The following is a 114,293-nucleotide window of genomic DNA, read 5'->3' on the forward strand; positions in this document are numbered from 1 at the left end:
TGTTCTGGCCATGGTGCATGGTCACCGGGTTCGGACCGGTGACCATGCAGGCTGGCCGGGCAAGTGTTCACGATGTTCTGAGACATAAACTGTTCACGATGTCCTGGGCTGGGACAGCCGGTTCTAACCGGCCTAGCCACTCACGAGTACTAGCCGGCCCAGACGTCTTCGACGTAGCGGTCTTCGGCGATGAGGCCGTCCAGCCAGGCGTCCGCGGATGCCTGGTCGCCGCCGGTTTTCGCCCGCTGGACACCCTTGAACGCGTCACGCACCGCGGGTGCCATGCCCTTGCCGTCGCCGCAGATGTACACCCTCCCGCCGTCGGAAAGTGCCTGCCAGACGTCGTCGGCGTCAGCGGTGATGCGGTCCTGGACGTACTTGACGTCGGCGACGGGCGCCCGCGAGAACGCCGGACGCATCGAGATCACGCCCGCGGCGTCCGCGGCCTGGAACTCCTTGCGGTGCAGGTAGTCGACGTCGGGGTGCCGGACGCCGAAGAAGCACAGCCCCGCGCTCAGTTTCGTGCCCGCGGCGGCCTCGACCGCGCGGTCGCCGATGAACCCGCGGAACGGCGCCACGCCGGTGCCCGCGCTGACCATGATCACCGGCACCGACGGCTCCGGCGCGCGGAACGCTTCGCGAGCGGGGTCCACACGTGCGCGGATCTCGTCACCTGCCCCAAGACTCGCCAGGTAGTACGACGACACGCCGTGGAACGTCCCCGCCCCACTGCGCGCCTGGCCCGACAGCACGCCGACGATCAGCTCGACCTCGTTCGGCGACGCCAGTGACGACGACGAGATCGAGTAGTGCCGCGCCTGGATCGGCGACAGCATCTCGAGGAACTCCTCCGGCGTCAGCCCGCACGCCGGGTTCTCCTCCAGCAGGTCCAGCACACTGCGTCCACACTCGGTGACGTGTTTCTGGAACTCCGCGGGATCGTTGACCAGCTTGTCGAGCACCTGCCGTTCCGGCGGACACGGGTTGCCCTCGGCTAGCACCGCGACCTGCGCGGCCGTCGCCGGGTTCTGCAGCTCGACGAAGTGGGTCAGCAGCTGCCGGATCGTAAGTGGCCTGTCGACGGGCAGGGCGCGGCGCGTCTTCTGCCTCGGGTTGACCGAAACCACCAGGTCGAGATCGAGCCCGAACCGCGCGGCGACCCGCTCGACGAGGTCCGCCGGGTTGTCCGGGACGACGGTCAGGTGGTCGCCGGTGCGGTAGGACGTGCCCTCGGACAGCCGGATCCGCAGATGCCGCTTCGACCGTCCGATCGGGTTTTCGACGTCGACGAGCTCGGTGTTCTCCAGTACGGTCATCGGCCCGACCTCGTACCGCGCGTCGAGCGCCGACGTGATCCCACCGGTGATGACGCGGATGTCGTAGAGCCGGTCCGACGTCGATTCGGCCGCCGGCACGGCGTCCGGGTCGCCGTACTTCGCGAGCAGGCCGCCCCACATGCCGTCCGACCAGGCCTCGATGTCGCCGCTGAGATCGCCCGAGGCGTCGGCCTCGCCTCGTCCGACCAGCCGCGTCGCGCCCAGCTCGGCGAGACGTTCGTCGAGCAGCGTCGGGATGTGCTGGTAGGTCGCGGCCCAGTTCCGGTCCCCGACTCCGAGAACGGCGTAGTCGACGTCGCTGAGATCCGGCTTCGACTCGGTGAGCCAGGCGACGAACTTCGTCGCGTCGTCGGTCGGCTTTCCGTTGTAGGAAGCGGCGATGATCACCAGCGGTCCAGCTGTGGACAACTTATCCACATAGTCGTCCAGCGGCGCCGACACCGACGTGAACCCGCGGTCGTCGCCCTCGTCGGACAGCTGCTTCGCCAGCGCCCGGCAGGTGCCGAGGTTCGAGCCGTGCAACACCGTGAGCGCCGTGCCCGCCTTCGCCCGCCCGGTTACGGAACCGATGGTCTTCTCCGCGGAAGCGACGACAGGAGCAGGAACTGCGCGGTCCATGCGCGGCGCCAGCCTCAGCTCGAAGCCGGTCGGCTTGAGGGTCAGCGTCTCCTTGACCTTCAGCTGGTAGTCGTGGGTGTCGAGGAAGCGGTAGCGGTGGATCAGCATGCCCAGCAGCAACGTCGCCTCGTGCAGCGCGAACTGGCGCCCGATGCACGCGCGCTCGCCGGTGCCGAACGGCTTGAAGGCGTGGACAGGCCGCGCTTTCTCCCGCTCGGGGGTGAACCGCGCCGGGTCGAACGTCTCGACGTTGTCGCCCCACACCGGGTCGCGGTGCAGCGACGGCGCCAGCACGACGACCCACTGGCCCTTCTTGATCGGGTACTTGCCGCCGAGCAGCGTGTCTTTCGTGGCCTCGCGCGAGTATGCGGCGGCGGTAGGCCAAAGCCGGAGTGCCTCGTTGAGCACCTGCCGGATGTAACGCAGTTTCCCGATCTGCTCGAACGTCGGCTGCGGATCGCTTTCGTCGCCCCACATCGCGTCGACTTCGGCCTGCGCCTGCTGCAGCACGGCTGGGTTCTTGACCAGGTAGTGCAGCGCGAACGACAGCGCGCCCGACGTCGTCTCGTGTCCCGCGATCAGGAAGGTGATCACCTGGTTGCGGATGTTGACCTCGTCGAGCTTCTCGCCCGACACCGGGTGCGGGGCGTTGAGCATCAGGCCCAGCATGTCGTCGGTCGAGGTGTCGCCGCTGTCCTTGCGGGCCTTGACGACGTCGTCGACGATGCCGGCCATGAACTTCGCGTCCGCGGTGAACCGCTCGTCGGCGCCGCGGTTGAGGATCGGCCCGATCCACGGCAGCTCGCGCCCCTTCGCCTGCGCGTGCGCCAGCCCGCGGACCAGTGCCTGCACGAACGGATGCGGCTCAAGGGTGTCGAAGGACCCGAAATCGAAGCGGAACCCGGTGAGGCCGATCGTGTCGAGCGTCAGGCGGGTCATGTCGGCGGCGACGTCGACGTCCTCACCGTTGACGGTGTGCCTGTCCCACGCTTCGACGAGCCGGTTCGCGACGTCCAGCATTGTCGGGTGGTAACCCCGCATCGACTGCAGGGCGAACGCAGGCAGCAGGATGTCGTGGGCTTTCTGCCAGTTCGGCTCTTCGTTGTACGCGGTGAAGAGGCCGTCGCCTGTGATACCGCGGATGCGGGCTAACGCGGGCGCGACGTGCTTCGCGAATCGGGTCTCGTCGGACAGTTCGGCCACCAGGTCCGCGCCGGAGACCAGCACCACTTCGTTGTCGAAGAAGCGCTTCGCGAAGATCGGCCCGAGTTCGCGGGCCAGCTGCATGTTGTCCTGGATCGGCGTCTCGCCCGACCCGCCGACCACGTCGCCGACCAGCGGGATGCGTCCCGTGGGATGCGGCATCCCGGAGGTGTCGATGCCGGGAATGTTGGCCGTTGTCATACTTCGCCCTCACTTCGAATCCTGGTTACCGATCGCCCCCAACTTTGGCAGGATTCGACGGACAGTGCACGAACCGTCGCTAATACGAGGTTACTGCCACAATGTAGGCGGAGATCTCCTTCCCGAGTTCCGCCACCGCGACCCCGTCCGGCCGCCAGACTCCGCTGCCGCCGAACGTCTCGAACGGGCCGGTGGTCCCGGAATACTGCGACAACGCCACCCACATGCCGAGCCCGGCCGCGCGGGCGACTTGCTCCCGCAGCCGATCCTCGCTGCCGACGCCGAAGAGCGCGCTGACCACGCAGACCTCGGCACCGGCTTGGCTGAGTTCCCGCGCGTGCCGCGGCACAGCCGCGTCGTAGCAGATCGCTAGTCCCAGCCGACAGCCGCCGATGTCCAGCACGACGTGCCGGGTGCCGGGCGTGAAGAGGTCCAGTTCGTGTCCGTGAAGGTGCTGTTTGGCGTAGTGGTCGACAGTGTCGCCACTGGGTCCGAAGACCAGCGTGGCCAAGAGCAGTTGCCCGCCTTCTTCCAACGCGACGCCGACGAGCGCGTGGATGCCACCGTCCCGGCAAGCCTGCCTCAACGGCTCCAACCGGGGGTCGTCTTTCCCTACCCTGCAACGAGGATCGCTCGCTATGGCGTCGAGTTCGTACCCGGTGAGGGACAGCTCCGGGAACACGCAGACGTCGGCGCCGTCCGCAGCCGCGTCGGCGATGAGGCGAACGTGCTCCTCGACGTTCGCGGGGATGTCAGCGGGCGATGTCCTGGGCTGGGCGACGGCGATGTGCAGCGACTTGGGCATGCTCGAACACTAACTACGCCGCCAAGGCCACAAATGCGGCCGCGGTGGCGACTTCGACGCAGCCGCCGAGGACGTCACCGGTGATGCCGCCGAGACGTCGTACGCAGCGCAGCAACAGGACCCCGGCGACGAGGTACGCCGCGGCGACGGCCACGCCCCCGCGCCACCACGGCAGCCCGGGTGCCAAGCTCGCGAGCCCCGCGGCGACGACGAACACGAGCGCGGCGAGCGTGATCGGCACGGACCCGGACACCGTCGCGCCAAGGCCTTCGGGCCGTGCCGACGGGACGCCGCGTGCGCAGCAGAGCGACAGCACGCAGCGTCCGGCGAGCACCCCGACCACCGCGGCAACGATGCCGTGACCAGCGGAGATCGCGCCCGCCAGCGCGCCACACTGGATGATCAGCACGAAAACCAGCGTCGCGACCCCGCTCGGCCCGGAGTCGCCCATGCGCATGATCGTCAGGGCACGCTCGCGGTCGTAGGACGCGCTGAGCCCGTCTGCGGTGTCCGCGAGCCCGTCGAGATGCAGCCCGCGACTCCCCAGCGCGACAGCGCCGATGGCGAGCCCCGCGCTGACCAGCGTCGGCAGGCCCAGCGCGTCCCCGCCCCACACGATCAGCCCGGCGACGACGGCCAACGGCACTACGGCGAGCGGCGCGAGCACCATCGCCCCGCCCGCCACCCGCCGGTTGATCACGCGGGGCGCGGGTACGGGGAGGGCGGTGAGCGTTCCCACGGCCATTCGCAGCGAGTTCAACCCCGCCATCGCGCCCCCTTACTAGCGGGACGTGAAGGCCACCTTCACGGCAGATAACGCAATGAAGGTGGCCTTCACGTCCAGTTGTGACGCTCAGGCCAGGTCGGCGAGCAGGCCCATGTCGGCGATGATCGCGCGGGCGGCGCGCAGGGTGGCGACGGCCTGGACGGCGCCGCTGCCTTCGCCGAGGCGCAGCCCGAAGTCGAGGATCGGCTCGAGACCGAGCGCCTTCAACGCGTACGCCTGCGAAGGCTCTGTCGAGCGGTGTCCGGCGAGCCACCATCGCTCGGCGCCGGGCGCGATCTCCCGCGCGACCAGCGCCGACGCGCCGGAGAACACGCCGTCGAGCAGCACCGGCACCCGGCGGACGGCCGCCTGCACCAGGAAACCCGCCGTCGCCGCGACACACGCGCTGCCCAACGTCGTCAGCAGCTCGAACGGGTCGCTCACACTGCCTGCACGTGTCAGCGCGGCCTCGACGACGGCGACCTTGTGCGTCCGCCCGGCCTCGTCGATCCCGGTTCCGGTGCCGACGACGTCCTCAGCGGGCAGACCCAGCGCCGCGGCGACCAGCGCCGCGCACACGGTCGTGTTCCCGATCCCCATGTCACCCGGGATCAGCAGGTCGGCGCCGCCGTCGACCTCGGCATTCGCGATCGCGAGCCCGGCCTCGAACGCCCGCTCGGCTTCGCCCGGCAGCAGCGCGTTCTCGACGTCGATCGAGCCCGAGCTGCGCCGGATCTTGTGCTCGACGACCTCGGCCGGAACCCCGTCCAGGTCGTCGTCCACGGCGATGTCGACCACCCGGACGCGCGCCCCGGCCAGCGCCGCGAGCACGTTGACCCCGCTCTTGCCCGCCAGGAAAACCCGGACCATCGCCGCGGTGATCTCCCGCGGGTACGCCGAAACGCCCGCATGCGCGACGCCGTGATCCCCGGCGAACACGACAACCCGGACATCGGTCAGTTCGCGCGGCGGCACGCAACCGTGCGCCGCGCTGAGCCACGCCGCGAGATCCTCGAGCCTGCCGAGCGCGCCGAGCGGTTTCACCAGGCCGTCGAGCCGGGTGCGGGCCGCCGCCTCGGCCGCCGTGTCGGGGACGGGGATGTCGAACTGGCTCATTTCTCTCCTTAAGGCAGGTCGATGACGCGGCCGGCGACGACCAGGAGCACGCGGTCGGACTCGGCGGCGACACGGTTGTTGAGCGTGCCCAGCACATCACGAAAAAGCCGTCCGGACACCGTCGCGGGCACCACACCGCTCCCGACCTCGTTGCTGACGGCCACCACGGGCACGCGCGCCGACGCCCACGCGGCGAGGAAGTCCTCCAGCTTGTCGTCCAGCCGACGCTCCCAGCCCTGGCGCTGCTCCCACGCCCCGACCTCGTCGAGGATCCGGGTCAGCCAGGTGCCGAGGCAGTCGATGATCAGCGGGCTCGACGCGCCGCGCAGCACGGTCGCGAGGTCGCTTGTCTCGACCGTGCGCCAGCTCGAGGGCCGCCGTGCCTGGTGAGCGGCCACGCGCGCGGCCCATTCGGGGTCTTCGGCGGTCGGCGGGAGCCCGGCCGCGACATAGACGACGTGGGGGTGGCTCGCGATGAGCTCCTCGGCGTGCCGCGATTTGCCGGACCGCACGCCGCCGAGGATCAGCACCTTGCCGTCTTGGCGGCCGTAGCGCCGCAGCAGCTGAGCTGTGCTCTCCAGGTAGCCGGCGAGCCGGTGGGTCAGCTTGGTCATGCCGTGCATTCTGGACCACCCCAGTAGGGTTCGCGGCGTGGCATACGGAAGATCGGCGACAGCCGCCGGACTGGCCGCGGGTTTCGCCGCCGACGTCGTCTTCGGCGACCCGCGCCGAGGTCACCCGGTCGCCCTGTTCGGCACGGCCGCGGCCAAGCTGGAACGACGTATCTGGGCCGATTCCCGGGCCAGGGGAGCCGTCTACACAGCGCTCTGCGCGGGTGCCGCGACGGGTCTCGGGCTGCTCGCGCCACGACGTCCGATAGCGCGGTTCGCCGCGACGGCGCTGGCCACCTGGGTGGTGCTCGGCGGGCAAGGGCTCGCCGCGGAAGGCTCGGCGATGGCCGACCTCCTCGACGACGAAGACCTCCCGGCGGCGCGGCAGCGGCTCTCGCACCTGTGCGCGCGCGACGCGACGGACCTCGACTTCAGCCAGCTCTCTCGAGCGGCCACCGAGTCCATCGCCGAAAACACGTCCGACGCCGTCATCGCGCCACTGCTGTGGGGAGCCGTCGCCGGTGTCCCCGGTCTGCTCGGCTACCGTGCGTTGAACACCCTCGACGCCATGGTCGGCTACCGCTCACCGCGTTTCGAGAAGTTCGGCACGGCGTCCGCACGCCTCGACGACCTGGCCAACCTCGTGCCCGCGCGAGTCGGCGCGGTGCTCACCGCTGCCTGCGCGCGGGTCGTCGGCGGTTCCCCGAGCCGGACGTGGCGAGTCTGGCGCCGTGACGGTTCGAGTCACCCCAGCCCGAACGCGGGCCAGGTTGAAGCCGCGTTCGCGGGCGCGCTGGACATCAAGCTCGGCGGGGTCAACAGCTACGACGGCTACGTCGAGGAGCGCGGCACCCTCGGCGACGGCCATCACCCCGAGTCCGTCGATCTCCGTCGCGCCGTGCGGCTTTCGCGGGTGACCGGGGTCGCCGCGCTCGGGGTGGCGATCGCGGTGGCCGGGGTGGCCGGGGTGTCCCGGTGAAGGGCCTGCTCGTCGCCGGAACCACGTCCGACGCCGGAAAAAGCCTGGTCACCGCTGGAATCTGCCGGTGGTTCGCGCGCCAGGGCGTCCGCGTCGCGCCCTTCAAGGCCCAGAACATGTCGAACAACTCGATGGTCTGCGGCGACGGTTCCGAGATCGGCCGCGCGCAGTGGGTGCAGGCCCGCGCGGCCGGGGTCGAGCCGGAAGCCGCGATGAACCCGGTGCTGCTCAAACCGGGCAGCGACCGGCGCAGTCACGTGATCGCGATGGGCAAACCGTTCGGCGTGCTGGACGCGGGGGAGTACGCCACCGGGCGCGCCGGGCTCGCGGAGATCGCGTTCGGCGCGCTCGAAGGGCTGAGCAGCCGCTTCGACGTCGTCGTGTGCGAGGGCGCGGGCAGCCCGGCCGAGATCAACCTGCGCTCCGGCGACTACGTGAACATGGGCTTGGCGCGGCGGTTCGAGCTGCCGGTGGTCGTGGTGGGCGACATCGACCGCGGTGGCGTGATGGCGTCGATGTTCGGCACACTCGCGTTGCTGGGCAAGGAAGATCAGGCGCTGCTGGCCGGCTGGATCGTCAACAAGTTCCGCGGGGACGCCGGCCTCCTGCAGCCGGGCCTCGACAGTCTCGAAAGGCTGACCGGACGTCCGGTCCTCGGTGTGCTGCCGTGGCTGAACGACGTTTGGATCGACTCCGAGGACGCGCTCGCGGCTGCGGGTTGGCGCGGGCAGGCCGCCGGGGGAGCGCTGCGCATCGCCGTCGTGCGGTTCCCGCGCGCGTCCAATGCCACCGACGTCGACGCGCTCGCGGCCGAGCCGGGGGTGACCGTCGAGCTGACAGCCGACCCGGACGTTGTCGCCGCGAGCGACATCGTCGTCCTGCCGGGGTCGCGGGCGACGGTCGACGACCTGCGCTGGCTGCGCGAGCGCGGACTGGCCGACGCCGTCGCCAAGCGCGCCGCCGCCGGACGTCCTGTGCTGGGCATCTGCGGCGGGTACCAGATGCTGGCCGCGACCATCGACGACGAACTGGAGTCCGGCGCCGGCCGCGTCGACGGCCTCGCGCTCCTGCCGACGCACGTCGAATTCGCCGCCGAGAAGGTGCTCGGTAGGCCGTCCGGTACCTGGCGGGGTCAGCGCGTCGATGCCTACGAGATCCACCACGGCACCGCGCTGCCGACCGAGCCCGCGGAGTCCTTTTTGGATGGTTGGCGCAGCGGCTCGGTGTGGGGAACCATGTGGCACGGCGCGTTCGAGAACGACGGCTTCCGCCGCTCGTGGCTCGCCGAAGTCGTCCCCGGCTGGTCTCCGGCTCCGGGCGCGCCCAGCTTCACTTCGTTGCGGGAGAGCATGCTCGACAGGCTCGCCGACGCCGTCGCCGAACACCTCGACACCTCGACGTTGCGCGGCCTCGTCGAAGCGGGTGCGCCGGCCGGACTTCCGTTCGTGCCACCGGGTGTCCTGGCATGAAGGACCTGCTCGACCGTCGCGGCGCGGACGCGGTCCTGATCGCGGCGGCGCTGGTCGCGGCCGCGTGCGCGTTCATCACGACGTCGAGGCCGTACAACCTGGTCGCCGTGACCGTGGGCGTGATCGTGCTCGGGGCCGCGCTGACGTCGGCACTACGACGCCCGCCTAGCCGGGCCGCGATCGTCATCGCGCTGGTGCTCGGGCTGGCTTCGCTGACGAAACCGCCGTGGGGCAACGTCACGCTGCAGGCGTTGTTCTGGCCCTCGCTGGCTTGCTTTGCGCTGTCGATGATCGCGCTCGGCTTCGCCGCGTACCAGCCTTCGCGCGGTTGGCTGCTCAAAGCGGGTGTCGTCGGGGCAGTCGCCGCGATGATCGGGATCATCTTCGGCAGCGGGAACCCGGCGATCGACGTCTGGGTGATCTTCCAGCAGGCCGGTGCCGGACTGTTCCACGGCATCAACCCGTACACGACCACGTTCACCGACATTCCCGCAGGTCAGACGGCCGGCTGCTTCAATTACCTGCCGGTCACGCTGTTTCCCGCCGCGGCGGGCTGGGGACTCTTCCGCGACGTCCGCTGGGCCGAGCTCGCCGTTCCGCTGGCGGGCTGGTTCACGCTCCTTTGGCACGTGCGGGGGAAACGGAACGCCGTGCTGCTGGTCGGCGTCGCGATGACGCTCGGTGGGACGTTGCGCGTGGCTCAGCAGGGGTGGAACGAGAGCCTGGTCCTTGGCTGGCTGCTCATCGCCGCGGTGTTGTGGTCGCGCGGCCGAAACCTTTGGGGGATGGCGTTCCTGGGGCTCGCGTTCGCGACGAAACAGCACGCGCTGCTGCTGCTCCCGCTGTGTGTCGTATGGCGTTCTTTCCTTGGCTGGCGCCGAACAGCGGGCGCTGCGGCCATCGCGTTCGCGGTGTCTTCACCGTGGATCTTCGCGAATTTCACGCGGTTCAAAAGCTGTACGGTCGACTTCTTTCTCAACGCCACACCGAGGGACGATTCCCTTTCCCTGTGGCGATTCTTCCCCTCCGGTGGGCAGACGGTCCTGGTCGTCGTCCTCGCCTGCGCGGCCGTCGGCCTGTGCTGGAAGTGCGCGCCGAAGACCCCGGCAGGCTTCCTGCTGGCGTCGGCCTTGCTGCTCGCTACGTTCAGCTTGGTGAACAAGCAGACCTTCGAAAACCAGTGGTGGCTCGTGAGCGAACTCGCCGTCGCCGCACTGGCACTCGGGGTGGTGGAGACGACAGGACTCGTGAGCGTTCCGGCCGCTTAGAACCGGCTGGAACACTCACGAGTCTGAGCTGCGGCGGCCTAGTTCATGATGCCCAAGGCGGTGTGGATCTGCTGGCGTTCGGTCGTGGTGGACCCCACTTCACCGAGCGCGCGGGCGGTTGCCGAAGGGCTTTCCGCGGTTGCCGCGTCCTGCCAGTGCGGCAGCTGAGTCCGGAGCTTCGCGACGAGCGCGTCGATGGAAGGTTGGGCTCCGTCCTGCCACGGTGAGCCGGCCAGCGCGTCGATGTCGCCCTGCGTGCGCGCCGCTTCGCCCGCGGCGAACTCCTTCTTGTCGTCCCACGTCGGCTTCTCGATGTCCTCGTACTTCTCCAGCGACGGGTCCGGCTTGTCGACCGCCTGGACGTAGCGTTTCTGCTGATCCGTGTACGGGATGCCGGACGGCCGCACGAGACCGGTGATCGGGCCGGCATTGCTCCGGAAGAAGCAGGTCAGCACATGTATGCCACGGTCCCAGAGCGACGCGTCGGGATACAGGTACCGGGTGGTCACGCCCGGGTAGTTCCGGTCCGGGTCGAGGTAGCGGTACCTGGCTTCGGTGCACTGTGAAGAGAGGGTTTTGAGCCTGGCGGCCGACGGGAAGTTCGTGTCTTTGATCGTGATCGTGCCGAAGGCTTCGGCATCGTGTGCGGCTGTGCAGGGCTTAGACGTCACGACGGCCGATTTTGCGTCTTCCGGCCGGTCGAAGCAGTCGCCCGGCTTGAGTTTGAAGCCGTCGACGGCGGAGCCGCTCTGGCTGACCGCGGTGCCGATGCGATCCACCGTGCCGTTGGAGACCAGTACCGCGGCCGCTACCGCGATCGCGGCCACCCAGACCCCGGCCACCACCAGGCCGCTGATGGCCAGCCCGCGGCCCGCCTGCCCGGTCTTCTTGATCTGCGACAGCGCGACGCACCCGAAGATGATCGCGAGCACGAGCAGCAGGACCGAGCAGCCGAGGATCCCGCAGATCAGTGCTGCGATCGCGAAGCCGTTTGTTCCCTGCGGGCGTGGTGGCGGCTGGTTCCAGCCGTGGACCTCGTAGCCCGAGTACTCGGGTCCGGCGTAGCTCGGCAACTGCGGCGGCTGCGGGTACGGCAGCGGCTGCGGGTACGGCTCGGGGAGGTCGGAGTTGCCCGGTTCGACGGGCGGTGTGGACATTCTCCGCAATCTAGGCCAACGCCTGGCGACTCGGACACCCATTTGCGGATTCGCCGCCGAACGTGGATCCCTCGGGGCCACCCCAGTGGCGTTGAACGCCAATGCGGCGGCCGCCATCAGGATGGCCCCGAGGGATCCTTGCGCTAGTGCTGCGCGGGGGTACCGGTGCCGCGGGCCGGGGTGCTCAGCTTGCCCGTCGTGCTGCTGACGTAGCAGACGATCGAGTGGTTGCCGGCAGCCCAGGCGAGTGCGGACGGGGCCAGGTAGGCCGGGGTCAGGTTGGGATAGTCCATGGCCGGGTCGAGGTAGCTCTTCGTGGCCGTGACGCACTGGTCGTTGGCCTGCTGCGACATCGCCTGCTCGCCGGGGTAGGTCGTTCCGGTGATCGGGAGGAGTGCGACCGTTTCGCCATCATGCGCGGTGGTGCACGCCAACTTGTCGATCGGCTGGGCGGCGTTGGTGGTGTTTTGGTTGAAGCAGTCCCCGGGAGTGAGACCGAAACCGGGCGCGCCGTTGTTGTTCAGCACGGTCTTCACGGCGGACACGATCACGATGGTGCCGACGACCCAGGCCACCATCCACAGCGCGGACAGGATCACGCCGGCGATCGCCAGGCCGCGTCCTGCCTGACCGGTCTTCTTGATCTTCGACAGGGAGATGAAGCCGAAGATGAACCCGAGGAGGAAAAGGGGAGTGATCCCGAAGATCAGCGCGGCGATCGCGAGCCCGTTCGTCCCTTGTGGACGCGGCTGCCCGTAGTTGGGATCCACCTGGCCGTAACCGGGGCCGCCCTGCCCGTAAGCGGGGCCGCCCTGCCCGTAACCAGGACCAGCCTGCCCGTAAGCGGGGCCGCCCTGCATTCCGTATTCGGGGGCCGCTGGGGGCTGGGGGACGTACTCAGGTGAACCGGGCGCGGGTGGCCCGGGAGGTGTTGACATTCTCCGCAACGTAGGCGAGCGCGACCCGTTTGGTGGCGAAACGGGGAAATCGCTTCGAAACGGTTATCTTGATCAAATCGTGGAGAGGTGGTCGAGGGTCCCGTCGGCGACTACGAGCGCGACCAGGGCAGCGATGGCGGCCACCCACAGCCCCGTCGCCACGAGCCCGCCGATGGCCAGTCCGCGTCCGGCTTGTCCGGTTTTCTTGATCTGGGACAGCGCGACGGAGCCGAACACGACCGCCAGGATGATCAGCACGAGCGAGCAGCCGAGGATCCCGCAGACGAGCGCTGCGATCACGAAGCCATTGGTTCCCTGCGGCTGTGGCAGGTTCTCGCCGCTCTGGATCTCGTAACCCGAGTACTCAGGTCCGGCGTAGCCAGGCAGCTGTGGGCAGGGCTCGGGTTCCTCGGGCGGCGTGGACTCGGGGGACGTTTAGTACACACCATTTGTATCGGGGGACCTTTCGTACACAGGAAACCCTGGCTGGCCAGCCCCGCTCTTTGTCGTGTGCCGAAGTGGCGTTGAACGCCACCAATGCCTGGAACTTAGGGGTGTCGGGTGGTTGGCCGGTTGAGGTGGTGGGTTCGGCTTTACTGCTGCAAGGACCGGGGCGAGTTGGTGAACGCGCAAGGGGGCCGAGGGCCTGTCGCGTCATGTCGGGTGGCGGGGCTGGTGTGGCTGGTGTGGCGTTGTGACGTGTCGTGAAGGCCACCTTCATGGCGTATGGCGTACTCAACTAGGCCTTGACGACGTCTCTGCCCTGCCGAGAGTGCCTTCGGGAGTCCCAGCAGTCACATCGCCATCACCAGCACGGCGTGACTGGCCCTCAGTTCCGCTACCAGCAACCATTCGCCCCGGTCCTTGCCGCTTTGGACAGAAGTGAAGACCCCAACGCGAGCTGCCGCACCGGATAGATTCGACCGATGAGTCGTACCGACCGGCTGTACGCGCTGGTGGAGGAGCTGCGGGCGGTGTCGCCGCGGCCGCGCAGCGCACGGTGGCTGGCCGCGCGGTTCGAGGTCAGCGCCCGCACGATCGAGCGTGACCTGTCCGCGCTGCAGGCGTCCGGTGTGCCCGTCTATGCCGAACCCGGCCGCACCGGCGGGTACGTGCTCGACAAGGCGCACACCCTGCCGCCGCTCGCGATGACCCCGGGCGAGGCCGCCGCGCTCGCCGCCGGTCTGCACACGCTGACGGGTACCCCGATGGCCGACGCGGCACGCTCGGCGCTGGCGAAGGTCGTCGCTGTGATGCCCGCGCGCGACCGTACCGCCGCCGAAGAACTGGCCGCGCGTATCCGATTTTTTGATTCCAGGGAGGAAAAAGTGGTGCCGCTCGTGCTGCAACGGGCGTTGGCCGCCCGCCGGGTGCTGCGGATCGACTACGCCGACCGCCTGGGCAACACGAGCAGCCGTGTGGTCGAGCCGCTCGGCTTCCTCGGCGGCGAACACTGGTACCTGATCGCGTGGTGCCGGCTGCGTACTGCGGCCCGCGGATTCCGACTGGACCGCATCGGCGCGGTCGAGGAGCTCGACGAGAGCGCCCCGCCGCGCTCGATCGACATCGACGCGTTCCTCGGCCGCACTCTCGTCGGGCCGAAAGTGACGGCAAACACCGACACAACGGTGTCGCGCGGGCGCTGAAAACTGTTCTCCAGCAGGCGGCCACCAGGGTCGCCGAACTGGTGAAAGGGCCTTATATGACCGACCTTCAACTGCTAGGCACCGATGTCTTCGAACGCTGGACCGCCCTGTGGAACGGCGATTTCGACGTCACCGACGCCCTGCTCGCCCCGGACTTCCGTATCCACTTCGCCGGGGCGAACGCTGCCGCCCGCGGGGACGACGTGCGCGGTCCGGACGCCTTCGCCGCCTTCGTCACAGCGTTCCGCGAAGCCAAGCCCGACTTGAGGTTCCGCTTTGACGGCCCGCCCATCGGACAAGGCGACCGCATCGCGTCGATCTGGTCCGTCCGCCAGCCCGGCGGTCTCGCGAAAAGCGGCATCGACGTGCTCCGGCTTGTCGACGGCCAGATCGTCGAAGTCTGGTCCGTCACCGGCGAAGTCACTTTCGGCGAGTAACCGTGGGACTTACCCGAACTGGCCGGGCTGGTAGTCACCGGCGGGCTGCTGGATGATGACGTTCAGGCGGTTGAAGGCATTGATGAGGGCGATGGCGGAAACCAGCGCGGCGAGCTGGTCCTCGTCGTAGTGCTTGACGGCGTTCGCCCAAACCTCGTCGGAGACTCCGCCGGCCGCGTCGGCGATGCGGGTGCCCTGCTCTGCCAGCTCCAGAGCAGCGCGCTCGGCCTCGGTGAAGACGGTCGCCTCCCGCCAGACCGCGACCAGGTTCAGGCGCGTCGCGGTCTCCCCGGCGAGCGCGGCCTCTTTGGTGTGCATGTCGGTGCAGAACGCACAGCCGTTGATCTGACTGGCGCGGAGCCTCACCAGCTCCTGCGTCGCGGCGGGCAGTGTCGAATCCGCGAGCACCTTGCCCGCCGAGGTGAGGTATTTCAGGAACTTGCCTGCGACCGGGTTTCCGAACACGTTCAAGCGGGCATCCATGGTGAACTCCTCAGCCGTTTCTAGTTGGTTACACACTCATGACGAAGTAGCTCGTCGAAATGTGACAGGTCCTTCGACGCGTAACAGCTGTACGCTGCGCACCGATACGTCTTGGGGCATCGGGGACCGGGGGAATCACCCCTCGCGGTTACAGCCGCCTAATGAATTTCGCGTGTACCGGGGGAAGAGTCGTATTGAACACCGTTGTGGGGACCCAGCCTGATCATCGGCTCGGAGCGGACGGCCTGGACGTCGATCAGGCCGGACCCGGCCGCCGGTCCGGATTGGCGCGCAAGCTCCCCGCACTCGGAGCGGTCCTCGTCGGGACTTTCCTCATCTGTGCGCATGCCGCGTTGTACGGTCATTGGCTGGTCGACGACGCGGCCATCACCTTCGACTACGCGCGCAACGTCGCCCAGGGCTACGGCCCGGTTCTCCAGCCGGGTGCTACCCCGGTCGAGGGCTATTCGAACACGCTCTGGCTGGTTTTGCTGGTGCTGGGCCGATGGCTCGGCCTCTTCGACCACGGCTTGCTCCTGGGCATTCCGGACTACGTGGTGTACCCGAAGCTGCTGGCCGCGTTGTTCTGCGCCGGCACGCTCGTGGCGTTCCACCAGATTGCCGCGGTCCTGGTCCGGCGCGCCTGGATCGTCACCCTCGGTGCCGGTACGTTGCTGGCCTGCATCCCGTCCTATGTCGCTTGGTGCTTCTCCGGCTTGGAAAACTCGCTTTACGCCTTCCTCGTGACAGCCATCGCCGCGGTCACCGTGCGCGCGATCGCCAACGGCAGGATGACCAGCGTCGTCCCAGCCGTCACTACCGGGCTGCTGGCTTTCGGCGCGGCGCTCACCCGGCCGGACGGCATGATCTTCGCGGTGAGTTTCCCGATCGTGGCTCTGCTGCTCATCACGCGGGCGTCGATTCGCAAGACGATTGTCGCGGCGGTGTCGTCCCTGGTCGCGTTCGCCGTCCCGTTCGGTCTTTTCCTGCTCTGGCGGCATGCGGAGTTCGGGCGGTGGGTGTCGAACACGGCCGCGGCCAAGAAACAGGCACTGGGACCGGACGCCCAGACGATCTCGGCGTTCAACAAGATCGGTGCCCTGCTGAGCTACATCGGGGTGGTCGGCGCCGTGGTCGCGCTCGTCGTCCTCGGCGCGACGATGGGTACGCCGTCGGTGTTCCGCCGCCGGTTCGTGGGCGCGCTCGTTCCGTTCGCACTCGCCATTTCCGCGTTCGGCATCTTGAATCCCGACTGGATGACCCAGCTCCGGTTCGCCACCCCCATCTGGGCGATGGGTTCGCTGGTGGTCACCGTCGGCGCTTATCGTGTCCTCGCCTCGACAGCGCTGCGCACTCGAGTCGTGTGCGGCCTGGCCATCGTCGCCGCGTTGACCACTTCGTTGACCCTGTTGAAGCAACAGGAAACCGCGTTCAGGATCGCGCCGACAGTGCCGATGTGCCTGGTCGCGGACTCCGCCGGGCGGCTGATCAACGAGCTGGCCGACGAGTTGAAGCTTGCGGACAAGGAGTCCTACGTCGGACCGGATCTCGGCGGCAGTGCGCTGACCTCACGGTTGCGAGTAGTCGACCTCGCCGGCCTCACCGACGCCAGGATTGCCGACTACCGAGCCAACGGCGACGTTGCGGGCCTTTCCGAGTACATCTTCGGTGAGGTCCGGCCCGCCTTCATCCACGCCGAAAAGGCCTGGAAGATCGTCGGCTGGGACGCGCGCCTCGACACGGACTACGACTTCCTCGACACGACCGACCCCGCCAAGGGCGGCATGTACGTCCGGAAGGACCTCGTCCACGGGCAGGCTGAGCTTGATCACCTGCGGACGTTCGAACAATCGGAAATCAAGGTGATCTTCGACCGCTACAACCAGGCACCCCGCGCGTCCTGCGGCAGCCAGCTGGTGACAGGACAGGTACTCGGTGCCTCTGCGGGCACCCGCTAGCCCGAATTCGGGTTGCCTTGCCGGAGTTTGCTGCGAAGGATGGGTGGCAATGACCACCACTCCCCGAACACGCGTACGACCCCGCCCCCAATTCGTGAAGGCCCCCTTCACCGCGTGCGATGCGGTGAAGGGGGCCTTCACGAAACGTCGCCGTACCCCTAGACCAGCGGTCGGTCGGTGGGGGCGATGGGCCGGGGGAGGATGTCCCGGCCGGTGAGGTAGGCGTCGGCGCCGGCGGCGGCGGAGCGGCCTTCGGCGATGGCCCAGACGATCAGTGACTGGCCCCGGCCCATGTCTCCGGCGACGAAGACGTTGCCGAGGTTGGTTTTGAAGGTCTTGTCGCGGGCGACGTTGCCTCTCGGGTCGAGTTCGACGCCGAGGGTGTCGAGCAGGCCTTCCTTCTGGGGGCCGACGAAGCCCATGGCCAGGAGTACGAGCTGCGCGGGAAGGTCGGTTTCCGTGCCTTCCACGGGGACGAATTTGCCGCCTTCGTTGCGGACCTCGACCAGCTTCAACGCCTTCACGTTGCCGTCGGCGTCGGCCGCGAACTCCTGCGTGTTGACCGAGTACAGGCGTTCGCCGCCTTCTTCGTGTGCGGAGGACACGCGGTAGATCATCGGGTACGTCGGCCACGGGTTCGCGTCGGAGCGCGATTCCGGTGGCTTCGGCATGATCTCCAGCTGGGTGACCGACCTTGCGCCTTGGCGGTGTGACGTGCCGACGCAGTCGGCGCCGGTGTCGCCGCCGCCGATGACGACGACGTCCTTGCCCGCCGCAGTGATCGGCGACTCGTTGAGCTCGCCGGAGGCGACGCGGTTGGCCGGTGGCAGGAACTCCATCGCCTGGTGGATCCCGCCCAGTTCGCGACCGGGGATCGGCAGGTCGCGCCACGCCGTCGCGCCGCCCGCGAGGATCACCGCGTCGTACTCCGAGCGCAGCTGCGTCGCCGTGATGTCGACGCCGACGTTGATGCTGCGGCGGAACTTCGTACCCTCGGCCCGCATCTGCTCGAGCCGGCGGTCCAGCCGGTGCTTCTCCATTTTGAACGCCGGAATGCCGTATCGCAGCAGCCCGCCGATGGCATCCGCCCGCTCGAATACGACGACGTCGTGCCCGGCACGCGTGAGCTGCTGCGCCGCGGCGAGCCCGGACGGCCCGGAGCCGACCACGGCCACCGTCTTGCCGGTGAGCTTCTGCGGGATCTGCGGAGTGACCCAGCCTTCGGCCCACGCCCGGTCGATGATCGAGATCTCGACCCGCTTGATCGTCACCGCGTCGTCGTTGATGCCGAGCACACACGCGGTCTCACACGGCGCAGGGCACAGCGTGCCGGTGAACTCCGGGAAGTTGTTCGTGGCGTGCAGCCGTTCGCTCGCCGCGCGCCAGTCTTCGTTCCACACCAGCGTGTTCCACTCAGGAATCAGGTTCCCGAGCGGACAGCCCTGGTGACAGAACGGGATCCCGCAGTCCATACATCGACCGGCCTGCTTTTCGAGCTTGGTCGACGCGAAGTCCTCGTACACCTCGCGCCAGTCCATCAGCCGCAGGTCGACCGGACGGCTCGTCGGTGTCTCCCGCGTAGTGGTCATGAAACCCTTGGGGTCAGCCATGTGCGGCCTCCATGATTGCCTCGTTCACGTCACGTCCCTCGCGCTCGGCCTTGGCCTGTGCGGCGAGGACTCGCTTGTAGTCCTTCGGCATGACCTTGCCGATCCGCGTCATCGCGGTGTCCCAGTCGGCCAGCAGCGCCCGCGCGACGGCGGACTCCGTCTCGTCGTAATGGCGTTCGATCGCGTCGCGGAGGAACTCGGTGTCCTCGTCGTCGAGCGGGTCGACGTCCACCATCTCCGGGTTGACCCGGTGCCCCGGCAGGTCGAGCACGTACGCGACCCCGCCCGACATCCCGGCCGCGAAGTTGCGCCCGATGTCGCCCAGCACCACCACGCGCCCGCCGGTCATGTACTCGCAGCCGTGGTCCCCGACGCCCTCGACCACCGCGATGGCACCCGAGTTCCGCACGCAGAACCGCTCGCCGACCTTGCCGCGGATGAAGAGCTCGCCGCTCGTCGCGCCATACCCGATCACGTTGCCGGCGATGATGTGCTCCTCGGCGACGAACTGCACACCTTCCGGCGGGCGCACGATGATTCGGCCGCCCGACAGACCCTTGCCGACGTAGTCGTTGCCGTCACCGATGAGCCGCAGCGTGATGCCCTTCGGGATGAATGCCCCGAACGACTGACCCGCGGTCCCGGTGAACGTCACGTCGATCGTGTCGTCCGGCAGGCCTTCGCCGCCCCAGCGCTTGGTGAGCTCGGACCCCAGCATCGTGCCGACGGTCCGGTTCACGTTGCGCACCGGCAGTTCCAGCCGCACCTTGTCACCCGAGGACAGCGCGCCCTCGGCGAGCTGGATCAGCGTGTTGTCGAGCGCCTTCTCCAACCCGTGGTCCTGCGCGACATGTTGGTGCCGCAACGCGCGCGGGGCCAGCTCGGGCACGTGGAAGATCGGCGACAGGTCGAGCCCGGAGCCCTTCCAGTGGTCGACGGCCTTGCGCTTGTCGAGCACCTCGGCATGCCCGACGGCTTCGGCGATGGACCGGAAACCCAGCTCCGCCAAGTACTCCCGGACTTCCTGCGCGATGAACTGCATGAAGTTGACGACGTATTCGGCCTTGCCGCTGAACTTCTCCCGCAACTTTGGATTCTGCGTCGCGACGCCGACCGGACAGGTGTCCAGGTGACACACGCGCATCATCACGCAGCCCGACACGACCAGCGGCGCGGTCGCGAAACCGAACTCCTCGGCGCCGAGCAGCGCCGCGACCATCACGTCCCGGCCGGTCTTGAGCTGGCCGTCGGTCTGGACGACAATCCGGTCGCGCAGGCGGTTCTCCAGCAGCGTCTGCTGTGTCTCGGCGAGCCCGAGCTCCCACGGCCCGCCCGCGTGCTTGATCGACGACAGCGGCGAAGCGCCGGTGCCGCCGTCGTGCCCGGAGATCAGCACGACGTCCGCGTGGGCCTTGGACACCCCGGCCGCGACCGTACCGACACCGACCTCGGAAACCAGCTTCACGTGGATGCGAGCCGCCGGGTTGGCGTTCTTCAGGTCGTGGATGAGCTGCGCGAGGTCTTCGATCGAGTAGATGTCGTGGTGCGGCGGCGGCGAAATAAGCCCGACGCCCGGCGTCGAGTACCGCGTCTTCGCGATCCACGGATACACCTTCGGACCGGGCAGCTGGCCGCCTTCGCCGGGCTTCGCGCCCTGCGCCATCTTGATCTGGATGTCGTCGGCGTTGACGAGGTACTCGCTCGTCACCCCGAACCGGCCGCTCGCGACCTGCTTGACGGCGGACCGCCGTTCCGGGTCGTACAGCCGCTCGGCGTCCTCGCCGCCCTCACCGGTGTTGGACTTGCCGCCGATGCTGTTCATCGCGATGGCCAGGGTCTGGTGCATCTCCATCGAGATCGAGCCGTAGGAGATCGCGCCGGTGGCGAACCGCTTGACGATCTCGGAGACCGGTTCGACCTCCTCGATCGGGACCGGCGTGCGCTCGCCGTACTTGAAGTCGAACAGCCCGCGCAACGTGTAGAGCTTCTCGGACTGGTCGTTGACGGCCTTCGTGTACTCCTTGAAGACGTCGTACTTCCCGGACCGCGTGGAGTGCTGCAGTTTGAACACGGTCTGCGGGTTGAACAGGTGCGGCTCGCCCTCGCGGCGCCACTGGTAGTCCGCGCCGGTCTCGAGCTCGCGGTGGCTCGCGCGGACGCCGTCGGCGGGGAACGCCTTCCGGTGCCGCTGCGCGACTTCCTGCGCGATCGTGTCGAAACCGATCCCGCCGAGCCGGGAAGTGGTGCCGGTGAAGCAGTTCTCGATGACGTCTTCGCCGAGCCCGATCGCCTCGAAGATCTGCGCGCCGGTGTAGGACGCGACGGTCGAGACGCCCATCTTGGACATCGTCTTGCGGACGCCCTTGCCGAGCGCCTTGATCAGGTTCGTGGTGGCTTCCTTCGCCGTGACACCCGGGATGTGGCCCTGGCGGGCCATCTCCTCGACGGTCGCCATCGCCATGTACGGGTTCACCGCGGCCACGCCGTAACCGATCAGCAGCGCGACGTGGTGCACCTCGCGCGCGTCGCCGGACTCGACGATGAGCCCGACCTGGGTCCGCGTCTTCTCGCGGACCAGGTGGTGGTGGACCGCGCCGGTGAGTAGCAGCGACGGGATCGCCGCGTGGTTCTCGTCGACGCCGCGGTCGGAGAGCACGATCAGCCGTGCGCCGTCTTCGATGGCCTCGGACACCTCGGTGCGGATTTCGTCGAGCCGCTTGATCAACGCCTCGCCGCCGCCGTGGACGTTGTAGCGGCCGAGCACGGTGACGGCCTGGAACTCCGGAAGGTCGCCGTCGTCGTTGACATGGACCAACTTCGCGAGCTGGTCGTTGTCGATGACGGGGTACGGCAGGGTGATCCGCCGGCAGGACGCCGAGTTGCCGTCGAGCAGGTTCGGTTCGGACCCGAGCTGGGTGCCGAGCGCGGTGACCAGCTCCTCGCGGATGGCGTCCAGCGGCGGGTTCGTCACCTGGGCGAACAGTTGGATGAAGTAGTCGAACAGCTGACGCGGTCCACTGGAGATCGACGCGAGCGGCGAGTCGTTGCCCATCGAGCCGATCGGCTCCGCGCCGGTGCGCGCCATCGGCTCGAGCAGGACGTCGAGCTCCTCTTCGGTGTACCCGAACGCTTGCTGGCGGCGGACGAGCGCGGCGTGCAGCGGGACCTCGCGGTCGCGCTCGGGTAGGTCCGCGAGCGCGACGAGCCCGGCGGACACCCAGTCGCCGTACGGGTGCTCGGCGGCCAGGCCGCCCTTGATCTCCTCGTCGTCGATGATCCGGCCTTCGGCGGTGTCGACGAGGAACATCTTCCCCGGCTCCAGCCGGCCCTTGCGGATGATCGTCGACTGGTCGATCTCCAGCACGCCGACCTCGCTGGCGAGCACGACGAGGCCGTCCTCGGTGACCCAGTACCGGGCGGGGCGCAGGCCGTTGCGGTCGAGCACGGCGCCGATCTGCGTGCCGTCGGTGAACGAAACCAGCGCGGGGCCGTCCCAGGGCTCCATGAGCGTGGAGTGGAACTCGTAGAACGCGCGGCGCTCCGCGTCCATCTCCTGATGGTTTTCCCACGCCTCGGGGATCATCATCAACACGGCGTGCGGCAGTGACCGGCCGCCGAGGTGCAGCAGTTCGAGTACTTCGTCGAAGGAGGCGGAGTCGCTCGCGCCGCGGGTGATGATCGGGTGGATGCGCTTGAGGTCGCCGTCGACCAGGTCGGTCTCGAGCATCGACTCGCGCGCGTCCATCCAGTTCCGGTTGCCGCGCAGCGTGTTGATCTCGCCGTTGTGGGCGACGTAGCGGTACGGGTGGGCGAGCGGCCACGACGGGAAGGTGTTGGTGGAGAAGCGGGAGTGGACCAGGCCGATGGCGCTGGTGACCCGTTCGTCGGTCAGGTCGTCGAAGAACTTCTCGACCTGCGGCTCGGTGAGCATTCCCTTGTAGACGATGGTGCGCGACGACAGACTGGGGAAGTAGACGTCCTCGGCGACGAGCTCGTGCTCGGCCCGCTTGCGCACGCAGAACGCGGCGCGCTCCAACGCCAGTCCGTCGCGGTTGTTTCGGCGTCCGGAAAGGAAAAGTTGGGTGAAATGCGGCATCGTGGTGGCCGCGGTGGGGCCGACGTGCTCGGCGTGCACCGGCAGTTCGCGCCAGCCGAGGACCTGCATGTCCTCCTCGGCGGCGATCCGCTCGATGGTGGTCATGGCGCGGCCGCGCTTCTTTTCGTCCACGGGCAGGAAAGCCGTGCCGACGGCGTAGTGACCGGCCTCGGGCAACGCGAAGTCCACAACTTCCCGGTAAAACTCGTCGGGGACCTGGATCAGGATGCCGGCGCCGTCGCCGGTGTCGGGTTCGGCGCCACGGGCACCCCGGTGCTCGAGATTCCGCAGCGCGACCAGCGCCTTGCTGACGATGCCATGGTCGCGACGACCCGCTAGGTCGGCGACGAAGGCAACTCCGCAGGCGTCGTGGTCGTTCTGCTTGTCGTACAGACCCTTGCGGGTCTTTGCTGATGCGTGGCGGGTCACGGCTGGCCGCCTCCCAAGGCGTCGGCGCGGGTCGCTTCATCCGAAAGTGGGATCCAGGGGGACCTGGGTTAACGGAAGAGCTCGAGTCCGCGATAGTCAGTCGAGAAGACCGATGCGGGGAAGGCCCGATTGCCCGCGAAGACCCCGGCGTAGACCGAAGCTGGGCGGACAGCTGTGGTGTTTCGCACAGCGGGCGCGCATCGTGGCGGGGCCACACAACAGTGGGTGGCCTCGCGTGAGGGTGTCCGTCATCGCGCACGTCATTGTGTCGAAGGCGTGGTCGTGCTTGCGCGGTCCCTTCGACCCAGGTGGTGGGGGTCGTCGGCGCGCGTTTTGCTGCTCCCGGGTTCGCCGGGTCTTATGACAGTAGTGTGAATTCGTTGTTATCGATATACGTCGTTGCTCGCGGGTGGGAAATGCCACGTGCCCGTTGACTACACCCAGTATTCCGCACAACTCAGGCCCTCGCACGGTGATCCGCGGTCAATACGGGCCTGAGCTGCGAAAACAGGCCTCAGCTGAGGTTCCGGGCTGCTCCTCCCGCGCGTTTACGCGGCAGCAACAGAGCAGCTGTGACGATCCAGATGAGCCCGCCGAACCGCCCGATCGGCAGAGCGGCGTCGAATCCGGTGCTGACCAGCGCGAACGTGCCCAGCATCGCGAGTCCCGCGATGACCAGCCCGGCCCACGCCACGGCCTTCGGCAGCAGCCCGAGGATGAGCGCGGGCACCGCGATGCCCGCGATGAGCAGCGCAAAGGTGACTCCGTAGCCGACACCGCCGAGCGCGAACGAGAGCTCGTTGAGCAGCTTCGCGACTGGTCCGTCGAGATCGGGCGCGGTCTGGGAGGCCGTCCAGGTCACGATTCCGCACAACGCGAGCATCATCGACGAGAGCAGGCCACCGGTGAACGCGATCGCCGATCCAGGCGCGGTGATCCCGAGCTGTCGCAGCCGCCGGTAGGCCGTCGCGGCGAGGATCGCCAGCGGGATGGCGGCCGCGAACTGAAGGAAACCGGCCACTTGCATCGCGCCGGCGTGGGACTGGAACGACGCGACCAACGCCACTGTGGACGTGCCGGGACGGGGTGTGCCGGCGGCGACGGCGACGTAGGCGACGGTGAACGCGGCGAACACTCCGGCGAGCAACCCGAGCGGCGGCCCGAGTTGCCGGGGCTTTTCGACGGTGACCATGAGGACTCCTGAATCGGGGGAATCGGACGCGAATGGGACGCCTTCACCCTGATCCTCGGCCCGCTGTCACCGCATCCGTCCCGCGACGACACCCGCTCCTACGTTCCCTGTCGCGTCCCGTCTCCGTGGGTGGTCGAGTGGACCGTTCTTCAGCAACTCGACGGCGAGTTGCGATCGTTGCGGAGGTCAAGTACCGCAACTCGACGGCGAGTTGCGGGGGTGCAAGGTGGGCACTCTTGGACAAAAGTGCCCTCGGGGGAGGGTGGTTAGGGTGGCAGGGTGGCGGAGGCGTATCTGAGTGTGGGGGCCGCCGCCGTGCACGAGATCGAGATCCGGCGCTCGCGGTTCATCTGCGCGGTCGAGCCGGTCGAGACGCCGGAGGCGGCGCGGGAAGTGATCGCGGCGCGGCGTAGGGCGGACCCGTCGGCGAGACACCATTGCCACGCCTTCGTCCTCGGACCGGACGGCCGGACGCAACGTTCGAGTGACGATGGGGAGCCGGCCGGGACGGCGGGGACACCCATGCTGGAAGTGCTGCGACGCCGGGAGCTCACCAACACCGTCGCCGTGGTGACCCGCTACTTCGGCGGGATCCTGCTGGGGGCCGGTGGCCTGATCAGGGCCTACGGCCAGGCTGTCAGCGAGGCGCTCGACACTGTGCGCGTCGCCGAGTTCCGCCGGCTTCGACTCGTCGAGGTCGCTGTCGGCTATGAGCGCGCGGGACGCCTCGAAAGCGACCTGCGCAACGGTAGATACCTGCTGCGGGACACGCGTTACGACGACCTGGCCCGGTTCGAGATCGGTGTGCCCGCGGGAGACCTGGAGGGCTTCCGCTCCTGGCTGGCGGACCTCACGGGCGGCGAGGCCGTCACCGAAGACACCGGCGAGCACTGGGTTGCGGCGTCGGGGTAACGCCGCAGGTCAGGCCGCTGAAACCTGAGGAACGGCGATGCTCAGTGCGGCCACTCCGGCCGCGGTGAGCAGGGCAGGCACCTGTTCGCCGCGCTGTCCCGGTCTGGCCGGGACGACCAGGCCCAGCCTGGCGAGGCGGTGGGCAGTCTGCTGATCGCAGCAGGCGAGTCCATCGACGAACAGGTCCGGTTCGCAGCTGCACGTGATTTCGGCGTGGCCCAGGGCCACAGCGGTCAGAGTGGCCCTCTCACGGCGGTTGAGTTCGATCATTACGGGTCCTCCTTTCTGATCTCTCCTTTAGTGAACTCCGTCCCACCGACAATATGACGCAAGACACTGGGGAAACGCTTGAATTCCCATCGTTCGTGCCCTAAGGCGCTCCGGCGAATGAACTTTCGGGCCACAACCAGTGCGACACACCCTGCTGGGCGCACCGCGGCCACCCGGTCTTGAATGGCCTGGTGGACACCAGCACCGCCATCAGGACCGACACCGCGACGCTCGCCCTCTATACGACCGACGCGTCGAACTACCGGCACACGCCGCTAGGTGTGGTCCTGCCGAAGTCGGCCGAAGACGTGGTCGACGCCGTCGCCGCCTGCCGCGAAGCCGGTCTGCCGGTGATCGCGCGCGGTGGTGGCACGAGCGTCGCCGGGAACGCGTGTGGCCCTGGCGTCGTGCTCGACACCTCGCGCTACTTCAGCGGCGTCATCGAGCTCGACCCCGAAGCCCGCGTTGCTCGCGTCGCGCCGGGAACCGTCCTCGACGACCTGCAGGCCGTCGCCGCGCCGTATGGGCTGCGGTTCGGCCCCGACCCGTCGACGCACAGCCGCTGCACGATCGGCGGCATGGTCGGCAACAACGCGTGCGGATCGCATTCGGTGGCCTGGGGACGCACCGCCGACAACGTCCGCGGCCTGGACGTGCTGCTCTACGACGGCACCAGGCTCAGCGTCGGCCCGATGTCACCCGCCGAGGTGGACCGTCGTGCCGCGCTGCCGGGCACCGAAGGCCGCGTGTTCTCCGAGCTGCGGTCGCTCGTGGCGGCCAACCTCGGGGTGCTGCGGACGGAGCTGTCGACGTGGCCGCGCCGCGTGTCCGGCTACGGCCTCGAACACCTGCTGCCGGAGAACGGGTTCGACCTCGCCAAGGCGTTGGTCGGCAGCGAGGGAACCTGCGTCACCGTGCTCGAAGCCACCGTCGGCCTTGTCCCGCTGCCGAAGCACAAAGCGTTGGCGGTACTCGGTTTCCCGTCGGACATCGCGGCCGCGGACGCTGTACCGGCCATCCTCCCGTGGTCGCCGCTCACGGTCGAAGGGGTCGACGCGGACCTTGTCGCGTTGTTGGAGCCCGGCCGCGCGTCCGACCTGCCGCCTGGTGGCGCGTGGCTGTTCGTCGAGCTCGCCGGGGATGAACCCGGGCAGGCTGAGGAGCGAGCCGTCAAGCTTGCGAGCGAGCTGGGCGGTTCGCTCACCGGCAGCGTTGTCCTCACCGATCCGGCCGCGCAGCGCACGCTGTGGCGCATCCGGGAGGAGGGCGCCGGCCTGGCGACCAGGCTCGCCGACGGGTCGGAGGCCTGGCCCGGCTGGGAGGACGCGGCGGTTCCGCCGGAACGGCTGGGGTCGTACCTGCGCGGGTTCAAGGCGCTGATGGCCGAATATGGCCGCCAGAGCGTGGTCTACGGCCACTACGGCGAGGGCTGCCTGCACATGCGCCTCGACTTCGACCTGCTGTCGACGTCCGGGATCGCGGAGTTCCGGACCTTCCTCGAGCGCGCCGCCGACCTGGTCGCCGCGCACGGCGGGTCGCTGTCCGGTGAACACGGCGACGGTCAGGCAAGGTCGGAGCTCCTCCCGCGGATGTACAGCCCTCAGGTGATCGCGCTGTTCGAGCGCTTCAAGGCGATCTTCGACCCCGGCGGCCGGATGAACCCGGGGATCCTGGTCGACCCGCGCGCGATCGACGCCGACCTGCGTGTCCGGCGCGCGCCGCTGGCGATCGAGGACGTCACCGTGCTCGCGTACCCGCACGACCACGGCAGTTTCGGCGAGGCGATGCGACGCTGTGTCGGCGTCGGCAAATGCCGCAACACCAGCGGTCCCGGGGTGATGTGCCCCAGCTATCGCGTCACTCGCGACGAGAAGCACTCGACGCGGGGGAGGGCGCACCTGCTCGCGGAAATGATCAACGGCGAGGTGATCACCGACGGCTGGCGGTCCGAGGAGGTCCGCGAGGCGCTGGACCTGTGCCTGTCGTGCAAGGGCTGCCTGTCGGACTGTCCGGTCGACGTGGACATGGCGACCTACAAGGCGGAGTTTTACCAGCAGCACTACAAGGGCCGCCTGCGCCCGGCGTCGCACTACTCGATGGGCTGGCTGCCGCTGTGGCTGAGGTTCGCCGCCGTGGCTCCGCGGCTCGCGAACGCCGTCACCAGCCGTCCTCGGCTCGCGGCCGCGCTGAAGCGTGCCGGGGGCATCGCGCCGGAGCGTGACTTGCCGACGTTCGCGACGAAGCCGTTCACACGCGCCCGGGCGGACCTTCGGCGCAAACGTTTGCCCGGCGGAAAGCCGGTGCTGCTCTGGCCGGATTCGTTCAACAACTACTTCACCCCGGATGTCCTCGACGCCGCCGCTGAAGTCCTCACCGCAGCCGGCTACGACGTCGTGCTGCCCGATCGGGGCGTGTGTTGCGGGCTGACTTGGGTGTCCACCGGGCAGCTCGGGGTCGCGCGGCGCGTTTTGCGGCGCACGATGTCGGTGCTGAAGCCCTATCTCGACGCCGGATACGAGGTCGCGGGTCTCGAACCGAGTTGCACGGCGTTGTTCCGCGGGGACTTGACGGCGTTGCTGCCCGGCGACCCGACGGCCGCGCTGCTCGCGGAGCGGACACGCACGTTCGCCGAGCTCCTGGACGCGTCGCCGGTGGACTTCCAGGCACTCGACGTCGACACGATCACCCAGGTGCACTGTCACCAGCACGCCGTGCTCGGCTTCGGCGCCGATGAACGCGCGATGGCCGCGGCCGGGATCCGGAACTCCACTTTGGACTCGGGATGCTGCGGGCTCGCCGGCAACTTCGGCTTCGAAAAGGGCCACTACGACGTGTCGGTCGCTTGCGCGGAGGACCGGCTCCTGCCCGCCGTACGGGACGCGGCCGCGGGCACCGTGGTCGTCTCGGACGGGTTCAGCTGCCGCACGCAGATCGCGCAGCAGTCCGAGCGCACCGCGGTCCATCTGGCCGAACTTCTCCGCCGGGCACTGCCCTGATGCAACCGATCCGACCGGTTGTGCCGTCTTGACGGGTATGACCAAGTCCTTGCTCGGCGTGACGGCGTTGGTGGCTCTCGTGTCCCTGACGGGATGCGCGTCGAAGCCCGCGGCGGTGGCTTGTCCGGCTCTCGCGGTGGCTCCTGTGATCAGCTTCACCCTCGATCCGGCGATCGCGGCCCAGGTCAGCACGGCGACCCTGTGCTGGACCGATTCCTGCCAGAAGACGCTGATCAGGCTGCTGCCGCACACGGCGAGCGTGCCGATCGCCTGTACGACCACGCCCTGCCCGACCACTTCGGGCACTTCGGGAGTTGTCGGTGTGCCGGACCTTTCGGCCAACCCGAGGACGGTGACCGTGTCGCTGGTCTACGCGCGCGAAAACCACGTCGTCGACCAGCAGTTGCCGCTCACGCCGAAGTCCGTTGACCCCGGAAACGGGTGTGGTCCGCGGATCCAGCCCGTGACGGTCGCCGTTGGCGCGGACGGGAAGGCGCACGCCGTTTAGGGTCGGCGGTATGACTCAGCTGCCACTTGCCGGGGTGACGGTCGTCGGGCTGGAACAGGCCGTCGCCGCGCCGTTCGCCACCCGTCAGCTCGCCGACCTCGGCGCCCGCGTGATCAAGGTGGAACGGCCGGGTAGCGGTGACTTCGCCCGCGCCTACGACGAGACCGTGCACGGCCAGTCGAGTCACTTCGTGTGGCTCAACCGCAACAAGGAGAGCATCGCCCTCGACGTCAAAGCACCCGCGGACCGCGCCGTGCTGGGGGCGTTGCTGGCGAAGGCCGACGTCTTCGTGCAGAACCTGGCACCTGGCGCGGCCGGGCGACTCGGCCTCGACGCCGAAACGCTGCGAGCGGAGCATCCGCGGCTCATCGTGTGCTCGATTTCGGGCTATGGATCGAGCGGGCCCTATCGCGCCAAGAAGGCGTACGACCTGCTTGTGCAATGCGAAGCCGGGGTCGTTTCCGTCACCGGGACGCCCGAGGCGCCGGCCAAGGCGGGGATCCCGGTCGCGGACATCGCCGCCGGAATGTACGCCTACAGCGGCGTGCTTTCCGCGCTGTACGAGCGGGAACGCACCGGCGAAGGCTCGGCGTTCGAGGTGTCGATGCTCGACGCGCTTGGCGAATGGGCCGGGTTTCCGTACTTCTACGCCAACTACGGCGGCAGCGAGCCACCACGCAACGGCGCGAAGCACGCGGCGATCTCGCCCTACGGCCCGTATACCACGGGAGACGGGACCACGGTCTTCATCGGCGTCCAGAACGAGCGGGAGTGGGCCTCGCTGTGCGAAAAGGTGCTGCACACGCCGGAACTTGCGACCGACCCGCGGTTCGACCGCAACTCGTCGCGGGTCGCGCGTGACGCCGAGCTGACCGGGATCATCGAGGCCGCACTGTCCGGCTCGACGGCGTCGGACGTCCAGGCGCTTCTGGACGCCGCCGGTATCGCCAACGCGCGGATGCGCACGATGGCGGAGTTCGCCGAGCACCCGCAGCTCGCCGCGCGTGAGCGCTGGGGGAGTGTCGGCACGCCCGCAGGCCCGGTCAGCGCCCTGCTGCCGCCGATCGAAGTCCCGGGCCGTACCCCGCGGCTCGACCCCGTCCCGGCCCTCGGCGAACACACCGCCGCCATCCTCGCCGAACTCGGCCTCTAGTGTGCGTCCCGCTCGGCGTAGCGCTTCAGGGTAAGGAATTCCTTCCTCATCATGATCAGGTCGCCCCAGACGAGTAGTGCGCCTCGGAGCCGGTCGAACCAGCCGTCCTGGGCTAGGACGAGCCGGCAGACCAGCCTGGATGACACGTCGTCGAGCGGGTGGACGGCGTACGTCACGGCCAACGGCCCGAACAGCCGTTCCGGCTTGGGCAGACCCCGGCCGGTGAAACTGCTTCCGGGCTGAACCTCGGTCAGCCTGAAGACCATCATCTCCTGCCCGACCGCCAGCTGGTCGGACCCCGGGACCAGCTGCGACGGGCTTTTGCGCCCCCGGTTGTCGAGCAGGTCGTAGCTGTACGGCGCGATCGAGAGCTGGCACAGCCACCGGAAGGTCAGCGCGGCGGGTGCGTCCACGGTGACGGCTCTGTCCAGCCGGACGAGTCGGTCCGCGGGGAGGTCCAGCACGGTGTCGGCCGGATAGCGGCGGTGGCGTTCCTCGTCGGTGGCACCCCAGTTTGTCCCGGAAGGCAGTCGCATGATGATCTCCGTACGGTAGCGTATGGTATCCGTACGGTACCGTACTGAAATGGTCGCGAAAAGCCCCTTGCGCAAGGAGGACTGGGCGGACGCCGCGCTGGCCGCGCTCGCCGAAGGCGGACTTCCGGCGATCGCGGTCGAGCCGATCGCGGCCAGGCTCGGCGCGACCAAAGGCAGCTTCTACTGGCACTTCAAGAACCGCGCGGCGCTGGTCGAAGCGACGTTGGAGCGGTGGGCCGAGCAGCACACGGAGTCACTGATCCGGGAGCTCGAGGCGGAACCCGAACCCCGGGAGCGGTTGCGCGGGTTGTTCGCCCAGGTGTTCGTGAGCCGGCCCGTCCACCGGACGGAGCTGGCACTGCTCGCCAAGGCCGAGGATCCGATGGTGGCGCCAGTGCTGGCGCGGGTCACCGCACGCCGCGTCGAGTTCATCGTCGACTGCCTGAGCGGGATGGGCTGCTCCGCGGAGGAAGCCCGGCAGCGCGCTGTCCTGGCGTACACCGCGTACGTCGGGCTCATCCAGGCGCAGCGCGCGAGTGCGGACACCCTGCTGAGCCCGGCTGAGCGCGGTCCCTACCTGGACTTTCTCTGGCTGGCGATCGGCGGCGAGGGGTAACGCGCGCTAGTCGGTGCGTTCCAGCAGTGACCTGATGCCGGTGAGCACCAGCTCGCAGATCTCGTCGGGGTCGGCGCTGGCCAGCGGTTCCTTGCCGGTGATGTCGCGGACCAGGCCGATCCCGAGCACCCAGGACAGCGCCAGGTCGGCGCGGAGTTCGGCGTTGTCGGCGTCGGTCAGTGTGGCGAGGGTCTTGGCGTACTCGTCACCGAGGCGACGGCGGATCGCGATCGCCGCGCTGTCGCTGCCGGTGGAGCGCAGGAACGCCTCCATCGATTTGTGCCGACTCGTTCCGTCCGGCGTGAGCATGCTCCGCAACGCCGTCTCGAGCAGCCTTTCCGGCGGCGTCGAGGCGAGCTGCTCGCGACCGCCGCGTGCCATCGTCTCCTCGAACAGCGCTTCCTTCGAGCCGAAGTAGCGGAACAGGAGGGCTTGGTTGACGCCGGCGAGCTTCGCGATGTCGCGGACCGTGGTCCGGTCGAAACCGCGCTCCGCGAACAGCTCCGAGCCGGCGTCGAGCAGCGCTTCTCTGGTTGCCGCCGCGTCTCTCTTGCGTGCGTGCTGCTCCGTGGTCATCAGGGCCTCCTTGTGCGCACACGGTAGTCGTAGAGCACTCGGTAGGCGCCTTGACGCGTTGAGTGACCAGCGCTAGCGTTGTAAGCACCTGCTTACACGCGATGTACGGGAGATTCTCTTGACCACCACGCACAGCCACTACGTCGAGCCGGTCACGTACCCCTTCAACGAAGAGGCGGGGCTGGGTATGGCCGAGGCTTACACGGCCGCCCGCGCAACCGAGGGGATGATCCGCGTCAGCCTGCCCCACGGCGAACCGGCGTGGCTCGCGACGCGGTACGCCGATGTGAGGTTCGTGCTCGGTGACAAGCGGTTCTCCCGCGCGGAGTCCCTCAACCACGACGCGCCGAGGATGAATCCGGCGAACAACAACACCGGCATCCTGTCGATGGACCCGCCCGACCACACCCGGCTGCGCACGCTGGTCGCGAAGGCGTTCACCATGCGCCGGGTCGAGGAGCTCCGGCCGCGGGTCCGGGAGCTCACCGGCGAGCTGATCGACGCCATGGTCGCCGCCGGCCGGCCCGCCGACCTCGTCGAGGACTTCGCGCTCCCGCTGCCGGTCGCGGTCATCTGCACACTGCTCGGTGTTCCCGTCGCGGACCGGTCCAAGTTCCGGGTGTGGAGCGACGCGGCGTTGTCGACGAGCTCGATGACGGCCGAGGAGTACCTGGCCAGCCGCGAGGAGCTGCGCGACTACATGCGCGGGCTCATCGCCGAACACCGCGAGCGCCCGGCCGACGACCTGATGACCGCGCTCATCGAGGCGCGCGACGAACGCGACAGGCTGACCGAGCTCGAACTGGTCGACCTGTGCGTCGGCATCCTGATCGCCGGCCACGAGACCACCGCGAGCCAGATCCCCAACTTCGTCTACGTGCTGCTGGAGAACCCCGAGCAGTGGGCGAAGCTGGCCGGCGACCTGACGCTGATCCCGGGCGCCGTTGAGGAGCTGACGCGGTTCGTCCCGCTCGGTGCCGCGGCCGGCTTCGCCCGGTACGCCACCGAAGACGTCGAGGTCGGCAGTGTGCTGGTCCGCGCGGGCGAGCCGGTGCTCGTCGCGATGGCGTCCGCGAACCGTGACGCGGCGCAGTTCAGCGACCCAGAGTCGCTGCAGCTCGACCGCGAAGGCAACCAGCACCTCGGCTTCGGCCACGGCGTCCATCACTGCCTCGGCGCCCAGCTCGCCCGGCTGGAGCTGCAGGAAGCGCTGCACGCGCTGGTGACCAGGCTGCCGGAACTCAAGATCACCGGGGACATCGCGTGGAAGACGCAGATGTTGGTGCGCGGCGCGCGTTCGATGCCTGTGGGATGGTGAGGCATGACTTGGTCAGTTGAAGTGGACGAGCACACCTGCATCGGCTCGGGCATGTGCGCGGCGTTGGCACCCGAGCTCTTCACCCTCGACGCCGCGACGGCGAGCGTGGTGTCGAGCAGCGTCGAGCCGGGCGAGCTCGTGCTCGACGCCGCCGATTCCTGCCCGGCCTCCGCGATCGTCGTGACCGACGGGAGCGAGGTCGTCGGCCCCCGTCCATAGCTCCCTTCTGCGGTCCCCTACGACTCGGGGGATCTTTCGTACCGAACCCCGGTGCGAAAGATCCCCCGAGTCGTTTTTTGCGCCCGGTCACGGCTAGGGCTCGTGAGTGTTCCGGCCGGTTCTACCCGGTCTAAACACTCACGAGCCCTGGACGTGCGCCGACGCGTGTTACGGCGGACGCGCTGGAGCGTTTACCTGGGGAGGTCTTGGTAACACGGGGCTGTTCCGGATGAAACGCGCCGGAAATCGACAGCCGGTCAACTGGAACCCGTCACAGCCCCGGCGAAATCCACGGAGGCGGTAGTGCCTGAGATCTACTTCCGGGTGACGTGGCCCGACGGTTCACGGCAACGATGCTACTCGCCTTCGCTCGTCGTTGAAGACTTTTTTCAAGCAGGACAGGCGTATTCGGTTTCGGACTTCCTCGAGCGCAGCACTCGCGCACTGGGTATCGCGTCGGACCGGGTGCGGGAGCGTTACGGGTTCGCTTGCGCCGCCGCGGCCGCCCAGCTCGACGAAATCGTGACCAGAGCGGGGAAGTACGGCACTGAAGGTGCCGAAGTGATCGTGGAGGGATTCGAACGATGAGCGAGAACCTCGACGGCCTGCACCGGCCGGTGGTCGTGATCGGCGGCGGGCAGGCCGGACTGTCGATGAGCCACTGCCTTACGCGGGCCGGCGTCGACCACCTGGTGCTCGAACGCGAGCGGGTCGGCCACGAATGGCGTTCCCGGCGGTGGGACTCGTTCTGCCTGGTGACCCCGAACTGGCAGTGCACCCTGCCCGGGTTCCCTTACCAGGGCGAGGATCCCAACGGGTTCATGCTGCGCGACGACATCGTCGCCTACCTCGAGGACTACGTGAAGTCGTTCGACGTCCCGCTCGTCGAAGGCGTCACCGCGACCCGGCTGCGGCAGGACCGGGACGGCACGTTCCGGATCGGCACCACCCGCGGCGAACTGACCGCGGACCAGGTCGTGCTGGCGACCGGGCCGTACCAGGTCCCGCTGAAGCCCCGGCTTGCCGAGCGGGTCCCGGAGTCCGTTCAGCAGGTGCATTCCTCGGATTACCGCAACCCGCAACAACTTCCGCCGGGCGAGGTGCTGGTCGTCGGCACCGGGCAGTCCGGGTGCCAGATCGCCGAAGACCTCCATCTCGCCGGCCGCAAGGTGCACCTGGCCGTCGGCTCCGCACCGAGGGTCGCCCGCGGCTACCGGGGCCGTGACGTCGTCGCGTGGCTCGATGAGATGGGCTACTACGGCAAGGCGATCGACGAGTTCGCCGACTCCGATGCCGTTCGCTTCCGCGCCAACCACTACGTCACCGGCCGCGACGGCGGACGCGACATCGACCTGCGCGCCTTCGCGCGTCAGGGCATGAGCCTCTACGGCAGGCTCACCGACATCCGCGGCGGCAAGGCCGCCTTCGACACCGACCTGCGCAAGAACCTCGACGGCGCCGACGCGGTGTCCGAGGGCATCAAGGACTCGATCGACGTCTTCATCGCCCGCGAAGGGATCCGCGCACCCGACGAGGCGCGGTACGAACCGGTCTGGGAGCCCGACGACGAGCCGGGTGAACTCGACCTGGCCGGGATCAGCGCGGTCGTGTGGAGCACCGGCTTCGGTCGTGACCACCGCTGGATCGAGATCCCCGTGTTCGACGGCCGCGGTTACCCGACGCACAGCCGCGGCGTGACCAGTTGCCGCGGCCTCTACTTCCTTGGCCTGCCTTGGCAATACACCTGGGGTTCCGGCCGGTTCTGCGGGGTCGCGGCAGACGCCGAGTACCTCGCGACCCAGATCAACGCGTCCCGATTCGGCGGCGGCGATGTCCGCTGGATCGCCGGAACGCCGGCGAGCACCTATCCGAGCGACGAAGACTGGATCGCCCCGAGGACGGTGGCGTGATGGCTGTCTACGACGCGCATCGCCATCTGGGTGTGCTCCCCGCGTACCCGTTCTACAATGGACCTCCGGTCGCGCCGGCCCTCGGTTCCCGCGCCACGATCGGTGAGCTGCTCGCGGACATGGACCGCGAAGGCACCGAGCGGGCGCTGGTCATCCCGAACTACGGCGTCCCGGATCCCGCGATCGCCTTCTCCTTCAACGAGTTGTGCGTCGAAGCGGCCGCCAAGGACGATCGGATTCGCGCGGCGCTGTGGGTGTCGCCCCGGCCCGAGGACGCGGCGTTGACCAACACGGCGTTGGCGCTGGCGGGCGAGTCCGGGGTCAAGGCGCTGAAGCTGAGCTTCCTGCTCGGTGGCAAGGCCGGCGACCCGGCGTGCAAACCGCAGCTGGACAAGATCTTCGCGACCGCGCGCCGATATGACCTCGTCGTCCACGTCCACACCTCGCCAGGGGCCGCGTCGGACATCGACGAGGTCGGCAAGCTCGTCGACGCCTACGCCGACCACGTCAAGTTGCACCTGGTGCATTTCGGCGGCGGGATGAGCGGGCACATCAAGCTTGTCGGCGGCCGGTTCTTCGACTGGATCGCCGCCGGGAAACAGGTCTACACCGACCTTTCCTGGGCGATCGGCTTCGCGCCGCGCTGGCTCGTCGACGAGGTGTCGCGCCGCGGCATCGGGCACGACCGCATCCTGTTCGCCTCGGACGAGCCGTGGGGCGACTACGACGGCGAGCGCGCCCGGCTGACCGCCGCGATGAGCGACGGTGAGCTGTCCACCTTGGTTTTCCGGAGCACCTTCGAACTGCTCTACGGATAAAGAGAAAGGGAACAACTGATGGCCGAGTTGACCGATACCGAGAAGACCAGCCTGGACGAGATTCCGCACCCGTCGTTGCCGCAGGGCTCGAATCTTTACGGTGGCACGAAGGTCTTCCCCGACTACCAGGCCGAAAACGGGGAAAGCTATTTCACCCTCGTGCACGGCATCGCGCACGAATCCTCGGTGAGTTTCGTGGCGATCCTGCAGGCGACCCGCGCGCAGCGCAAGGGTTTCGAGGCCGCGATCTACTTCTACGGCCCCGGTTCCCTGAACTGCCTGGCCACCCGCGGGTTCCCGACCACGGGCAACGCGGCGTTCCCCGGCGAGCTGAACATCAACGACCAGCTGAAGGCGTTCATCGCCGAGGGCGGCAAGGTCTACTGCTGCCGGTTCGGCCTTTCCCTGCACGGCGCGCGTGAAGAGGACCTCATCGAAGGGGTCATTCCCACGCATCCGCTGGACGTGCAGGATGCCCTTATCCATTACGCCCGCAAAGGCGCGGTCATCAACTCCACATACATGTTCTAGAACAGGAGTAGCTGTGCGCGTTGGCATCGAAGACGAAACACTGACAGCAAGGTCCGATCTCGCGGTTCATGGCGTTCGGATGGACGCTCCGGTCCGGCGCCGTAAGGGCGCCGGACCGAGCGACGACGGTCATCTGGTCGTCAACGGTGCCAACGCGGCGCTGCCGCTCAACCCCGAAAGCCCGTACTCCGTGCGTGACGGGCGGATCTTCAACGGCACGATCGACCTCGGCCTTTCGGTCGAACCCGTGGCACGGCCGAAGTTCTACGACCTGACCACGGCCGAAGGCGTGCGGTACGAACAGATCGCGCTCCTGCATGGGAAAGACGTCCTCGCCACCACGGTCGTCCAGACGTGCATCCGTTACGTGGAAGAGAAGCGGTGCCGGTTCTGCACGATCGAGGAGTCGCTGAAGGCGGGCAACACCGTCGCGGCGAAGACCCCGGCGCAGCTGGCTGAGGTCGCCGAGGCCGCGGTCCGGCTCGACGGCATCCGGCAGATGGTGATGACCACCGGCACCACGGCCGGCCCCGATCGCGGTGCGCGGCATCTCCTCAGGTGCGTCAAGGCTGTCCTCGAAGCCGTGCCCGGCCTGCCGATCCAGGTCCAGATCGAGCCGCCCGGTGAGCTTTCGGTGCTCACCGATCTGCGTGAGGCCGGCGCGACGTCGGTCGGCATCCACGTCGAGTCGCTGGACGACGACGTCCGCCGCCGCTGGATGCCGGGCAAGTCGTCCGTGCCGATGGCCGAGTACGAAGCCGCATGGGACGAGGCCGTCCGCGTCTTCGGGCGCAACCGCGTGTCGACGTACCTGCTCATCGGGCTCGGCGAGGACGCGGACGAGCTCGTCGCCGGCGCTGGGCGGCTGATCGACCGCGGGGTGTACCCGTTTGTCGTCCCGATGCGGCCGATGCTGGGCACCCTCGCCCGGCGTGACGGCGCTGTCGCACCCTCCGCCGCGCTGGTCCGCGATGTCACCGGTCGTGTCGCCGCGCTCTTGCGGGCGTCCGGGATGACCGGTGCCGACCAGCAGGCCGGCTGTGCCGCGTGCGGGGCGTGCAGTGTGCTGAGCTCGGTCGGGGGCTGACATGGACCCGGACGTGCTCGCCATCCTCGGTGATTCGAAAACCCTTGCTCGGCAACCGGATTTCCGGATCGAAGAGGCTCAGGACCGCCACGCGTACCACTCTTTGCGGACGAAGGTGTTCGTCGAGCGGCAAGGCCTCTTCGACACTCACGACCTCGACGCGCGCGATGACGATTCACGCACGATCGTGCTGCTGGCCCGGGATACTTCGGGTGCCGTGCTCGGCGGTGTCCGGCTCGGTCCCGTCGACGACGGGCCGGACCTGGGCTGGTGGACCGGCGGTCGGCTGGTCGTCGAGCCCGGGGTGCGCCTCGGCGTCGGCGCCGCGCTGGTCCGAGCCGCGTGCGCCCGTGCCGAAAGCGCCGGGGTGCTGCGGTTCGAGGCGACCGTGCAGCAGCAGAACGAGCGGATGTTCACCCGGCTCGGCTGGGACAGCGTGCGCCCGGTGACCGTCGCCGGGGCCGACCACGTCCTGATGCGGTGGCCGATCGGGCGGATCGCGGCCCTGGCCAGGTCGACCAAAAGCGCGCTGGGCTCATTGCTGCATGGTCTCACCGGCGTTCCCGGGTTCGTCGGCGACGACGGTGTCCCGGTGCCGGGCACCGACGTCGTCGCGGCCTGTGACGCGATCATCCCGTCGATGGTCGAGCGCGACCCGGAATGGGCAGGCTGGTGCTCGGTGCTGGTCAACCTCAACGACCTCGCCGCGATGGGTGCCGAGCCTGTCGGCCTGCTCGACGCGCTCGGCGCCCGCGATCGGTCGTTCGCCTCGCGAGTCCTTTCCGGACTGCGGCGGGCGAGCCAGGCTTACGGCGTCCCTGTCCTCGGTGGACACACGCAGTTCGGGGTTCCGGCGTCGCTGGCCGTCACCGCGCTCGGCCGTACGTCGAATCCGGTACCTGGTGGCGGCGGAAGACCTGGCCAGAAGGTGCGGCTGACCGCGGACCTCGGCGGCTCCTGGCGGCCGGGGTACACCGGACGTCAATGGGATTCGACGAGCACGCGGTCCACTGTGGAACTCCGGGCGATGCTCGGCGCGGTCGCCGCGGCGCGTCCGGCGGCGGCGAAGGACGTCTCGATGGCCGGTCTCGCCGGTACCCTCGGGATGCTCGCCGAAGCCGGCGGATGCGGCGCGGTCCTCGACGTCGCCGACGTGCCCCGGCCACCGGAAGCTTCCGTGGGCGACTGGTTCACCTGCTTCCCCGGGTTCGCGATGCTCACCGCCGGCGGCCCGCCACTCGACGCCGGACCGGCGGTGAGCGTGGAATGCGGCAAACTGGTCGACGGACGCGGCGTCACGCTGCGCTGGCCGGACGGCGAACAGACCCGGGTGATCGATGACGATGTAACCGGATTGGGGAGAACATGACCATCTTGCGGATGGCTGCGGTCGCGGCGCCGTTCGACCGTGACCTCGAAGGTGGCTTCGCCCGCATCGAGAAGCTGATCGCGGAAGCCAGAGCCGAAGGTGTCCGACTGCTCGCGCTGCCCGAGGCCTGCCTCGGCGGCTACCTGGCCAACCTCGACGGCGGCGCCGAGGGTCCGCCCGCACTCGCCGTCGACGGCCCGGAGATCCGGCGGCTCGCAGCGCTGGCCGGCGACATGGTGGTGACCGCCGGCTACTGCGAGGACGCGGGTGACCGGTTGTACAACAGCGCGGTGTGTGTCACGGGCGACGGCGTCCTCGGCCACCACCGCAAGGTCCACCAGCCGCTGAACGAGGGCGCGAGCTACGGCGCGGGCGGTTTGTTCGAGGCGTTCGACACGCCGGTCGGCCGGTTGGGCATGATGATCTGTTATGACAAGGCATTCCCGGAATCGGCCAGGGCGCTCGCGTTGAGCGGCGCGGAGATCGTCGTGTGCATGTCCGCGTGGCCGGGCAGCCGGACCAACGCCAGTGCCGACCTCGAGCAGGACCGGTGGAAGCGCCGGTTCGACCTGTTCGACCGCGCCCGCGCGCTGGAGAACCAGATCGTCTGGCTGTCGTCGAACCAGTCCGGCACCTTCGGTGACCTGAAGTTCGTGTGCAGTGCCAAGATCGTCGACCCGGGCGGCGAGATCCTCGCGGACACCGGGGTCGCCGAGGGAATGGCTGTCGCCGAGCTCGACGTCGCCGAGGCCCTCGCGACCGCGCGTCGCTCGATGGCGCATCTGCGGGACCGGCGCCCGGAGGCCTACGCCGCCGGTGCCGCGTAGATGGCGCTGATCCGCATCGCCGCCGTCGCCGCGCATTTCGGCCGCGACCTCGACTTCGGCCTGCAGCGCATCGCGACGCTCATCGACCACGCCCGGCAGTCGGGGGTGTCGGTGCTGGTGCTGCCGGACGCCGCGCTCGGCGGGTACCTCGCGGACCTGCGCCATCCGGACCCCGAGGCGCTGCCACCGGCGCTCGAACCGGACGACGCGCATCTGCGCAAGATCGCCGCGATGGCCGCGGAAATGGTCGTCTGCGTCGGTTACTGCGAGGCGGACGGGGACGATCGGTACAACTCGGCCGTGTGTGTCACCGGCGACGGCGTCCTCGGGCGGCATCGCAAGGTCCACCAGCCGCCGGGGGAGAGCGTCGCGTACTCGCCGGGTGACACCTTCGCCGCGTTCGACACCCCGGTCGGGCGCGTCGGCATGCTGATCGACTACGACAAGACGTTCCCGGAGGCCACCCGCAGCCTCGCCGTCGACGGCGCGGAGATCGTCGCGTGTCTGTCGGCGTGGCCCACGAGCATCACCAACCGCGCGCCGCGGATGGCGCAGGACCGGCAGTCGCGGTTGTTCGACCTGTACGACTGCGCCCGCGCGGCGGAGAACCAGGTCGTGCTCGCGTCGTCCAACCAGACCGGCGCGATGGGCGGGATGCGGTTCCTCGGGCAGGCGAAGGTCGTCGGCCCCGGCGGCGAGATTCTCGCGCGCACCTGGTCGAAGGCCGGGATCGCGGTAGCCGAACTCGACGTCGCCGCCGAGATCGCCACCGCCCGCCGCGTCCTCAACCACCTCGGTGAACGCAAACCCGCCAGCTACCGAGGCCTCGCGTGAACGGATGCCGGGTATGAGGATCGCGTTGCTCAGCTACTCGACGAAGCCGCGTGGCGGGGTCGTGCACACACTCGCGCTCGCCGAGGCATTGGCCGCGCTCGGGCAGGACGTCACGGTGTGGACGTTGGGCCGTGGCGGCGACACCGGGTTCTTCCGGCCGGTCGACCCGCGCGTGCGGCTGGCGATCGTGCCGTTCGTCGACTTCGCGGAGGAGACGGTCGGCGAGCGCATCCTGCGGTCCATCGCCACCCTGCGTGCCGCGTTCACCCCGGCGGACTTCGACGTCGTGCACGCGCAGGACTGCATCAGCGCCAACGCCGTCGACCGCTGCGTGCGGACCGTGCACCACCTCGACCACTTCACCACGCCCGAGCTGGCGGCCTGCCATGAGCGGGCGATCGTCCGGCCGTTCGCGCACGTCTGCGTGTCCGCCGCGGTCGCGTCCGAGGTCGCCGACGGCTGGGGTATCACCGCGACCGTCATCCCCAACGGCGTCGACGCCGACCGGTTCGCGTCCGCGCCGCCGGGCCCGTGGCGGGAGTGGTTCGGCCGGTACGTGCTCGCCGTCGGCGGGATCGAGCCGCGCAAGGGCACGCTGGACCTGCTCGAGGCGTACGCCCTGCTGCGCGAACAGGAGCCGGACGTCCGGCTGGTCATCGCGGGCGGCGAGACGCTGTTCGACTACCGCGATTACCGCGAGCAGTGGGAGAAGCGGGCCGCGGAGCTCGACGTCGAACCCGCCGTCCTCGGCACCGTGGACCACGGCGAACTGCCGTCGCTGGTCACCTCGGCGAGCGTGTTCGCGTTCCCGTCGACCAAGGAGGGGTTCGGGATGGCGGCGATGGAGGCGCTCGCCGCCGGCGTCCCGGTGGTGACCCGCGAACTCCCCGTCTTGCGCGAAGTCTTCGACGGTGCCGTGCGCTTTGCCGACGACCCGCCCGGCTTCGCACGCGAACTGCGGGTGGCGCTGGCCGATCCGACGTCCCATCTCGACGCCGGCCGTGCGCTCGCCGCGCGCTACACCTGGCCCGCCGCCGCTTCCGCGCACCTCGCCCTCTACCGCACCCTGGCCTCCTGAAGCCCGCAAGTCGCCGTCGAGTTGCGATGCTTGCGGACGCTAAGTACCGCAACTCGCCGTCGAGTTGCGAGGGGTAACGACGCGCGAAGCGACCGAAGGGGCACTTTTGCACTTTTGTGCCCCCTTTGAATTTTCAACGAGGGCACTTTTGGACAAAAGTGCCCTCGGGGTGGTCGCATACGGTGACTTAGTTGCTCGTACTGATTAGACCTTTGGTGCGAATTATTCACACTAATAGAGCATCCGGTACTGCGCAGGTGCCCTTTGAATTGTTCGCCGATCTCACGACCTGGACTCGCTACCAGGAACGTGGGGGTCTCAGGGCCGTGTACGAGCGCCAACCACTACCCTTGGCCCGCCGCCACGGATGACTGGACCAATAGGGCAGAAACTGGGGAGTTCGTGCCACGATGACTGTTCACCGCTCGCTCACGTCGGTCCGGAAGGGGAGCCGTATCGGTGTTGGCGCTGCTACTCGCCGATGATTTCTTCTTCGCCGCGCAGGACGAGGTGTCCGGCAAGAGCAGGCTCGGCGACCGCGCGTTGGGCCTCGGGCTCGCCGGTTCACTGTTGTGCGAACTTGTCATCTCCGGGCGGATCACCGTGGCGAAAGGGCGTCTCTCGGTGGTGGACCGCACGCTGCCCGAAGATCTCGCCGGCCAGGCGATTCTCGAGGAAATGATCCGCGAGCACGAGGTCACCGTCGTCCGCGACTGGCTGCGGTACCTCAGCCGGACGACGTTCGAGCTCGTCGCACGCAGGCTGCTCGCCGCCGGCCACGTCCGGGCGACCGCCGCGGGCCGCATCCGGCGCACCGTGGTCTACCGGCCGGTCAACATGAACACCGCGGCCTGGCCGCTCGCGCGCTTGGCGTTGCGCGCCACCCGCCGCGAGCAACTGGAACTCACCGACGTCGTCCTGGCCGGCCTGCTGGCCGCGACCGGGCTCGACCGGACTCTGCTCGAAGGAGTCCCGGCGGACGGGCGCGAGCACCTCATGGGTGCCGTGCCCCGCTTGCCGCCCTCGCTGCGCGCCCTGGTCGCCGAGACCGAGGCCGCGATCGGCGACGCCGTTCTCCGGCATCGGAAATAGGCGCCGCCGGAACACCCTCACTGTCCGGTCCCCCCCTGAACCCTGGAGCAGCCATGTCCCATACGAGGTCATCGAACCGGCGCGGAAGCGTGTCGACGGCGCTGGCGGCCGACCGCCTCGGCGTCCCGTCCGTGTTGTTCTTCGTCATGTCGGCGGCGACCCCGCTGACCGTGGTCGCGGGCGTGGTGACCACCGGCTTCGCCATCACCGGCCTGGTCGGCATCCCGTTCGCGTTCGTCGTCGTCGCGCTCGTCCTCGCGCTGTTCTCCGTCGGGTACGTGGCGATGGCCCGCTACCTGGCCAACGCCGGTGCGTTTTACGCCTACATCAGCCAGGGCCTGTTCAAGCCGCTCGGCGTCGGTGGCGCGTGGGTCGCGCTGCTCGCGTACAACGCGTTGCAGGTCGGGCTCTACGGCGCGATCGGCGCCGCCGCGGCACCGGTCCTGCACGACTGGTTCTCCGTCGACGTCGCCTGGTGGATCGTCGCGCTGGTCGCCTGGGCGCTGGTCGGAGCGCTTGGCCTGCAGCAGATCGACGTCAACGGCAAGATCCTCGCCGTCCTGCTGTGCACCGAGGTCGCGGTCATCGTGCTGTTCAGCATTGCCGACCTGTTCCACCCGGCCGGCGGCTCGATCACCTTCGACACCCTTGAGCCGAGCAACCTGTTCGGCCCTGGGGTCGGCGCGATCCTTGGGCTCGCCACGCTCGGGTTCGTCGGGTTCGAATCCTCTGTGGTCTTCAGCGAAGAAGCGCGCGACCCGCGCCGGACGGTCCGCATCGCGACCTTCCTCTCGGTCGGCATCATCGGGGTCCTGTACGCGTTCGCGTCGTGGGCGATGAGCGTTGCGACCGGGCCGGGCCAGATCGTCGCGAAGTCGCAGTCGGACAGCACGGAACTGATCTTCAACCTCGCGCAGGCTCATCTGGGCGGGGCGATCGTCGAGATCGGGCGCGTCCTGTTCGTCACCAGCCTGATCGCCGCGATGATCTCGTTCCACAACACCACGGCCCGCTACATGTTCGCGCTCGGCCGCGAGCGGGTCCTCCCCGCCGCGCTCGGCCGGACCTCGCGCACCGGCTCGCCGATGATCGGTTCGCTGATCCAGACCGTCATCGGGTTCGTGGTCATCGTGCTCTACGCCGTCACCGGCGGGGACCCGCTGATCAAGCTGTTCTTCTGGGGTGGCACTGCCGGTGGGCTCGGTGTGCTGTTCCTCATCGCGACGACGTCGATCTCGGTCGTGGTGTTCTTCAAGCGCACGCCGTCGGAGGAGAACCTCTGGCGTCGGCTGATCGCGCCCGCACTGGCCAGCATCGCGCTGCTCGTCGTCGTGTACCTCGCCGTGACCAACTTCGCGACGTTGCTCGGCGTGCAGCCGGACGACCCGCTGCGCTGGCTGATCCCGGTGATCTACCTGGTCGTCGCGATACTCGGGATCTTCTGGGGGCTGGCCTTGCGGGCCAAGCGCCCGGATGTCTACGCGACCATCGGCATGGGTGCCAAGACCGCTGTCGCGGCTGTGGCCGTCGCGTTCAGCGCCGAGGAGGCTTCGCTGTGACGCCGAAGATCGTTCGCGCGGAGGCGGGGCAGGCGGACCTGGTCGCCGGGATCGTCGCCGAGTCGTTCACCGACATCGAACCCGCGAAGTGGCTCGTACCCGATGATGCGGCCGAACGGACGAAGGTGCTGAAGGCCGACTTCCTGATCATGGTCGAGCACGCCCTCGTCCACGGCCACGTCGACCTGCTGTCCGACTACTCCGCGGCGGCCGTGTGGTTCCCGCACGCCGCTGTCGACGAGATGCCGCCACCGGCGGACTACGACGCCCGGTTGGTCGCGGCCTGCGGCCCGCATTCCGACCGGTTCCGGACGCTCGACGAACTGTTCGACGCGAGTCATCCCCACGGCGTCGAGCACCAGCACCTGGCGTTCCTTGCCGTCCTGCCGGCTGTGCAGGGGCAGGGTTTGGGCACTGTGCTGATCAACGAGAACCACCGCCTGCTCGACGCGGCCGGGGTCGCGGGGTACCTGGAAGCGAGCGGCCCGCGGTCCCGCGAGCTCTACCTGCGCCACGGCTACCGCGACCGTGACGGGGCCCCGTTCCACCTGCCCGACGGGCCGCCGATGTGGCCCATGTGGCGCGAGCCCGGAGCCTGAGCGGGGCTGACGGCGTTCCCTCGGCACGACATGGCGACCCTCGCGTGGCGTTCAAGGCCATAAGGGTGGCCCCGAGGGGTGTCGGGTGGTTGGTCGGTTGAGGTGGCAGGTTCGGCTTTACCGCAGCAAGGATCGAGGCGAGTTGGTGCATGCGCAAGGGGGTCCGCGGGCCTGTGGCGTCGTCTCGTTGTGGCGTGTCGTGAAGGCCACCTTCACGGCGTAAGGCGCACTCAACTAGGCCTTGACGACGTCTCTGCCCTGCCGAAAGTGCCTCCAGGAGCCACTCCAACGCCATCACTGCTGCCGCGCTGGGCGCGGCGAAAAAGCGGTGGCATCGGCCGGTTTCGGTCGACGAGGATGACGCGGTGAGCATCATCAGGCGGACCCCGCCGGGGCTTCATCCGACACCCGGCTACCACCACGTCAACGAGACCGACAGCCGGACCACGATCTACTTCGCCGGCCAGTGCCCGGTCACCCCGGACGACCAGGTCGTCGAAGGCGACGTGTTCGCCCAGGTCGACCAGGTCATCCGCAACACAGCGACCGCACTGGTCTACGCCGATGTGCGGGCGTCCGACGTCATCCGCACGGTGGTCTATGTCCGGTCCGACGAGCAGCCCGTGCTTTCCGCGGTGTGGAGCCGGTTCAAGGACTCCGAGATCGGCGAAGCCTTCACCACCGCGAGCACCCTGGTCGGCGTCAGCCAGCTCGGCTACCCGGGCCAGCTCGTAGAACTCGACGTGACCGCTGTCGGGCGCGGCCTCCGGTAGGTGCTCTCAGAGGCCGGCCATGAGGTCGGTTTCGGTGATCCCGGGGCCTTGGCCTTCGCGGATGAACCACTCGGTGCCGAACGCTCCGGCGAACGCCTCGTCGGCCAGCGAAAGGAAGAACGACTCCTCGCTGATCTGGCTGGAATGGGCGCGCATGGCGGCGCGTTTGCGCGGCAGGAACGCCGTGACGTCGACGGCGGCGGTGATGATCGACTCCGGCTTGCCGAAGTCTGGAAGCTCTTCGATGTCGGGCATCTCGAGTTCGACGCCCGCCGCGACGGCCGCCTGCCGGCCGCGGATCATGTGGTCGCGGTTCATCGTGTTCTGGAAGACCCGCGCGGTGCCGGCTAGCTCGGCCGCGCGCATGCCGACGCGGTGCACCTGGATGTGGTCGGGGTGGCCGTAGCCGCCGTTGTCGTCGTAGACAGTGAGGACGTCGGCGCTCTCCTCGCGCAGGATCGCGGCCAGCTTCTGCGCGGCTTCCTCGACCGATGCTGTCCAGAAGGAACCCGGGGCGTCGTTGAGCGTCTCGCCCATCATCCCCGAGTCGACGTAACCGAGGAACTCGACGCGTTTCACCCCCAGGACGTCTGCCGCGGCCTGGGTTTCGATGATGCGGCGCTCCCACAGCTGCTCACCTTCGGAGAGGAACCCGTCCGGCACTTCACCGTGTTCGCCGCGGGTCGCGACGACCAGCACGACGCGGTGTCCTTCCTCGGCTGCTTTGAGCATGACTCCGCCGCAAGCGATGGACTCGTCGTCGGGATGGGCGTGGAACGAAACCAGGGTGGCCATGTCACAAACGGTAGCCGCGGGGTACGACAGATTCGGTTCAGCGCTCGTCGAGGCGGTGCTGCAGCTTGGCCACCTGCGCGGTCAGCCGCGTGACCTGCTGCTCGAGGATCGCCAGCCGGGGCACCATGTCCACCGCGGGGCTGCGCTCGCCCGAGCCTGCTTTGACCTCTGCCTGCACCGACGCGAGCGCACGCCGCCGCACGTCGTCGAGGTCGACGTCCATGTCGGCCAGCACCCGGCAGGCGAGGTTCTCGGTGTCATCGAGGATGCCCAGCAGGATGTGCCCTGGCGCGATGAACGAGACATGGGCGGCGGTGGCTTCGCGCAACGCCTCCTCCAGCGCCTTCTTCGCCCTGGTAGTGAACGGGATATGTGAACTTGCCGGAGCTTGCGCGGGGGAGAGCCGCTGGGTGACGTCGCGTGCCACGTAGATCCCCACTCCGACGAGCGGCGGGTCCCCGGCCTGTTCCCGCAAGGAGATCAGGCCCAGTAGCAGATGCTCGGTGCCGATCGACCGATGCTCGAGCAGCCGGGCTTCTTCCTGGGCCAGGACGACGATCCGCCGGGCCGATTCAGTGAACCTCTCGAACATGCGCCACCCCTCCGTCGGCCGTCCAGAATACCGGGCTGGTGAGTGTTCCGGCCGCTTCTAACCGGCCGGAACACTCACCAGCCCTGGTCACAACCGGCCGCCTAGCGCTCCTTGCTGACGGTGGCGAGGAGTTCCGGACCGCGCTGGATGAGCCGGGCGAGGGCGATCCGGCCCCACCACCAGGCCAGCACGCCGCCGACGACGATCCCGAGCGGGACCCCTGCCCAGGTCAGCACCGGAGTGTGCGTCAGCGTCCCGGCCAGTTCGAGGCCCGCGACCGGGAGCGCGGCCACGACCAGCAGCGCCGTGATCGACAGCTGCAGCAGCGCGCGGGCGCAACCCGGCCTGCCGCCCGAAGCGAACGGGCTCGCGTTGCGCCGCTGGTCGGGCAGCGGGAACGCGACGAACACCGACTGCAGCAGGATGACGCCGGCCCCGGCCCCGACCAGCGCCGGGACGAGCCCGAACACCCAGGGATACAGCCAAGCCTTCGACGTGACGCCCGGTAGCACGGCGGCCAGTAGCAGGCCGAGCGGCGCGATGAGCAGCGCCCAGCCGAGCTGCCTGCCGCGGACGTCGGCGCGCTCGGCCCCGGGGACGACGAGGGTGTGCCACAGGGCGCTCCCGTCGAAGCCGTACAGATTGCCGGCCTGCATGCTGGCGAAGACCACGACCAGCACCGACAGGAACGGCAGCGTCTGCGAGGTGCCGCCGGACAACGCGGGCGCGACCGCGATCACGACGCCGACCAACAGCGTCGAGAGCAGAGCTGTCCGCCGGCGCACGTCGCGCCACCAGGTGTGCAGCTCCTTCCGGGCGACCGCGCCGATCGGGGTGTCCGGCAGCAGCTGCCGCCTGGTCGTGCGCTTCGCGCGGGTGCGGGACGAGCCGCGGAACGACGTGCTCGTCGTGCGTCTGACCAGCAGCGCGCCCCACAGCGCGAGAAGAGCGGCTAGGACGGCGACCATCGCCAACAGCAGGCCGAGAACCTCGAGCCACGAGGAGTCCGCCGCGGCGCGGACCGCGACCGCGCCCCAGCCCGACGGTAGCGTCCGGACGACCGTGGTGAGCGTTGACGCCCTGCCGTCGACGATGGCCGGTCCGACGCTGCTCAGCACGTAGTTGATGGCAATCCCGGAGAACCCGGTGAACGCCACCAGCAGGATGCCGAGCTCCTTGCCCTTGCGTGAAGTCAGCAACGCGCCCAGCCCGGCCATCACCACGCGGTACACGAGGACGACCAGTGCCAGCTGCAGCACCGAGAACACCAGGCCGATCAACGCCGGTCCGATGCCGAACCGCAGCCCGTAGACGAACAGGCTGAGGAACGCCACCAGCGTGACCACGGATGTCACGCCGACCAGGCTGGCGGCGAGCAGCCCGGCGGCCAGCTTCCGGCGCGGGATGGGCAGCAGCGCGAAATGCTCGGGTCGCAGGGTCTCGTCGCCGCCGCCGGTCGCGACCGGGGAGAGCACCCAGCCGATGAACCAGATGGCGTAGAGCGAAGTGAGGACGTCGACGCTGGTACCGGGGTGGTCGAACGGGATGATCCCGGCCAGGATGGTGACGCCCGCGGCGCCGAGCCCGAGCAGCCCGCCGAAGATCATCGCGGCCAGTTGGCGTCCGTGCAGGGAGTTGCGCAGGACGCGCAGTTTCATTCGGGCGAGGACGCCAACCACGACAGTCCTTCCGCGCCGCCGGTACGTCCGCCCACGATGTGCACGAACGCTTCTTCCAAGGTGCCTTCGCCGCGGACCTCGGCGAGCGGACCGGCCGCGACGACCCGTCCCTTGGTGATCACCGCGACGTCCGTGCAGAGCTGCTCGACGAGCGCCATGACGTGGCTGGAGAGCACGACGGCGCCGCCGGAGGCGACGAAGCGCTGCAGGATGGTGCGGATGGTCGACGCCGACACCGGGTCGACGGCCTCGAACGGTTCGTCGAGCACGAGGAGCTTGGGCGCGTGCAGCAGCGCCATCGCCAGGCCGATCTTCTTGCGCATCCCGGCGGAGTAGTCGATGACCAGTGTCCGTTCGGCTTCGAGCAGTTCGAGGACACCGAGCAGCTCGTGCGCGCGTTCGGCGACGGTGACCGCGTCGAGGCCGCGGAGCAGGCCCATGTAGTTCAGCAGTTCGCGGCCGGTCAACCGTTCCGGGATCGACAGCCCGTCGGGCAGCACCCCGATCAGCGTCTTCGCGACCTGCGGGTTCTGCCACACGTCGACGCCGAAGATCCGCGCGCCGCCGGAGTCCGGCCGCAGCAGGCCGACGGCCATCGACAGGGACGTCGTCTTGCCGGCGCCGTTCGGCCCGACCAGGCCGAAGAACGACCCCCGCGGCACCTTCAGCTCGACGTTGTCGACAGCTCTGGTCGACCCGAACGACTTGCACAGCCCGTACAGCCACATCGCGGGTTCGGCAGGATCCCCGGCGGTGGTGTGTTGCGTCATGTAGCCCCCTTGTCCATCGGAGGAGGCTACCGTCAGCGCCGCGCTAACCGCAGGTGATCTTCGGCTGCGGGTTGTAGTGGACCGTGCGGGTGTCGCGGCGGACTTCACGGCCGGTCGCGGCGTCACGCAGGATCCGGGTGTCCGAGGTGGTGAACCCCTGCGCGCCGGCGCCGGTGTGGCAGTTTTCGGCAGGCCCGGGTTTTGTCGGCGGCTCGCTGAAGTTCGACCGCTCTCCCGGCACCGATTCGACGTCGTATCGCTTGGTGCCCCACAGTTTCACCGTCAGCGAGGACGAGGTCCAGATTGTCTGGATCGCCACGCCGGTCTCGCTGTCGTTGGTGAACTTCAGGTCGATGACGCTGGCGCCGTCGGGGTTCTGGAACACCGTCGCCTCGCGCGCGGCGGGGTAGCGGCTGATGTAGTAGCTGTGTTCGCGGTGCCCGGCGTCCTTCATTCCCGCGAAGTACGACGCGTTGTAGAGCGTGGTCGCGAACTGCGAGATGCCGCCGCCGACTTCGCGGGCCGGCGCGCCGTTCTCGATCACGCCCGCCTCCACGTACCCCTGCGGAGCCCCGCGCGGGCCGGTGAAACCGTTGAGGCTGAACGTTTCCCCCGGTTTGACCAGTGCGCCGTCGACCTTCTTCGCCACGGCCCGGATGTTGACCCCGGAGTCCTGGGCGAACCCGCCGGTGGTGAACTCGCCGATGACCTCGTTGACCCCGAGCTGCTCGGCCTGCGCGGTGGTGACCTTTGCGGGTTTGTTCGTGTACTGCGCTTCCAGCTCACGGCCGTCCGCGCGGGTGAGGACGTCGAGCATCGGTTTCAGGCTGGCTTCCCAGTCGATGGTGTGGCCGTCGACGGACGGCTGCACCGACGGTTTCCCGCTGGTGAACACGAGTTGGGCGTCCTTGCCCTCTTTCTCCGACGACTGCAGCTGCGGCTCTGCCTTCGCGACGATCTTCGCCTGGTCGACGACCGGGTTCAGCGCGCCGCCGTCACCGGGGGTGAAGGTCAGCGCGCCCGCAATGTCCAGCGGCGCGAGTCGTGCGTCCTTGCCTTCGCCTTTCACCACGACAGGCGCTGCGACGGCCGGTTTCGCGACACGGTCGAGGGTTTCGTGCACGGCCGCCGACGACACCTTCACCGGTTTCGGGACGAGGGGGAGCTCGACGACGTCATCGGAGACCCAGCGGGTGAGCACGGTCTCGGCCGCGGCGGCGGTGTCGAGCTTGCGGCCGGGTATCGGTTCCACCGCGACCGGCTGGACGCCGTCGAAGCGGACCGTGCCTTCGACCGGATCGTGATCGGCTTTGGCACGTAAGGCTTCCAGCGTGGCGGCCAGCTTCGTCTCGTCCGCGCGGGTGACCACGTCTACTTCGTGGCTGGAGAACATCGACGTGAGCCGGGTGAGCGGGTTGAGCGGCTGGGTGCCCGCGGCGTCCAGCGTCGCCGGGATGTCCAGGCGCAGCCCCGCCGCCGACGGGGTCAGCGACGCCTCGACATCACCGGCCCTGACGCGCACCGGCTGGGTGAGCCGGGCGCCGATCCGGGCGCGGAGTTCCTGGTCGGCCGCGCCGTGGCTCATCCCACCGAGGTCGACCCCGGCCACACTCACCCCGCGCGGCACCTCGCCCTGGCTCGCCAGCAGGTCGATTCCGTAGATCGCGGCGAGCGCGCCCAGCACCGAGCCGGTGATGATGACCGCCAGTCGGCGCCGTCCACCGCGCTCCGACTCCGGCTCCGGGGGGCCGGCGGGCTCGGGCATCGTGACCGGCAGGATGTCCGTCTGCTCGGAATGCGACTCGGGCCAGCGGGGGTCCCGCGAAAACTCCACTCGGGTGACGATACTCGGTTACCGGACAACTCCGACAAGTCACCCAAGGATTATCGGACGTCCGGCTCCGGATTCGCCCCGGGGCGGGCGAGGAAGTCGAAGTCGCAGCCTTCGTCGGCCTGGGTGATGTGCTCGGAGTAGAGGGCGCCGTAACCGCGTTCGAACTTCGGCGCCGGCGCGACCCACTCCGCGCGACGACGCTCGAGCTCGACGTCGTCGACTTCGAGCCGCAGCGTGCGGGCCGGGACGTCGAGGGTGATCGGGTCGCCGTCGCGGACCAGCGCGAGCGGCCCGCCGACGAACGATTCCGGCGCGACGTGCAGGACGCACGCGCCGTAGCTGGTGCCGCTCATCCGCGCGTCGGAGATCCGGACCATGTCGCGGATGCCTTGTGCCAGTAGATAGTCCGGGATGGGCAGCATGCCGTACTCGGGCATGCCGGGCCCGCCGAGTGGCCCGGACCCGCGTAGGACGAGCACCGAATCCGCGGTGACGGCGAGCGCCGGGTCGTTGATCCGCTTCTTGAGGTCGGGGTAGTCGTCGAACACCACGGCAGGCCCGGTGTGTCGCAGTAGGCGGGCTTCGGCGGCGATGTGCTTGATCACCGCGCCCGAAGGGGCCAGGTTGCCGTGCAGCACCGCGACCCCGCCTTCGGCCGCCAGCGGGTTGTCGCGCGGCCGGATGACGTCGTCGTTGTGCACCCGCGCGCCCTCGAGGGTCTCGCCGAGGGTGCGGCCGCTGACCGTCGGCCGGTCGGTGTGCAGCAGATCGGTCAGTCGGGACAGCAGCCCGGGCAGGCCGCCGGCGTAGTAGAAGTCCTCCATCAGGTAGGCCCCGCCCGGCCGGATGTTGGCCAGCACCGGGACTTCCCGCGCGACGACGTCGAACTCCGCGAGGCTCAGCGGGATCCCGCAGCGGCCGGCCATCGCGATGAGGTGGATGACGGCGTTGGTCGAGCCGCCGAGTGCCAGCACGGTGGTGATCGCGTCGGCGAACGCGTCTTTGCCGAGCACCTGGCCGATCGTCAGGTCCTCCCAGACCATGTCGACGATCCGCAGGCCGCTCGCCGCCGCCATCCGGTGGTGGGCGGAGTCGACCGCGGGGATCGACGCGGCGCCGGGCATGGTCATCCCGAGCACTTCGGCGGCCGAGGTCATCGTCGACGCCGTGCCCATGGTCATGCAGGTGCCAGGGGAGCGGGCCAGTCCGCGTTCCAGTTCGGCGAGCTCGGTGTCACCGATCAGCCCGGCGCGTTTCTCGTCCCAGTACTTCCACATGTCGGTGCCGCTGCCGAGTACCTCGTTGCGCCAGTGGCCGCGCAGCATCGGCCCGGCGGGCACGAAGATGGCGGGCAACCCGGCACTCGCGGCGCCCATGAGTAGGGCGGGCGTGGTCTTGTCGCAGCCGCCCATGAGCACCGCGCCGTCGATCGGGTAGGACCGGAGGATTTCCTCGGTCTCCATCGCGAGGAGGTTCCGGTAGAGCATCGGCGTCGGTTTCTGGAAGGTCTCCGACAGCGTCGCGACCGGGAATTCGAGTGGGAAGCCGCCGGCCTGCCAGACCCCGCGTTTCACCTGCTCGGCACGTTCCCGCAGGTGCATGTGGCAGGGGTTGATGTCGCTCCAGGTGTTGAGGATCCCGATGACCGGCTTGCCGAGGTGCTCCTCGGGGTTGAGGCCGAGCTGCCGGCTCCTCGCCCGATGGCTGAAGTCGCGCAGGTCGTCGCCGCCGAACCAGCGGTGACTGCGTAGGTCCTCGGGTCGTTTCATGGTTTTCCTCGGGGTGCTGCGGGTGGCTTGCCGGTCGATATCGTCGATCTTACCGGGTAGGTCGAATATGAAGTATCATATATGATTTGCCGACGCGTGACCTTCTCCACTCGCCAAGCGCGAGGCAAGTAGATTTGGCAGTATCTGCGAAAGCGAGCCGATGCGGAGATCACCATGCCAGGGACGTTCAGCTTGCCGGCCTCACGGACCGAAGTGGTGCTGGAGGAGATCCGCCGGGGCATCCTGACCAGGGAACTCCTGCCCGGTCAGCCGCTGGTGGAGGCCGAACTGGCTCAGCGGCTAGGGGTGTCGAAGACTCCGGTGCGCGAGGCGCTGAAGGTGCTGTCGAACTCCGGCCTCGTCACGTTCAGCCCGTACAAGGGCGCTTCGGTCCGCGTGGTCGACGCCGATCTGGCCAGGGCCGTCTACGACGTCCGCCTGGTGCTGGAGCCCGAAGCCGTCCGGCGGGCTGTGGACCGTCACGACGCCACGCTGTTCGAGGACGCCGGTGACGCGCTCAAGGAGGCGTCCGCGGCGATCACCGCGCGCGACCAGGCCACGCTGAGCCTGGTCAACCGGCGCTTCCACCGCGCGCTCTACTGCGGCTGCGGCAACCCGCTGCTCGTCGACATCCTCGACGACCTCAAGGACCGGGCCGCGCTGATCAGCGTCGTCGGCTGGGACAACAACCCCAGCTGGCGCAAGGAGTGGACCGAGCACAAGGCGATCCTGTCCGCCGCGAAAAAGGGCGACGCCGACACCGCGGCCGAACTCCTGCGCGCGCACATTTCCGAGTTCCTCGCCCGGATCCTCGGCGCCATCGGGGATTAGCTTGGGGACTAGCTCCTGGATTGACGGAACGGCCTGCCCCCTCCGCAGAGGACAGGCCGTTCGCCATCTACAGAACGACTCAGCTGATCGAGTACGAGTCGCCGTAGGTCTTCCACTTCAGCGGGGTGTGCAGGTCGAGGTTGCCCGCGTTGAGGAACACGCGTTGCTCGGTGTCGACGCGGGAGGTGTCGGAGTGGGCCTCTTCCTGCTGCATGACCTTCTTGCGCACGTCCAGGAACGCGTTCAGGTAGGTGGTCTCGTTGCCGCCCTGTGACGGGGGCTTGGCCTTCTGGATCGCCGCCGAGCGGATTCCGCCGAAGCTGTCGGAGGTGTCGCCGGGCCCGTGCATGACGATGGCGTCGTAGTAGGCGAACTGGCCGAGCGCGCCCAACCCGTCGGACTTCGCCTGGTTGACCGACGGGTTGAAGTAGACGCGGTCACGTTCGTTGTTCTGCGCGGTTTGGAAGGCGGAGGTGCCCGCGGCCTGCTGCCACGCCGAGATGAACGCACTTCCCAAACCGGTGTGCGAGGCCGTTCCGTTGACCTTCTTCAATGCCGGCAGGTACTTGGCCAGCGGGTTTCCCGGGTTGGCATCGGTATAGGCCTGTACCAGTTCGAGCATGTCACCGGTACCGGAGCAGAAACCGATGATGCCGGCGGTGTAACCGCGGCCATCGCCGATGTCCTCGATGTATTTGTACTGGGCCTTCCAGTCCAGTGAAGAGTTTTCCGCGCTGGAGACGAGCTCCATCGCGATCTCCTTCTTGGCCGGGGAAGCGAGGTCGCCACCGGAGGCCTTGATCGATACCGATGACGCCGACGCGTGCGCCGCCGCCGCGAGTGCGGGGGAGGCCGTCGCCGGAGTGGCGATGGCCAGTGCCAGAACGGAAGCGACGCCGATGCCGAGGCGAACTCCGGGGCCGACTTGACGATGAGACATGCAGAAAGTTTCCTTCCGCGATAAATAGGCGAGAAATCGACTGCGTTTTTCCCTATTTCGGCACGGCCACCAAGGACAGGTGGAAGCCCTGCCTCCGGTCGGCGTAATTAGGTGACGTATGCCCGGCACGGTGCCCCATTTCGGACCGGCTGCCGTAAAACGGTTCCTTTCGTCAGCGGGCAAGTGTGCCCTGCTGTCGTGGCGGCGTTGTCAGTAAGGTAGCCATCCTGGAATGATTATTCAAGAGTGATTGGTAGGTTACTTTACGAACACGTCGAAGTGGTCTAGTCCCGGCGTGTGCGGGACTGCGACGATTTGACGTGTCGTGAAGGCCACCTGCACGACGCGACTGGCCTTCAACCCCGCTACCAGCACCCACTCGCCCCGGTCCTTGCTGCTCTGCACAGAACCGACCACCCCAAACCCCCTTAAGTTCCAGGCAGTGTGGTCAACGCACCGCGAGGGTCGCCATCAGGATGGCCTTGAGGGGTCTACTGCGGCGTGCCGGAGAAGAGGCGGATGACGGCCGGGAGTACGTGCACCGGGATGGTCGGGTCGATCGCGCGCTGCACGCCGAGTCCGATGCCCAGGCTGAGCAGGGCGGTCGCGGCGTCGTCCGCCGACATCGGCAGCGTGATCCCGAACTGTTCGGAGTAGCTCGTCAGCAGGGCCGCGATGGTGTCCCGGATGGCCTTGTCCCGGATCGCCAGCTCGTGGCGGACCTCGGGATGGTGTCGGACGTTGGTCGCGAACTCGACCTCGAGCGCGGTCCACGCCTGGTCGCCGATGCTGCGTTCGGCCCATTCCTCGAACGCCGTGATCAGGCCTTCCATCCCGTCGGCGTCGATAAGGGCGCCGGCGATGAGGGCGACCTGCTCCTCGTGGATCCGGTCGAGAACGGCCAGGCAGAGCTCGTCCTTGTTGCGGAAGTTGGAGTAGACCGCACCTTTCGAATAGCCGGCTTCGTCGGCGACCTTCTCCAGCGACGTGGCGAGATAGCCGTCGCGCAGGAAGAGTTCCTTGGCCGTCGCGACGAGTTGCTCGCGGGTACGGGCCTGGCTTTCCGCGCGGGTGAGTCGAGCCATGGCGGCCACTCTAGATCCTGGTATCCGGATACCGGCGGTCTGTCCCGCGACAAGTTGTACCTACCGTCAGTATCGAGAGACTATTAGTATCCAAAGTATGTATAGGCGAGATTTCGAGGTGCTCGTCGTCAGTGCGGGGATCCGGCTGCGCCAGCGGGGGATCACCGACTTCGCCGTGCTCGGCACTGGGCACACGTCGGCGTTCAAGCGGGCTGGGAGCGCAGTTGACGCGCGGGCGAGTGCAGGCGGCGACCGGGTGAGTGCAGTTACAGGACGGTGAAGCGCAGGCCGGCGGCGACGAGGCGGGCGAGGAGGGCGTCGCCCATCGCTGTCGCGGTGGTGACCTGGCCGGACGTCGGGGGGAGGTCGTCGTGGGCGAGGCACAGGGCGGACTCGGCGAGCATCTTCGACGTCTCGCCGTAGCCGGGGTCACCGCCCGAGACCTCGGTGCGCACGCGCTGTCCGCCGCCTTCGCCGTGGAACGTCACCGTGAACCAGGACTTCGCCCGTTTGCGCGCGTCCGGCCCGTCACCCGGCTTGCGGAAGTTCGACAGCGCGGTGCGCAGCGGCGGGATCTGCGCAGCGGCGAACAAGGCGCCGAACCCGGCCGCGCCGGCGATGACGGTCGGCAGGTGCTTGACCGCCGCGAAATGCCGGTAGGTGAAGTCCGGTCCGTACCGTTCGAGCGCCTTCGCCGAGCGGCCGACGATCTGCGGGTCTACGGTCGGCAACGGCACGGCCCAGAGCCCGGAGTCACGCACGCGGTGCGGCGCGCCCAACGGCGTCCGGACCCGCCGCTTCTCCGGGCGCGCTTCCACCTGCGCACGTTCTTTTGCCGCCCTCGCCATGGATCGGGTGTTCCCGAACCCCAGCATCGCAGTGGTGAACGTGCCGCCGGAGAACGTCGCCGAAGCCCGCACGTACCCGTCGACTGTGATCGGCACGCCTTCGGGCAACTGTTTGACCGTGAAGAACGCACCAAGGTCGTGAGGGATGGAATCGAACCCGCACGCGTGCACGATTCGCGCTCCGGTCTCGACCGCGCGAGCGTGGTACGCGACGTACATGCGGTCGACGAAGTCGGCTTCGCCGGTGAGGTCGACGTAATCCGTTCCCATGTCGGCGCAGGCTGCTACCAGCGGTTCTCCGCGTACGGCCCATGGTCCGACGGTTGTGATGACGACTTTTGCCGCCTCGGCGACAGCCCGCACGGAATCCGAATCGGCCACGTCCGCGGTGAGCACCGGCAACTCCGCACAGGCCGGATTGATCTCGGCAAGCCGGTTTCGCAGGGTTTCGAGCTTGGCCGGATTGCGTCCCGCCAACGCCCACTTCGTGGTCGCGGGAGCGTTGAGTGCCAAGTACTCGGCGGTCAGCGCCCCGGTGAACCCGCTGGCGCCGAACAGCACCAAGTCGTACGCGCGATCGGTGGGCATCTTCGCTGACTCCTTCCCAGTGGACGTGGTGGGCTACACCGACCGTAGCGGGTCAACGTCTGCGAGCGCGCTGCGAAGAGGTTGGGGTGAGGCCAAATGGGGAACGGTGGTTCCTTCTGATCACGGAAACGGGTCACAATTAACACCGACGGCCCGATAGCGGCGCGAGATTCACAAGGACGGTGGGAGTGAACGCACTCGACCTGGACTGGAAGCCCTATGCGGGCCGGTTCGCCGCGAGTCTGGCGGAGGGCGGTGAACTCAGTTCGGCGGGTCTGCGCGAGGCCTTCGCGGCTGTCGCGCGGCACGTGTTCGTACCCCGCGCGTATCGCCAGGACGCCGATGGCGGCTGGACGCCGTTCGACACGGTGGACGATCTCAGGTCGGTGTACTCGCCAGAAGGCCTGGTCACCGAGCTGAGCCGAGCAGACGGCAGTCCGATCGTGTCCGATCCGGGTCCGCGCCTGCTGGCCTGGGCGCTCGAAATGCTCGAACTCAGCGACGGACATCGGGTGCTGGAGATCGGGACCGGTACCGGTTACACCGCCGCGGTGCTGGCCCATCGGCTGGGCGGTGGCCAGGTGTTTTCCACTGAGTTGAGCGCGGACGTCGTCAAGGTGATCCTGAAGAGGCTTGCCCTGGCCGAGGCCATCCCGACCGTGGTCGCCGCCGCACTCGAGCACGGACTTGCCGAGCACGGGCCGTACGACCGGCTCCTGGTCAGCCGCCCGGTTTCGGCCGTGCCGTGGGCTTGGGCGAGTCAGCTTGCGCCCGGGGGAGCGATGCTCGTTCCGCTCGACGTCGGCGGCGCGAGCGGCCGGGTGCGGCTGACACTCGACGGCGACTCGCTCCAGGGGCGCTTTCTTTCCGAGCCCGGCGCCGCCGCGCTGGAGGACGGCGAAGAGCCTGCGATCGTGAAGTTCCTGGCGCTGTTGCAGTTGCCCAGGGGTACCGGGATGGTGCAGCGGGCGGGCTCGCGATGGCGCACCATCGGCAGTCCGGGCTGGGAGCGATTCGGGCTCACCGTGCTGCCCGACGGGTTCCACCGCGTCTGGCTCGACGATCCCGACGGCGACTTCCGCTGGACCCTGCCGCCGAACTGAATTCGCTTACGCCGCGATCGGAGCCCCGGCGGCGGGGACCCTCGAGGCGGGAACCCTGGCGGCCGGGACACTCGCGGAACCCAGTACCCGCAGGAGGAATTCGGCGTTCGACCCGGTTTTCTTCAGCTGGTCGAGGAGCTGGTCGATCGCGTGGTGGCTGTCGAGGCCCTGCAGCGCGCGCCGGACGTGGCGGACGGCGGCGAGTTCGTCGGGGGAGAGCAGCAGCTCTTCCTTGCGGGTGCCGGACGGGTTGATGTCGACGGCCGGGAAGACCCGGCGTTCGGCGATCTTGCGGTCCAGCTTCAGCTCGGCGTTCCCGGTGCTCTTGAGCTCCTCGAAGAACACGGTGTCGCCGGTGGAGCCGGTTTCCACCATCGTGGTGGCGAAGATGGTCAGCGAGCCGCCGCCTTCGATATTCCTTGCGGCGCCGAGGATCCGCTTCAGCGGGTGCAGCGCGGAGGCGTCGATCCCACCGGTCAGCACGCGGCCGGAAACCTTGGCGGACAGGTTGTACGCGCGGCCGAGGCGGGTCAGCGAATCGAGCAGGAGGACGACGTCCTCACCGGCTTCGACGAGTCGTTTCGCCCGTTCGAGGGCGAGTTCCGCGATCGCGGTGTGCTCGGCCGGCGGGCGGTCGAAGGTGGACGAGATGACCTCGCCGTCCACCGACCGGCGGATGTCGGTGACCTCTTCCGGCCGCTCGTCGACCAAGACCACCATCAGGTGACATTCGGGGTGGTTGATCGAGATGGCCCGCGCGATCTCTTGCAGCACGGTGGTTTTCCCGGCCTTGGGCGGGGAGACGATCAGCGCGCGCTGGCCCTTGCCGACCGGCATGACCAGGTCGATGACGCGGGTGGTGAGCCGGTGCTGGTCGGTTTCCAGCAGCAGCCGCTGGTTGGGGTGCAACGGGGTCAGCGCGTCGAACTGCGGGCGCTTGCGGGCCTCGTCGGGGCTGACGCCGTTGATGGTGTCGAGGTTCGGCAGGGTGCCGGCGATTTCGTCACCGGCACGGAGGCCGTACTTGCGGACGACGGCCTGCGGCACTGTCGGGTCGGACGTCTTGGGGACGTAACCGCCGGTGCGCAGGTAGGCGGTGGTTCCACGGAGATCGACGATCCCGTGAACGGGTCGGGCGGGTAGTGCGGATGTGGTGGTGCGTTTGGTGTCTGACATGGGGTTCTCCTTGAAAAAGGGTAAGAATATGGACGCGGACCGGAAGTGATCACGGTGTCCGCGAGGGGGAACGACTGAATCGTGTCGTTCTGGGGGAAAAGTCTCAGAGATCCCTGGAGCGGCTACGTTCTTCACGAGCCTTCGATCCACAGGGGATGACACTAGGTTAATGCCTCGACGCTCGCAGCGCAAGTCCGTACCGTTCGCCGGATGGACATCTTCCTCCAGACCGACCGGCTGATCCTGCGCCGGTTCACCGAGTCCGATGTGGACAATCTGGTCGCGCTGGACAGTGATCCCGAGGTCATGCGGTTCATCACCGGCGGGCTACCGACGCCTCGTGAGGAGTACGAAAACGACCGTATGCCGCGGTATCTCTGGTACTACGAGCAGTTCGCCGGGTACGGATTCTGGGCTGCGGTGGAAAAGTCGACTGGCGACTTCGCTGGCTGGTTCCATTTCCGCCCCGCCGAAGATGCCCCATCCGACGAGCCGGAGCTCGGCTATCGGCTCAGAAAGTCCTGCTGGGGCAAGGGCTACGCGTCCGAAGGCTCCCGTGCCTTGATAGACAAGGGCTTCACCGAGCTGGGTGTGAGCCGGGTGGTCGCCTACACTATGGCGGTCAACGCCGCGTCGAGGCGCGTGATGGAGAAGTGCGGACTCACGTTCGTGCGGATCTTCGTCGCGGACTGGCCGATGCCTGTCGAAGGCGATGAGCACGGCGACGCCGAGTACGCGCTGTCTCGAGCCGATTGGGAAGCCCGAAGGGGCGATGACCCCCGCCTCGAAAGGCTGCACCAGGTGTAGCGCTCGGCCGCCGCCAGGTATTCCCGGACATCCCGATCGGGTTACCGGCCGGTACAGTGCGGACCGGCGCGAGGAGGCCCCAGTGACAGAGCGGTTCGGCAGCTACCAGAACGAGATCTACCTGCAGGGACTCAGCGGTGTCCTGCCCCCGTGCTCGACGGACGCGACGAAGCTGGAGGACTCCGCGAGGGAGTTGCTCGGCCCGGGTCCCTTCTCCTACGTGGCCGGCGCCGCGGGTTCCGGGGCCACGGTCCGCGCCAACCGCGAAGCGTTCGACCACTGGCGGCTCGTGCCGAGGATGCTCACCGACGCCACCGACCGCGACCTGTCCACCAGGGTCCTCGGGACCAGGCTCCCCGCGCCGGTACTGGTCGCGCCGGTCGGCGTCCAGTCGATCGTGCACGCCGACGCCGAGCGCGCCACGGCCCGCGCCGCGGCCTCGGTCGGCCTGCCGTTCATCCTGTCCACGGCCTCGTCGACCACCATCGAGGACGTCGCCGTCGCGAGCGGCGCCGGTCCCCGCTGGTACCAGCTGTACTGGCCGAACGATCCCGACGTCTGCGCAAGCATCCTGGCCAGGGCGAAGGCCGCCGGTTACACCACGCTCGTAGTGACCCTCGACACCTGGACGCTGGCGTGGCGCCCGGGCGACCTCGACCAGGCGTACCTGCCGTTCCTCACCGGCCACGGCACGGCGATCCCGTTCTCCGACCCCGTTTTCCGCAGTCGCCTCGACAAGACCCCGGAGGAGGACCCGCCCGGCGCGATCCTGCGCTGGGTGTCGATGTTCACCGGGACTGACAAGAGCTGGCAGCAGCTGCCGTTCCTGCGTGAGCACTGGGACGGTCCGATCGTGCTGAAGGGTATCCAGCACGTCGACGACGCCCGCCGCGCGGCGGACGCCGGGATGGACGGGATCGTCGTGTCCAACCACGGCGGCCGCCAGGTCGACGGCGGGATCGGCTCGCTCGAGGCGTTGCCCGGCATCGCCGCCGCCGTCGGCGACCAGATCGACGTGCTGTTCGACTCGGGTGTCCGCACCGGCGCCGACGTCGTCAAGGCGCTGGCGCTGGGCGCGAAGGCCGTGTTGCTCGGACGGCCCTTCGTCTACGGCCTCGCGCACGCGGGGGAGGCCGGGGTGCGGCACGTGCTGCGGAGTCTGCTCGCGGATCTCGACCTCACGCTGGGACTGTCCGGTCACCGCACGCCTGCGGAGCTGACCCCCTCGGTGCTGCACCGCTCCTGAGGTGCCCGCCGGCGGCGCTGGACCAGTGCGACGAGGACGCCGACGACGATTCCGGTGATCATCGGTTCGCCGTGTGCGTTGCCGAGTGCCAGGCAGACGACGCCGTCGGCGGCGATGCCCAGCGCGAGTAGGACGGATCGTCGGCCGGGCAGGGTGACCAGTGCCAGCCCGGCCATGGTGGTGGCCAGTCGGAAGGTGACCCCGGAGTTGCCGCCGCCGTCGGGCTGGGCGATCAGGAACGTGTCGATGCTGAACACGGCCAGGATGCCGAAGAACAGCGCCAGCGTGGTCGCCGACCCCCAGACGCGCTCGGCCGCGACCGCGACGATGGCCAGCACGAACAGGTTGAACGCGGTGCCCGGGACGCCGCCGTCCTGGACCATGAACGAGGTGAACGGCCGCCACCACTGGCCGTGGTGCTGGATGAGGTCCCAGTTCCGGTTCAACGCGCGGTAGATGCCGGGGTAGGCGAACTGCAGCAGGGACGGCACCGCGACCAGGGTGAACAGCCCGATCGCGACGCGGGGAAGCCGGCGGACGCTGACCTCGCGGCGTTCCGGCAGCTTCTCGGCGGCTTGGAACGAGAGCACCAACATCACCACGAAGAGCGAGCTGAACACGAACTGCGGAACCATCGTTACCCCCATTTACTAGACTGGACCGTCTCGTTTGATAATATGGCAGCATGCCGGTCCAGTCGTCAAGCACGCCCCCGCCGCGGCGGGGCAGGCCGCCGTCGAGCGCGAAGCGCGGCGCCATCCTCGAAGCCGCGACCGAGGTCTTCCTGCGGGAGGGCTACAACGGGACGAACCTCGACGTCGTCGCGAAGATCGCCGACGTCTCCAAGCAGACGGTCTACAGCCACTTCACCGACAAGGAGACGCTGTTCCTGTCCGTGGTCGAGGCCGCTCGCGCCGAGGCCCCGGCGTCGCTGATGGCCCCTGGACGTCGGTTGCTGTCGGCGTCGGACCTGCGCGGGTCGCTGGTCGAGTTCGGGGAGGCACTCCTGGAGCTCGTCCTGAGCGACCGGGTCGCTGCGCTGCGCCGGGTCATGATCGGTGAACTGGCACGCATGCCCAAACTGCGCGAGCTCTGGGCCGCCGGCGCCCCGGCCGAGCTGTGGCTGCGTTTGGCGGGGGAGTTCGGTGAACTCGCCGCCGACGGGGTCGTCGACATCCCGGACGTGCCAGCCGCCGTGACCCAGCTGTTCGGCCTGCTCGGGTACGAGGGGCAGTCGAAGTCCCTCTACGGCGTGATCGCGCTGACCTCGGCGGAGAAGCGGGCGATCGCGGAGTCGGCGGCGGAGCTGTTCGTCCGTGCTTACGGGCCGCGCTGAACCAGTTTCGTTACCAGCGCGAGGATGTCCGCGGCCAGTGGTTGCTTCGGCGGCCGGGTCAGGAAGTCCGCGAGCGCGAAGAGGTCGAGCGCGCGAGCGGTATCCCGCCAGCCCATGGGTAGCGGTCCGACCCCGGTGACGATCCCGGCGGTGAAGGGCGTCTCGCCGAACCGCAGCACGTTGCCGAGGTCGGCCAGCGGGTTGCCACTGAAGGCGAACTCCCAGTCCAGCACTGTGATCCGCCAGCCGTCGCCATCGCTCGCGGCGAGCAGGTTCTTGGCGTTGAAATCCGCGTGGACCAGCCGTGCCGTGCCGCTGACGGCGTTCACCAGCGGCGTCCAGGCGTCGGCGAGCGACCGGAGACCGTCCAGTTCGTACGGTGAGAGCTGCCAGCCGGGATCATGCCGCTCGAGGCACTCCGCGACGAACCCGGCCAGGCTGGTCGGCGCGGGCTCCGGTTCAAGCGAGGCGTCGGCGAAGAACCCGGGCCGGTCGAACTCGATCGTGCCGATCGCCGCCAGCACTCGTCCGGCCGCGACACCCACGGCCTCGGCTTCGGTCGTCGACAGCGTGGGCAAGAGCCTGTCGACCGGAGTGCCCTCGACGAAGTCGAGCAGTAGCGACGGCCCGGCGGGATCCTTCGCGACGACACCGGCCACCGGTACCACTCCGCGGAGCTTCGCGGCGAGCGCAGTCTCGACGTCCGCGCGGTTCGCGGAGCCGTAGCCGCGCAGCACCCACTTACCGCCGTCGACGCCTTCGAGCAGCAGGTTGTCGTTGCGATAACCGCCGGTCAGGACCGAGATGCGGACGATCTCGACGTCCGGCAGGGCCACCGTCTCGACCCACTCACGGGCGCGGCCGGTCAGCTCGGTCATATTCGGAAGCCTCCCTCGTCACCCACCGCTATCCTTGTCGGAAGAATGTCTACGCCACCCCCGCGCCAAGAAGCTGCCGAAACCCGTCCGCGGGTTCAGGAGCTCCGATCCCGCCTGCCCGAGTTGATGCCGCGCGACGCGCATCGGCTGCGCAGGCGGCTCGACGGCGCACGCAGATCACGCGGCAAACCGGCTCAGCTCAGCCCTGAAGCCCTGGTCCAGATCGCCGCCGACATCGACGCGGCCGAGCTGCGGGTGCAGCAGCGCCGGGAGACCGTGCCGACGCTCAAGTATCCCGAAGAGCTGCCGGTCAGCCAGCGCAAGGACGACATCGCCGCGGCCATCCGGGACAACCAGGTCGTCATCGTCGCGGGGGAGACGGGCTCGGGCAAGACCACCCAGCTGCCGAAGATCTGCCTCGAGCTGGGCCGGGGCGTGCTCGGCCAGATCGGGCACACCCAGCCGCGGCGGCTGGCCGCGCGCACGGTGGCCGAGCGCATCGCGAGCGAGCTGGACACCGAGCTCGGCGACACCGTCGGCTACAAGGTCCGGTTCAGCGACCAGTCCGGCCAGACCACGCTCGTCAAGCTGATGACCGACGGCATCCTGCTCGCCGAGATCCAGACCGACCGGATGCTCCGGCAGTACGACACGCTGATCATCGACGAGGCCCACGAGCGCAGCCTCAACATCGACTTCATCCTCGGCTACCTCAAGCAACTGCTGCCGAGGCGCCCCGACCTCAAGGTCATCATCACTTCGGCGACGATCGATCCGGAGCGGTTCTCGAAGCACTTCTCGGACGCGCCGATCGTCGAGGTCTCCGGCCGGACTTACCCGGTCGAGGTCCGCTACCGGCCGATCGTCGACCCGGACAATCCGCAGGCCGACCAGGACCGCGACCAGACGCAGGCGATCTGCGACGCCGTCGACGAGCTGATGGCCGAAGGCCAGGGCGACATCCTGGTGTTCCTCTCCGGCGAGCGGGAAATCCGCGACACCGCCGACGCGCTGAACAAGCAGGACCTGCGCAATACGGAAGTCCTGCCGTTGTACGCGCGGTTGTCGTCCGCCGAGCAGCACCGGGTGTTCAACCGGCACACCGGACGTCGTGTCGTGCTCGCGACCAACGTCGCCGAGACCTCGTTGACCGTGCCGGGTATCAAGTACGTGATCGACCCCGGCACCGCGCGGATCTCGCGCTACAGCCACCGGACCAAGGTGCAGCGGCTGCCGATCGAGCCCGTCTCGCAGGCGTCGGCGAACCAGCGCAAGGGCCGGTGCGGCCGGACGTCCGACGGTACCTGCATCCGGCTGTACACAGAGGACGAGTTCGACGCGCGCCCCGAGTTCACCGACCCGGAAATCCTGCGCACCAACCTCGCGTCGGTCATCCTGCAGATGACTTCCTTGGGGCTGGGCGACATCGCCGCGTTCCCGTTCGTCGAGCCGCCGGACAGCCGTCAGATCACCGACGGGATCCAGCTGCTGCAGGAGCTCGGCGCGTTCGACCCGAAGGCCACAGAGGACTCGAAGCGGCTGACCGACGTCGGCCGCAAGCTTTCGCAGCTCCCGGTCGACCCGCGGATGGGACGGATGGTGCTCGAAGCGGCGGAACACGGCTGTGTCCGCGAAGTGATGGTCATCGCCGCCGCACTGTCCATTCAGGACCCCCGCGAGCGCCCGGCCGAGAAGCAGCAGCAGGCGGACCAGCAGCACGCACGGTTCGTCGACAAGGATTCGGACTTCCAGACGTACCTGAACCTCTGGGCGTATGTCGAGGAGCAGCAGAAGGAACTGTCCAGCAACCAGTTCCGCCGTCGCTGCAAGGCCGAGTTCCTGAACTACCTGCGCATCCGGGAATGGCAGGACATCTTCAGTCAGCTCCGCCAGACCGCGAAACCGCTGGGCATCACGCTGAACACGACCCCGGCGGACGCCCAGCGCGTCACCACCGCGCTCGTCGCGGGTCTGTTGTCGCACATCGGTTTGAAGGACCCGAACAAGGGCGACTATCTCGGTGCCCGCGGTTCGCGGTTCTCGATCTTCCCCGGTTCGGCGTTGTTCAAGAAGCAGCCGCGCTGGGTCATGTCGGCCGAACTGGTCGAGACTTCGCGGCTGTGGGGCCGCGTCAACACCAAGGTCGAGCCGGAGTGGATCGAGCCGCTCGCCGCGCACGTCGTCAAGCGCACGTATTCCGAGCCGCACTGGGAACGCAAGCAGGGCGCGGTGATGGCGATCGAGAAGGTGACCCTGTACGGGGTGCCGCTGATCGCCGACCGCCGGGTCAACTACGGCCGCATCGACCCGGAGCTCTCGCGCGAGCTGTTCATCCGGCACGCGCTGGTCGACGGCGACTGGCAAACCAACCACCGGTTCTTCGGCGAAAACCGGGCGCTGCTCGACGAAGTCGAAGATCTGGAGAACCGCGCGCGGCGCCGCGACATCCTGGTCGACGACGAAACGCTGTTCGAGTTCTACGACCAGCGGGTCGGCGCGGACGTGGTGTCGGCACGGCATTTCGACACCTGGTGGAAGAAGACCCGGCACGAGTCGCCGGACCTCCTCAGCTTCGAGAAGTCGATGCTGATCAACGATTCCGCCGGCGGGATCCAGGAGTCGGACTACCCGGACACGTGGAAGCAGGGCGCGCTGACGTTCCCGCTGACGTACCAGTTCGAGCCCGGCGCGGACGCGGATGGCGTGACCGTCCACATTCCACTCCCGGTGTTGAACCAGGTGACCGAGGACGGGTTCGACTGGCAGGTGCCGGGGCTGCGCGAGGAACTGGTGACAGCGCTCATAAAGTCCCTGCCGAAGCAGCTCCGGCGCAACTTCGTCCCGGCGCCGGACAACGCGAAACTGGTGCTGGCACACGCGAAACCTGCCGACGGTCCGCTGCTCGACGTCGTCGGCGAGGTTCTAGAAGACTTGCGCGGGGTCGTCGTCCCGTATGACGCATGGCAGCTCAATGAGGTGCCGGACCATCTCAAGGTCACCTTCCGCGTGGTTGACGTCAAGGGCAAAAAACTGGGCGAGAGCAAGGATGTCGAGTCGCTCAAGCATCTGCTGAGTGGCGAGGTCCGGGCGACGATCTCCCAGGCGGCCGACAGCATCGAGAAGTCCGGCCTGAAGACTCCGGCGTTCGGTGACCTGCCGAAGATCTTCGCCGGCAAGCAGCGCGGGCACGACGTCAAGGCGTACCCGGCTCTGGTCGACGAGGGTGAGACGGTCGCTGTGCGGCTGCTCGACACACCTGGCCAGCAGCAGCATTCGATGTGGGCCGGAACGCGCAAGATGCTGCGGCTGAACCTGCCGTCGCCGATGAAGTACATCACCCGGAACCTCAACAACCAGGCCAAACTCGTCCTCAACCGCAACCCGCACGGCAGTGTGGCCGCGTTGCTGGACGACTGTGTGGACTGTGCGGTCGACAAGCTGGTGGTCGACAACGGCGGTCCGGTGTGGGACGAGGCGGGTTTCGCGAAACTGCTCGACAAGGTGCGTGCCGGACTGAACTCGGGCGTACTCGTCGTGCTGGACGAGGTCGAGCGCATCCTCCGCGCCGCGAACGACGTCGAGACGCTCCTGTCCGACACCAGAGGTCCGGCGGAATCGCTCGCGGATATCCGGAGTCAGCTGAAGTCGTTGGTGCACGCGGGTTTCGTCACCGAAACCGGTCAGGATCGGCTCGCCAACGTCGTCCGCTACCTGCGCGGGATCGAACGCCGGCTCGAGAAGCTGCCGACCGACCCGACCCGGGATCTCGAGCGGCTCGGCGACGTCACCTGGCTGCTGGGGGAGTACCGCACCCTGCTCGCCGCGCAGCCGCCCGGCACGTCCAACGCCGCGCTGCTCGACGTCCGGTGGATGATCGAGGAACTGCGCATCAGCTTCTTCGCGCAGACCCTCGGCACCGCACACCCCGTCTCGACCAAACGCGTCCTCCGCGCCATGGACGACGCTGCCGCCGGCTAGGACTCGTGAGCGTTTAGGCACGCCCGGGTGCGGGTGTCCCGCATGGCACACTAGGCGGCCGGAGCACTCACGAGTACGTGGTCGACGACCTGGGCGTGGGTACCGAACCAGACTCCCTCGTGACCGCGGATGTGGTCGAGGAGTTCGGCGAGCACGGCCAGGCGGGACCGGTGCCCGATGATGTGCGGATGCATGGTCAGCTGGAACAGACCGCCCTCGGCGTAGGCGTCGTCGAACTCGTCGCGCCAGATCGTGAGCACCCCGCGCGGCGGGGTGTAGGGCCGCAGCGACGCGAACCTGTCCATCATGAAGTACGGCGCGTCGTCGCGGATCCACTCGACGGGCAGCTCGACCACTCCGGTCGGTTCACCGTCGGCCAGGAGTTCGTACGGTTCGTCGTCGGCCATCAGCGAGGAGTCGTAGCGCAGACCGAGCTCCCGGGTGATGGCCAGGGTGGCCGCGGAGAAATCCCAGGACGGCGTCCGGATACCGACCGGCCGGACGCCGGTGAGCCGCTCGAGGACGTCAGCGGCGCGAAAGGTCAGGTCCCGCTCGTCCGCTGCCGCGAGTTGCGTGTTGCGCTCGTGGATCCAGCCGTGCAGGGCGACTTCGTGGCCACCGTTCACATAGGACTTGACCTCGCCGTCGTGGAGCAGGGCGGACACGGCGGGCACGAAGAAGCTTGACGGCGCGCGGTACCGCTCCAGCAGGGCGAGGATCCGCGGGACGCCGACGCGCGCGCCGTACTCGCCTTGGGCGAGCTTGCCGGGCAGCACGTCTCCGTCGCGCAACGCCGGGGTCTCGTGGTCGGAGTCGAAGGACAGCGCGACAGCCACCTTCGCCCCGCCCGGCCAGGAGGCCGGTTTGAGGGACCGGCCCGCCCGGACGTGGTCCACGTGACCGCGCCACGTGTCCTCCTCCCATTGCCAGGGCTCGGGTTTCCGGGGATCGCTCATGTGTCCTCCACTGCCGTGTCCAGCGCGTTTTGACGTGGTCACCCGCAGGGGGCGGGAACCCCGTCGCTGTTAATCTCGTTCTCCTCAGTGACGGATAGTAATGACGGACAGTGTTCGCGAGTGACGGGAAAAGTGCGGTGAAGAGCTCCTCAGTGCGCAGGTCGCTGCCAAAGGTGACCGAGGATGCGCTCGACGAGCCGGGCATCGATCTCTCCCGGTTCCTGCTGGTATACAAGTTCGCCATCGAAGAGGTGATGACGAAACTGCGGATCCTCGGCGAGGAGTTCGACTTCATCCACCGGCACGACCCGATCGAGCATGTCACGAGCCGGGTGAAACGCCCCGAGGCGATCAAGGACAAACTGCGCCGCCGGGGCCTCGAGCTCGATCTCGACGTGATCGCCGAGCACCTCGACGACGTGGCCGGCATCCGCGTGGTCTGTCCGTTCGTGTCGGACGTCTACCGGGTCGCGCAGATGCTGACCAGGCAGAACGACGTCGAGCTGCTCCTGCGCAAGGACTACATCGACGCGCCGAAGGCCAACGGCTACCGGAGCCTGCACCTCATCCTGCGCATCCCGGTCTTCCTGTCCGACCGCGTCGAGCACGTCAAGGTCGAGGTCCAGCTGCGCACGATCGCGATGGACTTCTGGGCGACGCTGGAGCACAAGCTGTGCTACAAGTACGAAGACCAGGTGCCCGCCGACTTCGCCGAGGAACTGGCCAGCACCGCCACCATCGCCGCCCAGCTCGACGCCCGGATGCAGGCCCTGCACCTCCGCCTGCACTGAGGTTGAGCCCTCAAAGCATCGCAACTCGCCGTCGAGTTGCGGTCTCTTAGAAACTAAGAGACCGCACAAAAGCGCAAAAGTGGGACGCTGGTGTGTCGTCCGGGCGGGCCGTCGCAACGTTCACCCGATCCCAACTTTCGCCTCGTATGCCGGTGGCCTAGGTTGCGTAGTCTGAGCGTCTCGGCGGGGGACGATCTCTCCCGGCCGGGTCGTTCGACGAAACCCGAATCGCCGGGGCGCGCCACAAGTGCGGACCGGTCACGACAAAGGAGTCACCACCTTGACCGAAGGTGTATTCGGCCGCGAGAGCGCCCATGAGCAGGTCGTCTTCTGCCAGGACAGGGCCAGCGGCCTCAAGGCCATCATCGGCATCTACTCGACGGCGCTGGGTCCCGCTTTGGGCGGCACCCGCTTCTACCCCTACGAGTCCGAAGCCGCCGCACTCGACGACGTGCTAGCCCTGTCGAAGGGTATGGCCTACAAGAACGCCCTCGCCGGGCTCGACCTCGGCGGCGGCAAGGCCGTCATCATCGGCGACCCGGCGACGCTGAAGTCCGAGCCCCTGCTGCGCGCCTTCGGCCGGTTCGTCCAGTCGCTGTCCGGCCGCTACATCACCGCGTGCGACGTCGGCACCTTCGTCGAGGACATGGACGTCGTCGCCCGCGAATGCAGCTTCGTCACCGGTCGCTCGCCCGAGGACGGCGGCGCCGGAGACTCCTCCGTCCTTACCGCTTTCGGTGTTTTCCAAGGCATGCGCGCGTCCGCCGAGCACGTCTGGGGCAACCCGGAGCTCCACGGCCGCCGGGTCGGCGTCGCCGGGGTCGGCAAGGTCGGGCACATCCTCGTCGGTCACCTCGTCGAGTCCGGGGCGCAGGTCGTGATCAGCGACGTCTCCCCGAAGGCCATCGAGCGCACCCGCGCGCTTTACCCGGGTGTCGAGGTGGTCGCGGACGCGGCCACGCTCGTCCGCTCCGAGATAGACGTCTTCGCCCCCTGCGCGCTCGGTGGCGCGCTTGACGACGAGACTGTCGCCGTGCTCCAGGCAAAAGTCGTCTGCGGCGCCGCGAACAACCAGCTCGCGCACCTCGGGGTCGACAAGGCCCTGCAGGATCGCGGCATCCTGTTCGCGCCCGACTACCTCGTCAACGCCGGCGGCGTGATCCAGGTCAGCGACGAGCTGCACGGGTTCGACTTCGCCCGCGCCAAGCGCAAGACCACGGCCATCTTCGACACCACGAAGGCCGTGTACGCACTGGCCGAGGCCGATGGCGTGCCCCCGGCCACCGCCGCGGACCGCCTCGCCGAGCGGCGGATGTCCGACGTCGGCCGCTTGCGATCCATCCTCACGCCGTAACCGCACCTGAATCAGGGGACCCCCGGTACGAATGATTCGTACCGGGGGTCCCCTGATTCAGAACTGGACGGAAGCGGTCAGCCGCTCTTCCGGCGGAAGGTGCGCTTGTTGGCCGCGGGGCCGTGGGCGTGCTGGTTCTTCCCACCGGCGTTCTCGTTGGCCGAACCGGACCGGGCGCTGGCCTGTTTGCGCTCGAGCGCCTCGCGGAACTTGCGCTTGACGTCGTCCTCCTCGTCGCTCTCGGGCGACGGTATCGGGTCAGACATAACTACCTCCGAGGTTACGACGTGTATCTGGGACCAGCCTGTCAGTTGCGGGGACGGATAGCGAGTCCATTTCGGTGCGCGTCACGTGGGCTGTGTCGCTCTGTCTGGTGACGGGACGTGACTGAAGACGATCCTGTCCCGATCGAGCGCCTTCCCACAGTGCTCGCAGAGCAGGATCGGGCGCAACCGCTGCCCGCAGACGACGTGGTCGAGCATGATGTCCGGCTTCTGCCCTTCGACCTCGAACTCCCGCGCCCACTCGGCGATGAACGCGAGCGCGGGGAAGAACGCGCGGCCCTTGGGGGTGAGCCGGTAGGCGTGCGCGTCGGTGCGCGTGGTGGCTGTCGTGGTGCACAGGACGTCCACGTCGACGAGCCTCGTCAGCCTGTCCGACAGGACGCCGGGGCCGATGCCGAGCTCACGTTCGAACTCCGAAAAGTGGCGCGCGCCGAGCATCGCGCTGACCACCACCCCGGTCGCCCAGCGGTCGCCGAGCAGTTCCATCGTGTCCGGGAAGAACATCAGCGGGTCGGCGGAGAGGAAGTCGGCGTCCTTGCGGCGGAAGCGTTTGCTGGTTGTCGCCCCGGCGGCGCCCTTCGTGTCGAGGCGCCTGGACACGACATCGCGGGCGTTGACCGGCAGGACGCAGGTCGCGCAGCCGAGCGGGGCTTCGGTGTCCTGTCCGCAGTCGACGTGCCGCAGGGACGGCAGGACGTCACGGCGGCCCTGGACCCATTCGCGCTCCCACGCCCAGATCGAAATGAACAGCGGCCACAGTTCGAGCCCGCGTTCGGTGAGCCGGTACTCCTGGCGGGTGCGCCCGCTGTCGCGGTAGGGCGTCTTGTCCAGCATGCCCGCCGCGACCATGTCCCGGAGCCTGCCCGAGAGCGCGGTGGGGGAGATGCGCAGCCGCAGCCGGAGCTCTTCGTACCGCCGAAACCGCAGGAAGAGGCTCTGCAGGATCAACAGCGTCCATTGGTCACCGAGTAGTTCCAGCGCCCGGCGGAGCGGGTCGCCCGCCGGGTGGATGCGACGCGCAGTGGCTTCCGTCACTGGAATTTTCCCCCTTGTCGGTTCTACGCCCAGTGTACCCCTGACTACAGCTAAAGAAGCCTATTGACAGCTGGGTACAGAAATCATAGTCTCTTTCGCATGGCCCATGACCGGACTCGGCGAGCACCAGCTCGCTGAACAGGCGTTGCGGATCCGTTCCGTGGCGCCGTCCGTCCACAGTGCCCCTTCCCGGGGGACGGACACTGTGGATGGAGTGGAATCCTTGGCGGACAACGGTAGTACCGCCGAGGATCGGTCCATGGTGGACGCACAGGTAGCCGGCTTGGCGGTCGACGTCGACGCTGGTGCGGCCATCTTCTGGACGTCGGGGACCGAGGCCGAGCCGACAGCGGTACGGCGATGCCATGGGGAGTGGCTCGTGATGGCGGTGGGGACCGCCTGAACCGTTCGGCTCGGCCTCGGTGGCGTCCTGCTGCCGGTGTCCGGCTACCTGGTGGGCGCTACTGGCGTGCGCGTGGAGCCCGACCTGGCGCGCCAGGTCGGGGACGCCCCGGTGGATTGTGCCGGAACCGCCCTGACGCTCAACGTCTGCGGCTCGGTCACTCGCGCTGCGGCGTGAGCCCGAACGGCGTGCAGCGCCGCGGCGAATCCGCCGACGAGCAGGCCGGCCGCGGCGAACACCGCGGCGTCGCGGGCCGACTCGGCGTCGAACACGACCAGGCCGGTGCGGCCGATGACGAAGCCCGCGAGCAGACCCCAAGCCACGACCGCGGTGCCGAGCGCGGCCCGCAGCGACGACGTCGCGGCCACCCAGGCGATGACCAGTGACAACGCGACCACGGCGTAGACGTGATGCCCGGCGGCGCCGGCGGCTACCGAAACCACCGTCGCCGCGACTGCGCCGACGAACCCGAGCGGGTAGCCGAACCCCTCACCGGGCTTCGGCGGGCTGAAACTGGTCATGGAACCAGTCCACCGCCGACCCCTGCTCCCGACGTCGCTCCGGACACTTTCCGTACGCCCGCACTGTGCTTCTTGACACTTTCTTGACGCCCCGCACGGTGACGGGAAGGCCTCAGCGGCGGGTGTTGCGGACGATGGCGTCGACGACGGTGGGCCAGGTGCCGCGCGGCAGATCGTGGCCCATGCCCGCCACGAGGACCAGCTCGGCACCGGGGATCGCTTCCGCGGTCGCCTTGCCGCCGCTCGGGTCGACCAGTGGATCGGCGTCGCCGTGGATGACCACGGTCGGGATCGCGAGCTTCCGCAGCGCCGGGGTGCGGTCGGCCGCGGTGACGATCGCGGCGGTTTGCCGCGCGCTTCCGGCCGGGTGATACGCGCGGTCGTACGACGCCGTGGCCTTCGCCCGCAGCTCGTCGTCGGTGGCCGGGAACCCGGGCGATCCGATCGTGCGCGTCCCCGCCATCGTCTGCTCGATCGCCTTCTCCCGCGAGCCGGCAGGCGGACGCAACAGCCCGGCCAGCGCCTCGGGCGTGGCCTGCCCGACCGCGCGGTCTCCCGTGGTCGACATGATCGAGCACAGGCTCAGGACACGCTCGGCGTGCTCGATCGCCACGACCTGCGCGATCATCCCGCCCATCGAGGCGCCGACGATGTGGGCCCGGTCGATGCCGAGCGCGTCGAGCAGGCCGACGACGTCCGCGGCCATGTCGCCCAGCCCGTAGGAGACCGATGACAGGTCACCGCCGAGGATCGCCTGCAGGTCGGGCGGGGGCAGCTCGTCCAAATACGTCGAAAGCCCGATGTCGCGGTTGTCGAACCGGATGACGCGGAAGCCCTCTTCCGCGATTGAAGCGCAAAAACTCCTGTCCCAGTTGATCAGCTGGGCACCGAGGCCCATCACCAGGACGATGGCGGGGTGGCCGGGGTCGCCGAAGGTTTCGTATTCCAGCTCGAGGCCGTTGGACTTCGCGGTAGGCATGCCACCGATCCTCTCACGCCGCGATTCGGTGGCTCTTCGGTCGCTTCCGTGGGTCGTTGCCCCGCGCAAGTCGCCGTCGAGTTGCGGTACTGAGCGTCCGCAACGATCGCAACTCGACGGCGAGTTGCGGAGGAAGCGGTCCACTCGACCGACCAAGGTCGCGACATAAGAGCCGTAATTTTGTGCCAGTCAGCGGAAAATCTGGTTTCAAGATCGGCGTACTTGCCCTCAGTGATGGTTCGGCCACTACTGTGCTCGCATGCCTTTCACTTCAGCCGGTTCACCGAGCAGATCTCGCTCGCGGACCGCGGCGGGGTTGCCCGCGGTCACCGCCGAGCGGTTGACCTGCGCGGCGATGCAGCTCACCATCGCGCATGGTCTGGACAACTGGACCGTGCGTCAGCTCGCCGCCGCTGTCGACGCCTATCCGGCCGTGGTCTACCACCACGTCGGAGACCGGGAAGCCGTGGTGAAGGCGGTGGTCGAGCAGGTGGTCGCGAAGGTGCCGTTGCACGACGCCGATCTTCCCTGGCGCGAGTGGTTTTCCCGCATGCTCACCGATATGCGCGGCCTGTTCCGGCACTATCCGGGGTCTGCGCGGCGAGTCCAGTCGTTCGGGCTGTCGATCGAGTCCTCGGTGAAGTTCATCGACCGCGGTGTCCAGATCCTGCAGGGCGCGGGCTTCGGCGCCGAGAGTCCGCTCGTCTACAACGTGCTGACTTCCACGGCGTGCCAGTTCATCACGATGGAAGACGACCACGACGCCGATCAGAACGCCCGGGTCGAGTCGGCGGCGAAATTCGGGCGCTACCAGGAACGTGCCGATCTTCCCGGAGCTTCGGCGATGGCCTCGGAAGCCTCCGAAAACAGCGAGGACGCCGAGCAGGTTCGTCGCTATTACGGCGAAATGTACGACTATGCCGTCAGTCGTTGTCTCGACGGACTGGCCGCCCGGCTCACGGTAATAAAAGCTAATTCGTCAGTCGGTTAAAGATTCCACGGCGAAGGGCCAGAATTCGTCGAGCGAAGCGCTCAGCGCCTTCCAGAAGTGGGTTCCGGTGGTGAATCGGGTCGTGACGTCGACGCCGGCGAGGGTGAGCCGCTCGGCGAAGTCCTCGTTCATCACGCGGGCGTAGCGCTCCAGCAGGCCCATCCCGGCGACGAACTGCTCGCCGGGGACACGGTGGCCGTCACCCGCCGCGAGGTACACCTTCATTCCCGCGAACGCCTCGGGGCGCAGGACGGGGTCGTTCTCGGCCCAGACGTCGGCCGCGGCGCGTCGCGGGCCCCAGATCCGGCCGGGCCGCATGCCTTCGCGCACGGCCAGCACGCCCAGCAGCGGTCCCATGCCACGCCTGGTGAGGTGCACGAGCCCGCTCAGCGACCCGGCCGCGCGGAACATCCCCGGATGCCGCATCGCGTACCGCATCGCGCCGTAGCCGCCCATGGAAATCCCGGCGACCGTCCGGACGTCCGACGCCCCGTAGGAGTTTTCCAGCAGGGAAAGGAGTTCCACGAGGTGGAAGGTCTCCCAGCCGGGCACGGTCCCGAGCCGGTCGGTGACCTTCCAGTCGGTGTAGAACCCCATCCGGCCGCCCTCGGGAATGACGACGAGCACGTTCGCCGTCGCGGCGAGCCGGGCGATCTCGGTGTTGCGCGTCCAGCAGTGGTGATCGTCAGAGGACCCGTGCAGCAGGTACAGCACCGGATAGCGGTTCGCACCGCCCGGCTCCCAACCCGGCGGGGTGAGCAGGGTCGCGGCGACTTCCCGGCCCACGGCCGGTGAGTACATCCGCAGCTCGTGCCGGCCTGCTTCGGTGACCTGGTCGTCGAGCACCTCCAGCGCGCTCACCCGGCCCTCCACACACCGGCGAGCAGTCGCGCGCCGGCGAGGACGGTCCCGAGGTGCCGGCCGATCGTGTCGACGTTGGGTGGGTCGAGCAGCGAGAGGTGGTGTCCGGGAACGACGACGACGTCGAGGTCGGCGCACACCTGGTCCCAGCCTCGGGCCGGGTCCGTCCGGTCGAACCGGTGATCCCGTAGTCCGCCGGGGATCGACTCCGCGGCGCTGTAGAACGTCACCGGCCCTGGGTAGGCCTCTGGGCAGTACCGCTCAAGCGAGCGAGTGTCGAGGAAGGACGTCCGCTGGTGGTGCAGGATCGCCTGGCTGACGTCGTTGTTGATCAACCCGCTGTCGCGCATGGTGTCGACAAGCAGTTGCACCTGCTCCTCGTCGTCCAGCCGGGCCATCTTCTCGAACGGCAGCTCGAGCCGGGCGCCATAGCTGGCCTCGAGGAACTCACCGAACCGCTCGAACCGCTTGGCGAGCAGCTCGACGTCGCTCAGGCCGCTGTCGTTCGGCAACGGGATGATCGAGTCGATCAACGCGACGAGCTCGACTTCCTCACCGGCGTTGCGCAGCTGCTGAGCCATCTCGTAGGCGAGGAACCCGCCGAACGACCACCCGGCGAGCCGGTACGGCCCGTGCGGCTGCACTTCGCGGAGAACCGGCAGGTACTCGCGCACCCTGTCCTCGACCGAAGAAACGCCTTCGATCCGATCGAACCCGTAAACGCCCACGCCCGGGTCAAGCAGCTGCGCCAGCTGCCGGTAGACGGCCGTGTCGCCCCCGCCGGGATGGAAGAAGAACAGCGGCGGCACGGTTCCGCGCTCTCGGAGCACGCGCAGCGGTGAGCCGCCGTGCTCCTCCTCCCGGAGGTGCTCGGCCATGCGCTCGATCGACGGGTGCTCGAACAGCTCCGAGATGGTGAGCTCGCGCCCGCTGCGTTCGGCCAGCAGAGCGGTGACCTGCTCGGCCTTCTCGCGGCTGCCGCCGACGCCGTAGAAGTCCTGGGTGACACCGATGTCGACGCCCAGCACGTCCCGCCAGGCGCTGGCGACCAGCCGCTCGGCGGCGTCACGCGGACCGATCGGCGGGGCGGGACGTCGTTGCCGCACAGGCGCTTCCGCGGACGCCAGGCCCAGTTCGCCGAACAGCCAGTGCTCGGTGTCGGCGACGCTGCCGCCGCGCAACATCAGCGAGACCGGCAGCGCCAGCCCGAAATCGTGCTGCACGGCGTTGCGGATGCGGACGGCCAGCAGCGAGTCCACGCCGAGCGCGCTCAGCGGGGACACCGTGTCGAGTTCGCCCGGATCGAAGCCGAGAACCGACGCGATCCGGCCGAGCAGCTGCGTGGAAACCACCGCGCGGGCTTCGGCGGGTGACAGGGCGATCGCGTTGTCCAGTCCCATCCATTGTCCCGACGTTCTCGCCGTAGTGGCATATCCGCCGAGGACCGTCTCGAAGAACGGGACTTCGGTCAGGTGCGGGAAGGTGGCAGCCAGCGCGGACGCGCGGAGCCGGATCGCCCCGGTGTGGGACGCGGTACCCCGCAGGACGGCCGACAGCACAGCCATTCCTTCCGCCGGGCCGATCGTGGTGAGCCAGGGGATGTCGAGCTCGGACGCCGCGCCGATCTCGGCCCAGGCACCCCAAGCGACCGAAGCGGCCGGCAGACCCTGTGCGCGCCGCATCGAGACGATCGCATCGACGTAGGCGTTGGCGGAGGAGTACGCCGGTTGCCCGGGGAAGCCGTGCAATCCGGCGACCGAGGAGAAGCCCGCCCACCAATCGAGTTCGAGGTCTTGGGTGGCCTCATGCAGCCGCCACGCGCCGTACGCCTTGGGCAACCAGGTTCGGTGCAGCGTGTCCGCGTCGAGCTGGATGGTCGTGCGGTCGTCGAACACGGCGGCCGCGTGCAACACGCCGCGAGGGGTGAACGATTCGGAGCCGGCGGCCTCCATCAACCGTTCCGCCACGCCGGGTTCGGCGATGTCACCGAGGACCACTTGCACTTCGGTGCCCGCCGCGGTCATCGCGTCGATCGCCGCCAGCGCGGCGGCCTTCGGCGCGGACCGCCCGTTGAGGACGAGCTTCCCGGCGCCGTCCGCCGCTAGCCAGCGCGCGATGTGCAGGCCGAGCCCGCCCAGGCCGCCGGTGATGACGTAACCGCCGTCAGCGCGAGTGAGTGGTGTGGTGAATGTGTCCGCAGCCGGGGAGGCAGTCCACTCCAGCCGCGACGCGTGGCGCTCGCCGTCGCGCCAGGCCACCTCATCGTCGGCCGCTGTCGCGAGTTCTCGCACGAGCCGCAGCGCGGACTCCTCCCGGTCCGACGCCGCCTCCAGGTCGACGATCGTGGCGCCCAGATCGGGATGTTCATACGCGAGTACGCGTACCAGGCCGCGCAGTGCGGCGAAGGCGGGGGAGACACCGGTGGTCGCACCGGTCGTTACCAGTAGGAGCCGCGCTGCCCCCGAAGGACGTTCGATGAGTTCCCGGGTGATCTCGCTGATCGTCAGCACCGCGCGTTCGGCTTCGGCGAGCGCTTCGAGCCCGCGGCCCTCCTCCGGCAGAAGGAGCACAACTGAGCGCAGTGCCGGATCTCCCAGTGCGGCGCGGTCAGTGAGTGCGTCGATGCCGCGAGCGGTCAGCGCCGAGGCCATGGACGCACTTTCGTGGCCCAGCAGGAGAACTCGGCCCTCGGCGGGCTGCGCGGCTGGAGCCGGAACGGGCCGCCAGACCGGCTGCTGCAGCCGGTCGGTCAGCGGCGGGGCGAGCTCTTCCGGGCTGAACTCCCTCAGCACGACGTCGGTGGCTTCCAGCAGCACCCGGCCGCGGCCGTCGGTGACGTGTAGCTCCCCGATGAGGCGTCCGGTCTGTTCTGCCACCGAAACGTGCGCCAGCTCGGCTGCGGCGAGATCGCCGTAGACCCGGATAGTGCCGAATTCGCGAGGCAGGTGGACGGGCGCGTTGTTCCGTCCGGGACGGAACAACGCGACAGCGAACAATTGCAGGCAGGATTCGACGAGCGACGGGTGCAGAACCACCTGTGCGGCACGCGGGACCGTCTCGGGCAACGAAACCTGAGCCGTCGCGCGGACGCCGTCAGCGCTCGCTCGTGGCGCGTTCATGCCGCGCAGGGCGGGCCCGTAACCCAGGCCTGACGCGTTCAGCCAGCCGTAGACGTCGTCCAGTGGCACTGACGAGAACCCTGAAGTGTCCACTTCGGATAGGTACGTGTCCGAAATGGACGCCGTGGACACCGACACCTCGGCCGAAGCGTGCAACCGCCAGCCTTCGCTGTCCTTGGCGTGCACGGTGACTTCTGCGTGGCCGGGCTTTGTCGGGGTCAACGACGTCGTGACCGGCGTGCTCTTCCCCAGTGCCAGCGGCCGGTGAATCGTCACCGAGCCCACGGTGATCCGCTCGGCGGGGGCATCGAAGACCTCACGCGCGGCAGCGGCAGCGAGTTCCAGACAGACCGCGCCGGGCAGCGCCGGGACGGTGTCCCAGCTGTGCTCGGAAAGCCAGGGCACCGCGGTCGAGCCGAGGTCCGCCGACCAGACATGCTGAAGGCCGCCGGGGATCTCGATATGCGTCCCCAGCAACGGGTGTCGGCCCGAAGGCACCGCGGACGCGGCGGGTTTGGGCAGCCAGTGGCGGACGTGCCGCCACGGCGTGCCGGGCAGGTCGGTGACCGAGCCTTCGACACGCGCCGGAGGAGTTTCCGAGGCCAGCTCCAGCATTCCGAGCTGGCTGTGGAAGTGGGCCGTCTCGTCGGCGCAGTTGCGCAGGCTGGACAGCACCCGGGTGCCGATGCTGCCCACGGCTTCGATGTTGTCGGTCAGGGCGTGGCGGAGCACCGGGTGCGGCGAGATCTCGAGGAACGTGCGGTACCCGTCGGCCAGTGCGGCCGCGACGGCTCCGGCGAACCGCACGGGCTGCCGGAGGTTGCGGGCCCAGTACCCGGCGCCGAAGCCCGGCGCCTCACGCGGATCGACCAATGCGGTGCTGTAGAAGCGGATGTCCGCGGTGCCGGGGCGCAGGTCCGTCAAGGCGTCGGCCAGCGTGCCGGTGACGCTGTCGACGATCGGCGAGTGCGCCGCGACGTCGAGGTTGATCAGCTTGGCCAGCAGCCCGCGGCCTTCGACCTCGGCCACCAGCTCCCGGACCTGAGCGCCCCGTCCGGCGATGACGGTCTGGTTCGGCGCCGACAGCACGGCGACGTCCACATCGGACAGTCCATCGACGAGCTTGCCCGCTTCGTCCGCGGCGAGTTCCAGCAGTGCCATCGCGCCGTCCCCGGCCAGTGAGGCCAGCAGGCGCGAGCGCAGCGAGACGATCTTCGCGCCGTCGGCCTCGCTGAGGGCACCGGTCACGACCGCCGCCGTAACCTCGCCGAACGAATGCCCGATCACCGCGGCCGGGCGGACGCCGTGGGACGCCCACAGCTCGGCCAGCGCGAGTTGGATGCCGAACACGAGCGGCTGGACATGGTCCATGGTGGACGCTTCGACGCCGTCACGAAGGTCTTCAAGCAGTGAGAAGCCGCTTTCCGCGCGGATCAGCGGATCGAGCCGCCCGACCGCGTCGGCGAATACGGGCTCGTCGGCCAGCAGCCGTCGACCCATGCCCGCCCATTGCGAACCGTGCCCGGAAAACACGAACACGATGTCGCCGGCCGGGGCTCCGGCTGGGACGACCCCAGCCTCGCCACCCGCGGCGAGATCGCGCAGGCCCGAGGCCAACTCGACAGCGTCACGGGCCACGACAACCGCGCGTGTGCTGCCGTCGAGCCGCCGGGCGAGGGTGTGGTCGAGGTCGGCGAGCGGCACGTGCGTGCCGTCTTTCGCCAGCCAGCCTGCCAGTTTCCCGGCGGTGTCCGCGAGCCGCGACTTGTCCGGCGCGGCGAGCAGGAACCGGCGGTGTCCGGTGGAGGGCGGCGTCACCGCTGTCGTCTCCGCCTGTTCGAGGACGACGTGCGCGTTGGTCCCGCCGAAGCCGAACCCGGAGACTCCGGCGATGGCAGGCCGTCCGTGTGACGGCCAGGTGCGCGCGGAGTCCACAACGGACAGTCGCAGCTCGTCGAAGTCGATGTGCGGGTTGGCGCCGGTGTAGTTCAGGCTCGCCGGGATCCGCCCGTGGTCGAGTGCCAGTACGACTTTGATCAGGCCGACGATCCCGGCCGCGGCTTCGAGGTGGCCGAGGTTGCTCTTGACCGAGCCGAGCAGCAGCGGATTCTCCGGCACCCGACCGGCTCCCAGCACGGCGCCGAGCGCGCTGGCCTCGATCGGGTCGCCGAGCAGTGTGCCGGTGCCGTGCGCCTCGACGTAGTCGACTGTGGACGGATCGACGCCGGCGTTGCGGTACGCGGTGCGCAGCAATGCTTGCTGGGCTTCGGGGTTGGGGGCGGTGAGGCCGTTGGACCGGCCGTCGGAGTTGGTCGCCGAGCCGCGGATGAGCGCGAGCACGCGGTCGCCGTCGGCCTGGGCCTGTGAGAGCCGCTTGAGCACGACGACTCCGGCCCCTTCGGCACGCACGATGCCGTCGGCGCCGGCGGAGAACGGCTTGCACTTGCCGTCGGCCGAGCTGATGCCCATCTCGTCGAAGTTCGCCGTGACCGCGGGCCCCAGCAGCAGGTTCGCGCCGCCCACGAGGGCCAGGTCGCTCTCGCCGGAGCGCAGGCTCTGCACGGCGAGGTGGACCGCGGTCAACGAGGACGAGCACGCGGTGTCGATCGCCATGCTCGGTCCGCGCAGGTCGAGCGCGTACGACAGCCTGTTGGCCGCGATGGCCAGCGCGGCGCCGGTGCCGACCCAGGCGTCGACGCCTTCGAGGTCGCCCAGCGACAGCGAGCCGTACTCGGTGCCGCTGATGCCGACGAACACACCGGTCCGGCTGCCGCGCAGGGTCCGCGGCGCGATGCCCGCGTGCTCCAGGGCTTCCCAGGCGACCTCGAGCACCATGCGCTGCTGCGGGTCCATCCTGGCCGCCTCGCGCGGCACGATGCCGAAGAACTCCGCGTCGAAGCCGGCGACGTCGTCGAGGAACCCGCCCCAGCGCGTGGTGGTGCCGGTGTCGCCGTAGTCCGCCCAGCGGTCCGCGGCGACCTCGGAGATCGCCTCGCCGCCCTGGTCGAGCAGCCGCCAGAAACCGGCCGGGCCATGGGTGCCGCCGGGTAGGCGGCAGCCGAGCCCGACCACGGCGATCGGGTCTGCCGCGGGCGCCGGTTCCGGCGCGGATTCGACCTCGTCGTCGCCGGCCGTCAGTGCCTTGGCCAGCCGTTCGATGGTCGGGTGCTCCCACAGCAGCGTCGTCGACAGCGACCGGTCCAGCAGGTCTTCCAGCTCACCGGACAGTTCGACGGCGTCACGGGAGGAGAAGCCGTACTCGTCCAGCGGTTTGTGCCGGTCGATCTCGTCCGGCTCCACCTCGCAGGCCTCGGCCACCTGGCCGACGAGCCACGATTCGAGTTCTGCGACGGTGATCATGGGCGTTCGCTCGATTCTGCGGCTAGGTAGCGGTCCCTGGTGGCGGCGCGGGCGATCTTGCCGCTCGAGGTGCGCAGCACGCCGCCCGTGGGGACCAGCTGGAATCCGCGCAGCTTGACGTCGTGGGCGGCGGAAATCGCGCGCCGGACGGCCTTCGCCACCTCGGCGTGGTCCGGTTCCCCGGCCTTGCGGTCGTACTCGGCGACGATCGCGGCACCCTCCACCCCGTCGGCGGAGGTCACGGCGAACGCGGCGACCCGGTCGCGCTTGATCGTCGGGTGGGCGTCCTGCGCGGTGGTCTCCAGGTCCTGCGGGTAGTGGTTTTTCCCGTCGATGATGATCAGGTCCTTGATCCGGCCGGTGATGTAGAGCTGCCCCTCGTGGATCAGCCCGAGGTCGCCGGTGCGCAGCCAGGTCTTGCCCGGCTCGCCGTCGATCACGCCGCCGAACGTCTCCCGCGAGCGCTCCGGGGATTCCCAGTAACCGTCAGCGACATTCGGACCGTGGATCCAGATTTCACCGACTACGTTGTCAGCTCGCGCGACCGAGGTGGCCGGGTCGACAATGCGTACCAGCTGCCCGACTGGTCTGCCGGCGGAAACGAGTTCGAGCACGCTGTTCGACGACGTGTCGGCACCCGCCGGGAAAACGATTCCCCGATCCTCGGTGAGGCTCGCGCGATCAAAAGAGGTGATGGTCGGACCTTCTTCGCCGGTGTTCGTGACGAATACGGTCGCTTCGGCCAGTCCATAGGACGGCCGGTGCGCCGAAGGGGCGAACCCGTGCTTACCGAAAGCGTCCTGAAATGCGGAAATGGTGCTCGGCCGGACCGGCTCGCTGCCGTTGATGGCGGCGCGGACCCCGGACAGGTCGAGGGTGGCCCGGTCGGCCTCCTTAACCTTCTTCACAGCGTATTCAAAGGCGAAGTTCGGGGCCGCGGTGAAGGCGGGGGAGAAATCGGACATCTGCCGCAACCAGCGCATCGGCTTCATGATGAAGTTGAACGGGGTCATGAATACCGAGCGGGCGCCGGAGAACACCGGAATGCAGAGGAGCTGGACCAAGCCCATATCGTGGAAAAAGGGAATCCAGCCGACGCAGGCCCATTCTTCGTCGACGCCGAACGCCTGGCCGGCCTGCCAGCAGTTCGCGGACACGGCGCGGTGCGTGATGACGGCTCCGGCCGGGGTCCGGGTGGAGCCGGAGGTGTACTGAAGATACGCGGGGGCGTCGAGGTCGATGACGGCGGGGGGTGGGGTGCCGGTACCCGGCGTGTCCACTGTGCTCGTGTCATCGAGCGTGTCGACGGCGATGATCTGCTTCGGCATCGGGACCGCGCTGGTCTCGGCGAGCTCGCGTACAGCGGCCAAAGCCCCTTGGGAGGTAAGCCAAACCTCGGGCGCGCAGTCCGCGAGCGCGCCGACGAGCCGCGAGCCGTGCTGGCTCACTTCGGGGGCGAACAACGGCACCGCGACGGTGCCGGCGTGCAGCGCGGCGAGGAAGCCGACGACGTAGGTGAGGTCCTGCGGAGCCAGGATCGCGACCCGGCTGCCTGGTGCGGTGATCCTGGTCAGCTCGGCCGCCGTGGCACGCACCTTGACGGCGAGTTCGGCCCAGGTCAGCGTCTGTTCGGCGCCGTCCCGGTCGGCCGAATAATCGCGGTAGGTGAATGCCGGTTCGGCGGCGGCGGAGGACTCTGCCCGGTCGAACAAATAGCTGGTCAACGGACGTAGAGAGGGGACCAGGCCGTCCGTCGGCTCGGGGGACCGGCGCTCAGCCAAAGACATGTGCACTCTCCCACATGTAGAAAGTACTTTTCGGGTTACGTTCAGGTTACTTACGCGGTGCAGCAGTGATTTCGGAACTTCCCACAGTACGTCCCGGCGGTTTTCGCAATTCGCCCGGATCCATTGTTGGGCAGCACCGGGGGCACTACTGGGACAGCGTTCACCGAGTGTGCAACGTCGTTGAGGAGGTCATCGCCGCGGGGGATCGGCGGTGACCGGACAATCACGCTTTCGGCTGATGAGTGAGCATGACCGTAGCGATCACGGCCACTACGCGCAAGCTGGCCCGAAAATCTATCCCCATTCGGGTGACAACCCTTCCTAGGGTCCGGCTACTCATAGTCACAAAGTGGCCGTGATCTGACCGTGATTGGTAACCACCGGGTGATTCCGGCGGGGGTGCCTCCAGGTCACTGACCACCCCAAGTCATGCTTATCGGGATGGAACGCGCAGAGCTTATGATCGGCGGCGCCGGGCCGGAAGTGGCCTCGCGCACACCGCGGCCGTGGACCACTTTGGTCGCGGCCGTGCTCGGCGGTGCGATGGTCGGCCTCGACGGAACCGCGGTCACGATCGCCGCCCCGTACATCTCGGCGTCGGTCGGCGCCACGCTCGGCCAGCTCGAGCTGATCGCCAACGCCTACCTCGTCGCGCTCGCGATCGGGCTGCTGCCCGCGGGCAGGCTCGCCGACCGCATCGGCCGCCGCCGGACGTTCGTCATCGGCGTACTCGGCTTCGGGCTGGCTTCGCTCGGCATCGTGCTGTCCAGCGGCGTGTGGCCGCTCGTGGCGTTCCGGGTCTTGCAGGGCCTGGCCGGCGCGCTGTTGCAGCCCGCCGCGCTCGCGTTGCTGCGTAAGGCGTTCCCCGCGGACAAGCTCGGTCTGCCGCTGGGCATCTGGGGCGGCGCGAACGCGCTGGCGATCGGACTCGGCCCGATCATCGCGGGCAGCTTCGTGCAGGGCTTCGGCTGGCAGGCGGTCTTCGCCCTCAACGTTCCGATCGCGCTGGTCACCGTCGCGCTGACGTTCTTCGCCGTCGCCGAGTCCAAGGGCCCGGCCAAGGCCGTCCGCGGCACCGTGCGGCGGCTGCTGGCCGATCGCGCCATCTGGGTCGGCTCGCTGATGGTCGCGGCCAGCTCGTTCGGCGTGTTCACGTTGCTGTTCCTGCTCACGCTGTACCTGCAGAACGCCCACGGCCTCTCGCCGATCACCGCCGGTGCCTGGATGCTGGCGCCGACCTGTGTCGTCGTGTTGGCGGCGCCGATCGGCGGCCTGCTCGCGCAGCGGTTCGGGCCGCGCTGGCCGGTGTTCGCCGGTCTGGTGCTGGTCGCGGCCGGGCTGACCGGGTTCACGCTGCTCGACATCGGCTCGACGTTCACCGATCTGCTCGGCCCCGGCGCGCTTGTCGGCTTCGGCACCGGGCTCTGCGTCATCGCCGCGACCGAGGCGATGATGGGCGCGACCCCCGATTCCTCGACCGGCATGGTCTCCGCGCTCCAGCAGGTCGCCAGTCAGGCGGGCGGGGTGCTCGGGGTGGTCGCGGTCGGCGTGGTCATGTCGTGGCGCGTGACGGCGACCCTGCCGCTGCACCTCGCGCAGGCCCAGCTGCCGCCCTCGGCTGCCGATCTGGTGTCGCGCGGACACGACGAGATCGCCCAGGGCTCGCTGCCCGCCGGCCTCGACGCCGCCACGGTCGGCCAGCGACTCGCCACGGCCGTCAGGGGCGTCGGACACCTCAGCTTCCTCGACGGCATGGGCGCGACTCTCCTGGTCGCCGCCGGCGTCAGCCTCCTCGGCGCCCTCGGCGCACTCCTGCTCCCCAAGCCCGCTCAGGCACTGCCTCCCGACTCAGCGTAACAGTCCGGTGGTCCGGTTACGTCCGGCGAAGGACCCCTCGGGGCCACCCCCGTGGCGTTCAACGCCATTGCCTGGAACCTAAGGGGGTCGGGGTGGTCGGTTCTGTCCAAAGCAGCAAGGACCGGGGCGAATGGGTGCTGGTAGCGGAACTGAGGGCCAGTCACGCCGTGCTGGTGATGGCGATGTGACTGCTGGGACTCCCGAAGGCACTCTCGGTAGGGCAGAGAGGTCGTCAAGGCCTAGTTGAGTACGCCTTACGCCATGAAGGTGGCCTTCACGACACGTCACAACGCCACAACCCAGAGGTGAGCGGCTTCGCTAGCGGCGAGCGGGGCGGCGGGAGCTGTGGACGGGGAGGGGCGCCCGGCCGAGTTTGCCCGGCCACCAGATGACCCGCCCGGCGTCCACGGCGAGGGCCGGGACCAGCAGCGACCGCACGATCAGCGTGTCCAGCAGGACGCCGAAGGCGACCAGGAACGCCACCTCCGCCAGGAACAGCACCGGGATCACCGACAACGCCGCGAACGTCGACGCGAGCACGACACCGGCTGACGTGATCACGCCGCCGGTGACCGTCAGTGCCCCCAGCGTGCCCTCGGCGGTGCCCAGCTTCGCCGCCTCTTCGCGGGCTCTCGTCATCAGGAAGATGTTGTAGTCGATCCCCAGCGCCACGAGGAACACGAAGGCGTACAACGGGATCGCCGGGTCGGCACCGGGGAAGTGGAAGAGGTGGTTGAACACCAGCGCGCCGACGCCGAGGGTGGCGCCGAACGACAGCACGACGGTGCCGATCAGCAGCAGCGGAGCCACCAGCGCCCGCAACAGCAGGGCCAGGACCGCGAAGATCACGATCAGCACGACCGGGATGATGGTGTTCCGGTCGTGCGTGGCGGCGGCGAGCATGTCTTCCTGCTGCGCGCTCTGGCCGCCGACCTTGGCCTGGGCCCCGGGGATCGCGTGCAGGAACGTCCGCAGCTTCCCGACCAGGGCGACAGCCTCAGGCGAGTCCGCGGCGACCCTCAGGGTGGCGCTGATCTCCACCTGGCCGTCGACGACCTTCGGCCCGGCCGCGGGGTTGGTCGGATCGGCAGGGGTGGCGAGGATGTCGACGATCTCGGGGTTGTTCTTGATCGCGCTGACGACCTGGCCCGCGGTCGCGGCGGTGGAGGTGATGACCACCGGGCTGCCGGTGCCGCCGGGGAAGTGCGCGCTCAGCACCTCCTGCCCGGCGACGGCCTCGACCTTGTCGAGGAACACGGCCTGCTGTGAGGTCCCGTTGGCCTTGAGCGTCGGCACGAACAGGACGCCGATCAGCAGCACCAGCGAGGTCAGGGCCCACGTCACCCGCGGCCGTTTGCGGACGAGCTTCGCGATGTAGTCGAAGGGACCGAACGTGGTCCGGCGATGTTTGCGCGGCACGGGGTCCGCCGGCCAGAACGCGGCGCGGCCGAGCAGCATCAACACGGCAGGCAGGAACGTCAACGAGGACAGCAGCGCCCCGGCGATGCCGATCGCCGCGACCGGGCCGAGGCTGCGGTTGGACGTCAGCTCACTGGCCAGCATGCACAGCATGCCGAGGATGACCGTGCCGCCCGACGCCCCGATCGGCTCGAGCGAGGACTTCCACGCGATCCGCATCGCCTCGGCCGCATCGGCGGTTCTCAGCAGCTCCTCGCGGTATCGGGCGACGAGGAGCAGCGCGTAGTCCGTCGCGGCGCCGAAGACGAGGATCAGCAGGATGCCCTGCGACTGGCCGTTCAACGTCAGCGTTCCGGCCTTCGCGAACCAGTAGATGACCGCGGACGAGACGGCCAGCGCGAGCCCCGCCGAGATCAGCACGAACAGCGGGAGCAGCGGACTTCGGTAGACGATGATCAGGATCACCGCGACGATCGCGGCGGTGATCAGCAGCAACGCGCCGTCGATGCCGCCGAACACGTCCGCGAAGTCGGCGTTGTAGCCGCCGGGCCCGGTCGTCAGCGCGGTCAGCCCAGGCGGCAGCCCCGCCTTCGACATCTCGCGGATCTGTTTGACCGCGGTGCCGGCCTTGTACGGGTCCTTGCCGGACACCGGCAGCAGCACCTGTTCGGCCTTGCCGTCCTGCGACGGGATCGGCGGGGAGAGCTGGCCGTCGAGCTCGGGGGCCTTCGCCAGCTCAGCGGCCTTGGCCTTGATGATGTCCGTGTCCGCCGGGGTCAGGCCGCTCTTGCGCTCGAACACCACGACGGTGACCAGTAGCCGGCTCTGGGCGAACCGCTCCTGCAGCTTCTGCACGGCTGTCGACTCGGCGCTCGCCGGAAGGAACGAGCCGGGGTCGTTGCTCTGGATCTCGCTGAGCTTGCCCAGGAACGGGCCGCCGGTGGCGCCGAGGATGAGCCAAACCACGACGAGCAGGATCGGGAGCAGCCAGCGCTTCCCTCGTCCCATGAGGGCGGGTTTGTCGGGTCCGTCCGCCGGTGGCTCGGCGTCCGGAAGCGTCAGCGTCCCCGTGAAGGTGCCGCGCTCCTGGGCCACTATCGGCTCTCCGACTCGCTCGATGGGTTCACGATCGGGGCGACACTCTCACACCCGCGAATCGGCGCCCCCGCCGCCGGTGGACGCAACTTTACCGCCCGGCCTGGCGGATCACCGCTGGCCTGCCACGGTCCCATGGAGCCGGCGCGGGCAGACGTCCGGGGCGTCGTCACCGAGTCCGCCCGAGACGATACCGTCCCCTCGTTCACTCGATCGATGGAAAATCAGGCTGAGGGTTCGGCCGGGTCCGCCGTCTTCTCCGCCTGGACTTCCGAGAAGACCTCGCCGACCAGGGTCACCAGCGACTTGCTCAGCAGCAGGTGGACTTGGCGCCGGGTCAGCGACTTGCGGACCAGCCACTCGCGGCTGGCTGCCTTCACCATTCCGCCGAACGCCCTGACCAGTGCGTTCAACTCGTTGCCGTGCTCGCTCTCCCGGGAGAGCCCCACCGCTTCCAGCACCCTGTCCGCGGACTCCTTGTCGGCCTCTTCGACGATCTGCTCGACCTCGAGGTCGCGGCCGATGCCTTCGGGTGCGATGGCCGCGAGCCACATCTTCTCCTGGCTGGTCACCATGTCGAGGAACCAGTCGATCGCCGCGTCCGCGCGGAGTGCCAGCGGGCCCTCGGGCAGGATCTGCACCGCCAGCCGCGGAACCGTCAGCGCGCGGCGGATGACGGCGAGATAGAGCTCCCGTTTCGTGCCGAAGTAGTGGTTGATCAGCCCGCGGGCCACTCCCGCCGCCGCCGCGATGTCCGAAGTGGACACTTCGGAGTACGGGCGGTCACTGAACAGTTCGACCGCGCGGCCGAAGATCTGTTCCTTTCGCTCGTCCGGCTCCAGTCGTCGCCATCTGGGTGCGGGGTCCGGGTTCATTCCCCCATTTTCGCACGCAACGACTAGTCAGGCAGGCAGATCGGCGCAATCTCGTCGAAAACATCGCCGGGACCCGGATTGCCGGGATCGGTGTTGCCGCCGAACTGCCGCACCACACCCCAGACGGCGTTGAGCGCGGTCTGGACGGCGCCTTCGGCCCAGCCCGCTGTCCAGGACACGTCGTCGCCGGCCAGGAACAGGCCGCGGTAACGGGGTTCGAGCCGGTCCTGCATGAAATGGGTGAACAGCCTGCGCTGGTAGCGGTAGTGCCCGGGCAGGTTCGCCTTGAACGCGCCCATGAAGTTCGGCTCGGCCTCCCACGACACCGTGACCGGATCCCCGATGATATGCCGCCGGACATCCACGGTCGGGTATATCTCATGCAGCGATTGCAGCATCACCTCTACGCGTTCGGACACCGACAGCGGCAGCCATTTCAGCGAATCGTCGGCCCAGGTGTAGGAAAGGCAGATCACCGCGGGGGAATCCGGGTCTTCACCGAGCAGATAGGTGCCGCGGGTCATCCGGTCGGTGAGCGTCATGCTCATCGTGTCGCGCCCGGTCGCCGGGTCGGCGTCGAGCCAAAAAGGCCGGTCCACCGGGACGAACACCTTCGACGACTCCATGTAGTGGGTGCGCTCGATGGCCGTCCAGACGTCGATCGGGAACAGTGACTCGTCGCATTTGATCTTCGAGAGCAGCATCCAGCTCTGCGCGGTGAATACGGCCGCGGGATAGGTGCGGATACCGCCGTGGGTGTCGGTGACCGTGATGTTGTTGGGCGCGGTGCGATGCAGCCTGGCGACGCCGGGTCGTGGCTTGCCTCCGCTGTGCAGCGACTTCAGGCTCGTGCCGGCCGGCCAGTGTGCGAGGTCCGCGGGTTCGCGGTCCCAGAGGCGTTGCGGAAGTTGCTGGCTGCCACCGACGATGCTGCGGTGCTCGTCATCGGCACCGGTATAGACCACTCGCAGGATTTCCAGGATCGAGTTCGGAAAGTCGGTGTCCCAGCCGCCGGTGCCGAACCCGACCTGGCCGAAGATCTCCCGGTCGCGGAACGAGGAGAACGCGGGGGAGGCACACAGGTAGCCGTAGAACGTCTGGTCGTCGAGGCGGACGACCAACTCGTCCCAGATGCGCTTGACGGTCTTCGCGTCCCGGTCGCGGATCGCTGTCTGCATCTCGGTGAACGCCGCGCCGTCGTCGAGGGTGCGCTGCCACGCGTCGGCGACCGCGGTGAAGATCTTCGGCAGATCCTCGGAAGTGTTCGCGTAGTGGCTCTGTCCCTTGAGGTCCACGACCGTGCTCGGCGTTCCCGGCGCGAGCGGGTTCGGGAAGGGAGTGGTCGCCAGGCCGACCTTGTCGATGTAGTGGAACAGCGCGGTGGACGAAGGCGGGAAGCGCATCGCGCCCATTTCGGCGACCACCTCGGGCGGGCAGCCGTCGAAGGACACCGTCCGCAGCCGTCCGCCGATTTCGTCGGCCTCGTAGACCACCGGGCGCAGCCCCAGCTTCATCAGCTCGTATGCGGTGACGATGCCGGACAGCCCGCCACCGATCACGGCGACTTCGCTCCCGTAGCGCGCGGCCGGGATCGTGCCGAGTCCGGCCGGGTGCGCGAGGTGGTCGTCGTAGGCGAACGGGAAGTCCGGGCCGAACATCGTGAGCGGGCGCCCGGGCCGTTCCTCGATGTGGATCGCGGTCGGGACGGCGGAGGTCATCGGTTCGTTCCTTCGGTTTCGCGGTAGAGCTCGGGTCGTCGGTCGGTCAGGTGCGTGTTTTCGGCGCGTGACGCCCGAAATGTCGCTCTGTCGACTTCGGCGGTGATCAACGTCGTGTCGCGCTCCGCGCGGGCAAGTACCGCACCGGTCGGGGCGACGACGCAGCTGCGGCCGCAGTAGGTCAGTTCGTGTTCGACGTCGCGCCGGTTGGCGTAGACGACGTAAAGCTGGTTTTCGTAGGCGCGCGCGGGCACCACGGCGTCCGCGACGATCTCGTATGGGCTCATCAGCGCGGTCGGCACCAGGAGTAGTTCGGTGCCGGCGAGCGCGTGGGCCCGCACCAGCTCGGGGAATTCGACGTCGTAGCAGATCATCATCCCGACGCGGAAGCCGTTCAGGTCGGCCTGGACGACGGCTTGCGCGCCGGGGGTGAACCGGTCGCGGTCGACGTCACCGAACAGGTGCGTCTTGCGGTAGCCGGCCAGCCGGGCGCCGGTCGCGTCGACGAGCTGCACACTGTTGTACAGGTTCCCGTCGGCGGATTCGGGGTAGCCGTAAGTGATCGCGAGACCGGCTTCGACGGCCAGCTCGGCGAGCCGGGCGGACGTCGGGCCGTCGGCGGGTTCGGCCAGCCGACGCGTCTCGGTCTCGCCGATGTGGTACCCGGTGGTGACCATTTCCGGGCACACCAACAGATGTGCGCCGGCCGCGGCGGCATCGAGCGCGGCGGCGCGCAACGCGGGGAAGATCGCGGCACCGTTTTGCGGGCCCTGCCAGACGGAGGTGATCACCAACTAACGATATCTCCGTATTTCGTGCCAGAAAACACACAATCGTTGTCTTTTTGCGCTGCGCATGGATGGTGTGTTGCGTGAGTGAGGTGCTGGGCGGCGAATCGTTCCACAGCGGCCTGGGGCTCGTGAGTGTTCCGGCCGGTTCTAACCGGCCTGGCCACTCACGAGTACGCTGAGCGAAGGTAAATTCCAGCTTAACCAGGGGTGTACCCGGGGCTTTCCTGCCTGCGCCTAGCGTCGACGCGGTGCAGAGTTCAGCGACCGACATGATCGACTCCGGGTGGTACCGGGACGTGACGGAGTTCGCCTCCGCCACGAAATGGCTCAACGGAACGGTGGTCGCCTTCACCACGTACGGCGTGTTCGTGCTGGTGCTGGTGATCCTCGCGATGGGGTGGTGGGCCCGTCGGCGGGGTGTCGAGGCGATGGCCGGAGTGCTCTGGGTGCCGATCGCGATGGGGGTCGCCTACTTGCTCAATTCGGTGATCAAGAGCCTGGTCGCCGAGCCTCGCCCGTGCCGGGTGGTTCCCGGCGTGCACACCGTACTGCCGTGCGACGGACCCACGGACTACTCGTTCCCGAGCAACCACACCGTGATCGTGGCCGCCTTCGCCGCCGCGGTGTTGCTCCTGAACCGCCGCTGGGGCCTGTTTGCCCTGGTGTTCGCGCTGGTCATGGCGCTGACGCGGGTCTACGTCGGCGCGCACTACCCACACGACGTGCTGGCTGGGTTCGTCATCGGCTTGGCCGTCGGGGCTTGTGGAGTGTTCACCCGCAAGCCACTGGAACACGCGCTCGAACGCGTGCTTCCGCAACGACTCCGGTCGGGATCGGCTAACCCCCCAAGCCGGTCCCGACCGGGCCTTCCGTCGGCTCGTCGATAGGCAGGAACAGGGTGAACGTCGGCGGCGACGGCGTGCTCAAGCGAAGCCGCCCGCCTTCCGCCTCGGCGAGGCTGCGGGCGAGGGTGAGCCCGATGCCGTGGCCGTTCCCGGACGCCCTGTCGCTGGCGAAGACGTCGAGGTCGCCGTCTAGACCTGGGCCTTCGTCTGACACGTCGACGGCGAAGGCGTCCCCGGCGTCTCGGACGGACACGCGGACGGTGCCTTGTCCGTGGGTGACGGCGTTGTCCAGCAGGACGCCGAGGATCTGCCGCACGGCAGCGGCCGCCGCGCGAGGTGGTGGCACGTCGCCGGCGCTGATCCGCAGTTCCCGGCCGCGGTTCGCCAGCAGCCCGTTCCAGCCCTGACGCAGCTCGTCGAGTAGCGCGTCGACGTCGACCAGCGCTTTGGGCGTCCGGCTTCGCCTGGCTAGTGCGAGCAGGTCATCGATCGTGCGTTCCAGGCGGTCCGCCGACGCGATCCCCGAGGCGATGGCCTCCGAGGGGTCCTGTCCTGGCGAGTCGAGCGCGGCTTCGAGCTGCAGACGCAGGCCGGTCAATGGCGTCCGCAGCTGATGCGACGCATCCGCGGAGAACGCCCGCTCCCGGTCGAGGGTCTCGCCGATCCGCTGCGCGGTGGCGGCGAGTGTCGCGGCGACCTGGTCGATCTCGGCGATCCCGGTGCGGTGCGCGCGGACGGTGAAGTCCCCGTCGCCGAGCCGTTCGGCCGCGGTCGACAGTTCCTCGAGCGGACGGGCGAGGCGCGCCGCGAGCCGGCGCGCGACCAGCCAGGTCGCGCCGACGGCCAGGGCCGCGAGCCCGATCATGCCGAGCCCGGTCAGCGCGGTTCGGCGGTAGACCTCGGTACGCGGGGTCGAAGCCCGGATGACGCCGGCCAGGGTGGCGCCGTTGATGATCGGGACGGCCACCACGATGTTGCTGCCGACGTCGCCGCTGCTCAGATCGGTGTTCCGGGCATCGGTCACCACCTGGTCGGCCGTCGGCGGGCCCGTCCCCGACCTGAGCTGGCCGCCCGGTGAGTACAGCGCGACGGTGATGTTGTGCGGGGAAGGCGGCAGAGCGGGCGAGACGACACCGGCGGAGAGGTCGTCGGACACCGCGAGCGCGGAGGAGTCGGCGGCACGTTCCAGCTCGGCGCGCTCGTCGTCGGCGTAGTACTTGGCGGCGACGACGGCGAAGGGCAGTCCGAACAGCCCGATGGCGAGCATGGCAGCCACCACGGTGAGGGTCACGATCCGGCGGCGCACCCCGGTGAGTCTGCCCGATCCCCGGTAAACCGCGCGTCCAAGCGGCACTCTTCCACCTTTGTGCCCTGGTTGAGCTCTCAAGCAGGGCACTTTTGTACAAGGGTGCCCTCTCTGGTCGCGTTCGTGCGCCGGTGCCCTTCGCAACTCGACGGCGAGTTGCGGTACTTAGGGCTTGCAACGATCGCAACTCGACGGCGAGTTGCGCGGACCACCCCGCCCGGAGACCCCACAAAAGCGCAAAAGTGCGGCGTTAGGAGCGGGGGCGTTCCAGGCGGTAGCCGTGGCCGCGGAGGGTGGAGATCTCCGGCACCTGGTCGGTCGACGTCGCCGACGCGGCCAGTTTGCGGCGCAATGCGGCGATGTGGACATCGAGGGTCTTCGTCGAGCCGTACCAGTGCTCGTCCCACACCTCGCTCATCAGCGTCTCCCGGCTGACCGCGACCCCCGGCTCCTCGGCCAGCCGGGCGAGCAGGTCGAACTCCTTCGAGCGCAGGGCGACCTCGCTGCCGGCCAGGCTCACCCGGCGCCCGGCGGTGTCGACCCGCAGGTGCCCGATGGTGAGCGCCGGGCTCGTCGGCGCGCTGGTGCCACCGCGCCGCAGGTGGGCGCGCACGCGTGCGAGCAGCTCACCGAGCCGGACGGGTTTGGTGAGGTAGTCGTCCGCCCCGGCCTCGAGCCCGACGACGACGTCCATCTCCTCGGTCCGCGCGGTGAGGATCACCAGTACCGCGCTCGGTAGCATCGCGCGGAGCCGACGGCACACTTCGACGCCGTCGAGATCGGGCAGGCCCAGGTCGAGCAGCACGAGGTCGAACTCACTCGCGGCGGCTTCGGTCAGCGCGTCGTGACCGGTGCGCTGCCAGGACACGGCGTACCCGTGCAGCCGCAGACTCGATTCGAGGACTTTCCCGATCGTGTCATCGTCTTCGACCACCAGCAGCTTGGACATACCCGCAGCGTAGCCAATGCGAGCCTCAGACCACGTGATTTCGGTACGCATTGACGACGGCGGCGAGCGCGTCGGCGCCGGGCCGGGCCCACAGCTCGGCGTTGAACACCTCGACCTCGATCGGCCCGGTGTAGCCGGCGGCCTCGACACAGGCGCGGAGGTGGCGGTGGTCGATCGGGCCGTCGCCGGGCAGCGCGCGGCCGAGCAGCGTGTCGGTCAGGGGCACCAGCTGGTCGCACACGTGGAAGCCGACGATCCGCCCGGCCGCCTGCGCGATCGACGCCTCGATGTCCGGGTCCCACCAGACATGGAACTCGTCGACGATGACGCCCACCGCGTCCGCCGGATGCTCCCGCGCGATCGTCCACGCCTGATCCACAGTGGACAGCACGGACCGTTCGGCGCACTGCATGGGATGCAGCGGTTCCAGCCCGAGCCGGACCCCGCGCTCGCGCGCGTAGGGGGCGAGCTCCCCGACAGCGTCCGCGACGCGCTGCCGTGACCCGGCGAGGTCGTTGTCGACGACTCCGCCGACCACCAGCACCAGCACGTCCGTGCCGAGTGCCACGGCTTCGTCGATCGCGGTTCGCGTCTCGGCTATCCCGTCCACAAGGGAGCCGTCGGGCAGGAAACCCGTGAAGAAACCGCCGCGGCACAACGACGACACCCGCAACCCGTGGTCCGCCACCAGCCGCGCGGTCCTGTCGAGCCCGGTTTCGGCGACCTTGTCCCGCCACAGCCCGATCCAGCCGACCCCGGCCTCGGCGCACCCGGCGACAGCCTCCGCGACCGACCATCTCTTCGTGCTGATCTGGTTGAGACTCAGCCGGTCCATCACGGCACACCCGCCGCCGCGAGCAGTGGGCGCATGCGCGCGACCGCGAGATCCGGGTCGGTCAGCACGCCCGCAGCGTCCGCGAGCCGCAACACACTGGCCAGGTGCGTGACCGACCGCGCGGACTCCAGCCCGCCGACCATCCGAAAATGCCGCTGGTGGCCGTTCAGGTAAGCCAGGAACACCACGCCCACCTTGTAGAACGGCGTCGGCGTGCGGAAGATCTCGCGAGACAGCGCGACCGTCGGGTCCAGCAGCTTCCGGAAGACCGCCACGTCACCGGAATCCAGCTTCGCCAGCGCGGCTCCGGCGACCGGCGCGATCGGGTCGAAGATGCCGAGCAGTGCCTCGGAGTGGCCGAGCCCGTCGCCCGCGATCAGCTCCGGATAGTTGAAGTCGTCACCGGTGTAGCACGCGACGCCGTCCGGAAGCGCGCGACGGAACGCGATTTCGACCTCGGCGTCGAGCACCGAAACCTTGACACCGGCGAGCACAGAGCTGTGATCCGCGCACAGTCCAGCCAGCTCGGACGCGGCGTCGCGAACGTCCTGGTGGCCCCAATATCCCGAGAGCGCCGGGTCGAACTGCTCGCCGAGCCAGTGCAGCAGCACCGGACCGTCGGTCGCGGAAAGCAGCTTTCCGTACGCCGTGAGGTAGTCCTCGGACCCGGACGCGGCGGCGGCCAGCGCCCGGCTGGCCATCACGACCGGGGTCGCGCCGGCTTCGAGCACGAGGTCGAGCTGCTCGCGCCAGGCGTCCACAATGGACTCGATGCGGGCCGGGCCGGGCGGCAACTGGTCGGTTCCGACGCCGGCCACCCAGCTCCGTCCGGCTGCCGCGGCGCCCGTCCGCGTGATCAGCTCCCGCGTCTTCGCCCAGTCCAATCCCATCCCGCGCTGCGCGGTGTCCATCGCTTCGGCGACACCGAGTCCGCACGACCACAGGTGCTCCCGGAAGGCCAGCGTGGCGTCCCAGTCCAGTGCCGTCGACTCGCCCGGATCGCCAGGGGACAACGGATCCGCGACGACGTGGGCCGCGGCGAAAACCGAGCGCGATCCGGCTGGACGTGCCGTCGGAGCCGGGGCGAGCAGCCCGGACGGCAGCCAGTCTTCGAGGCCGCCGCCGGGGGTGGGGAGGGACAGCGCGGTCATGGTCCGCCTCTCTCGCTATCGCTGAAAGCGCTTTCTCGGACGGTAGGCCATCAAGGTTCGCGCGACAAGAGCCCGGCTTCAGCGGGCGGGTGGGGCGGTGCTTTCCCGCAGGACGACTTCGCCGGGTAGGCGCACTGTGCGGCTTCGGGTGGTTCGCGCACCCCGGATCGCGAGTTCCATCGCTCGCTCGCCGAGCTGTTCCAGCGGCAGGGCGACCGTCGTCAGCGCCGGGCTCAGGTCGCGGACGACCGGGATGTCGTCGAACCCGGCCAGCGAGACTTCCCCAGGCACGGAAATGCCCGCCTCGCGCAACGCCGTGAGCGCCCCGATCGCCATCACGTCGGTGACCGCGAAAACGCAGGTCGGGAGGGTGCCGCCGCGGGCGATCAACGTCTGCATCGCCGCGTAACCGCCGTCGCGGGTGAACGCGCTCTCGACGATGTCTTCCTCGGCGAGCTTGACGTCGTTGTCGGCCAGCTCGCCGGCGAATCCGGCCAGCCTGTCGACGACCGTGGTCAGCGTGCGCGGCCCGGCGAGCACGGCGAACCGGCGGTGACCGAGTTCCAGCATCGCCCCCGCCAGCGCGGCCGCGCCCTCGAGGTTCTCCGGCTGGACGCTGTCCACCCTGAGGCTTCGGTGGCGGCTGACCACCGCCACCTGCCCGCCGCCGCGGCGGTACGGGTCGAGTTCGGCGGCCAGCGCGCGCTCCCAGGCGCGGTCCTCGAACCCGGACCCGATCAGGAGGATCGCGGAGGCCCGCTGGGCGCGCAGCATCGACACGTACTCGACTTCCTTGTACGGGTCGCGGAACGTGCTCGCGAGCATCACCAGCAGCCCGTTCGCGCTGGCCACCCGCATCACGCCGGTCGCGATGGCGACGAAGTACGGGTCGCTCACGTCGTGGCAGATCACCCCGACCGCCGGCCGCGCGCCGCCCGCCAGCGCCTGGGCGTGCGCGTTGGGGGTGTAGGCGAGTTCGGAAGCCGCCAGGACCACGCGTTCCCGCAGGTCGGGCCGCACATTCGTGGTGCCGTTGAGCACTCGGGACGCGGTCGCGAGCGACACCTGCGCGCTGCGTGCGACGTCCTCTAGGGTGACGTGGGGGCGAGCGATCATGGAAACCCTCCGTCGGCCGTTCGTCACGGCCGCGGTCCCCGGCCGCAGACAGTCTAACGGCCGTTCCCATGCCTGCTCCGGAACCGGTTTCACCGTCCGAAATGGACCACCCGAGTGGAGGAACGCCAGCCATGAACGGCTTCTACCCCGAGATCGAACCGTACCGCCACGGCATGTTGTCCGTAGGCGAAGGCAACGAGGTCTACTGGGAGGAGTGCGGAAACCCCAACGGCAAGCCGGTCGTCTTCCTGCACGGCGGTCCGGGCGGCGGGTCGAGTGCCAAGAACCGGTGCCTGTTCGACCCGGCGCGGTACCGGATCGTGCTGTTCGACCAGCGCGGCTGCGGGCGCAGCACCCCGCACTGCAGCACGCCCGAGGCGGATCTGGCCTCGAACACGACCTGGCACCTCGTCGCCGACATGGAACGTCTGCGCGAACATCTGGAGATCGACCGCTGGCAGGTGTTCGGCGGTTCCTGGGGCAGCACGCTCGCGCTGGCCTACGGCGAGACGCATCCGGAGCGGACGTCGGAGCTGGTCCTCCGCGGCGTGTTCACCCTGCGGAAAGCCGAACTCGACTGGTTCTACAACGGCGGGGCCGGGAACCTGTTCCCCGAGGCCTGGGCGCGTTTCCTCGAACCGGTGCCGGTTGCCAGGCGCGGCGAAGACCTGATCGCGGTCTACCACGACCTGCTGCACGATCCTGACCCCGCGGTCCACCAGTCGGCCGCGCTCGCGTGGAGCGGGTGGGAGTCGCGAACGCTCACGCTGCGCCCTCGGCAGGACCTGCTCGACGCCTTCAGCTCCCCGGAGTTCGCGCTGGCGTTCGCCCGCATCGAAAACCACTACTTCCGCAACGGGGGCTGGTTCGAAGAGGGGCAGCTCCTGCGTGACGCGGGGAAGCTCTCGGGCATACCGTGCGTTGTCGTCCAAGGACGTTATGACGTCGTCACGCCCGCGAAGACGGCATGGGACCTCAAGCAGGCCCTGCCCGGCACGGAACTGATCATCGTCGGCGACTCCGGGCACTCGTTCGACGAGCCGGGGACGTTGCCAGAGCTGATCAGCGCGACGGACCGGCTTGCCGGAGGATGACCGCCAGGCCGGAAGTTTTCCATGAAAGGGGTTTTGTCCATGTTGTTCGGTGACGAACACGTCCGCCGCTACGAAGAGACCGACGGCGTGGAGGGCCACGACTGGCAGGAAGGCGTGCCCGCGCTGGTCCTGACCACGACCGGCCGCAAGACCGGCCAGGAGCGCAAGTTCGCCCTGATCTACCAGGAGATCGACGGCAAACACGTCATCGTCGCCTCCAAGGGCGGCGCCGAGCAGCACCCCGGCTGGTACTTCAACCTGCTCGAGCACCCCGAGGTGAAGGTGCAGGTCAAGGCCGACAAGTACACCGCGCGGGCCCGGACCGCCGAGGGGGAAGAGCGGGCCAAGCTGTGGCCCCTGATGGCCAAGGTCTGGCCGGACTACGACGAGTACCAGAAGAAGACCGACCGGGAGATTCCGGTCGTCGTGCTCGACCGGGTGTGACGACGGCCGCGTTCTCCTGATTCCCGGTAGCCGATCCGGTCTCCGATCGGCTACGAATGACCGTTGTGGCACTAGGACGAGTAACGCGAGGACGCTGGACCGCGCTGGACACCGGGCGCGGTCCGCTCACCTACCGCGAGATGATCGCGTATGGGCGCCGGTTCGCGCGTGCGGGCAGGGGCGTTTGGTACAGCGCCGCCATCGAAGTGATCTGGCCGTGCCTCGTGCTGCTCACCCGCTTCCGGGCTCGCGGGGCGGACAACATCCCGAAGACCGGCGGCGTGGTCGTCGCGTCCAACCACCTGTCCTTCTTGGACCCGACGACGCTCGCCGCGTTCGTGCTGGAGGCTGGGCGCGTGCCTCGGTTCCTGGCGAAGGCGAGCCTGTGGAAGGTGCCGGTGCTCGGCCCGATCATGCGGAACGGACGGCACATCCCGGTCCACCGCGGCACGACGACCGCGGGCGGTGCCTACCGTGACGCCGTCGCCGCCGTCAACGCCGGGGAGTGCGTGGCGATCTTCCCGGAGTCGACGTTCTCCGACGACCCGGACCACTGGCCGATGAAGGGCAAGACCGGGGCCGCGCGCATCGCGCTGGAGACCGGCGCGCCGGTGGTCCCGGTCGCCAACTGGGGCACGCACCGGCTGCTGCCGTCCACGGTGTGGATCCCGCGGGGCTTCCCGCGCAAGACCGTCGACCTGGTGGCGGGTCCACCGGTCGACCTGGACGACCTGCGTGGGCCCGATCCGTCACGCGAGGTGCTCGACGAGGCGACCGCGCGCATCATGGCGGCGATCACGGCGCTCCTCGGTGTGACGCGAGGAGAGTCACCCCCGGTCGGCTGAGTGCAGCGGGCATGATGGCTGGTATGAGCGCACATTTCGATGTTGTTGTCCTGGGCGCCGGCCCGGGTGGGTACGTCGCCGCGATCCGGGCCGCCCAGCTGGGTCTCAAGGCCGCCGTCGTCGAGGAGCGATACTGGGGAGGCGTCTGTCTGAATGTCGGCTGCATCCCCTCGAAGGCGCTGCTGCGTAACGCCGAGCTCGCCCACCTGGTGACCAAGGAGGCGCGGACGTTCGGTATCCACTCGGACAGCCCGATCACCTTCGACTTCGGCGCGGCGTTCGACCGCAGCCGCAAGGTCGCCGACGGCCGGGTCAAGGGCGTCCACTTCCTGATGAAGAAGAACGCGATCACGGAGTTCTCCGGCCGCGGCACGTTCACCGACGCGCACACGATGCGCGTCGCCACGGACGACGGCACCGAGACCATCACGTTCGACAACGCCATCATCGCCGCCGGCGCCACCACGAAGCTGCTGCCGGGCACGTCGAAGAGCGAGCGCGTCGTGACGTACGAGGAGCAGATCCTCGACCGGACGCTGCCGAAGAGCATCATCATCGCCGGTGCGGGCGCGATCGGCGTCGAGTTCGCGTACGTGCTGCACAACTACGGCGTCAAGGTGACCATCGTCGAGTTCCTCGACCGGATGGTGCCGCTGGAGGACGTCGAGGTCTCGGCGGAACTCGCCAAGCGCTACCGCAAGCTGGGCGTCGAAGTCCTCACGTCGACGCGGGTGGAGTCGATCGACGAGTCCGGCGCGAAGGTGCGCGTGACGGTGTCGAAGGACGGGCAGCAGCAGGTCCTCGAAGCGGACAAGGTGCTGCAGGCGATCGGTTTCCAGCCACGTGTCGAGGGCTACGGCCTGGAGAACACCGGCGTCGACCTGACCGAGCGCGGCGCGATCGCCATCGACGGCCATTGCCGCACCAACGTCCCGCACATCTTCGCCATCGGCGATGTCACCGCGAAACTCATGCTCGCGCACGCCGCGGAGTCCATGGGCATCATCGCCGCGGAGACGATCGGTGGCGCCGAGACCATGGAACTCGACTACACCATGATCCCGCGCGCGACCTTCTGCCAGCCGCAGATCGCCAGCTTCGGCTGGACCGAAGCGCAGGCACGGGAAAAGGGCTTCGACGTCAATGTCGCGAAGTTCCCCTTCACCGCCAACGGCAAAGCCCAAGGCCTCGCCGACGCCGGCGGCTTCGTCAAGATCCTCAGCGACGCCGAACACGGTGAGCTGCTCGGCGCGCACATCATCGGCCCGGAGGCCAGCGAGCTGCTCCCGGAACTGACTTTGGCGCAGCAGTGGGACCTGACCGTCACCGAAGTCGCCCGCAACGTCCACGCCCACCCGACCCTGGGTGAGGCCGTCAAGGAAGCCATCCACGGCCTTGCCGGCCACATGATCAACATGTGATCGCGGCCGCGTGTGCACCTGGCGTCCGGCCGTGTGCAGTTCGCGTACGTTCTGACTTGGGGGACGTTTCGTACAATTCAATTGTACGAAACGTCCCCCAAGTCATTTGCCGAGCAGCTGAGCGAACTCCGCAGCCTTGCGCTGCTCGTACCCGACCCAGTACAGCGCCTCGTGGTGATGCCCCCGGTCGATGTCCGCGATCTCCGCATGCAACCGCGCTTTCCGCAGATGAAAAGCCTGCCACGTAAGCAAATCCGCGTCCGGCTTCGGCCTGACGCGGCGAGCGTGATCGTGTGCCTCGGACAGAGTCTGCGGCGTAGTCGTCGCACTCACCTTGGGTGGACTTCGAGGAAGTCGGCCATCTCCTCAGTGCCATCGCGGAGCTGGCGAAGGAACCTCACGAACTCCGGCCACGTCGCCGGTCCACCCGGGACCGTGATCGCCAGGCTCTCGGGGGCGAAGAAGATCACCAGCGCCGGTTGGTCGGTGTGCATTCCCAGCACCCGCATCCCCTCGACCGCACCCGGCCCCGGAGCCAACGCCGTATCGAACATCATCTGTTTGTCCTTTGTGTCTATTGCCGAGCGCTGGACGCGCTGGAGTCAGGAGACACCTGGGCGGGAGTGATCACCCGGACAAACTGTCCGGGTCGGTTCCGCGAGGGACTAGCGCTCAGCGGGAACAGCCGTTTCGATCGCACCCAGCATTGCTGCCCAGGGCAACTCCCGGCCCGGAGCGCTCCGCGGTTCGTGCAGTGGCCAGACGTCGTCGCCGTAGAGCAGGTGCACGCCGACCCGCCGCAATCCTTCGATGTGCAGGTTCCAGAACGGCTGGCGAGCATGAGCCGCCTTAACTCGCGGGGTCGCGTGCCCCGGCGTAGACCGTGCGCGCCCCTGTCTCGAGCAGGACGCGGGCGAACGCCCGGCCCAGTCCTCTGTTTGCTCCCGTGACCAGCGCCACGGCCCCTTCGATCTGCATGTCAAACCCTCCCAGTGAGTACTTGGACCGACCGTAGCGCCGACCACCGACAGTTTCCGCGGGCCGCGTTCCCGATGTGCGGGACAGCTGCCCCGGGGATCCACTGTGGACGGCCTAAACGGGCAAGGTTCGCCCGTCCGGGTAGCTCGTCGATGACGCGGGGAACTGCACCCGCTACTGTCGGCTTCGTGCCCGAGTATTTGATTTCCCAGCAGGACGACCGCGCCGAGCGAGCCGAGCAGGTGGCCGCCGTGCGGGCGAGCTACAAATACAATATGGACCTCGGTTTTCCGGTGGTCGCCGGCACTCGCCCCGAGGACGAGCCGTCCCTGCGCTGGCAGGTGAAATCCCTGGAGTCGCAGGAGCGGACGCGCCTCAACCTGCGGTTGCTCAAGCGCCGTGGCAAGTGGAACTTCATCAACGAACTGCAGCCGCTCGCCCCGGTGAAACTGGCCACGATGGTCAAGAACGACAACATGGCGGGCATTGTCGATTACTTCATGCCCATTCCCGGCGGCGTCAACGGTGATCCCCGCGACAAGAGCCTTCGTGAATTCCGAGAAGTATTCGCGTTAGGGCAGCCGCCGTCGGTGGTGGAACGGTTCGAATCTGACGAATACTTCGCCGAATGCATGGTCGCCGGACCCGATCCCACGCGGCTGATCCAGCTCCGCAGCGTTCCGGGCAAGTTCCCGTTCACCTCCGAGCATCTCACCGGCCTCCCGGACTTCGCCGGTGACGACCTGCCGACGGCGATGGCGGCCGGCCGGGTCTACTGGATCGACTACGAGCTGATGTCCGAACTGGACAACGGAAAGCACCCGCAGGCGCCGAAGTACATGTACGCGCCGATGGTCGCGTTCTGCGTGCCGCGCGGCGGCGGGCCGTTGCGGCCGTTCGCCATCCAATGTGGACAGGACCCGGCCGGCCGCGAGATCTACACGCCGACCGACGGCTACTCGTGGCGCATCGCGAAGAACTGCGTGCTCTCCGCACACAACACCTACCACGAAGTGCTCACCCACCTCGGGTTCACGCATCTGATGAGCGAGCCGGTGCTGATCTCGGCCGTCCGCAACCTGGCGGCCAACCACCCGGTCGCCGTGCTGCTGCGACGTCATTTCGAGGGCACGTTCACCATCAACAAACTGGCCGTCGAGCTGCTCATCCAGCCCGGCAAGGCCGTCGAGTACCTGATCGGGTCGGACCTGAAGAGCACGTACCCGTGGCTGGCCAAGCACCGCACCAACCACTCCTTCCGGGACAACTACCTCCCGACGAAACTTTCCGCCACCGGCACCGACCGGATCGGCGAGCTGCCGTACCACCCGTACCGCGACGACGGCTTGCTCGTCTGGAACGCGATCTACGCCTGGATCAGCGATTTCGTCGCCGCGTACTACCGGACCGACGCCGACGTCCTCACCGACCACGAGCTGCAGGCGTGGGCTTCGGAGGTCGCTTCTCCCGAGGGCGGCCAGGTCCGGGACTTCGGCGCGACGCCCGGTCAGATCGGCGACCGGAACGACCTCGTTGAGATCCTCACCATGGTCGTCTGGACGGCTGGTCCGCAGCACGCCGCGGTGAACTTCGCGCAGAAGGACCACATGGCGTTCCTTCCGGCAAACCCCCTGGCCGGGTACACCGAGGAGCCGCGCGGCAAGGAGCACACCGAGGCAGATTGGCTGGCGAACCTGCCGCCGCTCGACGTCGCCGTGCAGCAGTTCTGCGTGATGAACTTCCTCGGCTCGATCCACCACACCGTGCTCGGCGACTACGAGGACGACTTCAAGGGTTCGCGGGTCGCGGGCGCGCTGGGCAAGTTCGTCGGGAACCTGACGAGCATCGAGGACGAGATCATCGCGCGGAACCGCCGCCGTCCGCAGGCCTACCACTACCTGCAGCCTTCGCTGATCCCGAACAGCACCAACATCTGATCCCCGCTTGCCCGGAGCCGGGCAAGCGGGGCGTTCTGCCCACCATGTGGACTTTCGGGCGTTCCCGACTTTGGTCGGTGGTGATCGTCCCGGCGGCTCCTTAGATTCTCCTGATTACACCCGGTCGGGTGTCATCCGTTCGTGATTGCGCGAGTGGAGCCTGGCCGCGTTGGAACAGGGAGTCCCCCATGGTCAGATTCAACCGGGTAGTGCTGTATTCGGTTCCGATAGCCGTCGGCGCGGTGCTGTTGTCCACGGCCGTGGCCGTGGCGCAGCCGTCCGCAGCCGGCGCCGAGTCCGCCCGCACCCAGGCCGGTATCAGCGCATTGCAGGGGATCAAGCAGACGCTTTCCCCGGCCGAGCGCAAGCAGTCGAGTGCGCTGGTCGTCGAAAAGCGGCTTCGCGCGGACCGGAACCTGGCCGGTGAACTCCCTGGTTACCGCAGTGGTGTGGGCGTCACGAACACCGGCACGGTCGGTGTCGACATCAAGGCGACCTCGGTGGATCCCGCGCTGTTGACCGCGATCAGGAGCGTCGGCGGCAAGGTCAAGTACAGCTCCGGAGTGGACGGTTCCGTCAGCGCGGACCTGCCGCTGGGCGCTCTCGACGGCATCGCTGCCCGCGCCGACGTCAGCTCGGTCAAGCCCGCCGCTCAGGCGACGACGTGGAACGAAGCGGCGCCGGCCGGGTCACAGCGGCAGCAACTCGCTGCGAGCGCCCTCGCCGCCACTGTCACCTCTGAGGGTGACAAGGCGCATGGCGCGGACACAGCGCGTACCAAGTACGGCGTGAGCGGCGCCGGCGTCAAGGTTTGCGTGCTTTCCGACGGCGTCAACTCGCTGTCGAAGTCGCAGACCGCCGGTGAACTCCCCGCTGTCGACGTGCTGTCCGGCCAGGCCGGGAGCGGCGACGAAGGCACCGCGATGCTGGAGATCGTCCACGACCTCGCCCCGAACGCGACTCTCGGTTTCGCGACCGCGATGACCAGCGAGGTCAGCTTCGCCGCGAACATCCGTTCACTGCAGAGCACCGGCAAGTGCACCGTCATCGTCGACGACGTCGGCTACTACGACGAGTCGCCGTTCCAGGACGGTCCGGTGGCCCAGGCCGTCAACGCCGTCACCGCGGCGGGCGCGCTCTACTTCTCGTCGGCCGGCAACTCGGGCAACCTGACCGACGGCACCAGCGGCTACTGGGAAGGCGACTACGTCAACTCGGGTCAGACGCTGAGCGGGATTTCCGGTACCGCGCACGACTTCGACCCGAGCAGCGCGACCCAGCTGTACGACCCGCTTTCGGCGGGCTCGCTCGGCAAGCCGGTGACGCTGTTCTGGTCCGACCCGCTGGGCAAGTCGGCGAACGACTACGACCTCTACATCCTGAACTCGGCCGGCAGCGTGGTGGCGTCCAGCCAGGACTCGCAGACCGGTACGCAGAACCCGTACGAGATCGCGGCGGTGCCGACCACCGGGTCCGGCTACAAGGTGGCCGTGGTCAAGTACAGCGGTGCCGACCGGTTCCTCGCGCTCAACGTGGTCCGCGGCAGGTTTGTCGCTTCCGGCACGCTGAAAGCGTTCAGCACCAACGGTGTCACCTCCGGCCACTCGGCAGCGGCGGCCGCGTTCAGTGTCGCGGCGGCACCGGCCGCGGTCGCGTTCGGACGCCCGCTCGAGACCGGCGACCCGGCGAACCCGACCGGCCCCTACCCAGGCACGTTCACCTCGGCCAGCAAGTGGGAGCGGTTCTCCTCGGACGGCAAGCGGCACCTGTTCTACAACGCCGACGGCACCGCGGTCACGCCCGGCAACGTCTCGGCCACCGGCGGCACCACGCGCTTGAAGCCGGACATCACCGCGGCTGATGGCGTGTCCACTGCGGTCACCGGGTTCCAGCCGTTCTACGGCACATCGGCGGCGGCACCGCACGCGGCGGCCATCGCGGCGCTGCTGCTGTCGGGCAAGCCGACGGCGACGCAGGCGCAGATCCGCACAGCGCTCGTTGCCAGCACGATCGACCTCGGCGCGGCCGGGTTCGACACCGTGACCGGCAACGGGATCATCATGGCGGGACCAGCTCTGGCCGCGCTCGGGGTGGCCCCGGTCGGCTAGGCAAGGCCGGCTAGGCAAAACACCAAAAGGGACGTTCGTCGCGCCGAGTGCGACGAACGTCCCTTTCAGCGAACGGGCGTGGACTTCCGGGTGTCGTGGCTCCACAGGTGGGTGCACTCGGGGCACTGCAGGTGCAGGAGACTCGCCTTGTTGGCGAGGAGGTACTGCCAGTGGTCGCCGCAGGTTCGGCCGTTTTCGCAGGTCAGGCAGCTCTTGCCGTGGCCGCACCGCGGGCAGGTGAACCAGGCGCGACGGCCGAGGTCTGCCGTGGGGTCAAGCGGCATCACGGCCCGCCTCCCGAGGTGGCAGCACACCCGCTTCGACCAGCTGGGCGTAGATGGCTTCCTGCTCGGCGTCGAGGCCGGAGTAGAGGAGGTCGTAGGCTTCCTGCTCACCTTGGATGGCGGCGACCGGATCCCAATCGGGGCCGAGCGCTTTGAGCACTTCCGCGCGCCGCCGCAGTTCGTCCGCTGTCAGGTCGACCGCGAACTCGAATACCGAGTCGGCCATGTGATCACGTTCCTCGCCATCGGTGCTAGCCCCGCTCCCCTTCAGAATGAACAGCCGGGTTCGCTGATCGCAATGAGCGGCGTCACTCCGGGGTGTGAGACCTACGCCACACAGGACAGACTGGGACGACGGATGTCGGTGACGAGAAGGGACTCCCATGTCGACGGTGAGCAAGACGGCAGTGGTGACCGGTGCCGGTTCCGGGCTGGGGCGGCACATCGCGAGGGCGCTGCTGGCGGCCGGATACCACGTGGCGCTCGCCGGACGACGGGCCGACGCGTTGCGCGAAACCGCGGAGGGCAGCGACGCGACCCTGGTCGTGCCCACCGATGTCGCTGATCCGGACGCCGTCGCGGCGCTTTTCGACACGGTTCGCGAGACTTGGGGTCGGCTCGACCTGCTGGTGAACAACGCGGGCGTGTCGATCGGCGGCACCGTCGACGAACTGTCCGTCGAGGACTGGCGCCGGACCGTGGACACCAACCTGACCGGCATGTTCCTTTGCGCGCAGCAGGCCGTGCGCATCATGAAGGCGCAGGACCCTCGAGGCGGCCGGATCATCAACAACGGCTCGATTTCGGCGCACACCCCTCGGCCCGCGAGCGTCGCGTACACCGCCACCAAGCACGCCATCACCGGACTCACCAAGGCGATCTCGCTGGACGGCCGCGCCGACGGCGTCGCGTGTGGACAGATCGACATCGGCAACGCGGCGACGGAGATGGCCGGGAAGTTCGCCCACGGCGTCCCGCAGGCCGACGGCCGGATCGCGCCGGAGCCGACGTTCGACCCGGTCCACGTCGCCGACGCCGTCGTCTACATGGCCGGGCTTCCGCTGGCCGCGAACGTCCAGTTCCTGACCATCACCGCCACCACCATGCCCTTCATCGGCCGCGGGTAGGGCGTCGGTCGGGCCGTGGGGTGGAGCCCGAGTTCCACCCGGGGTCCACCCTGGGGCGCAAGACCGGGATCTGGTTCGGGAGCAGGCTGTTTTCAGCTTCTCCCGAACCGAAAGAAACGAGCCGATCCCGATGTCCACTCTCGCCGAAGCCATCCTCATCAACGTCGTCGTCCTGATAACCACGCTGCAGGCCGATCTCGGCCGGCGAAAGGTGACGTCGATGCGGTTCCTCCGCCCGGTGCTGATCGTTGCCGTGGTTGTCCCGCTGTTCGTGAAGACCGTGTTCACCTCGGGCATCGGCCTCACGACGGAGCTCGTCGGGTTGGCGGCCGGTGCCCTGGTCGGCGCGGTCGCGGTGAGCCTGATGAAGTTCGAGCGTGACGAAAGCGGTGTTGTCCACACCAGGGCCGGAATCGGGTACGCCTCGCTCTGGATCGTCATCGCCGCGGCCCGCACGCTGTTCTCCGTCGGCGCGTCGAACTGGTTCGGCGACGACCTCGGACGCTTCTTCTTCGAACACGGCGCGAAGATCGCCGACATCGGCGCGATCATCACCGACGGTCTGATCGCGATGGCGTTGGCCATGATCCTGACCCGGACGGTCGGCTTGCGGCTGCGCGGCCGGAAGGCCCCGGCGATGCAGCCCGCTCACGCCAGCTGACCGGGTTCCAGCGGTCCGGGGAAGCGCAAAAGTGGGATCTTGGGGACAGGCTCAGATGACGGTGAAGGTGTGGGTGGTGCCGGTGAACGGGCGCAAGTCGCCGTCGACTTGCGCGTCTCCGGTGTACCGGATGCGGTAGACGCCTGCTTCGACGTCTTCGGGGATGTGCCAGGTGATCGTCACGGTCGACCCGGCGTCGCCGACGCGGGACCAGCGGAACGTCGTCGCCCAGTCGCCGTCGTCGGCAACGCCGCGCCAGCCGTCGCCGTCCTCGATCTCCACCTCGAAGTACGTCCCGCCGCGCCGCAGGTCGTTGTTCGGGTGCGCCCCGGCGAACGTCGCCGCCACGACGTCGCCGGGTCGACGTCGAGCGCTGGGCTGCACGATCACGTCCCCGAAGTCGTACCCCGCGACCGGTTCGTCCCCCTTGAGGCGGTACTGCGGACGCTGTTTCGCCGAGAGGTCCTCGATCCCGTTCCCCCGCTCGATGTCGACGCCGTCACGCATCGCCGACGCCAGCCCGTCGACGACTTGCTGCAGCGCAGGGAGCTCCCACTTCCCGAACAGCGTGCTGCCGCCCTCGTACTGCTGCGCTTCGTACTCCTCGGGAGTCGTGACGTAGTGCGCATATCCGTTGCTGTACCCGGCAACCAGGACGTCGGCGAGGTTTGCGCCGACGATGGCCGCGACGGTCCGGCGAAGGCGAAGACCAGCCGTGATCGTTGCTTCGCCGGGGATCCCGATCAGATAGAGCTGCCCGATCCGCAGTAGCTGGACCGGGAACCGCTCCGCCACCATCGGTTTGAGCCGGTTCAGCAGATGCGCGGGAAGGACGAGTCCTTTGGGCGCGTGGGCGTCGGCCATGGCTGGGGAAAGGCGGTAGAACACGTTCCTCGAAAGCCAGTCCCACACCGGGTTCCTGCCTTCTCGGAAGGTCGGGAAGGCAGGTCCGTCCGACCATGCGCCGGCCAGCGCCGAGGCGCCTGCCATCGGCGTTCCAGTCCGATGTGGACGTCCGTCGCCGGTGAACTCCGGCCGCACGGCGATAGCCGACAAATCGACATTGACCAGCCGGTAGTCCAGCCCGCCTTCGAGAGCTTCGGACTCGCCGGCGAACAGTTTCGCCGCGGCTTCGTACTGCCGCAGTCCGATCAGGCGCGTGTTCTCGACCTCGTCGTCGGTCGGTCCGATTCCCGGTTTCAGCTCCAGGTTCGGGGACATGTCCCCGGCGTTCGTCTGGGCGAACGCGCTGACGAAACCGGGGTCGTCCGCGTGGTAGTCGACGTCCTCGACGACCTTTTCCCAGTGGTACCCCGCGTAACCCTTGTTGTCGGAACTGATCAGGCGGTTCTGGTTGGTCATGCTCGTGTTGTGCGTGGCGAACCAGTTGATCGCTCCCACCGCGCGGCCGTCGCGATCGATCCGGAGCAGCGACGTCTGCGGGTCGACCGCGTCCGGGAAGAACGCCCGCTCCGACTCGGTGTTGCGGTCGAAGGCCGAGCGGGAGCGGTTGACGCTCGCGTCGCGCAGTTCGCCGTGCGAAAGGGCGAGTGACGCGGGGGCGAGGTCGGCGTGAGCCTGCTCGACGGCCTCGGTCATACCGTCGACGATCGCCGCGTATGTCGACGGCCGGAAGCCTCTGGTGTTCGAGTTGTACAGCGCATGATGCGAGTAACCGCCAGGTCCGCAATGGGTGTGCGTGGCGGTGACCATGGTGTTTTCCGCGGTGTAGAGATCACCGAACTGCGCGCCGAGCCGGCTCAGTAGCGCCTCGCGAATACTGTCGAACACCAGCGGCAGGTCGTTCACCACCAGCAGGATCCGCTTGCCGCTCGCGGCGTCGGCCAGGACGAACGCCCGCGCGCGCAACCTGAGATGGATGCCCGCGCTCTGCTGCCACGCCATGCCATAGCCGAGCATCCCGCACTGCGCGGGCTCCCCGGTGATGTCGGCGCGGCCGCGTCCGGCCAGCCAGCTCGCGGTCATCGAATCTCCTGCTCAGGGAATGATCTTGCGCTTGCGAAACTCGTCGAAGACGGCCACGAACATACCTTTGGTTTCGACGTACTCGTGGTAGCCGGGCCGTCGTGACTCGGCAGCGGAGGAGCCACCTCCAGCTCGAAGTATCGCGCGATCTTCGAGTCGGTCAGGTGCCGCGCCACTCCAGCAACACCAACCTCAGGAGTCAGTAAAACCGAACCCGCCACCTCAACCGGCCACCCCCGTGGCGTTGAACGCCACGGGGGTGGCCGGTTGAGGGGTCTTTGGACTCAGCGCAACCGGAGCCACACGGCGGTGTTCGGCGGAAGCAAGCCGTGGACCAAGGAGCCGCTGGCGAGCAGCACCTCTTCGTGGTCCGGAAGGGAAACCGGCTTCACCGAGAAGTTCACCACGCAGGCGAACCCGGGGTCCCGCGTGAACGAAAGCACCCCGTCGTCGTCACCGCGCCAGGCCAGTTCACCGTCTCCGAGCGCGGGCTCTTCGGCACGGATCTTCAGCCCCGCGCGGTAGAGCTCGAGCACGGATCCGGGGTTCGCGGCTTCAGCCTCGGCGGTGTACTCCGACCAGACGGCAGGCTGCGGCAGCCACGGGTCGGTTTCGGCACCGGCCGGGCTGAACCCGAACGGCGACGACGAGCCCGACCACGGAAGCGGCACCCGGCAACCGTCACGACCCGGGTCGACGTGTTTTGTCCGCTCCCACACCGGATCCTGGCGCAGTTCGCTGGGGATGTCCTCGATCTCCCACAGCCCCAGCTCCTCACCCTGGTAGGTGTAAAGCCCGCCGGGCAACGACATCGCGAGCAACGCCGCCGCGCGGGCCCGCCGGGTGCCGAGCGCGCGGTCGACCGGGGTGCCGTGCAGCCGGTCGGCGAAGGCGAATCCGGTGTCCCCTGGCCGCCCGTACCGCGTCACCGGCCGGGTGACGTCGTGGTTCGACAGCACCCACGCGGCGGGCGCGCCGACCGCGGCGTGCGCTTCCAGGGTCTTCTCGATGACGTCGCGGAAACGCGCGGCGTCCCACGGGCACACCAGGAAGTCGAAGTTGAACGCCGAGTTCAGCTCGTCCTTGCGCAGGTACTGGGCCGCCCGCGACATGTCCGGCAGCCACATTTCGGCGACCAGGATCCGGTTGCCCGGGTAGCTGTCCGCGATCTTCCGCCACGAGCGGTAGATGTCGTGCAGGCCATCCTGGTCGGAGTACGCGGACTCGTCGCCGGTCAGCGCGATGTCCGGTAGCGCCGGGTCCTTGACCAGCCCGTCGGCGACGTCGATGCGGAACCCGTCGACCCCGCGGTCGAACCAGAACCGCAGGATGTCCTCGAACTCCGCGCGGATCTCCGCGTTCTCCCAGTTGAAGTCCGGCTGCCGCGAGCTGTACAGGTGCAGGAACCACTCGCCGGGGGTGCCGTCGGGCTCGGTGATCCGCGTCCACGCCGAGCCGCCGAAGCGGGACGGCCAGTTGTTCGGGGGCTCGTCCCCGTCGGGCCCGCGACCGGGGCGAAACCAGAACCGCTCGCGTTCGGGCGAGCCGGGCCCGGCGGCCAGTGCGGCCTGGAACCACCGGTGCTCGTCGGAGCAGTGGTTGGGCACGATGTCGATGATCACCCGGAGGCCCAGCGCGTGAGCCTCGGCGATGGTCGCCTCCGCATCGGCCAGTGTGCCGAACACCGGCTCGATGCCCCGGAAGTCGGAGACGTCGTAGCCGCCGTCGTCCATCGGCGAGGGATACCAGGGACTGAACCAGATCGCGTCGATGCCCAGGTCCGCCAGATAGCCCAGCTTGGACCGTACGCCGGCGAGATCGCCGATGCCGTCGCCGTCACCGTCGGCGAAACTGCGGATATAGACCTGATAGATCGCCGCGCTCCGCCACCAATCGAGCTTCGATTCGGCGGAGAGATGCCCCGAAACGCTCACTGCTTGCCCCTCCTAGGGTCGTTGAAAAATATGGATCCCCCACCCCAAGCGCCGGACGTCAGCCCTTGAGGCTGCCCGCGCTCAGGCCGGCCAGGATCTGCCGCTGGAACACCAGGAAGACCGCGACCATCGGGATACTCGCCAGCACCAGGCCGGCGACGAGCAGGTTCAGCGGCAGGTCGATCGCGACCCGTTGCAGCATCACCGAAAGCGTCTGCATGTCGGGGTCGGGGAAGACCAGCAGCGGCCAGATGAAGTCCTTCCACGCCGTCACGATCGCGAGGATGGAGACCACCGCGATGATCGGACGCGACATCGGCAGCACGATCCGCCACAGGATCCGCAGCGAGCCGGCGCCATCGATCCGCGCCGCCTCGATCAGCTCGTTCGGGATCTGGTCGAAGAACCTTTTGAGCACATAGATGTTGAACGCGTTGGCGGCCGCGGGAAGCCAGATCGCGGACGGCGAGTTCAACAGGTTCAGGTGTACCAGTGGAACGTCGGTGATGGTGAGATATGTCGGCACCAGCAGCGCCGACGCCGGCAGCATCAACGTCGCCAGCATCATCCCGAGAACGGCGTTTCCCAGCATCGGCCGCAGTTTCGACAGCGCGAACGCGGCCGGGATATCGACCAGCAGCTGCACGAACAGCGCGCCGCCGGCCACGATGACCGTGTTGAGAAAGTACTTTCCGAGGTTCAGCTGGGTCCACGCTTCGGCGAAGGTGTCGGGATGGAACGTCTTCGGGATCAACGTGGGCGGGGTCGCGGCCAGCTCCTGGGGTGACTTCATCGCGCCGGTCACGGCCCAGTACATCGGGAACAGGAACGCCGCGGTGAACGCCACGATGGTGAGTCCGAGGACCACCCAGTAGATCGTCTTCCCTTTCCTCGACCGCAGTTGCGCCGGCGAAACCAGGG

General features: G+C 68.5%; 97 protein-coding genes and 3 pseudogenes (1 of these 100 running past the window's edge). 47 read left to right on the forward strand and 53 right to left on the reverse strand.

Annotation, left to right across the window (positions count from 1 at the left end; genetic code table 11):
* Window positions 1–149: 149 nt before the first annotated feature.
* The 5 genes from JWQ81_RS39820 to cobU form a co-directional block, all read right to left on the reverse strand.
* Window positions 150–3,359: a cytochrome P450 gene (locus tag JWQ81_RS39820; protein ID WP_297550106.1), complete on the reverse strand. Its 3,210-nt coding sequence runs from the start codon at window positions 3,357–3,359 to the stop codon at window positions 150–152.
* Between the two features lie 79 nt (window positions 3,360–3,438).
* On the reverse strand, window positions 3,439–4,164 hold the full coding sequence (locus JWQ81_RS39825) for a carbon-nitrogen hydrolase family protein (RefSeq protein ID WP_297550108.1): 726 nt from the start codon (window positions 4,162–4,164) through the stop codon (window positions 3,439–3,441).
* 13 nt (window positions 4,165–4,177) lie between these two features.
* Entirely contained in the window at window positions 4,178–4,933 is a 756-nt protein-coding gene (locus tag JWQ81_RS39830) for an adenosylcobinamide-GDP ribazoletransferase (RefSeq protein ID WP_297550110.1), read from the reverse strand.
* An 84-nt stretch (window positions 4,934–5,017) separates the two neighbouring features.
* On the reverse strand, window positions 5,018–6,046 hold the full coding sequence (cobT, locus tag JWQ81_RS39835; RefSeq protein WP_297550112.1) for a nicotinate-nucleotide--dimethylbenzimidazole phosphoribosyltransferase: 1,029 nt from the start codon (window positions 6,044–6,046) through the stop codon (window positions 5,018–5,020).
* Window positions 6,047–6,054: 8 nt separating this feature from the next.
* On the reverse strand, window positions 6,055–6,660 hold the full coding sequence (gene cobU, locus JWQ81_RS39840) for a bifunctional adenosylcobinamide kinase/adenosylcobinamide-phosphate guanylyltransferase (RefSeq protein ID WP_297550113.1): 606 nt from the start codon (window positions 6,658–6,660) through the stop codon (window positions 6,055–6,057).
* A 37-nt stretch (window positions 6,661–6,697) separates the two neighbouring features.
* Between cobU and JWQ81_RS39845 the strand changes: the two genes are divergently transcribed.
* The 3 genes from JWQ81_RS39845 to JWQ81_RS39855 are packed head-to-tail and all read left to right on the forward strand — an operon-like array spanning window position 6,698 to window position 10,373.
* Complete coding sequence (locus JWQ81_RS39845) at window positions 6,698–7,636, forward strand: cobalamin biosynthesis protein (protein ID WP_297550115.1); 939 nt, start codon at window positions 6,698–6,700, stop codon at window positions 7,634–7,636.
* On the forward strand, window positions 7,633–9,105 hold the full coding sequence (locus tag JWQ81_RS39850; RefSeq protein ID WP_297550117.1) for a cobyric acid synthase: 1,473 nt from the start codon (window positions 7,633–7,635) through the stop codon (window positions 9,103–9,105). The genes JWQ81_RS39845 and JWQ81_RS39850 overlap by 4 nt, the downstream gene beginning before the upstream one ends.
* Entirely contained in the window at window positions 9,102–10,373 is a 1,272-nt protein-coding gene (locus JWQ81_RS39855; protein WP_297550119.1) for a hypothetical protein, read from the forward strand. Before JWQ81_RS39850 ends, JWQ81_RS39855 begins: the two co-directional genes overlap by 4 nt.
* Window positions 10,374–10,411: 38 nt before the next feature.
* Here JWQ81_RS39855 and JWQ81_RS39860 read toward each other — a convergent pair whose 3' ends face one another.
* From JWQ81_RS39860 to JWQ81_RS39870, 3 genes are all read right to left on the reverse strand, one after another.
* Window positions 10,412–11,530 carry a DUF4190 domain-containing protein gene (locus JWQ81_RS39860; protein WP_297550120.1) on the reverse strand — a complete coding sequence of 373 codons (1,119 nt, stop codon included), beginning with the start codon at window positions 11,528–11,530 and terminating at the stop codon, window positions 10,412–10,414.
* 143 nt (window positions 11,531–11,673) lie between these two features.
* A complete protein-coding gene (locus JWQ81_RS39865; RefSeq protein ID WP_297550122.1) occupies window positions 11,674–12,468 on the reverse strand; it encodes a DUF4190 domain-containing protein in 795 nt (264 codons plus the stop codon).
* A 72-nt stretch (window positions 12,469–12,540) separates the two neighbouring features.
* Complete coding sequence (locus JWQ81_RS39870; RefSeq protein ID WP_297550124.1) at window positions 12,541–12,768, reverse strand: DUF4190 domain-containing protein; 228 nt, start codon at window positions 12,766–12,768, stop codon at window positions 12,541–12,543.
* Between the two features lie 626 nt (window positions 12,769–13,394).
* Between JWQ81_RS39870 and JWQ81_RS39875 the strand changes: the two genes are divergently transcribed.
* Together JWQ81_RS39875 and JWQ81_RS39880 are read left to right on the forward strand one after the other, a co-directional pair.
* Window positions 13,395–14,114 carry a YafY family protein gene (locus JWQ81_RS39875; protein WP_297550126.1) on the forward strand — a complete coding sequence of 240 codons (720 nt, stop codon included), beginning with the start codon at window positions 13,395–13,397 and terminating at the stop codon, window positions 14,112–14,114.
* Window positions 14,115–14,170: 56 nt separating this feature from the next.
* Complete coding sequence (locus tag JWQ81_RS39880) at window positions 14,171–14,551, forward strand: nuclear transport factor 2 family protein (protein WP_297550127.1); 381 nt, start codon at window positions 14,171–14,173, stop codon at window positions 14,549–14,551.
* A 9-nt stretch (window positions 14,552–14,560) separates the two neighbouring features.
* Here JWQ81_RS39880 and JWQ81_RS39885 read toward each other — a convergent pair whose 3' ends face one another.
* Entirely contained in the window at window positions 14,561–15,034 is a 474-nt protein-coding gene (locus tag JWQ81_RS39885) for a carboxymuconolactone decarboxylase family protein (RefSeq protein WP_297550129.1), read from the reverse strand.
* 194 nt (window positions 15,035–15,228) lie between these two features.
* Between JWQ81_RS39885 and JWQ81_RS39890 the strand changes: the two genes are divergently transcribed.
* On the forward strand, window positions 15,229–16,992 hold the full coding sequence (locus JWQ81_RS39890) for a hypothetical protein (protein WP_297550131.1): 1,764 nt from the start codon (window positions 15,229–15,231) through the stop codon (window positions 16,990–16,992).
* Between the two features lie 158 nt (window positions 16,993–17,150).
* On the opposite strand, the gene JWQ81_RS39895 is transcribed toward JWQ81_RS39890, so the two are convergent.
* The 3 genes from JWQ81_RS39895 to JWQ81_RS39905 form a co-directional block, all read right to left on the reverse strand.
* Window positions 17,151–18,602 carry a glutamate synthase subunit beta gene (locus JWQ81_RS39895; RefSeq protein ID WP_297550133.1) on the reverse strand — a complete coding sequence of 484 codons (1,452 nt, stop codon included), beginning with the start codon at window positions 18,600–18,602 and terminating at the stop codon, window positions 17,151–17,153.
* Window positions 18,595–23,127 carry a glutamate synthase large subunit gene (gene gltB / locus JWQ81_RS39900; protein ID WP_297550135.1) on the reverse strand — a complete coding sequence of 1,511 codons (4,533 nt, stop codon included), beginning with the start codon at window positions 23,125–23,127 and terminating at the stop codon, window positions 18,595–18,597. The genes JWQ81_RS39895 and gltB overlap by 8 nt, the downstream gene beginning before the upstream one ends.
* 514 nt (window positions 23,128–23,641) lie before the next feature.
* Window positions 23,642–24,319, reverse strand: a complete 678-nt coding sequence (locus tag JWQ81_RS39905; protein ID WP_297550136.1) for a DUF4386 domain-containing protein — start codon at window positions 24,317–24,319, stop codon at window positions 23,642–23,644.
* A gap of 279 nt (window positions 24,320–24,598) precedes the next feature.
* Between JWQ81_RS39905 and JWQ81_RS39910 the strand changes: the two genes are divergently transcribed.
* Window positions 24,599–25,231 (forward strand): YigZ family protein, encoded by a 633-nt coding sequence (locus JWQ81_RS39910; protein WP_297550139.1) that lies wholly within the window; start codon window positions 24,599–24,601, stop codon window positions 25,229–25,231.
* 9 nt (window positions 25,232–25,240) lie between these two features.
* Here JWQ81_RS39910 and JWQ81_RS39915 read toward each other — a convergent pair whose 3' ends face one another.
* Window positions 25,241–25,501 carry a hypothetical protein gene (locus tag JWQ81_RS39915; RefSeq protein ID WP_297550141.1) on the reverse strand — a complete coding sequence of 87 codons (261 nt, stop codon included), beginning with the start codon at window positions 25,499–25,501 and terminating at the stop codon, window positions 25,241–25,243.
* Between the two features lie 191 nt (window positions 25,502–25,692).
* On the opposite strand from JWQ81_RS39915, the gene JWQ81_RS39920 reads away from it, so the two are divergent.
* From JWQ81_RS39920 to JWQ81_RS39930, 3 genes are read left to right on the forward strand one after another with little or no spacing between them, the layout of a single operon-like run.
* On the forward strand, window positions 25,693–28,497 hold the full coding sequence (locus JWQ81_RS39920) for an FAD-binding and (Fe-S)-binding domain-containing protein (protein WP_297550143.1): 2,805 nt from the start codon (window positions 25,693–25,695) through the stop codon (window positions 28,495–28,497).
* Window positions 28,498–28,534: 37 nt separating this feature from the next.
* A complete protein-coding gene (locus JWQ81_RS39925) occupies window positions 28,535–29,005 on the forward strand; it encodes a hypothetical protein (RefSeq protein WP_297550145.1) in 471 nt (156 codons plus the stop codon).
* A gap of 10 nt (window positions 29,006–29,015) precedes the next feature.
* The gene (locus tag JWQ81_RS39930) at window positions 29,016–30,158 is read left to right on the forward strand and encodes a CaiB/BaiF CoA-transferase family protein (RefSeq protein ID WP_297550147.1); all 1,143 of its coding nucleotides are present in this window, start codon (window positions 29,016–29,018) and stop codon (window positions 30,156–30,158) included.
* Here the strand turns inward: JWQ81_RS39930 and JWQ81_RS39935 are convergent.
* Complete coding sequence (locus JWQ81_RS39935) at window positions 30,155–30,694, reverse strand: hypothetical protein (RefSeq protein WP_297550148.1); 540 nt, start codon at window positions 30,692–30,694, stop codon at window positions 30,155–30,157. The genes JWQ81_RS39930 and JWQ81_RS39935 overlap by 4 nt on opposite strands.
* Before the next feature lie 49 nt (window positions 30,695–30,743).
* On the opposite strand from JWQ81_RS39935, the gene JWQ81_RS39940 reads away from it, so the two are divergent.
* Window positions 30,744–31,310, forward strand: coding sequence for a TetR/AcrR family transcriptional regulator (locus JWQ81_RS39940; protein WP_297550150.1), 567 nt, complete (start codon window positions 30,744–30,746; stop codon window positions 31,308–31,310).
* 6 nt (window positions 31,311–31,316) lie between these two features.
* Here the strand turns inward: JWQ81_RS39940 and JWQ81_RS39945 are convergent, their stop codons facing one another.
* On the reverse strand, window positions 31,317–31,886 hold the full coding sequence (locus JWQ81_RS39945) for a TetR family transcriptional regulator (protein WP_297550152.1): 570 nt from the start codon (window positions 31,884–31,886) through the stop codon (window positions 31,317–31,319).
* Between the two features lie 118 nt (window positions 31,887–32,004).
* Between JWQ81_RS39945 and JWQ81_RS39950 the strand changes: the two genes are divergently transcribed.
* The 15 genes from JWQ81_RS39950 to JWQ81_RS40020 all read left to right on the forward strand — a co-directional run bounded on the left by JWQ81_RS39950 (window position 32,005) and on the right by JWQ81_RS40020 (window position 45,900).
* Window positions 32,005–33,204 (forward strand): cytochrome P450, encoded by a 1,200-nt coding sequence (locus tag JWQ81_RS39950; protein ID WP_297550154.1) that lies wholly within the window; start codon window positions 32,005–32,007, stop codon window positions 33,202–33,204.
* A 3-nt stretch (window positions 33,205–33,207) separates the two neighbouring features.
* Entirely contained in the window at window positions 33,208–33,423 is a 216-nt protein-coding gene (locus JWQ81_RS39955; RefSeq protein ID WP_297550156.1) for a ferredoxin, read from the forward strand.
* Between the two features lie 303 nt (window positions 33,424–33,726).
* Window positions 33,727–34,011, forward strand: a complete 285-nt coding sequence (locus JWQ81_RS39960; RefSeq protein ID WP_297550158.1) for an MSMEG_0570 family nitrogen starvation response protein — start codon at window positions 33,727–33,729, stop codon at window positions 34,009–34,011.
* Window positions 34,008–35,333, forward strand: a complete 1,326-nt coding sequence (locus JWQ81_RS39965) for an MSMEG_0569 family flavin-dependent oxidoreductase (RefSeq protein WP_297550160.1) — start codon at window positions 34,008–34,010, stop codon at window positions 35,331–35,333. The genes JWQ81_RS39960 and JWQ81_RS39965 overlap by 4 nt, the downstream gene beginning before the upstream one ends.
* Window positions 35,333–36,151, forward strand: coding sequence for an amidohydrolase family protein (locus JWQ81_RS39970; protein ID WP_297550162.1), 819 nt, complete (start codon window positions 35,333–35,335; stop codon window positions 36,149–36,151). Before JWQ81_RS39965 ends, JWQ81_RS39970 begins: the two co-directional genes overlap by 1 nt.
* 18 nt (window positions 36,152–36,169) lie before the next feature.
* The gene (locus JWQ81_RS39975) at window positions 36,170–36,682 is read left to right on the forward strand and encodes an MSMEG_0572/Sll0783 family nitrogen starvation response protein (protein ID WP_297550164.1); all 513 of its coding nucleotides are present in this window, start codon (window positions 36,170–36,172) and stop codon (window positions 36,680–36,682) included.
* A 13-nt stretch (window positions 36,683–36,695) separates the two neighbouring features.
* Entirely contained in the window at window positions 36,696–37,769 is a 1,074-nt protein-coding gene (locus JWQ81_RS39980; RefSeq protein ID WP_297550166.1) for an MSMEG_0568 family radical SAM protein, read from the forward strand.
* Between the two features lies 1 nt (window position 37,770).
* Entirely contained in the window at window positions 37,771–39,138 is a 1,368-nt protein-coding gene (locus JWQ81_RS39985) for an MSMEG_0567/sll0787 family protein (RefSeq protein WP_297550168.1), read from the forward strand.
* Window positions 39,135–39,965 (forward strand): carbon-nitrogen hydrolase family protein, encoded by an 831-nt coding sequence (locus JWQ81_RS39990; RefSeq protein ID WP_297550170.1) that lies wholly within the window; start codon window positions 39,135–39,137, stop codon window positions 39,963–39,965. Before JWQ81_RS39985 ends, JWQ81_RS39990 begins: the two co-directional genes overlap by 4 nt.
* Window positions 39,966–40,799 carry a carbon-nitrogen hydrolase family protein gene (locus tag JWQ81_RS39995; RefSeq protein WP_297550171.1) on the forward strand — a complete coding sequence of 278 codons (834 nt, stop codon included), beginning with the start codon at window positions 39,966–39,968 and terminating at the stop codon, window positions 40,797–40,799.
* 13 nt (window positions 40,800–40,812) lie between these two features.
* The gene (locus JWQ81_RS40000; RefSeq protein WP_297550172.1) at window positions 40,813–41,877 is read left to right on the forward strand and encodes an MSMEG_0565 family glycosyltransferase; all 1,065 of its coding nucleotides are present in this window, start codon (window positions 40,813–40,815) and stop codon (window positions 41,875–41,877) included.
* Between the two features lie 459 nt (window positions 41,878–42,336).
* Window positions 42,337–42,969: a GPP34 family phosphoprotein gene (locus tag JWQ81_RS40005; RefSeq protein ID WP_297550173.1), complete on the forward strand. Its 633-nt coding sequence runs from the start codon at window positions 42,337–42,339 to the stop codon at window positions 42,967–42,969.
* Between the two features lie 53 nt (window positions 42,970–43,022).
* Entirely contained in the window at window positions 43,023–44,528 is a 1,506-nt protein-coding gene (locus tag JWQ81_RS40010; RefSeq protein ID WP_297550174.1) for an APC family permease, read from the forward strand.
* Window positions 44,525–45,127 (forward strand): GNAT family N-acetyltransferase, encoded by a 603-nt coding sequence (locus JWQ81_RS40015; RefSeq protein WP_297550175.1) that lies wholly within the window; start codon window positions 44,525–44,527, stop codon window positions 45,125–45,127. The genes JWQ81_RS40010 and JWQ81_RS40015 overlap by 4 nt, the downstream gene beginning before the upstream one ends.
* 365 nt (window positions 45,128–45,492) lie before the next feature.
* A complete protein-coding gene (locus tag JWQ81_RS40020) occupies window positions 45,493–45,900 on the forward strand; it encodes a Rid family hydrolase (protein ID WP_297550194.1) in 408 nt (135 codons plus the stop codon).
* 6 nt (window positions 45,901–45,906) lie between these two features.
* Here the strand turns inward: JWQ81_RS40020 and JWQ81_RS40025 are convergent, their stop codons facing one another.
* The 6 genes from JWQ81_RS40025 to araD form a co-directional block, all read right to left on the reverse strand.
* Window positions 45,907–46,695 carry a PIG-L family deacetylase gene (locus JWQ81_RS40025; RefSeq protein WP_297550196.1) on the reverse strand — a complete coding sequence of 263 codons (789 nt, stop codon included), beginning with the start codon at window positions 46,693–46,695 and terminating at the stop codon, window positions 45,907–45,909.
* 37 nt (window positions 46,696–46,732) lie between these two features.
* Complete coding sequence (locus JWQ81_RS40030; protein WP_297550198.1) at window positions 46,733–47,287, reverse strand: Clp protease N-terminal domain-containing protein; 555 nt, start codon at window positions 47,285–47,287, stop codon at window positions 46,733–46,735.
* A gap of 101 nt (window positions 47,288–47,388) precedes the next feature.
* Window positions 47,389–48,945: a hypothetical protein gene (locus JWQ81_RS40035; protein ID WP_297550200.1), complete on the reverse strand. Its 1,557-nt coding sequence runs from the start codon at window positions 48,943–48,945 to the stop codon at window positions 47,389–47,391.
* Complete coding sequence (locus tag JWQ81_RS40040) at window positions 48,942–49,736, reverse strand: ABC transporter ATP-binding protein (RefSeq protein ID WP_297550202.1); 795 nt, start codon at window positions 49,734–49,736, stop codon at window positions 48,942–48,944. Before JWQ81_RS40040 ends, JWQ81_RS40035 begins: the two co-directional genes overlap by 4 nt.
* A 43-nt stretch (window positions 49,737–49,779) precedes the next feature.
* Window positions 49,780–51,570, reverse strand: a complete 1,791-nt coding sequence (locus JWQ81_RS40045; protein ID WP_297550204.1) for a VanW family protein — start codon at window positions 51,568–51,570, stop codon at window positions 49,780–49,782.
* Window positions 51,571–51,620: 50 nt separating this feature from the next.
* On the reverse strand, window positions 51,621–53,339 hold the full coding sequence (gene araD / locus JWQ81_RS40050; protein ID WP_297550206.1) for an L-arabinonate dehydratase: 1,719 nt from the start codon (window positions 53,337–53,339) through the stop codon (window positions 51,621–51,623).
* Window positions 53,340–53,513: 174 nt separating this feature from the next.
* On the opposite strand from araD, the gene JWQ81_RS40055 reads away from it, so the two are divergent.
* Entirely contained in the window at window positions 53,514–54,170 is a 657-nt protein-coding gene (locus tag JWQ81_RS40055) for a GntR family transcriptional regulator (protein ID WP_297550208.1), read from the forward strand.
* 79 nt (window positions 54,171–54,249) lie between these two features.
* Here JWQ81_RS40055 and JWQ81_RS40060 read toward each other — a convergent pair whose 3' ends face one another.
* The gene (locus JWQ81_RS40060; RefSeq protein WP_297550210.1) at window positions 54,250–55,110 is read right to left on the reverse strand and encodes a chitosanase; all 861 of its coding nucleotides are present in this window, start codon (window positions 55,108–55,110) and stop codon (window positions 54,250–54,252) included.
* Window positions 55,111–55,601: 491 nt separating this feature from the next.
* Window positions 55,602–56,195, reverse strand: a complete 594-nt coding sequence (locus JWQ81_RS40065; RefSeq protein WP_297550212.1) for a TetR/AcrR family transcriptional regulator — start codon at window positions 56,193–56,195, stop codon at window positions 55,602–55,604.
* 97 nt (window positions 56,196–56,292) lie between these two features.
* On the opposite strand from JWQ81_RS40065, the gene JWQ81_RS40070 reads away from it, so the two are divergent.
* Window positions 56,293–56,475 carry a hypothetical protein gene (locus JWQ81_RS40070; RefSeq protein WP_297550213.1) on the forward strand — a complete coding sequence of 61 codons (183 nt, stop codon included), beginning with the start codon at window positions 56,293–56,295 and terminating at the stop codon, window positions 56,473–56,475.
* Here the strand turns inward: JWQ81_RS40070 and JWQ81_RS40075 are convergent.
* A complete protein-coding gene (locus JWQ81_RS40075) occupies window positions 56,462–57,631 on the reverse strand; it encodes a saccharopine dehydrogenase NADP-binding domain-containing protein (protein ID WP_297550215.1) in 1,170 nt (389 codons plus the stop codon). The genes JWQ81_RS40070 and JWQ81_RS40075 overlap by 14 nt on opposite strands.
* Before the next feature lie 188 nt (window positions 57,632–57,819).
* Between JWQ81_RS40075 and JWQ81_RS40080 the strand changes: the two genes are divergently transcribed.
* On the forward strand, window positions 57,820–58,734 hold the full coding sequence (locus JWQ81_RS40080) for a hypothetical protein (RefSeq protein WP_297550217.1): 915 nt from the start codon (window positions 57,820–57,822) through the stop codon (window positions 58,732–58,734).
* Window positions 58,735–58,740: 6 nt separating this feature from the next.
* Here JWQ81_RS40080 and rho read toward each other — a convergent pair.
* A pseudogene (gene rho, locus JWQ81_RS40085) lies at window positions 58,741–59,865 on the reverse strand (transcription termination factor Rho); the annotation flags it as partial.
* A gap of 255 nt (window positions 59,866–60,120) precedes the next feature.
* On the opposite strand from rho, the gene JWQ81_RS40090 reads away from it, so the two are divergent.
* Window positions 60,121–60,717: a GNAT family N-acetyltransferase gene (locus JWQ81_RS40090; RefSeq protein WP_297550219.1), complete on the forward strand. Its 597-nt coding sequence runs from the start codon at window positions 60,121–60,123 to the stop codon at window positions 60,715–60,717.
* An 82-nt stretch (window positions 60,718–60,799) separates the two neighbouring features.
* Window positions 60,800–61,963 carry a lactate 2-monooxygenase gene (locus JWQ81_RS40095; RefSeq protein WP_297550221.1) on the forward strand — a complete coding sequence of 388 codons (1,164 nt, stop codon included), beginning with the start codon at window positions 60,800–60,802 and terminating at the stop codon, window positions 61,961–61,963.
* Here JWQ81_RS40095 and JWQ81_RS40100 read toward each other — a convergent pair.
* Window positions 61,915–62,610 (reverse strand): rhomboid family intramembrane serine protease, encoded by a 696-nt coding sequence (locus tag JWQ81_RS40100; protein WP_297550223.1) that lies wholly within the window; start codon window positions 62,608–62,610, stop codon window positions 61,915–61,917. The two genes, JWQ81_RS40095 and JWQ81_RS40100, sit on opposite strands and share 49 nt — an antisense overlap.
* A 38-nt stretch (window positions 62,611–62,648) precedes the next feature.
* Here JWQ81_RS40100 and JWQ81_RS40105 point away from each other — a divergent pair, with 38 nt between their 5' ends.
* Entirely contained in the window at window positions 62,649–63,299 is a 651-nt protein-coding gene (locus JWQ81_RS40105; protein WP_297550224.1) for a TetR/AcrR family transcriptional regulator, read from the forward strand.
* On the opposite strand, the gene JWQ81_RS40110 is transcribed toward JWQ81_RS40105, so the two are convergent.
* On the reverse strand, window positions 63,284–64,177 hold the full coding sequence (locus tag JWQ81_RS40110; protein WP_297550226.1) for a phosphotransferase: 894 nt from the start codon (window positions 64,175–64,177) through the stop codon (window positions 63,284–63,286). The genes JWQ81_RS40105 and JWQ81_RS40110 overlap by 16 nt on opposite strands.
* 45 nt (window positions 64,178–64,222) lie before the next feature.
* Between JWQ81_RS40110 and hrpA the strand changes: the two genes are divergently transcribed.
* Window positions 64,223–68,155 (forward strand): ATP-dependent RNA helicase HrpA, encoded by a 3,933-nt coding sequence (hrpA, locus tag JWQ81_RS40115; protein WP_297550228.1) that lies wholly within the window; start codon window positions 64,223–64,225, stop codon window positions 68,153–68,155.
* A gap of 50 nt (window positions 68,156–68,205) precedes the next feature.
* Here hrpA and JWQ81_RS40120 read toward each other — a convergent pair whose 3' ends face one another.
* Window positions 68,206–69,111 (reverse strand): polysaccharide deacetylase, encoded by a 906-nt coding sequence (locus tag JWQ81_RS40120; protein ID WP_297550230.1) that lies wholly within the window; start codon window positions 69,109–69,111, stop codon window positions 68,206–68,208.
* Window positions 69,112–69,284: 173 nt separating this feature from the next.
* Here JWQ81_RS40120 and JWQ81_RS40125 point away from each other — a divergent pair, with 173 nt between their 5' ends.
* A complete protein-coding gene (locus tag JWQ81_RS40125; RefSeq protein ID WP_366942376.1) occupies window positions 69,285–69,902 on the forward strand; it encodes a GTP pyrophosphokinase family protein in 618 nt (205 codons plus the stop codon).
* A gap of 280 nt (window positions 69,903–70,182) precedes the next feature.
* Window positions 70,183–71,256: a Glu/Leu/Phe/Val dehydrogenase dimerization domain-containing protein gene (locus tag JWQ81_RS40130; protein ID WP_297550232.1), complete on the forward strand. Its 1,074-nt coding sequence runs from the start codon at window positions 70,183–70,185 to the stop codon at window positions 71,254–71,256.
* Between the two features lie 77 nt (window positions 71,257–71,333).
* Here the strand turns inward: JWQ81_RS40130 and JWQ81_RS40135 are convergent, their stop codons facing one another.
* Together JWQ81_RS40135 and JWQ81_RS40140 are read right to left on the reverse strand one after the other, a co-directional pair.
* Entirely contained in the window at window positions 71,334–71,522 is a 189-nt protein-coding gene (locus JWQ81_RS40135) for a DUF5302 domain-containing protein (protein WP_297550234.1), read from the reverse strand.
* 81 nt (window positions 71,523–71,603) lie between these two features.
* Window positions 71,604–72,575, reverse strand: a complete 972-nt coding sequence (locus tag JWQ81_RS40140) for a helix-turn-helix domain-containing protein (RefSeq protein ID WP_297550236.1) — start codon at window positions 72,573–72,575, stop codon at window positions 71,604–71,606.
* A gap of 259 nt (window positions 72,576–72,834) precedes the next feature.
* On the opposite strand from JWQ81_RS40140, the gene JWQ81_RS40145 reads away from it, so the two are divergent.
* On the forward strand, window positions 72,835–72,978 hold the full coding sequence (locus JWQ81_RS40145) for a hypothetical protein (protein ID WP_297550238.1): 144 nt from the start codon (window positions 72,835–72,837) through the stop codon (window positions 72,976–72,978).
* A gap of 44 nt (window positions 72,979–73,022) precedes the next feature.
* Here the strand turns inward: JWQ81_RS40145 and JWQ81_RS40150 are convergent, their stop codons facing one another.
* Both JWQ81_RS40150 and JWQ81_RS40155 read right to left on the reverse strand, forming a co-directional pair.
* Window positions 73,023–73,499 carry a hypothetical protein gene (locus JWQ81_RS40150; RefSeq protein ID WP_297550240.1) on the reverse strand — a complete coding sequence of 159 codons (477 nt, stop codon included), beginning with the start codon at window positions 73,497–73,499 and terminating at the stop codon, window positions 73,023–73,025.
* Window positions 73,500–73,611: 112 nt separating this feature from the next.
* Window positions 73,612–74,478: an alpha/beta hydrolase gene (locus JWQ81_RS40155; protein WP_297550242.1), complete on the reverse strand. Its 867-nt coding sequence runs from the start codon at window positions 74,476–74,478 to the stop codon at window positions 73,612–73,614.
* Window positions 74,479–74,737: 259 nt separating this feature from the next.
* Between JWQ81_RS40155 and JWQ81_RS40160 the strand changes: the two genes are divergently transcribed.
* A complete protein-coding gene (locus tag JWQ81_RS40160; RefSeq protein ID WP_297550244.1) occupies window positions 74,738–75,469 on the forward strand; it encodes a TetR/AcrR family transcriptional regulator in 732 nt (243 codons plus the stop codon).
* Here the strand turns inward: JWQ81_RS40160 and JWQ81_RS40165 are convergent.
* The 3 genes from JWQ81_RS40165 to JWQ81_RS40175 are packed head-to-tail and all read right to left on the reverse strand — an operon-like array spanning window position 75,458 to window position 84,596.
* A complete protein-coding gene (locus tag JWQ81_RS40165) occupies window positions 75,458–76,330 on the reverse strand; it encodes an alpha/beta hydrolase family protein (protein ID WP_297550246.1) in 873 nt (290 codons plus the stop codon). The two genes, JWQ81_RS40160 and JWQ81_RS40165, sit on opposite strands and share 12 nt — an antisense overlap.
* Window positions 76,327–82,809: a type I polyketide synthase gene (locus JWQ81_RS40170; protein ID WP_297550248.1), complete on the reverse strand. Its 6,483-nt coding sequence runs from the start codon at window positions 82,807–82,809 to the stop codon at window positions 76,327–76,329. The genes JWQ81_RS40165 and JWQ81_RS40170 overlap by 4 nt, the downstream gene beginning before the upstream one ends.
* The gene (locus JWQ81_RS40175) at window positions 82,806–84,596 is read right to left on the reverse strand and encodes a fatty acyl-AMP ligase (RefSeq protein WP_297550250.1); all 1,791 of its coding nucleotides are present in this window, start codon (window positions 84,594–84,596) and stop codon (window positions 82,806–82,808) included. Before JWQ81_RS40175 ends, JWQ81_RS40170 begins: the two co-directional genes overlap by 4 nt.
* A 441-nt stretch (window positions 84,597–85,037) precedes the next feature.
* Between JWQ81_RS40175 and JWQ81_RS40180 the strand changes: the two genes are divergently transcribed.
* Window positions 85,038–86,453 (forward strand): MFS transporter, encoded by a 1,416-nt coding sequence (locus JWQ81_RS40180; protein ID WP_297550252.1) that lies wholly within the window; start codon window positions 85,038–85,040, stop codon window positions 86,451–86,453.
* Window positions 86,454–86,771: 318 nt separating this feature from the next.
* On the opposite strand, the gene JWQ81_RS40185 is transcribed toward JWQ81_RS40180, so the two are convergent.
* The 4 genes from JWQ81_RS40185 to JWQ81_RS40200 form a co-directional block, all read right to left on the reverse strand.
* Window positions 86,772–88,880, reverse strand: a complete 2,109-nt coding sequence (locus JWQ81_RS40185) for an MMPL family transporter (RefSeq protein ID WP_297550306.1) — start codon at window positions 88,878–88,880, stop codon at window positions 86,772–86,774.
* Between the two features lie 311 nt (window positions 88,881–89,191).
* Window positions 89,192–89,842 carry a TetR/AcrR family transcriptional regulator gene (locus tag JWQ81_RS40190; RefSeq protein WP_297550254.1) on the reverse strand — a complete coding sequence of 217 codons (651 nt, stop codon included), beginning with the start codon at window positions 89,840–89,842 and terminating at the stop codon, window positions 89,192–89,194.
* A 23-nt stretch (window positions 89,843–89,865) separates the two neighbouring features.
* Complete coding sequence (locus JWQ81_RS40195) at window positions 89,866–91,560, reverse strand: NAD(P)/FAD-dependent oxidoreductase (RefSeq protein WP_297550256.1); 1,695 nt, start codon at window positions 91,558–91,560, stop codon at window positions 89,866–89,868.
* Entirely contained in the window at window positions 91,557–92,309 is a 753-nt protein-coding gene (locus JWQ81_RS40200; RefSeq protein ID WP_366942378.1) for a carbon-nitrogen hydrolase family protein, read from the reverse strand. Before JWQ81_RS40200 ends, JWQ81_RS40195 begins: the two co-directional genes overlap by 4 nt.
* 290 nt (window positions 92,310–92,599) lie before the next feature.
* Between JWQ81_RS40200 and JWQ81_RS40205 the strand changes: the two genes are divergently transcribed.
* On the forward strand, window positions 92,600–93,238 hold the full coding sequence (locus JWQ81_RS40205) for a phosphatase PAP2 family protein (protein ID WP_297550259.1): 639 nt from the start codon (window positions 92,600–92,602) through the stop codon (window positions 93,236–93,238).
* Here JWQ81_RS40205 and JWQ81_RS40210 read toward each other — a convergent pair.
* The 5 genes from JWQ81_RS40210 to JWQ81_RS40230 all read right to left on the reverse strand — a co-directional run bounded on the left by JWQ81_RS40210 (window position 93,189) and on the right by JWQ81_RS40230 (window position 98,553).
* Complete coding sequence (locus JWQ81_RS40210; RefSeq protein WP_297550308.1) at window positions 93,189–94,502, reverse strand: HAMP domain-containing sensor histidine kinase; 1,314 nt, start codon at window positions 94,500–94,502, stop codon at window positions 93,189–93,191. The two genes, JWQ81_RS40205 and JWQ81_RS40210, sit on opposite strands and share 50 nt — an antisense overlap.
* A 250-nt stretch (window positions 94,503–94,752) precedes the next feature.
* Entirely contained in the window at window positions 94,753–95,451 is a 699-nt protein-coding gene (locus JWQ81_RS40215; protein WP_297550260.1) for a response regulator transcription factor, read from the reverse strand.
* A 25-nt stretch (window positions 95,452–95,476) separates the two neighbouring features.
* The gene (locus tag JWQ81_RS40220; RefSeq protein ID WP_297550262.1) at window positions 95,477–96,286 is read right to left on the reverse strand and encodes a sugar phosphate isomerase/epimerase; all 810 of its coding nucleotides are present in this window, start codon (window positions 96,284–96,286) and stop codon (window positions 95,477–95,479) included.
* Window positions 96,286–97,437, reverse strand: coding sequence for a dihydrodipicolinate synthase family protein (locus JWQ81_RS40225; protein ID WP_297550264.1), 1,152 nt, complete (start codon window positions 97,435–97,437; stop codon window positions 96,286–96,288). Before JWQ81_RS40225 ends, JWQ81_RS40220 begins: the two co-directional genes overlap by 1 nt.
* A 78-nt stretch (window positions 97,438–97,515) precedes the next feature.
* Window positions 97,516–98,553 carry a LacI family DNA-binding transcriptional regulator gene (locus tag JWQ81_RS40230; RefSeq protein WP_297550265.1) on the reverse strand — a complete coding sequence of 346 codons (1,038 nt, stop codon included), beginning with the start codon at window positions 98,551–98,553 and terminating at the stop codon, window positions 97,516–97,518.
* Window positions 98,554–98,684: 131 nt separating this feature from the next.
* Between JWQ81_RS40230 and pip the strand changes: the two genes are divergently transcribed.
* From pip to lpdA, 4 genes are read left to right on the forward strand one after another with little or no spacing between them, the layout of a single operon-like run.
* Complete coding sequence (gene pip / locus JWQ81_RS40235; RefSeq protein ID WP_297550267.1) at window positions 98,685–99,647, forward strand: prolyl aminopeptidase; 963 nt, start codon at window positions 98,685–98,687, stop codon at window positions 99,645–99,647.
* Between the two features lie 39 nt (window positions 99,648–99,686).
* Window positions 99,687–100,091 carry a nitroreductase family deazaflavin-dependent oxidoreductase gene (locus tag JWQ81_RS40240; protein WP_297550269.1) on the forward strand — a complete coding sequence of 135 codons (405 nt, stop codon included), beginning with the start codon at window positions 99,687–99,689 and terminating at the stop codon, window positions 100,089–100,091.
* 56 nt (window positions 100,092–100,147) lie between these two features.
* A complete protein-coding gene (locus JWQ81_RS40245; RefSeq protein WP_297550270.1) occupies window positions 100,148–100,936 on the forward strand; it encodes a 1-acyl-sn-glycerol-3-phosphate acyltransferase in 789 nt (262 codons plus the stop codon).
* A 23-nt stretch (window positions 100,937–100,959) separates the two neighbouring features.
* Window positions 100,960–102,357, forward strand: coding sequence for a dihydrolipoyl dehydrogenase (lpdA, locus tag JWQ81_RS40250; protein WP_297550272.1), 1,398 nt, complete (start codon window positions 100,960–100,962; stop codon window positions 102,355–102,357).
* A 102-nt stretch (window positions 102,358–102,459) separates the two neighbouring features.
* Here lpdA and JWQ81_RS40255 read toward each other — a convergent pair whose 3' ends face one another.
* From JWQ81_RS40255 to JWQ81_RS40270, 4 genes and pseudogenes are all read right to left on the reverse strand, one after another.
* Window positions 102,460–102,690, reverse strand: coding sequence for an AMED_5909 family protein (locus JWQ81_RS40255; protein WP_366942377.1), 231 nt, complete (start codon window positions 102,688–102,690; stop codon window positions 102,460–102,462).
* A complete protein-coding gene (locus tag JWQ81_RS40260) occupies window positions 102,687–102,914 on the reverse strand; it encodes a hypothetical protein (protein WP_297550274.1) in 228 nt (75 codons plus the stop codon). The genes JWQ81_RS40255 and JWQ81_RS40260 overlap by 4 nt, the downstream gene beginning before the upstream one ends.
* 108 nt (window positions 102,915–103,022) lie before the next feature.
* Window positions 103,023–103,217, reverse strand: a pseudogene (locus tag JWQ81_RS40265) (flavoprotein); the annotation flags it as partial.
* Window positions 103,210–103,335: pseudogene (locus tag JWQ81_RS40270) on the reverse strand (SDR family NAD(P)-dependent oxidoreductase); the annotation flags it as partial. The pseudogenes JWQ81_RS40270 and JWQ81_RS40265, both read right to left, overlap by 8 nt.
* A 188-nt stretch (window positions 103,336–103,523) precedes the next feature.
* Here JWQ81_RS40270 and JWQ81_RS40275 point away from each other — a divergent pair.
* Together JWQ81_RS40275 and JWQ81_RS40280 are read left to right on the forward strand one after the other, a co-directional pair.
* Complete coding sequence (locus JWQ81_RS40275) at window positions 103,524–105,272, forward strand: lipoxygenase family protein (protein WP_297550276.1); 1,749 nt, start codon at window positions 103,524–103,526, stop codon at window positions 105,270–105,272.
* A 188-nt stretch (window positions 105,273–105,460) separates the two neighbouring features.
* A complete protein-coding gene (locus JWQ81_RS40280) occupies window positions 105,461–107,380 on the forward strand; it encodes a S8 family serine peptidase (protein WP_297550278.1) in 1,920 nt (639 codons plus the stop codon).
* Window positions 107,381–107,445: 65 nt separating this feature from the next.
* On the opposite strand, the gene JWQ81_RS40285 is transcribed toward JWQ81_RS40280, so the two are convergent.
* Window positions 107,446–107,667 (reverse strand): hypothetical protein, encoded by a 222-nt coding sequence (locus JWQ81_RS40285; RefSeq protein WP_297550280.1) that lies wholly within the window; start codon window positions 107,665–107,667, stop codon window positions 107,446–107,448.
* Window positions 107,654–107,890 (reverse strand): DUF6400 family protein, encoded by a 237-nt coding sequence (locus JWQ81_RS40290; RefSeq protein ID WP_297550282.1) that lies wholly within the window; start codon window positions 107,888–107,890, stop codon window positions 107,654–107,656. Before JWQ81_RS40290 ends, JWQ81_RS40285 begins: the two co-directional genes overlap by 14 nt.
* Window positions 107,891–108,047: 157 nt before the next feature.
* Here JWQ81_RS40290 and JWQ81_RS40295 point away from each other — a divergent pair, with 157 nt between their 5' ends.
* Window positions 108,048–108,791 (forward strand): SDR family oxidoreductase, encoded by a 744-nt coding sequence (locus tag JWQ81_RS40295; RefSeq protein WP_297550284.1) that lies wholly within the window; start codon window positions 108,048–108,050, stop codon window positions 108,789–108,791.
* Window positions 108,792–108,921: 130 nt separating this feature from the next.
* A complete protein-coding gene (locus JWQ81_RS40300) occupies window positions 108,922–109,452 on the forward strand; it encodes a hypothetical protein (RefSeq protein ID WP_297550286.1) in 531 nt (176 codons plus the stop codon).
* Window positions 109,453–109,503: 51 nt separating this feature from the next.
* On the opposite strand, the gene JWQ81_RS40305 is transcribed toward JWQ81_RS40300, so the two are convergent.
* From JWQ81_RS40305 to JWQ81_RS40315, 3 genes are all read right to left on the reverse strand, one after another.
* Complete coding sequence (locus JWQ81_RS40305) at window positions 109,504–111,438, reverse strand: neutral/alkaline ceramidase (RefSeq protein WP_297550288.1); 1,935 nt, start codon at window positions 111,436–111,438, stop codon at window positions 109,504–109,506.
* Window positions 111,439–111,722: 284 nt separating this feature from the next.
* The gene (locus JWQ81_RS40310) at window positions 111,723–113,372 is read right to left on the reverse strand and encodes a glycoside hydrolase family 13 protein (RefSeq protein ID WP_297550290.1); all 1,650 of its coding nucleotides are present in this window, start codon (window positions 113,370–113,372) and stop codon (window positions 111,723–111,725) included.
* 58 nt (window positions 113,373–113,430) lie between these two features.
* Window positions 113,431–114,293 carry the 3' portion of a carbohydrate ABC transporter permease gene (locus JWQ81_RS40315; RefSeq protein ID WP_297550292.1) on the reverse strand. Its footprint extends 64 nt past the window's final position, so only the last 863 of its 927 coding nucleotides appear in the window; the start codon falls outside the window, past its right edge — the gene reads right to left on this strand; it ends in the stop codon at window positions 113,431–113,433.

It is taken from the genome of Amycolatopsis sp., from assembly GCF_025464955.1.
GTDB lineage: Bacteria > Actinomycetota > Actinomycetes > Mycobacteriales > Pseudonocardiaceae > Amycolatopsis.

Excerpts from the sequence above, each read along its gene's own strand:
- JWQ81_RS39820 (WP_297550106.1), bottom strand. The coding sequence starts at position 3,359 with ATGACAACGGCCAACATTCCCGGCATCGACACCTCCGGGATGCCGCAT.
- JWQ81_RS39825 (WP_297550108.1), bottom strand. The coding sequence starts at position 4,164 with ATGCCCAAGTCGCTGCACATCGCCGTCGCCCAGCCCAGGACATCGCCC.
- JWQ81_RS39830 (WP_297550110.1), bottom strand. The coding sequence starts at position 4,933 with ATGGCGGGGTTGAACTCGCTGCGAATGGCCGTGGGAACGCTCACCGCC.
- cobT (WP_297550112.1), bottom strand. The coding sequence starts at position 6,046 with ATGAGCCAGTTCGACATCCCCGTCCCCGACACGGCGGCCGAGGCGGCG.
- cobU (WP_297550113.1), bottom strand. The coding sequence starts at position 6,660 with ATGACCAAGCTGACCCACCGGCTCGCCGGCTACCTGGAGAGCACAGCT.
- JWQ81_RS39855 (WP_297550119.1), top strand. The coding sequence starts at position 9,102 with ATGAAGGACCTGCTCGACCGTCGCGGCGCGGACGCGGTCCTGATCGCG.
- JWQ81_RS39860 (WP_297550120.1), bottom strand. The coding sequence starts at position 11,530 with ATGTCCACACCGCCCGTCGAACCGGGCAACTCCGACCTCCCCGAGCCG.
- JWQ81_RS39865 (WP_297550122.1), bottom strand. The coding sequence starts at position 12,468 with ATGTCAACACCTCCCGGGCCACCCGCGCCCGGTTCACCTGAGTACGTC.
- JWQ81_RS39875 (WP_297550126.1), top strand. The coding sequence starts at position 13,395 with ATGAGTCGTACCGACCGGCTGTACGCGCTGGTGGAGGAGCTGCGGGCG.
- JWQ81_RS39880 (WP_297550127.1), top strand. The coding sequence starts at position 14,171 with ATGACCGACCTTCAACTGCTAGGCACCGATGTCTTCGAACGCTGGACC.
- JWQ81_RS39885 (WP_297550129.1), bottom strand. The coding sequence starts at position 15,034 with ATGGATGCCCGCTTGAACGTGTTCGGAAACCCGGTCGCAGGCAAGTTC.
- JWQ81_RS39895 (WP_297550133.1), bottom strand. The coding sequence starts at position 18,602 with ATGGCTGACCCCAAGGGTTTCATGACCACTACGCGGGAGACACCGACG.
- JWQ81_RS39905 (WP_297550136.1), bottom strand. The coding sequence starts at position 24,319 with ATGGTCACCGTCGAAAAGCCCCGGCAACTCGGGCCGCCGCTCGGGTTG.
- JWQ81_RS39915 (WP_297550141.1), bottom strand. The coding sequence starts at position 25,501 with ATGATCGAACTCAACCGCCGTGAGAGGGCCACTCTGACCGCTGTGGCC.
- JWQ81_RS39925 (WP_297550145.1), top strand. The coding sequence starts at position 28,535 with ATGACCAAGTCCTTGCTCGGCGTGACGGCGTTGGTGGCTCTCGTGTCC.
- JWQ81_RS39930 (WP_297550147.1), top strand. The coding sequence starts at position 29,016 with ATGACTCAGCTGCCACTTGCCGGGGTGACGGTCGTCGGGCTGGAACAG.
- JWQ81_RS39935 (WP_297550148.1), bottom strand. The coding sequence starts at position 30,694 with ATGCGACTGCCTTCCGGGACAAACTGGGGTGCCACCGACGAGGAACGC.
- JWQ81_RS39940 (WP_297550150.1), top strand. The coding sequence starts at position 30,744 with ATGGTCGCGAAAAGCCCCTTGCGCAAGGAGGACTGGGCGGACGCCGCG.
- JWQ81_RS39945 (WP_297550152.1), bottom strand. The coding sequence starts at position 31,886 with ATGACCACGGAGCAGCACGCACGCAAGAGAGACGCGGCGGCAACCAGA.
- JWQ81_RS39955 (WP_297550156.1), top strand. The coding sequence starts at position 33,208 with ATGACTTGGTCAGTTGAAGTGGACGAGCACACCTGCATCGGCTCGGGC.
- JWQ81_RS39965 (WP_297550160.1), top strand. The coding sequence starts at position 34,008 with ATGAGCGAGAACCTCGACGGCCTGCACCGGCCGGTGGTCGTGATCGGC.
- JWQ81_RS39970 (WP_297550162.1), top strand. The coding sequence starts at position 35,333 with ATGGCTGTCTACGACGCGCATCGCCATCTGGGTGTGCTCCCCGCGTAC.
- JWQ81_RS39975 (WP_297550164.1), top strand. The coding sequence starts at position 36,170 with ATGGCCGAGTTGACCGATACCGAGAAGACCAGCCTGGACGAGATTCCG.
- JWQ81_RS39985 (WP_297550168.1), top strand. The coding sequence starts at position 37,771 with ATGGACCCGGACGTGCTCGCCATCCTCGGTGATTCGAAAACCCTTGCT.
- JWQ81_RS39990 (WP_297550170.1), top strand. The coding sequence starts at position 39,135 with ATGACCATCTTGCGGATGGCTGCGGTCGCGGCGCCGTTCGACCGTGAC.
- JWQ81_RS39995 (WP_297550171.1), top strand. The coding sequence starts at position 39,966 with ATGGCGCTGATCCGCATCGCCGCCGTCGCCGCGCATTTCGGCCGCGAC.
- JWQ81_RS40000 (WP_297550172.1), top strand. The coding sequence starts at position 40,813 with ATGAGGATCGCGTTGCTCAGCTACTCGACGAAGCCGCGTGGCGGGGTC.
- JWQ81_RS40010 (WP_297550174.1), top strand. The coding sequence starts at position 43,023 with ATGTCCCATACGAGGTCATCGAACCGGCGCGGAAGCGTGTCGACGGCG.
- JWQ81_RS40025 (WP_297550196.1), bottom strand. The coding sequence starts at position 46,695 with ATGGCCACCCTGGTTTCGTTCCACGCCCATCCCGACGACGAGTCCATC.
- JWQ81_RS40030 (WP_297550198.1), bottom strand. The coding sequence starts at position 47,287 with ATGTTCGAGAGGTTCACTGAATCGGCCCGGCGGATCGTCGTCCTGGCC.
- JWQ81_RS40035 (WP_297550200.1), bottom strand. The coding sequence starts at position 48,945 with ATGAAACTGCGCGTCCTGCGCAACTCCCTGCACGGACGCCAACTGGCC.
- JWQ81_RS40040 (WP_297550202.1), bottom strand. The coding sequence starts at position 49,736 with ATGACGCAACACACCACCGCCGGGGATCCTGCCGAACCCGCGATGTGG.
- araD (WP_297550206.1), bottom strand. The coding sequence starts at position 53,339 with ATGAAACGACCCGAGGACCTACGCAGTCACCGCTGGTTCGGCGGCGAC.
- JWQ81_RS40055 (WP_297550208.1), top strand. The coding sequence starts at position 53,514 with ATGCCAGGGACGTTCAGCTTGCCGGCCTCACGGACCGAAGTGGTGCTG.
- JWQ81_RS40060 (WP_297550210.1), bottom strand. The coding sequence starts at position 55,110 with ATGTCTCATCGTCAAGTCGGCCCCGGAGTTCGCCTCGGCATCGGCGTC.
- JWQ81_RS40065 (WP_297550212.1), bottom strand. The coding sequence starts at position 56,195 with ATGGCTCGACTCACCCGCGCGGAAAGCCAGGCCCGTACCCGCGAGCAA.
- JWQ81_RS40070 (WP_297550213.1), top strand. The coding sequence starts at position 56,293 with ATGTATAGGCGAGATTTCGAGGTGCTCGTCGTCAGTGCGGGGATCCGG.
- JWQ81_RS40075 (WP_297550215.1), bottom strand. The coding sequence starts at position 57,631 with ATGCCCACCGATCGCGCGTACGACTTGGTGCTGTTCGGCGCCAGCGGG.
- JWQ81_RS40090 (WP_297550219.1), top strand. The coding sequence starts at position 60,121 with ATGGACATCTTCCTCCAGACCGACCGGCTGATCCTGCGCCGGTTCACC.
- JWQ81_RS40100 (WP_297550223.1), bottom strand. The coding sequence starts at position 62,610 with ATGGGGGTAACGATGGTTCCGCAGTTCGTGTTCAGCTCGCTCTTCGTG.
- JWQ81_RS40105 (WP_297550224.1), top strand. The coding sequence starts at position 62,649 with ATGCCGGTCCAGTCGTCAAGCACGCCCCCGCCGCGGCGGGGCAGGCCG.
- JWQ81_RS40110 (WP_297550226.1), bottom strand. The coding sequence starts at position 64,177 with ATGACCGAGCTGACCGGCCGCGCCCGTGAGTGGGTCGAGACGGTGGCC.
- hrpA (WP_297550228.1), top strand. The coding sequence starts at position 64,223 with ATGTCTACGCCACCCCCGCGCCAAGAAGCTGCCGAAACCCGTCCGCGG.
- JWQ81_RS40120 (WP_297550230.1), bottom strand. The coding sequence starts at position 69,111 with ATGAGCGATCCCCGGAAACCCGAGCCCTGGCAATGGGAGGAGGACACG.
- JWQ81_RS40135 (WP_297550234.1), bottom strand. The coding sequence starts at position 71,522 with ATGTCTGACCCGATACCGTCGCCCGAGAGCGACGAGGAGGACGACGTC.
- JWQ81_RS40145 (WP_297550238.1), top strand. The coding sequence starts at position 72,835 with ATGGTGGACGCACAGGTAGCCGGCTTGGCGGTCGACGTCGACGCTGGT.
- JWQ81_RS40150 (WP_297550240.1), bottom strand. The coding sequence starts at position 73,499 with ATGACCAGTTTCAGCCCGCCGAAGCCCGGTGAGGGGTTCGGCTACCCG.
- JWQ81_RS40155 (WP_297550242.1), bottom strand. The coding sequence starts at position 74,478 with ATGCCTACCGCGAAGTCCAACGGCCTCGAGCTGGAATACGAAACCTTC.
- JWQ81_RS40160 (WP_297550244.1), top strand. The coding sequence starts at position 74,738 with ATGCCTTTCACTTCAGCCGGTTCACCGAGCAGATCTCGCTCGCGGACC.
- JWQ81_RS40170 (WP_297550248.1), bottom strand. The coding sequence starts at position 82,809 with ATGATCACCGTCGCAGAACTCGAATCGTGGCTCGTCGGCCAGGTGGCC.
- JWQ81_RS40175 (WP_297550250.1), bottom strand. The coding sequence starts at position 84,596 with ATGTCTTTGGCTGAGCGCCGGTCCCCCGAGCCGACGGACGGCCTGGTC.
- JWQ81_RS40180 (WP_297550252.1), top strand. The coding sequence starts at position 85,038 with ATGGAACGCGCAGAGCTTATGATCGGCGGCGCCGGGCCGGAAGTGGCC.
- JWQ81_RS40185 (WP_297550306.1), bottom strand. The coding sequence starts at position 88,880 with ATGGGACGAGGGAAGCGCTGGCTGCTCCCGATCCTGCTCGTCGTGGTT.
- JWQ81_RS40190 (WP_297550254.1), bottom strand. The coding sequence starts at position 89,842 with ATGAACCCGGACCCCGCACCCAGATGGCGACGACTGGAGCCGGACGAG.
- JWQ81_RS40195 (WP_297550256.1), bottom strand. The coding sequence starts at position 91,560 with ATGACCTCCGCCGTCCCGACCGCGATCCACATCGAGGAACGGCCCGGG.
- JWQ81_RS40215 (WP_297550260.1), bottom strand. The coding sequence starts at position 95,451 with ATGTCCAAGCTGCTGGTGGTCGAAGACGATGACACGATCGGGAAAGTC.
- JWQ81_RS40220 (WP_297550262.1), bottom strand. The coding sequence starts at position 96,286 with ATGGACCGGCTGAGTCTCAACCAGATCAGCACGAAGAGATGGTCGGTC.
- JWQ81_RS40225 (WP_297550264.1), bottom strand. The coding sequence starts at position 97,437 with ATGACCGCGCTGTCCCTCCCCACCCCCGGCGGCGGCCTCGAAGACTGG.
- JWQ81_RS40230 (WP_297550265.1), bottom strand. The coding sequence starts at position 98,553 with ATGATCGCTCGCCCCCACGTCACCCTAGAGGACGTCGCACGCAGCGCG.
- pip (WP_297550267.1), top strand. The coding sequence starts at position 98,685 with ATGAACGGCTTCTACCCCGAGATCGAACCGTACCGCCACGGCATGTTG.
- JWQ81_RS40240 (WP_297550269.1), top strand. The coding sequence starts at position 99,687 with ATGTTGTTCGGTGACGAACACGTCCGCCGCTACGAAGAGACCGACGGC.
- JWQ81_RS40245 (WP_297550270.1), top strand. The coding sequence starts at position 100,148 with ATGACCGTTGTGGCACTAGGACGAGTAACGCGAGGACGCTGGACCGCG.
- lpdA (WP_297550272.1), top strand. The coding sequence starts at position 100,960 with ATGAGCGCACATTTCGATGTTGTTGTCCTGGGCGCCGGCCCGGGTGGG.
- JWQ81_RS40260 (WP_297550274.1), bottom strand. The coding sequence starts at position 102,914 with ATGATGTTCGATACGGCGTTGGCTCCGGGGCCGGGTGCGGTCGAGGGG.
- JWQ81_RS40280 (WP_297550278.1), top strand. The coding sequence starts at position 105,461 with ATGGTCAGATTCAACCGGGTAGTGCTGTATTCGGTTCCGATAGCCGTC.
- JWQ81_RS40290 (WP_297550282.1), bottom strand. The coding sequence starts at position 107,890 with ATGGCCGACTCGGTATTCGAGTTCGCGGTCGACCTGACAGCGGACGAA.
- JWQ81_RS40295 (WP_297550284.1), top strand. The coding sequence starts at position 108,048 with ATGTCGACGGTGAGCAAGACGGCAGTGGTGACCGGTGCCGGTTCCGGG.
- JWQ81_RS40300 (WP_297550286.1), top strand. The coding sequence starts at position 108,922 with ATGTCCACTCTCGCCGAAGCCATCCTCATCAACGTCGTCGTCCTGATA.
- JWQ81_RS40305 (WP_297550288.1), bottom strand. The coding sequence starts at position 111,438 with ATGACCGCGAGCTGGCTGGCCGGACGCGGCCGCGCCGACATCACCGGG.